Here is a 115343-nt window from a genome sequence, read left to right as displayed (position 1 = left end):
CCGCATGGGCGTGCGCGACTACGACCCGGAGCTCAACCGCTTCCTCACTCCGGATCCCCTGTTCCTCGCGGAGCCGGAGCGCTGCGTGGACAGCCCGGTGGAGTGCAACCTGTATGGCTATGCGGGCGGCAACCCGGTGGCCTACGTGGACCCGACGGGCAAGGCGCTCGAGTCGGTGTGGGACGCGGCGAGCCTCGCCATGGGCGTGGCCAGCATCGCCTCATGGGACAAGAACACCTCCACGCTGGAGAAGGCGCTCGACGTCGTCGGTGTCGTCGCGGACGCCGCCGCCCTGGCGGTGCCTTTCGTCCCGGGTGGAGCGGGGGCCGCCCTCAAGGCCTACCGCGTCGGTGACAAGGTGGTGGACGCCGTCAAGACCACCGACAAGGCCGCGGATGCGCTGAAGGTCGCCAACCGGGTGGAGGACACCGGGAAGATGGCGAGCAAGGCGGACGACGTGGCGGATGGGGTCAAGTCCGCCCTCAAGAAGGGGTGCGAGGGCAAGAGCTGCGGCATCCCCGGACAGTGCTTCGTCGCCGGGACGCAGGTGCTGACGAAGCAAGGGCCCAAGCCCATTGAAGAGGTGCGGCCGGGAGACTTCGTCTGGTCTCGCAGCGATGAGACGGGCGCGACGGACTGGCGGCCGGTGGTGCGGACCTTCGTCACGCCCAATCAGCCCGTGCTGAAGCTGGAGTTGGTTGAAGAGGCGTCCGGACAGAAGAGCGAGCTCGGCGTCACGGGCGAGCACCCGTTCTGGGTGAAGGACCTGGGCTGGGTGGGAGCCGGAGCGCTCCAGCCGGGCCAGCGGGTGGCCAGTGCGCACGGCGGCTGGCTCAAGGTGGGAACCTCCACCTGGGAGCAGACGCGGACCACCGTCTTCAACTTCGAGGTGGCGGAGTACCACACGTACTTCGCGGGAGACCTGGGCGCGTGGGTGCACAACGATTGCGATCTACCGCTCCTGCCTGCGGGAGACCCACCGAAGCCTCGAGGCCGGGAGAACCCCATCGGAGAGCAGGGACCCTTCCGGGTGACGCCAGAGGGGCAGGCGGCTCCTCCCATCGACAAGTTCAACCCGGGTTCCCTGGAACGGGGCCACCCCGGCAACCACGGCAAGATGAACTACGGCGTCAAAGATCCCGCTACGGGCAAGTTCCGCGAGACGGTCGCTGTCCATCCCAAGGAGCCCGGCAAGGGCTCCAAGACACATGGTGGACAGGATCACTATCATCTCAACCGGGACAAGGAGCCCACCTACGCCCCTCCGAGGGAGTGAGCAAACCCATGAGCGAGCGCCTTGAACGAGCTGTGGACTGGGAACGGAGCCAGCAGGTGTTGGACGCCTTCGGAGGATTCCACGACTGCTTCATCCTCGACGTGCGCATCTCGTTCCAGGCGCAGAGCTTGACGCTCTGGATCGACGACCTCTATTCCGCTCTCGACGAGAGGCCTCGGCGCGAGCCAGTCCCCGGCATTCTGTGTTTCACGGGGATTGAAAAGCTGGTCTCGCATCTCGCTTTCGTTGGGGGAGAAGTCCGGCTCAATGGGCTCGAACTGCGCGAGAAGGGCGCGCTGTTGGAGTTCGAGCTCGATGTGACGATGACCGAGTGGATTGCTGGTCCTGATTTCGCCGGCGTCGGGATGAAGGTGTCGTGCCGGGAATTCTCCGTGGAGCAAATCGCGGCTGAGTAGCAAGCATCGCGGCCGTCCCAGCGTCCGGGGCGGCCGCGGAAAGGGCGAGCCCTCGAGCCCACCCACCTCGAGTCAGCGCGCGCCGTCCCCCGAGGTCTGCACGGGCGGTGCGAGGGGCTTCGGCGCATCGGCCAGCTTGCGCATCACCCGCTCGACGTGCTGCTGATAGGCGGGGTGCACCTTGTTGGCCTGGATGCCGAGCGTGAGCGCGCGCCGGTAGCTCTCGAGCGCCGCATCCAACTGGCCCGCGGCCTCCAGCGCCTCGCCCAGGCTGTCATGCACGTTGGCCGAGTCCCCGTGCCGCTCCACGTTGCGCCGGAAGACGGCGAGGGCCGCCTCCACCTTCCCACGCTGCAGCAGGGAGTACCCCACGACGTTGAGCAGATCCTCGGAGGGTTGGAGCTCGAAGCCGAGCCGCTTCGTCAGCCGGGCGTAGCGTGCATCCAGCTGCGCCAGGTCTTCCGTACGCGCCAGCACCTGGGGCCGCAGGTCCTCGAAGAGGGCCTCCAACCCATCGTAGAGCGTCCGGTGGGGCGTGCTGCCGTGGTGGTCGTTCCCGAGGTAGGCGTAGCGCCACGCCAGCCGCGCCGGCCTGGCCTGCTCCAGCGTCGCCGCGAGCTGCTGGATGGGCTTGAGCATCTCATCCCCCTCGTCGCCCATGGACATGTAGAGGAAGCGCTCCTGCTCGGGCAGGCGCTCGAGGGACTTCAGCGCGCCGGCCACCAGCTCGCCGTCGTTCCACCAGAGGCTCGGGCTGATGGCGATGTACGCATGGAAGCTCTGGGGGCGGTTCATCAGGGCATGCACGGCGAAGAGCCCGCCGAACGAGTGGCCCACGAGGATGCGGTACGGCTGCGTGCGGTAGTGCGCCTCGATGTACGGGGCCAGCTCTTCCTCCAGGAAGCGCAGGAAACGGTCCGCGCCACCAGCGGTGGGGAGCGACCGCGCGACGCTCCGGGACGAGGTGTCCCCGGGCATCACGGTGTCCCCGTGCACCGGAGGGGTGAGCTCCCGCGTGCGATTCGTGTTCGGCACGCCCACCACGATCATCGGAAGGATGTGCGAGTTCCCCGCGAGGAACTGCACGACGCCGGTGGCGTGATGGAAGTGCGCATCACCATCCAGGAGATAGAGGACGGGGTAGCGCTCCGAGGACTCCGCGTAGCCGGGGGGCAGGTAGAGGCTGAAGCCGCGCTCCTCCTCGAGGATGGCGGAGCGCAGGCGGTGCTTCGCCCCGAGATAGATGGGCTGTCCCTCGGGCGGCGGAGCGGAGACCCCGCGCGAGGACACGGACTGGCAGGAGGCGAGCAGGAGCACGGCCCCCAACAGGAAGAGGCGTCGGAACATGGGCCAACGCTAGCACCGCTCGCGCCCTCCCCTCCCCGGCCGAGCCCCCTCAGGCCCAGAGCTCCTGCTCGAGCGAAGCCACCAGGGAGGCGGCGATCTCCGGCGTGGGAATGCCGGCCTCGGTGACGAGCGCGGCGTCCAGCGGCAGGGCCACCTCCTCGCGCAGCGTCGCCACGGCCTCACGCTGGGCCTCGCGCAGGGCGGCGCGCTCGGCGGCGGGCAGTTGCTCGCGCGCCCAGCGGTCGATGGCCCAGGACAGCTCGGCATGGCGCGTCTCGTCCTCGGCGATGCGCGTCATGGCCTCCCGCACCTCCGCGTCCCGCGCGTGCAGCGCCTGGTGGTGCCCCACCAGCGCCCCGTACGTCTCGCGCACGCAGCCCTCCACCGCGTTGTCCAACGCCACCTCGAAGAGCGAGCGCGGGGGCAACTCCGCCACCTCGGGCCGCTGGGGTGTCGCGCCGAAGCGGCGGGCGAGCCGCGTGCTGACGTCCGTGTGCATCACCTCATCCAGCGCGCTCGCGAGCGCCGCGTCCCGCAGCGCGACCTCCGCGCCATGCAGGGCGAGCTCCTCGCGCAGCCGGAGGAAGGCCTTGATGGAGGCGGCCTCCAGGTGCGCGGCCGACGCGAAGTGACGGCCCAGCGCGTCCACGCAAGCAACGCCGTCCGAGGCGCGCAGCCCCACGGGCCTCCGGCCGATGACGCAGTTCGGGTCGCCCCGCTGGAGGATGTGGCTGCTCACCTCCCTCACCTCGCCCGAGGCGGACACCTCCAGGACGAACTGCGTCACCGCCGTATCGCGCCCGCAGGTGTGGCCACGGGTGCCGATGACGTTGAAGCCGCCCTTCCCGTTCATCCGGACTCCGCCCTGCGCCAGGTCGCCGCAGGCCAGGTTGTAGTTGGACGCGAAGGCGAGCAGCGCGGCCTCCTGCGCCGTGTCGATGGGGCCCAGGAAGCCCTTGAGCGCCTCCAGTGTCGTGTGGGCCGTCACCTCGTCGCCCCGCGTCGTCGCGACGTAGTACGCGTTGCACAGGTCCAGGCAGGAGGTGCGGAAGCCGCTGCGCGAGGAGAGGTTGCTCAGGGCCGACTCGCACGCCGCCGGGTCGGAAGCCGTCGCGCAGGCCGTCCCCGAGGAGTTGAGCCGCGCCTCGCCGAAGTAGTCCCCACCCGGGTTCCAGCCAATGGAGCGCAGTTGCACGAAGTCCGTGGGGGCCGCGGGAGACAGGCCGCTCATCGCGAGGGACCCGTTCTCACAGGCGGGCGCGGAGTAGCCCGTCAGGTCCGCGCCACAGCCGGCGAGCACCAGCGGAGAGGCGAGCGAGGCGCGCAGGGCACGCGAGAACAGGTGGCGCAGCAGGGGCGAGTCCATGGATGGCTCCGGTGGGAATGAGGTGCGGCTCCCTGGAGCAACGGGGATGCCACGCCGCCCCTTCCCTCTCTCCGGAGCGCCGCGGCGCCCTGCTGGGCTCAGAAAGGCGCCGTCCCGGGCTCAGAAACCTGAGGCCCGCGTCATCCGTCCTTCAGCAGCTCGTGGAGGACCTCGGTGGCGTAGGAGCCCTTGGGCAGCTCGAAGGTGAGCACCAGGTCCTCCCCGTCCACCTCCAGCGAGGGGTTGCCGAGCCGCACCCGGTAGGGCCTGCGCCCGCCCTGGGTCTCGTCGCCACCGCGCCGGAAGTCGTCCAACGTGACGCCCTCGTCCGCGAGCAGCTTCGCCTCGGCCTCGGCCACGGCGTGGGCGGCGGCGGTCATCTTCGGCCCGAAGAGGGGCCCGGCGGGGCTCACCTCGAAGGCGGCGGCGCGAGGCCCATCCACCTCGGGCGCCTCGCAGACGAAGAGGCCACCGGAGTCCTCCTTGCGCAGCACGTCCCCCAGCAACGCCGTGTCGAAGGTGCCCGCGCGCAGCCGGTCCACGAGGGCCCGGTTGAAGAGGCGCGACTGGAAGGCCGAGAGGTACAGCTTGCGCTGGAACTTGTCCGGGCGGCGCGGCAGCCGCTGGCCCAGCACCAGCAGGCGGCCGAAATCCGCGTTGTCGCCCTCGCGGCCGAAGCGCTGGTCTCCGAAGTAGTTGGGCACGCCCCGGGCACCCAGCCGGGTGAAGCTCTCGCGCGCCGCGCCCACGTCCTTCACGCCGCGCAGGCGCAGCCGGAAGCGGTTTCCCTTGAGGTGTCCGGTGCGCAGCTTGTTGCCATGGCGCCGGCTCCACAGGACGCTCACACCCTCCAGGGAGAACTCCGGCAGACGCGCCTCGGCCCGGGCGGGCACGGAGAGGAGCTGCCGGGTGATGGCCTGACGGTCCTTCATCCCCGCCACGCCCACGTCGCCCTCGTCCACGCCGAGCGCGGAGGCCAGGGCCTTCACCACCTCGCGGGTGTCCCGGCCGCGCTTCTCCAGCCAGAGGTAGAGGTGCTCCCCCTCCCCCGAGGGCTGGTAGGCGGGCAGCTCCTCCACCTCGAAGTCCTCGGGGACGAGCTTGAAGGCGCCACCGCACCCCGGCACGTCCTCCGTCAGCCGGGGCCTCTCGGTGCCCATGTCAGGAGCCGCCCAGCGTGGCGAGCATGTCCTTCACGCGCCGGGCGAGGTCCTCGTCCGCGCGCGACTCGAGCAGCTCTCCCGCCTGGAAGAGGAGGAAGAACATCACGTCGCTGAGCGCCTGCCGGAAGGAGACGAGCGGCTCCGAGCCCAGCGAGCCGCGGTACTGCTCGTAGGCGGTCACCAGCTTGAGGTCCGGCAGGCTGCCGTCGGGCGCGAAGGCCAGCCCCGCCAGCACCGGCGAGGAGGACAGCGCCTGTCCCGAGAGCGCGGCGTTGGCCGAGGCGATGAATTCGCGCGCCAGGCCCTGCTTGGACACCTCGGCGGCGATCTCCCGGAAGATGCGGTTGAAGACACGCACCACCTCGCGCACGTCCAGCACGGGGGCCGGCTGGGGCGGCTGGGTGATGGCGCGCAGGCCCGACTGCGAGTGCCGCACCGTGGGGATGCCGGTGGAGGACGGGCGCACCACGGGAATGCCCATGAAGGCCTTGGGGCGCACCGCGGGGATGCCGGACAGCGACTGCATGGAGCCGCCCAGCGGCTTGTCGGACAGCTGCACGAAGCCGCCCTCGAGCAGGCCGTAGACGACCTTGGTGACGTCGAACTCGGACAGGCGGGCGCCCTGCCCCAGGTCCAGCACCGTGCGGCGGCCATCCACCAGCGCGAGCACCTTGTCCTCGTCCGGCTCCAGCCGGGCGTTGGCCATGCCCTTGCGCAGCACGTACAGGCGGCTGTGGGGGATGCGTTTGCGGAAGTGCGCCAGCTCGTCGATCTTCCGGATGCTGTCCATCAGCAGGCTCTGCGTGGACAGCTGGATGTTGTGGCCGAGCTTGTCCTCCACCGGCTGGTCCACCAGGAAGAAGCTGCCCTCCCGGCACAGGACGATGGCGTGGAAGATCTCACTCACCTGGTGGGTGACGCACTTGAACAGGTCGTGCGCCTGGAGCAGGCCCCGCTCCACCAGGGCGCGGCCGATCTTGGAGGGCGGATGCTCGCGCAGCACCGTCTCCAGCTGGGTGCGCTCCAGGTAGCCTAGACGGACGAGCACCTCGCCGAGCCGGTCCGCGGCCACGTCCGAGGTGGCGCCGCGCACCTCGCCCTCGCGGAGGATGACGGAGCGCTCGCCGCCGGGGGCCTGCACGCGCACGACGCCGCTCCAGCGCGCCTGGCTCAGGAAGGCGATGAGGTCCGACAGGGGGAAGCCGGAGGCATCTCCGGAGAGCACCACGCGGGGGGTGGGCAGGGAGCCCCCCTCGGCCGGCGAGCGCGAGAAGACGAGCAGGTCCGGCGAGGTGGGCTGCAGCACGTACGAGCCCGTACGGCCCGCCAGCGCCGGCTGCTGTGGCGGTTGGGTCCCCTGGCGCTCGTCGGGGACGAGCTGGGTGCCATCGATGCGGAAGCGCTGGCTCATGTCACCGTCAGTCGGCGGCCCACGCGTTGTTGTTCGCGCGCCACTCGAGCTCGTCTTCGAGGCTGTGGGTGAGGGCTTCTTCGTTCACGCCCATCTGCGTGTCGTAGACGCGGCCGTTGAAGAAGAGGCTGGGCGTGCCGCGGATGCCGGCCCTGTTGCCCAGTTCCTTGTACTTCTCCAGCTCCTGGGCGTAGGTGCCGGCCTGCAGGGCCTTCTGGAGGTCCGCGCCCTTGAGGCCCAGCTTGTTGGCGATGGCCACGATGTTGGCCGTCGACAGGTTGCGCGCGTTCTCGAAGAGCGCGTCGTGCATCTCCCAGTACTTGCCCTGGTCGCGCGCCCAGAGCACCGCCTGGCCAGCGGGCACCGCGTTGGCGTGCATGGGCAGCGGGAAGGGCACGTTGCAGAAGCGCAGCCGGCTGGCGTTCTTCTTCGCGAAGGCCTCGAGCACCGGGCGGGCCGTGCCGCAGTAGGGGCACTCGAAGTCGGAGAACTCCACCAGCGACACCTGCGCCTTGGGGTCTCCCATGCACATGCGCGGGTCCACCTCGAGCTTCTGCCGGGTGGCGCGGAAGCCGGAGTAGTACTCGGAGAGGGCGACGATGGTCTCCGTGGCCGGCACTCCGGCGGCGGCCTGCCGGGCGGCGAGCCGGGCCATGCGCTTGGCGTGCTGGCAGGTGGTATGGCCCTTGAGGCACTGGCCCAGGGTGTGGGGGCAGCCGCAGTAGCAGAACTCGTCCGAGAAGACGGTGGACAGCTCGCGCTGGGCGGAGGGCGGCAGGGCGGAGAAGTCCATGCCGGGGATGCCGGAGAGGCTCGAGCCCCCCGAGGCGGGAGCGGCTGCCTGGGGGGGCGGAGCCGCGGGAGCCGGGGTGGACGGCTTGGGCGCGGTGGGCTGGGCGGGCTGGGCCGCCTCGGAGTTCTTGGTACAGGCCGAGAGGGCCGTCAGCGCCAGGGTGAGCGCCAGGAGGACGCGGTTGCGACGGTCGGGGAGCACGAGCCGGTCTTAGCGATGCGCGCGGGGCTTGTAAAGCGACCCCGGCTCTGACAGGGAGGACGCCGCCTATGCCCAGAATCCTCCTGCTGCACACCGGCGGCACGCTGGGGATGGCCGGAGGCCGGCCGTCCGCGCTGCGCCCCGCGGCCTTCTTCAAGACGCTCAAGTCCCGCTGCCCCGAGCTCTTCCGGCTCGCCGACATCGAGCTGGAGCTCTTCTCCAACCTGGACAGCTCGGAGATGCAGCCGGAGCTGTGGAGCCGCCTGGCCGCCCACCTGCACCAGCGGCTGCCGGACTTCGACGGCGCCGTGGTGACGCACGGCACCGACACCCTTGCCTACACCGCCAGCGCTCTCTCCTTCATGCTCCCCGGGCTGCCCAAGCCGGTGGTGATGACGGGCTCGCAGCGGCCCCTGGGGGAGATCCGCTCGGACGCCCGGCTCAACCTCATTGACGCGGTGCTCTCCGCCCTCCAGGGCCCCCCCGAGGTGAGCATCTGCTTCGACTCCCACCTCTACCGGGGCAACCGCACCCGCAAGGTGAAGGTGTCCGAGTACGACGCCTTCGAGAGCCCCAACTGCCCCCTGCTGGGCACGCTGGGAGTGGACGCCACCTTCGCTCCGGGTCTGCGTCAGAAGGGCCCCTTCCGCCTGCGCGAGAAGCTGGAGCCCCGCGTCTTCCTGCTCAAGGTGTTTCCGGGCCTGGACCCCGCCCTGCCCCTGGCCCTGCTGCCCCACCTGCGCGGTCTGGTGCTGGAGGCCTATGGCGCGGGTAACTACCCGAGCGATCCATCGCTGGGCCGTTCCCTGCTGCCGCTCTTCCGGGAGGCCCGGAAGCGGGACGTGCCGGTGGTGGTGGTGAGCCAGGCCTTCCGCAACGGGGTGGACCTGACGCTCTACGAGTCCGGGGCGGCGGCCCTCCAGGAGGGGGCGCTGAGCGGGGGGGACATGACGCCCTCGGCGGCGCTGGTGAAGCTGATGCAGGGGCTCTCCTACTACCGGGACAGGGAGTCGCTCGCCCGCTTCATCCAGACCCCAATTGTCGGGGAGATGACCGAGCGGCCGCCCGCCGTGGCGGAGTTGCCGGTCAAAAAGTCGAGGAGCGCCCGTTAGGAGCCGACCATCCCAGGGCGTCCGTCCCGGGGTCTGCTTGCTGCTAACAATCCTCGACCCATAAGATGGGGGTCACGATGTCCGACGAGAAGACCGCCGTCCATTCGATTTCGGACCTGCTGGGGGACGCCCCTCAGCAGCAGAGCGCGTATCTCATCGTCATCAGCGCGAAATCCGCGGCCGGAATCGGCCGGATGTTCAAGCTGGACAAGTCCGAGACGGTGCTCGGCCGCAGCGTGGAGGCGCAGTTCCAGGTCGAGGACGATGGCATCTCGCGCAAGCACGCGAAGGTGGTGTCGCTCGGCGAGGGCCGCTTCCAGCTGGTGGACCTGGGCAGCACCAACGGCACGTTCCTCAACGGCCTGAAGGTGAGCGCCGCGCCGCTCTATGACGGCGACAAGATTCAAATCGGCTCCAACACGGTGCTGAAGTTCTCCATCCAGGATCAGTTGGAGGAGGCCTACCAGCGCAGCATCTACGAGTCGGCCACGCGCGACGGTCTGACGCGGCTGTACAACAAGAAGTACTTCATGGAGACGCTGCGCAAGGAGTTCGCGTACTGCCTGCGCCACCGGGTGGCCCTGTCCCTGGTGATGTTCGACGTGGACTACTTCAAGAAGATCAACGACGTGTACGGGCACCCGGCGGGTGACTACGTGCTGACGCGGATCGCCCAGCGGGTGAGCGACACCATCCGCACCGAGGACGTCATCGCGCGCTATGGCGGCGAGGAGTTCGCCCTGATGTTGCGCGAGTCGGCCGAGGACCAGGCGCTCGCGTGTGCCGAGCGCTGCCGCGTGGCGGTGGACCGCACGGACTTCATCTTCAGCGGGACGCCCATCAAGGTGAGCATCAGCCTGGGCGTGGCCACACTGCACGACACGGACTTCGCGCAGGCGGAGGACTTGATCGCCGCGGCGGACAAGTATCTCTACCGGGCCAAGCGCGCGGGCCGGAACCGGGTGGACGGCAAGGCCATCAGCGGCCCGTAGCCATCCACCCCTCCCTCCCCTGTCCTCCCTCTCCCCCTGGGAGAGGGCCGGGGTGAGGGTCTTCGCTAGGTCCCCTCAATCTCCAGTCCCGGAGTCTCCGCGAGCATCTCCACGCGGTTGCCGCCCGCGGCCTGTGCGGACTCGAGCGAGCTCTGCGCCTGACGCACGAGGTCGGCGAAGGACACCTCGCGTCCGGGGGCGAGCGCGGACAGGCCCACGGACACGGTGGGGCGGATGACCTGGTCATCGAAGGCGAGGCTGGAGCGGGTGACGCGCTCGCAGACGCGGCGGGCCAGGGTGTGGGCCCCGGCGAGGTCCGTGTGCGGCAGCAGCAGCAGCACCCGGTCCGCCGAGTACTGCACCGGGTAGTCCGTGTCGCGCAGCGAGCGGCGGATGGCGAGCGCCAGTCCTCCATGGAGCTGCTCGCGCAACTCCCGGCCCGCGCGGACCGGGAGCGGATCGAACGCCACCAGCGCGAGCGCCAGGGGCAGGCCATGGCGGCGGGAGCGCTTCACCTCGACGAAGAGGAAGTCCTTGAAGTGGGCGAAGACGTAGAACTGGGTGAGCGGATCCAACAGCGGCTCGCCCGCGGCGCGCACCGGCTCGGCGGCGGGAGCGGAGCGAGCCTTGCGCGCCGGCGTCCCCTTCGAGAGCGTCCGCAGCTTCACCAGCTCGGGCAGGCGCACCCGGAGATCCTTCGCGGAGACGGGCAGCGGAAGGACGCCATCCGCGAAGCCGGCCTTGCCGGGCGTCTGCTGCGCGGCCAGCACCAGCGCCTGCGGCAACTGCGCCCGCACCACGCGAGCCACCCGCTCCGGCCGCTCCACCGAGGGCCCCAACACCACCAGCTGGGCCCGGCCCGGCGCCTCCTCCCACTCCGCCACGGCGGACACCTCGAGTCCCGCCTTCTCCAGACCGTCCTTCAGCTTGCGGCGTGCCGCCGCTCCCGGCTCGATGACGATGGCTCGTGTAATCTTCATGCGCACTTCTCCAGACCTCGAACCATACCCACCTACCCAAGACGCCTGCAAGGACTGCCTTCAAGGAGTCCGGAAGCCGAGCCGCTCCAGTCCGCGCCGGGCCACGTGCTGGACGTGGGAGTCCGGATCCTTCGCGAGGGCCTGGCTGAGCGCGGAGGCGGCGAAGGGGCCTCCGAGGAGGGCCAGCGTCTGGGCGGCGGCCACCCGCACCGAGGCGACGCTGTCCTCCTGGAGCGTCTGGGCGAGGGGCTTCACATGCTGGGGGCGGCCGATCCACTCCAGCGCGCGGGCGGCGGCCTCGCGCACCTGGGCGTGCGGGGAGCCGAGCAGGGTCACCGCGGTCTCCGCCCGAGCCGCCTGGCGCTGCTGGCCCACCACCTCGAGGGCGGCGGCCACCACCTCCGGCGCCGGGTCCTCGAGCGCGGCGGTGACGGCGGCATCCGCCTCGGGCGAGCGCGGCAGGGCGAGCGCCCGCACCGCCCCGGCCCGCACCGGGCCCTGCGGATCCTCCAGAAAGGGAGCCAGCAGTTGGAGGCGGCGCCTGGCACCGCCGTCGCAGTCGGCGAGCCGGGCCACCGCCTCGCCCCGCGTGTCGGCGGGAAGCCCGGTGTCGTGCGCCAGCTCCAGGAGGAACGGCTCACAGACCTTCTCGGTCGCCGCCACCTCCATCCAGGTCCGCCGGGTGTCCAGCGAACTCCCCTCCGCGCGGATCTTCCGGCCCGCGGTCTCCAGCAGCGGCAGGCCCTCGGCCTCGGCGAGCCCCCGCGCCGCCAGCCGGCGCACCTGGGCCTCGGAGTCCACCAGCGCGCGCTCCAGCTCGCGCTGTGCCAGGGGGCCGTAGCGCCGCAGCGACTGCACGGTGGCGCGCCGCTCGGCGATGTCGAGGGAGGCCAGCCCCTTCTGCAGCTTCTCCAGGTCCGCCGAGTAGACGGCGAACAGACGGTTGATGAGGGCCTGATCCGGCGGCTTCGCCTCCACCAGCAGCATCCGTCCCACCGAGGAGCCCTGCTTCTCGGCCACCGAGAGGAGCGCGGAGGCGGCGGCCGGGTCCCCCGCCTCGGGGCGCTGGGCCATGGACTCCAGCAGCACCCGGGCCGGTGGCCTGCCCAGGAAGGTGGCGAGGTGGGTGAGCGCCTCGCCCCGGAGCACGGCCTGCTCGGAGTACACCTCCACCTCCAGCGCCTCCCGGATGGCTTCCCGGCGGGCCCAGACGCGGGCGGCCGCCGCTCCCCCCCTGGCCCCCGCCTCCTTCAAGTAGGCGGCCGTGGACTTGCCGGCACTGGCGGCGGCTCGCGCGGCGGTGACACAGGCGAGCACCTCGTCCCTGGCCGGGGCCTCGGCCACCCAGTCCGCCAGGGTGCGTGGCTCGGTGTGTCCCCGGGCCTTCGCCTGGGCCCGCAGCACGGCCCAGCGCACCCGCCAGTCCGGATCCGTCAGGGCCGAGCGCAGCCCCTCCTGGGCGGGAAGCCCCCGGGTGCGTCCCAACTCCAGCACCCAGGCATCGGCCCGGCCGGTGGTGACGCACAGCTGGCAGACGCGGGCGCGGAGGGCCTGCTCCTGCACGTGCCGCTGGCAGGACGACCAGCAACCCAGGGCTCCCTGGCCGCCGTGCTGGCCAGCCGACAACAGCAGGACGAGGAACAGGACGGAACTCACGAGGGTCCACTTTACCCTACCCTGTGGATCCTTTTCTGCGGGTGTCCTTGCGTTTTCACGCCCGCTGCGTCATATCGGCGCCCCCTACAGTTCCAGGCACACGGAAGGAGGTGACAGTTATGCCCGGCATTCGAGTCAAGGATGGTGAGTCCATCGAGAGCGCCCTCAAGCGCTTCAAGAAGGCTACCGAGAAGGCTGGTATTCTCTCCGAGATCCGTAAGCGCGAGCACTACGAGAAGCCTTCCGTGAAGCGGAAGAAGAAGGCTCTCGCGGCCAAGAAGCGCGCGGTGAAGAAGGCGCGCAAGACGTACTAGCCGCCCTTTCGTGAGCCGGGGACGCGTCAGTCGAGCGCCCCGGCTTTCGTCCGTTCAGCACCCTTCCCACACATACCTGGAGCACTGCCATGGCCACCGTCAGGGAGCGCATCGACGCCGACCTCAAGGACGCGATGCGGTCGAAGAACGAGCTCAACACCAGCGTCCTTCGGATGCTCAAGAGCGCCATCAAGTACAAGGAAGTGGAGCCCGGCGCCACCGGCCCTCTCGACGAGGCCGCCATCCTTCAGGTGATCGGCACCCTCATCAAGCAGCGCCGCGACTCCGTCGAGCAGTTCAAGTCCGGAGGCCGCCCCGAGCTGGCCGAGAAGGAAGAGCAGGAGATCTCCGTCCTCCAGAACTACCTGCCCAAGCAGCTGTCCGCGGACGAGCTGCGCGCCGAGGTCCAGGCCGCCATCACCGAGGCCGGTGCCAAGAGCGCCAAGGACATGGGCGCGGTGATGAAGCTCCTCACCCCCAAGCTGCAGGGCCGCGCCGAGGGCCGCGCGATTTCCGAGGAAGTGAAGAACCAGCTGTCCAAGCTGTAGCAGTCCCGGCCTTCCGGCCTCGAACGGCACCGGGCGGGTTCTTCGAGAACTTGCCCGGCCGCTGATCGGCCATTAAGGGTATCCGGTCGCTTCCCGTCCACCCACCCGGACGGTTCCCGACGCGCCGAAATGCCCTTCCTTCTCCACATCGTCGACCCGAGCCGGACCTCCCTCGCCCATGTCAGGGGCCCGTCCCATACTCGTCCGCAGGGGCTGGTGTGCGGACCATGGCGGTCCGCTCGCGCCGGGCGGAGGGGGTGGGACACATGATCCCCGAGCACAAGATCCAGGAAGTCCTCGAGCGGGTGGACCTGGTGGGGCTCGTCTCGCGCTACGTGGAGCTCAAGAAGGCCGGGCGCGAGTTCAAGGGCCGCTGCCCCTTCCACCAGGAGAAGACGCCCTCCTTCTACGTCGTCCCCGAGAAGCGCTTCTATTTCTGCCACGGGTGCCGCGCGAGCGGTGACGCCGTGTCCTTCGTGCAGCGCTACCTGGGCAAGACGTTCCTGGACGCCGTGAGGGACCTGGCCCGCGAGGTGGGGGTGGACCTGGAGGCGGCGCAGGACCCCGGCGCCCGGGAGCGGCAGCAGCTCAAGGAGGCCACCGACCTGGCGGCCGAGCACTTCCGGGCGCTGCTGTGGGAGGAGGAGGGACGCCGGGCCCGGGCCTACCTCGCCAGCCGCGGCATCTCCGAGGAGACGGCGAAGGCCTTCGGGCTGGGCTGGGCCCCGGCGGCGTGGACGTCGCTGGCGGACCGGCTCACCAAGGCGGGGATGGTGGAATGGGGCCTCAACGCGGGCCTCGTCAACAGGCGGAACAAGGGGGACGGCTACTTCGACTTCTTCCGCAGCCGCCTCATCATCCCCATCCGCGCCCCCGAGGGCCGCCCCATCGCCTTCGGCGGCCGGCTGGTGGACGCGGAGGAGGGCCCCAAGTACCTCAACTCCCGCGAGTCCCGGCTCTACAACAAGAGCGAGACGCTCTTCGGCATGGACCAGGCGCGCGATGAGATCCGCCGCCGCAAGGCCGCCGTGCTGGTGGAGGGCTACTTCGACTGCATCGCCCTGCACCAGGAGGGGGTGAAGCACACGGTGGCGCTGTGCTCCACCGCGCTCACCCCGGGGCACCTCAAGGTGCTCGGCCGCGCCGAGGCCCGGGAGCTCTTCCTGCTGCTGGACGGAGACCAGGCGGGACTGGCCGCCGTGGAGCGCCTGGCCGGCCCCCTGCTCGCCGCGGGAGCGGCCGCCAAGGTGGCCCTGCTGCCCCAGGGCGATGACCCGGACACCTTCATCCGCCGCGAGGGCGCCGTGGGCCTGGAGCGGCTGCTCACCGAGGCCCGGCCCCTCACCAATCACGTCTTCCTCACCCTCCTGCCCCAGGGGAAGGAGGCCAGCTTCGAGGAGAAGATGGCCGCCCTGGAGCGCCTCAAGCCCGTGTCGGCGCAGCTGCCGGTGGGGCTGGTGCGCTCGGCCTTCTTCGGCGCCCTGAGCGCCTGGTGCGGCCTGCCCGCGGCCGAGCTGGAAGCCTCCCTGCGCAGCAAGGCACCGCCCCCCGCGGTGAAGCCCGCGCCCAAGCCCGGTCAGCCACCGGCCAGGGGAGCGGCGCCCCAGGCCCCGGCGCCCCGCCCGCCTCCGGTGAAGCCCCCGGACGCCCTGGAGGCGCTCTACGTGGCCGCCGTCCTGCGCGAGCCCCGGCTCGTGGTCCGCGACACCTTCCGCGTCCACGACGAGCTGTCCCACCCCGGCCTCCGGCTGGTGCTCGCCCACGCCACCTCGGGCCACGGCGCCGAGGACGCCCTCTTCGAGGCGCACGACACCCTCAAACGCGCCGTGGAGGCCGCCTCCCGCCAGCTCGCCGAGCAGCAGGGCTCCGCCCTGGAGCACTACTTCCTCCAGCTGTGCCGTGCCATCATGCTGCGCCGCATCAATCAGCAGCTGGACTACATCAAGCGCACCACCAGCCAGATGACCGGGGCCATCGACCTCTCGGAGGAGACGAAACAGCTCCTCTCCCAACGAATCGAGCTCCTTTCGCTCAAGAAACGCGTGGAAGAGGAAATCCGCCCGTCCCCCCCGGGAACAAAGGCCCCCATGCAACCGGTTTGAGTTCGCGTTTGTAAGAATCCTCTACTTTGCGATAGATCGGCCGGCTCGCTCCAGGCCAGGTCCCTGTTTTTCCAAGGAGAAGTACCCGAATGCCGACGCAGAAGCCCTCCTCGAAGGTGGCCGTCAAGCCCAAGAAGAAGGTGGCCCCGGAGATCCGCAAGAAGAAGAAGCCGGAGGACGCCTCGGCCAAGGGTACCGAGGGCGCTGAGGCCGCGCCCGCCCTCTCCGCGAAGAAGGCCGACAAGGCCGAGCGCAGCGAGAAGACCGCCGCCGCCGAGAAGGCCACCGAGACGCTCAAGAAGCGCAAGGCCGTCACCCAGGTGGACGACGGCGACGTCGACCCCGAGGAAGCCGCCGAAGAGGCCGCCGCCGCCGTCGAGGTGGATCCCGACGCCGTCGAGGACGAGGTGGATGAGGAGCCCATCGCCGATCGCAAGGAGGTCAAGGATCTCCTGGCCGCCGGTCGCGAGAAGGGCTTCCTCACCTACGACGAGGTCAACGACGCCCTGCCCGCGGACATCGTGTCGTCGGATCAGATCGACGACGTGATGAGCATGTTCGGCGACAACGACATCGAGATCGTCGACGCCCAGAAGGCCGCCCAGAGCACGGAGATCAAGCCCACGGTCGCGGTGGAGGAAGAGCGCGCCGAGGCCGACGAGGACGAGAAGGACGAGGACGACGAGCCGGGTGGCAAGTCCAACGACCCTGTCCGCCTCTACCTGCGCAAGATGGGCAGCGTGAGCCTCCTCACCCGCGAGGGCGAGGTGGAGATCGCCAAGCGGATTGAAGACGGCGAGAAGGAAGTGCTGCGGGCGCTGCTGGCCTGCCGCGTGGCCATGGTCGAGATCCTCGACATCGGCAACCGGCTGAAGAACGGCAAGCTGCGCGTGCGCGACGTCATCAAGGACGCGCCCGAGGAGGCCCAGGCCGAGGGTGAGGAGCCCGAGGTCGAGGCCGCCGAGGAGGGCGCCGAGGGTGAGGGCCAGCCGGCGCAGCTCGCGCAGAGCGAGCTGAACAAGATCGAGCAGATCAACAAGCAGATCGAGCGCATCCGCAAGTTCGCCAAGGACTGCGAGGCGCTCGATGCGGAGCTCTCCGGCAAGAAGAAGCTCACCGACGTCAAGAAGAAGGAGCTCAAGCAGGAGGTGAAGGATCTCCGGACCAAGATGATGGAGGTCCTGGAGGAGATGCGGCTGAACAAGAAGCAGGTGGACCGCATCGTCCTGAACCTCAAGGGGCTCATCGAGCGCGTGGAGAAGGCGGAGTCGGAGCTGCGCGAGCAGGAGCGCCGCTACGGCGTGCCGATGGACACGCTGCGCGAGCTGCTGCGCGAGGCCAAGGAAGACCCCGAGGCCATGAAGAAGGCGCAGCGCAAGCTGAACGCCACCACCGAGCAGATCGAGGCGCTCGAGCGCGACGTGCGCACGGCCACGCGCAACATCAAGCGGGTGGAGGAGGAGGCCAACCTCGAGGTGGAGGAGCTGCGGCGCAACTACGAGGCCATCCGCATGGGTGAGCGCCGCGCCGAGCGCGCCAAGACGGAGCTGGTCGAGGCCAACCTGCGTCTGGTGGTGTCCATCGCGAAGAAGTACACCAACCGCGGCCTGCAGTTCCTGGACCTGATCCAGGAGGGCAACATCGGCCTGATGAAGGCGGTGGACAAGTTCGAGTACAAGCGCGGCTACAAGTTCTCCACGTACGCCACGTGGTGGATCCGCCAGGCCATTACCCGCGCCATCGCGGACCAGGCCCGCACCATCCGCATCCCGGTGCACATGATCGAGACGATCAACAAGCTCATCCGCACCAGCCGCTACCTCGTGCAGGAGATCGGCCGCGAGCCGACGCCCGAGGAGATCGCGGAGAAGATGGAGCTGCCGCTCGACAAGGTGCGCAAGGTGCTGAAGATCGCCAAGGAGCCGATCTCCCTGGAGACGCCGATCGGCGAGGAAGAGGACAGCCACCTGGGCGACTTCATCGAGGACAAGAGCCTGGTGTCGCCGTCGGACGCGGTCATCAACATGAACCTGGCCGAGCAGACGCGGAAGGTGCTGGCCACGCTGACGCCGCGCGAGGAGAAGGTGCTGCGGATGCGCTTCGGCATCGGCGAGAAGAGCGACCACACGCTGGAAGAGGTGGGCCAGGACTTCGAGGTGACGCGCGAGCGCATCCGTCAGATCGAGGCGAAGGCGCTGCGCAAGCTGCGTCACCCGAGCCGCTCCAAGCGCCTGCGCTCCTTCGTGGAGAGCTGAGCAGAAGAGCGCCCAGCCTCGTCCACCCCCTCGCCAAACCCTCCCTAAACCCTCCCTAAACCCTCCCTAAACCCTCCCTCTCCCTCCGGGAGAGGGTCGGGGTGAGGGTATCCGCCCCCCTGGGTCATGCCCCGAGGGCCGGAGAGTGGGTAAGAAGAAGCCCCCGTTCCGAAGAGGACCGGGGGCTTTTTCGTGTGCGATCCCCTCTCCCACTGGGAGAGGGCCAGGGTGAGGGTCTGCCCTGAGCAGGGAGGCCACATGCCGGCGAAACGGAAGACAGCGAGCAGGAGCAAGCCCCGACCCGAGCCCCCGAAACCCCTCCCCTTCCCCGAGGCCGTGCGCCGGGCGGTGCGAGCCATTCCAAGGGGCGAGGTGCGCTCATACGCGCAGGTGGCGCTGTACGCGGGGAGGCCGGGGGCGGCGCGAGGCGTGGGGCGGGAGCTGAAGACGCTGGAGAACGTGCCGTGGTGGCGGGTGATCCGCTCGGACGGGCTGTTGGCACCGGCGGTGGCGGTGGAGCAGGCGCGGAGGCTGAAGGCCGAGGGGGTGCGCCTGGAAGGCCAGGGCACGCACTGGCGCGTGCAACGCTGAGCAGCGAGGCACGCGCCCTCTTGCGCGCGCGCGGGGTGCGCGATACTTCCCGGGTCAGTGCGGCGCCCACAGCGCCGTCCGGTGTGTCTGGGGGGCCCTTAGCTCAGCGGTCAGAGCTGTCGGCTCATAACCGATTGGTCCCTGGTTCGAATCCAGGAGGGCCCACTCCCCTTCCCCCGCACCGCGCCTCAGGATTTTCCGCTGAGGCACAGGAGCGGAATCCTGCCTCCTGCGAACTCCGCACCACCGGCGCACCATGCGGGCCGCCCACGGCCAGCGGGAGCACCTCGGCAAGGGGTTCCTCGACCGGCCGGAAGCTGAACTGCTCCAGGCCCGCGCGCATGTCCTCGACGTCGAGCTTCCAGTAGACGCCTGCAATACACCAGACTCGACGGCTTGACCTGCTTGTCAGCCGCTCTTTGTAATTCGACGGGATTGGACTTTCTGCTCGGGCGGCTCGCCCGGAGAGGCGAGGCAATGCCCAGGCCTTCTGTCGATACTCGTCACATGGACACACGACGGCCCCTGCGCGCGGGCGCGCTGGCGCTGGCGTCACTGATGCTGGTTACAGCGTGCGCCACGGGGGCCCCCAAGGGTGGAGGCTTGACGGCTTCCCGTTACCGTCCGCCGGTGTCGCACGACTCGCCCGAGCCGTGGGAACCGGAGCCAGAAGCCGAGAACGAGGACACGGGAGAGGCTTTCTTTGCCAGGCTGCCCACGGACTTCGCGCCTGTGCAAGTAAGCGACGCTGAGTTTTCGGCAGCCATGACAACGCTCTGGCTCAACATGCCGCTTCGGGTGGTAGCGTCCCGCCCACCGTTGTATGTGGGCCGTAGGCTGGCGTTGGCTTCCGCGCCATCGAGCGGCGAAGCGTGGCAATCAGACCTCGCCCGGTCCTATGGTCTGTTTTGCGAGCGGTGCGGCACTCCGGGGGATTGCCTGACACTGTTTGAAGATGGGCCCCGCATCCAGGATGACGACAAGCGAAGCCTTGCGCTCGCCCTGGCGATTGGGCCAGCCCTGGAAGGAGTCAACGCGGAAGTCCGGGCCATGCTCGACCCCACACGGATGATGGCAATGCTTAGCATCAGCATCACGGCCTATATGGCGCTGCTGTTGGCACCAGTGCCAGATCCGGTGACAAAGGGCGCGGCCCTGGTATTCAGTGCCGCCTTATGGGGTTATCTCGGTTATGAATTCTTCGACCTGCTGCGAGCCTATGCACAGCTTTACGAAGATGCAGCCCGGGCTTCTACCTTTGCGGAGTTGCGCGAGATCGGCGAGCGTTTCGGGCGTGTCATTGGCCCCAACAGTGTGCGGATTCTCGTCATTGTTGGGACGGCGGCCATTGGTGAAACGGTGGCCCTTGCGTCCAAGGCCCCAATGCTCCCCGGATTCACGCAAGCGTCGGAGAGAGTAGCGGCGAGTACCGGCTTGGGCCTGCTGGAGACGGCAACGGGAGCCGAGCGCCTTATTTTCTCGGTGCCAGAGAGGACGATCCGCGTGGTGATGGCGCCTCATGCCGTGGCCATGGCTGCCCGGAGCGTGAGCGCTGGGAGTCCTGCACCGGCTCGGGGCAAGCTCCTCCCTAACGGACACAGGGCGTGGGGGTCGTTTGGTGGCTTCAAATCGGCCATGGGCTCCGCGGGGACGGGAAAGGAATGGCATCACATCGTGGAGAAGACTCCTGGGAATGAGAAACGGTTTGGTGGCGCAGCCCTGCATAACACCGAAAACGTCATTGCCCTGGATAAGGATTTACACACAGACATCAGTGCTTTCTATTCGTCGATTCGACCGGCCATCACGAAGTCCACAAAGCTGACGGTCAGGAAGTGGCTCAGCACCCAGTCTTACGAGGCACAGCGGGAGTTTGGCTTGCTGGCGATCGAGAACATCAAAAAAGGAATCTGGAAATGAACGTGGAGAGCCTTGCGGAGGAGTTCGCTCGAAACGTGGCCGCACAGACAGATGCGATCATGAGAGGTGATAGCAAGGCCGGAAACAAGTGCGCCAGGCGTTACACGGCGGCTTTCAAGAAATTGCGAGACCACGGTGAGGCGGGGCGGGACGCACTCGCGGCGTTGTTTGCGCATCCGCGCATGGATGTTCGGGTTTACGCGGCGGTTTTTCTGCTCAGCGAGCGACCAGAGCAAGCCAGGCCCGTTCTAGAGGAAGCAGCCAAGGGGGAAGGCCTGATTCCTTTTGAGGCATCCCAGGCGTTGAAGCATTGGAACGCGGGCACTTGGAGCTTGGATGTGGATTAAGAATTAGATACGTCCGCCGGGGAGATGGTGTGGCTCCTGGGCGCATACGCATGGCGCACCACGCGGAGTCGAAACGGTGGAAACGGTGCCAACCGACTCCGTCTCCACGCCACTGGAAACCCCAGTGCTTTCCGCAGGCTGCGAGCCGGTGACAGGGGCGGCGACCCCCTGCCAACCCGCCCGCTCCCGGCTCACCGATGGGTCCCTGGTTCGAATCCAGGAGGGCCCACTCCCCTTCCCCACCGTCAGGCCTTGGCGCCCTCGCGGTTCTTCTCCTTCTCGTCGCGCCCGTGCACCGCCGCCGGCGGGCTGGTGGCCTCCACCGCCGTGAAGGGCTCGAGAATCTTGTACGTGTGGCTCGCGCCTCTCGGCACCAGCCACGAGTCCCCGGGGTTGAGCAGCAGCACCTGGCCCTCGAGGTGCAGCTCGGCGCGGCCCTTGATGACGTAGCCGACCGTCTCGTAGTCGCGCGCCGCGGCGGGCAGCGGCTCGGCGGGCTGCTCGTTCTCCCACAGGCGCATGGAAACCCGGATGCCTCCGGCCAGGTACTTCTGCCCCATCTCCCCCTTCGGGGAGAAGTGGGAGTCGACCTTCTTCACGCTGGTGTCGCCCATCTCGTCTCCTTCGCGGACGCTGGCGGTTGTCCTTTGCCGGACAAGGTAAGGAGCGCCGGGCCACACCAACCCCGCAACGACACGCCCGCTCCCCCCTCGACGGGAAGAGCGGGCGCGAAGGACACGGCCTTCTCAGGCCGTGGAGGCGAGGCCTGTCACCCCGCCGGGCGCACGTTCTGCGCCTGCAGGCCCTTGGGGCCCTTGGTCACTTCGTATTCCACCTTCTGGCCCTCGGCCAGGGAGCGGAAGCCATCCATGTTGATGGCGGAGTGGTGGCAGAACACATCCTCGCCACCCGCGTCCGGCGCGATGAAGCCGAAGCCCTTCGCGTCGTTGAACCACTTCACGGTACCGGTTGCCATGTACTTCCCTGCTTTCTGCACGTGCGTTCTACGGACTACAGACGGGCACTCCTACCCATTGAAGTGCCTGTGGGGGTTAACGGTCCGCACCTCCCCCCCATTCCAGTGGGTGGCCTTCACACTTCTTCATAAGTACTGGGCGCCCCCTTCACACCCCCCCCGTACCTTCTGCACCAACCGATGGATGCCGGGCTCCTGACTGCCCGGCCGCTCACGGAAGGAGCAGCACATGTTCGGATTCATTTTCGGTACCGCCTGCCTGGCCGGTCTCTTCTACACCCTGCGCCGCGGCCGCTGGCACCACCGCCACGGCGGCCCCGGCCGCTGGAGCTGGCGCGGCCGCATGCGGTGGCTCTTCGAGCGCCTGGACACCTCGCCCGGCCAGGAGAAGGTGCTCGTCCAGGCCGCGGATGATCTCACCGAGGCCTTCGCGAAGATGCGCGACGAGATGAGCGCCACCCGCGCCGCCGCCGCCCGCTCGCTGCGGGGCGAGTCCTTCGACGCCGCCGCCCTGCGCGAGCTGGACGCGAAGCACGACGAGCTCATCGACAACCTCCGCAAGACGCTGCGCACCTCGCTCTCCAAGGTCCACGAGGCGCTGGATGCGAAGCAGCGGCGCGAGCTCGCGGACATGCTCGAGCACGGCTGGGGCCACGGCTACCGCCACTCCGGCTACGGCGGCGGCTGCGGCGGCTGGCGCGGCGCCCGGTCCTGCTGAGCACTCCTCCACCCGGAACCAGGAAAGGAACACACCATGCGCCGCCGCTTTCTCATCGCCCTGCTCGCCCTCGGCACCGTCGCGGGCTACTCCTCCGGCTTCGCCAGCCTCTACCGCTGGCACCGCTACGGTCACGCCTACGGTGGCCACTGCCGCCAGGGCCGGGCCTATGACGACGACTCCTTCCGCTCCGGCGCCCCGCGGTGGGCGCCCGCCCAGGCCCCGCAGGGTCCGCAGCCCCAGGCCCAGGCGCCCCAGGGTCCACAGGTGCAGTAGAGTCGGTGCTCTCCCATGGCCACCCGCGTCCTCCTCATCGATGATGACACCCGGATGTACGAGCTGCTCGCGCAGTACCTCGGGCAGAACGGCATCACCGTCACCCATGCACCCGATGGAGGACGCGGCCTGGCCGCGCTGGAGGCCAGCACCTACGACGCCGTGCTGCTGGACGTGATGATGCCCGGCATGGACGGGCTCGAGGTGTGCCGGCGCATCCGCGCGAAGAGCACCCTGCCCGTCATCATGCTCACCGCGCGCGGCGACGAGACGGACCGCGTGGTGGGCCTGGAGCTCGGCGCGGATGACTACCTGGCCAAGCCCTTCAGCCCTCGCGAGCTGCTCGCGCGCCTGAGGGCCGTGCTGCGGCGCGCCCAGCCCGCGGCCGTGGCCGAGAAGCTGGAGTCCAGTGGCGTCTCCATCGACGTGTCGGCCCGGGAAGTGCGCACGGGCGGCAAGCTGGTGGAGCTCACCGGGCTCGAGTTCGATCTCCTGGTGGCCCTGGTGCGGCGGGCCGGGCGCGTCATTCCCCGCGATGCACTGCTCGGCGAGGCCGGCCGGAGCGACACCGTGGTGGGCGAGCGCACCGTGGACGTGCACATCTCCCACCTGCGGCAGAAGCTGGGAGACGAGGGCAACCGCCTCATCAAGACGGTGCGCGGCGTGGGCTACCTCTTCACCAAGGAGTGACCATGAGAGGGCCCATGAGACGCCACCCGCACGGGCACCCGGTCCACCCCCTGCACAGGCTCCGGGCCGGGCACCGCTACGGGCCCATGAGCCGGTTGGGGCACTTCATCCGCGCCCGGCTGCGCCGCCGGCTCTTCGTCTGGTTCGGCGTCTCCATCCTCACCACCGGCCTGGTGGTGGGCACGGTGATGAGCGTGATGGGCGGGTTGATGGGGGATGGCTCCTGGCGCCAGGAGGCCACTCGCGCACGCACCTTCATCAACAACCGCCTCGTCGAGGTGTGGGACGATCCGGTGCGCCGGGACGCGCTCGTGCGCTCCATCTCCGAGGACCTGCTCGTCAGCGTGGAGCTGCGGGATGCCTCCGGAGCACTGCTGTCTCGGGCCGGTGAGCCCTGCCCTCCCCATGCGGAGATGTCCGTACCGGTGGAGCGTGGCGGGGTGAGGCTCGGCACGGCGAACGCCTGCTACGGACACACCCGGCCCCGGGGAGCGCCCTGGCGCGGGCCGATGGTGCTGATTCTCGCCGGGACCACGCTGTGGATGGCCTCGGGGTGGCTCGCCCGGAGGTTGTCGCGGCCGCTGGACACGCTGGCGCGGGCGGCGCAGGAGCTGGGCGAGGGCAAGCTGGACACGCGCGTGCATCTGGGCCGCTACGCCACCGGCGAGATGTCCGTGCTGGCCGACGCCTTCAACGAGATGGCCACACGCGTCGAGCGGCAGATGGCGGATCAGCGCGAGCTGCTGGCCGCAGTGTCCCATGAGCTGCGCACGCCCCTGGCGCACATGCGGGTGCTCGTGGAGTTGATGCGCGACGCGGGAGGCTCGGAGCAGACGGCGGACCAGATGGAGCGCGAGGTGGTGGAGCTGGACGCGCTGGTGGGCGAGCTGCTCGCGAGCTCGCGGCTGGACTTCGGCCAGCTGACGCCCCGGGAGCTGGACGGGAAGGACCTGGCGGCACGGGCACTGGAGCGTACGGGGCTGCCCGCGGAGGCACTGTCCGTGGAGCTGCCCGAGGCGAAGCTGACGGGAGACGCCACGCTGCTGGGGCGCGCGCTGGCCAACCTGCTGGACAACGCACGCAAGCACGGCCAGGGGGTGGAGGCACTGCGGCTGCTCGAGCGGGACGGACAGCTCGCCTTCTGCGTGGACGACCGCGGCCCGGGGCTGCAGCCCGGCGAGGAGACGCGCATCTTCGCGCCCTTCTACCGGAAGGACCGGGGCGGCGAGGCCCGGGAGGCGGGCTCGCTGGGACTGGGGCTGGCGCTGGTGCAGCGAATCGCCCGGGCGCACGGTGGCGACACCTTCGCGGAGAACCGTCCGGGAGGAGGCGCCCGGGTGGGCTTCACCGTGAAACGCGAGGGCCCCGCCGCGACCCAGCACCCACCGGCATCCTCTCGCGTCCAGACGTAGACACCGCCACTCCCTCTCCCCTCGGGAGAGGGCGGGGGTGAGGGTATCCGGGCCCCGGGTTCCCACCGGAGCCCCGGACCCGTGCCTACTTCACCCCGCCGGAAGCCGTGCCCTTGGCGTCCTCGGAGGAGAACTCGAAGGAGGCCGTCACCGTCTCCCCTTCCTTGACGGACACCTCGGCCGTCTTGGTCCCGAGCGTCTCGTGCCAGGCCTCGAGGGTATAGGTGCCCGCGGGCAGGTGCTCGATGGAGAAGGCGCCATCCGAGCCCGAGGTGGCGAAGTACGGATTCGGATTCACCACCACCCAGGCGGCCATCCACGGGTGGATGTCACACTTGAGGCGGATGACCTCGGCATCGGCGGGCAGGGGGCGGGGCACGGCCTTGGCGTTGGGAGGCTGGGCCACGTTGAAGACGGTCTTCGTGCCATTCAGCGCACGCGCGTTGTGCAACGTGCCGTCGCCGTTCTTGATGAACACCTGCTGCCCGGCGGTGACGCCCTGCACGCGCGGGGTATAGGAGCACTTCTGCTGGTCGATGAGCGCGGGCTCGCCTGGGCGCGAGTGGGGCACCAGGCCGCGCACGCGCACGAGCACGTTGGCCAGCTTGCCGTCCGTCACCAGGACGGACTGCTCCTTCAGCGCCATGCCATCACAGGCGGGATCATCACTGGGCTTGATGGAGGCGGGCGTGGGGGGAGCGCCCTTGAAGGCGATGGTGCCCTTCACGGTGCCGCCACCGGTGGCGGGCGGAGCGGGCGCTGGGGCGGGAGCCTCGGCCCTGGGCGCGGGAGCGGGGGCCTTGGCCACGGGAGCGGCCGGAGGGGCCTCGTGCTTCTGGCAGGCCGGCACGGCGGCGAGTCCCACCGCACCGAGCACCGCGACGCCCAGCGTACGCAACTTCATGTGAACACTCCCTCGTGTCGCCGACGCGTATCGGGTCGCGCACAGCGGCCAGATGTCATGGGGACCCCTCGTAACAGAAGAGAGGTCGCGGAACCAACGGAACAACAGCTATTCCGGCTATTCGCGTCTACTAACGCTCAAAGCGGCGAGCCCCAGGAAGACGGTGGCGAACACCAGCAGCACGGGCACCTCGAGACCCGCGCCAGAAGAAGCGGTGCCCACGGCGAGCGAGGCCTCGGCGCCATACAACGCGCGCCGCACGCCCTCGACGGAGAAGCGCATGGGGTTGAGGCGCATCACCCACGCCAACAGCGGCCCGGCCCCCTTGAGGGGAAACATCGCACCGGAGAGCACCCACATGGGCAGCAGGACGATGCTCATCACCGCGTGGTAGCCGGCGGTGGAGCGCACCCACCAGGCCAGGGCGATGCCCATGCCGGTGAGGCCCAGGGCGGAGAGCACCATCACCGTCAGCAGCAGCGGCACATCCAGGGTGGCGGCCTTCACTCCGGCCATGGGGGCGAAGAGGAGGAAGAGCGAGGCCTGCAGCAGCGCGATGGCCGAGGAGCCCAGGGCCTTGCCCAGCACCACCGCCAGGCGCGAGCCCGGCCCGGCGAGCACCGACTGGAGGAAGCCCTCGCGCCGGTCCTCGATGACGGAGATGGTGGCGAAGATGGCGCTGAAGAGCACCACCATGGTGACGACACCCGGGAAGGAGAAGCGCTGGTAGTCCAGGCCCTGCGCGCCCTCGACGCGGAAGGAGCCGGCGAAGCCCGCGCCGATGACGAACCAGAAGAGGATGGGCTGGGCGAGCGCGCCCACAATCCGGCTGGGCTGTCGGAAGAAGCGCACCACGTCGCGCGCCAGCAGCACGCGCACGGTGGACCACTGGAGCGCGAGCCCGCCCGGCGCACGCTCCTCGGTGAAGGCGGGAGTGTCTTCGCCCGCGCCCACCGCGAGGTTCAGCCCCTCGAGCGCCACGCGCGCCTTGAAGCGCCGGGTGAGGCCGTCGAGCTGCAGCAGGGGCACCGCGGAGTGCATCATCCTCGAATCAACCGTGTCCCCCGCTGTCGAGCATCAGCGCGGCGAAGAGGCCGGCCAGGTACAGCAGGCTGAACAGGAACGTCTGACGGGCCCAGGGCCTTCCCAGGCTCCGGAAGAGCCCGGTCGCCCCCAGTCCGAGGAAGGACAGGCCCAGCACCACCGCGGCCGCCAGGTACCACGCCCCGGCGATGCGCAGCTGGAAGGGCAGCAGCGTCATGGGCACCAGCGCCACCAGGTAGAGGACGATCTGCAGCCGGCTGGAGTCCTCCCCGCGCTCCAGCGCCACGGTCTTGAGGCCGGCCGCCGCGTACTCGTCCTTGCGGAACAGGCCGATCGCGATGGTGTGCGGGATCTGCCACAGGAAGAGGATGGCGAAGAGGACGTAGCCGCCCGCGTCGATCTGTCCCGTGACGGCCGTCCAGCCCATGAGTGGAGGCAGCGCGCCGGGCACCGCGCCCACCAGCATGGAGGCGGACGTCCGCGCCTTGAGCGGCGTGTACGCGAGCACGTAGCTGAGCAGCGCCACCAGGCCCAGGCCCGCGGTGAGCAGGTTGGCGCCCAGCGCGAGCGCCGGCAGGGACAGGGCCGCCAGGGCCAGCCCGAAGCCCAGCGCCACGCCCGGCTCCATGCGCCCCGAGGGCAGCGGACGGTTGCGGGTGCGCGCCATGAAGCGATCGCTCTCCCGCTCCCAGTAGCAATTGAGCGCGTTGGCGGCGCCCACCGTGCCCGCGGTGGCCAGCAGCGTCACGAGGATGCGCGGCACCGTCAGCTCGCCGGGCGCCAGCCACATGCCGCCCGCGGCGGTGGCGATCACCAGCCCGGACAGCCTCGGCTTGGTGAGGGACAGCAGATCCGAAGCGAAGCTCGACTGATGACTCACGGCACGCGCGCTCACGGCTGACTCCCTTACACAGAGGGGAGTCGCACTTCAAGCAAACGGGCGCGGGATTTTCACCATCCCCGCGCCCGTCGACATCAGCACCGCTTGTCGGAAGCGGCAGTCCGGCTCACAACGCGCCGGCCTGCGCCACGTACTCGCCCTTGGGCGCGCACGTGATGTACTGCTGCGCCAGCGGCTTGGCCTTGGTGGCCTGCTTCGGGTCCTTCTTCAGGAACGCCGCGTAGAAGTAGTAGGCCGGGCAGTAGTTCTCGTCCGCGTTGAGCGCCTTCTGGTACGTCTCGTCGGCCTTGGCGGGGTCGCCCTTGCCCTCGAAGACGCGCGCCAGCTCGAGCAGCGCGGTGGCGTTGCGGTCCGGCTGGCCGATGAACTCGGTGCTCGCCTTCTCCAGCGACTCCTGGGCCATCGTCCACTCGCCCCGCTCGCGGAAGATGGTGCCCATGGCCAGGCGGGCCTCGGGGTTCTTCGCGTTCGGCTCCTTCACCGAGCGCTTGTACGCGTCGATCGCCTCGTTGAGCTTGTTCTGCTTGCGGTAGGCGTTGCCCAGCATGGTGAGCAGCTTGGGGCTGTCACCCATGGTCTTGATGGCGGTGACGAGGGCCTCGGCGGCCTCCTTCTCGCCGCCCTGCTTGCCCATGAGGGCCTTGGACAGCTCCACGTAGAACTGGGCGCGCGTGGGATCGATCTTGATGGCCTTGCGGATCTCCTCGGCGGCCTTGTCGTACTCGTTCTCGGAGAGCAGCCGGCGGCCCTTGATGAGCGACAGCTCGGGGCTGGCCTTGTCCAGCGTGAAGCCCGTCTCCTCGGCCTTGGTCAGCTCCTGGCGCGCCTTCTCCTTGTCGGTGGGCACCCCGGTGGCCTCGGCCAGCTTGGCCTGCTCCTCGGGCTTGAGCTTCTCCATGGACGCGGACACGCGCGAGATGAGCAGCGAGCGCGCCAGGTTGGCCGCCGCGAGCTGACGCGGCGACGGAGGCGGATCGGCATCCAGCAGCTTCTTGATCATCACCGCGGCCAGCCCGAAGTTGGCCTCGTCCTGCTCGAGCATCAGCAGGGACTTGCCGAGCAGGGACTCGTGGTGGTCCTTCTCGTAGCGCAGCGCGAAGTCGTAGTTCTTCCAGGCGATGGCGTCCTGGCCGAGCCGGCGGTACGCGGCACCCAGCGCGGCGTAGATGCGCGGATCATCCGGAGACAGGCCCTGGGCCTTCTCCAGGTTGTCCTTGGCGCGGTCCAGGTCACCCGCGTTCATCTGGATGAGGCCGAGCGTGAGGTACAGCAGCGAGCTGCGCTTGCCCTCCTCGTCGAACTTCTTGACGCGGCCCTCGAGCTCGCCGAGCGCGTCCTTGCCCTTGCCACCGTACGTCTTGATGAGCGCCTCGGCGGCGTACAGGTGCGAGCTGATCTCCCCGCTCTTCTTGGCGGAGGCCAGGTGCTCCTCGGCGCGCTTGCGGGCGTCGTCGCCGCCGCCGTGCTCACCCCAGCGGATGGCGTAGGCGTAGGCCAGGTAGCCGTGGGCGGCGGTGGAGGTGTCGTCCACCTCGAGCGCCTTGTCGGCCGCCTCGCAGGCCTTCTTGTAGGAGGCGAACGAGTCGTGCTTGAGCTGCTCGGTGGCGGCGTCGAGCTGCTTCTTGATCTCCCGGTTGCGCTGGGCGGCCATGCGCCCCTGCCAGAAGTAGCCACCCAGGATGAGGGGGACGGCGATCACCAGGCCGAGGGTGATGAACCTGGCGCTGCCGCCGCCCTTCTTGCGCGACTTGCGAGGCGCGTCGTCGTCATCGACGTCATCGTCCTCGTCGACCACGACGGGCGCGGCGCGGCGGGCCGGGGCGCTGGCGGGCTTCTCGGCGCGGGCCTTGGGACGCGGAGCCTCCTCCTCATCCTGCTCGGCGGCCACCGGACGCCTGCGGGCGGCGGCGGGAGCCGGAGCGGGCTCGGCGGCGGGAGCGGGCGCGGCGGCCATGGGAGCCGGAGCGGCCACGGGCGCGGCGACAGGCGCCGGAGCGGCGACGGGGGCCGGAGCGGCCACGGGCGCCGGAGCGGGCGCGGCGGCCTGGGGCGGCTGCACCTGATACTGCTGCATGGCCGCGAGCGTCTCGGCGTCCGCGGGGTCCGCGGCGTAGGCCTTGAGAAGGTTGGCCTTGCCGGCCTCGCCCTCTCCGGTCTTCAGCTGCAGCGTCCCCGCCATGCGCAGCGAGGCCTTGTCGGTGGGCTGCACCTGAAGGGCGCCGAGCACCTCTTCCAGGGCCTTCTTGTCCTTGCCCTGCTCCGCGTACACGCGGCCCAGGAGGAGACGAGGATCCGCGCGATCAGGGTGGGCCTTCACCCCTTTCTTGCAGACGACCATGGCCTCCATGAAGCGACCTGCGGCCAGGTACGCCTCGGCCAGCGGCTTGTACGCGTCGGAGGAGGGATCCGAAGCAAACGCTTGCTCCAGCTTCGTAATCTCGGCCGGGCTCAACTTCGATGAGGGAGTAGACATTCCGATGGGAAGCGCCTGATGGGAGGGGGTTCTTATGACACCCCGAGTTGCCGCGCGTCAATCGCGCAAGAGGCCCGGAAGATTCCCGGCTTGACACGTGGAATAGGGTCCTGTATCTGCCCGTTCGTCTTTCGGCGGCGGAGAAAAAGCCCCGCCGGTTGGCACACATAGTTGGTTGCGGGGGTGTAGCTCAGTTGGGAGAGCGTCGCGTTCGCAATGCGAAGGTCGTCGGTTCGATCCCGTCCACCTCCACCATGCAACAGGGAAGGGCCTCACTGGAAACAGTGAGGCCCTTTTCATTTGGCCTACGAGTGAATTGAAAAGCTCCGGGGGTCTGTTATCCGGAGCCGATGACCGACCAGCCTTCGCTCTCGTTCTTCGCTCGTTTCTGGCTCGCGTTCTTGTGCTTCTGGCGGATCTGGGCCAACCCGGCGTTCGCCCGGGCGGTCCTCCCCCTGCAGCAGGCGGACGCGGCGGGCGAGCTCCCGGCAGGAAAGCCGATCACCGAGCAGCCCGCTGGACAGCCCGTTCCGGAAAAAGCGCCGGAAAAGAAGGAGCCGGTTGCCGCGCTGCCCCCCGAGCGGGAGCACGCCCCGGCCCTCCAGTTCCTCGCCATGCTGCAGCGCGAGGGGCGCCTCATCGACTTCCTCCAGGAGGACGTGGCGTCGTTCCCGGACGCGGACGTGGGCGCCGCGGCCCGCATCGTCCACGAGGGGTGCCGCAAGGTGCTGCGCCAGTACCTCACGCTGGAGCCGGTGCTGCCCCAGTCCGAGGGCGACCGGGTGAACGTGCCCGCGGGCTTCGATGCCCAGCGCATCCGCCTCACCGGCAACGTGGCGGGCCAGCCTCCCTATACGGGGGCGCTCAAGCACCACGGGTGGATGACCACGGCCGTGAAATTCCCGTCCACCAGCGCGGCGATGGATCCCCGGGTGCTGTCGCCCGCTGAAGTCGAGCTGTCCTGACACCAGATTGGAGCGCATATGGCCCGATACGCGATTGGAATCGACCTCGGCACCACGCACTCCGCGGTCTCCTACTTCAACCTGGAGGAGGCGAAGGCGCGCGGCGCGGCGCAGTCCATGCTGCCCATCCCGCAGCTGATAGCACCCGGTACCGTGGAGGCGCGGACGCTGCTGCCCTCGTTCCTCTACCTGCCCGGCGGCCAGGAGTTCCCCCAGGGGAGCCTGGCACTGCCGTGGAACCCGGCGGCCACGAGCATCGCCGGGGAGTTCGCCCGCGTGCACGGCGCCAAGGTGCCCACCCGGCTGGTGTCCTCGGCGAAGAGCTGGCTGAGCCACCCCGGAGTGGACCGGCGCGGCGCGCTGCTCCCCTGGCAGGCCCCCGAGGAGGTGCAGCGGGTGTCCCCGGTGGAGGCCTCCACGCGCTACCTGCGCCACCTGCGCGAGGCGTGGGACCACACCTTCGCCCGGTCGAAGGAGGACGCCGGCAACGCCATGGCCGCGCAGGACGTCATCATCACCGTCCCGGCCTCCTTCGACGCCGCCGCGCGGGATTTGACGCTCGAGGCCGCGAAGGCCGCGGGCCTGGAGAACATCATCCTCCTGGAGGAGCCGCAGGCGGCGCTCTACGCCTGGCTGGAGGCGCAGGGCGAGGCCTTCCGCAAGCGCGTGAAGGTGGGCGAGGTCATCCTGGTGGTGGACGTGGGCGGCGGCACCACGGACTTCTCGCTCATCACCGTGCGAGACCGCGCGGGCGACGTGGAGCTCACCCGCGTGGCGGTGGGCGACCACATCCTCCTGGGCGGCGACAACATGGACCTGGCGCTGGCGCACACGCTCAACCAGCGCCTCACCGCCGAGGGCAAGAAGCTCGACGCGTGGCAGTTCAACGCCCTCACCTATGGCTGCCGCATGGCCAAGGAGACGCTGTACGGCGATCCGTCCATGGCCAAGGCGCCCATCGCGATTCCGGGCCGCGGCTCGTCGCTCATCGGCGGCACGCTGCGCACGGAGCTGGCCCGCGAGGACCTGGACCGCGTCCTCACCGATGGTTTCTTCCCGCCCTCCCCCGTCGCGGAGCTGCCGCGCGTGGCCCGGCGCACCGGTCTCGCGCAGATGGCCCTGCCGTACGCGCAGGACCCGGCGGTGACGAAGCACCTCGCCGCCTTCCTCACCCGGCAGGCCCAGGCGCTGGCCAGCTCGCCGGACTCGCCGGTGAACGTGGGCGGCAAGTCCTTCATCCACCCCACCGCCGTGCTCTTCAACGGCGGCGTCTTCAAGGCGGGCCCGCTCAAGGCCCGGGTGATGGAGGTGCTCAACGCGTGGCTCACCGCGGACGGTGGCCAGCCGGCCCAGGAGCTCGCGGGCGCGGACCTGGACCTGTCCGTGGCGCGCGGCGCGGCCTATTACGGTTGGGTGCGGCAGGGCCATGGGTTGCGCATCCGCGGCGGCACGGCGCGCGCCTACTACGTGGGCGTGGAGACGGCCATGCCCGCCGTGCCCGGCATGGAGCCCCCGGTGAAGGCGCTGTGCGTGGCCCCCTTCGGCATGGAGGAGGGCACCCAGGCGGACGTGCCTCCGCAGGAGTTCGGCCTCGTCACCGGCGAGCCCACCCGCTTCCGCTTCTTCGCCTCGTCCGTGCGGCGAGACGACAAGGTGGGCGTCCTGGTGGACGACGTGGACAGTGCCGAGTTCGAGGAGCTCGCCCCCATCGAGACGACGCTCCCGGGCACGCCCACGCCCTTCGGGGACCTCACCCCCGTCAACCTCCAGGCCGCCGTCACCGAGGTGGGCACGCTGGAATTGCGGTGCCTGCAGAAGGACGGCCCCGGCAAGTGGAAGCTGGAGCTCAACGTCCGCATGAAGGAGTAGAAGGAGCCCCGCGCGGCCCGGGAGGGCCGCCCGCACGCCTATGCACATCGTCGGCATCGACCTCGGAACCACGCACTGCGCCGTTGCCTCGGTGGACCCCGCGAAGGGGCCCACCGCTCCCGTGGAGGACTTCCCCGTCCCCCAACTGGTGCGCCAGGGCGAGGTGAGCCCGCGGCCCCTGCTGCCCTCGTGTGTCTACGTGCCCGCCGGCCATGAGCTCGCCGCCGGCTCGCTCCGCCTGCCCTGGGGCGACAGCGGCTCGCAGGTGGTGGGCGAGCTCGCCCGCTGGCAGGGGGCTCGGGTGCCGGGCCGGGTGGTGACGTCCGCGAAGAGCTGGCTGTGCCACCCGGGCGTGGACCGTTCCGCTCCCATCCTCCCGTGGGGCGCTCCGGCGGACGTGGCGAAGCTGTCCCCGGTGGAGGCCAGTGCCCTGCTGCTCCAGCACATGGCCCAGGCGTGGAACCACGCCCACCCCGAGGCCCCGCTGGCACAACAGGAGGTGGTCATCACCGTGCCCGCCTCCTTCGACGAGGCGGCCCGCGCCCTCACGGTGAGCGCCGCGCGCAAGGCGGGCCTGGAGAAGTTCACCCTGCTGGAGGAGCCGCAGGCGGCCTTCTACGACTACACCGCGCGCCACCGGAAGGATCTGGCGCAGTCGCTGGAGGGCGTGCGGCTGGTGCTGGTGGTGGACGTGGGCGGCGGCACCACGGACTTCACCCTGGTGCACGCGGGCGTGTCCCCCGAGGGCCCCATGCTGCGGCGGCTCGCGGTGGGCGAGCACCTCATGCTCGGCGGCGACAACATGGACGCCGCGCTCGCCAAACGCGTGGAGGAGAAGCTCTTCCCGGATGGCAACCGGCGCCTGTCCGCCACCCAGTGGACCCAGGCCATCCAGGCGGCTCGCACCGCCAAGGAGGCCCTGCTCGGCAACAATCCTCCCGAGCGCTATGGCGTGTCACTCGTCTCCGAGGGCAGCCGGCTACTGGGCGGCTCGCTGTCCACGGAGCTCACGCGCGAGGAGGCGGAGCGCCTCGTCATGGACGGCTTCTTCCCGCGCTCGGGTGCGCAGGAGCGGCCGCGGCGCGTGTCGCGCATGGCGCTGCAGGAGTTGGGACTGCCATACGCGCAGGACGCGGCCATCACCCGGCACCTGGCGGCCTTCCTCGCGCAGCACGCGGCGGCGGGCTTCGCGGCCCTGGGAGAGACGGCCCCCGTGGAAGGCGCCCTGCCCCGCCCCGACGCCATCCTGCTCAACGGAGGTGTCTTCAACTCGCCCCAGTTGTCCGCTCGGCTGGTTGAGGCGGTGAGCGCGTGGTGGCCGGGAGCTCCGCGCATCCGGCTGCTGAAGCACGAGTCGCTGGAGCTGGCGGTGGCGCGCGGCGCGGCGTACTACGGGCTGGTGCGGCGCGGGCACGGCCTGAAGATCGGCGGCGGCGCGGCGCGTGCGTACTACGTGGCCCTGCAGCGGCCGGCGGACAGCTCGGAGCAGCCGGTGCTGTGCCTCATCCCCCGAGGCTTCGAGGAGGGCAACCAGGTCGACATCGGCGAGCGCTCCTTCACGCTGACGCTGGGGCGGCCGGTGCAGTTCACGCTGTACTCCACCACGAGCGACCGCATCGACAAACCGGGCGACGTGGTGCCGCTGATGGAGGAGCTGAAGCCGCTGCCGCCCATCCACACGGTGCTCAAGGGCGCCGCGGGGAAGACGGCGGAGGTGCCGGTGCACCTGCAGGCGGGGCTCACGGAGATTGGGACGCTGGAGCTGTTCGCCGTGTCGAACGTGGCGGACGAGCGCTGGCGCCTGGAGTTCGAGCTGCGGGGCACGAGCGGCGAGCGGGAGCTGACCGTCACCGAGTCCATGCCGGCGCGCTTCGCCGAGGCGAAGGAGAACGCCGAGCGGGTGTACGGCAACAAGCCGCTGCCCATTGGCCCCAAGGACGTGAAGCAGCTGTCGCGCACGCTGGAGAAGGTGCTGGGCCCGCGCGAGACGTGGCGGGTGCCGGTGCTGCGCGAGCTGTGGAGCACGCTGTTCGCGGGGGCCTCCAAGCGGCGGCGCACGGCGGACCACGAGCGCGTCTTCTACAGCCTGACGGGCTACACGCTGCGGCCGGGCTTCGGCTACCCGCTGGACCATTGGCGGGCGGAGCAGACGTTCACGCTGTTCGAGCCGCTGGTGCAGCACCACACCGAGAAGTCGGTGTGGATCGAGTTCTGGGTGATGTGGCGGCGCATCGCGGGCGGCCTGAGCGAGGCGCAGCAGCGGAAGCTCTACGACTACCTGAAGCCGCACCTGGCGAGGAAGGTGCCGCTGGACGCGCCGCAACCCCCGGGCAAGCTCAAGGGCATCCAGCCCGAGGGCCTGGACGAGATGGTGCGCACGGCAGCGTCGCTGGAGCACCTGGAGCCGGGAGACAAGGCGGAGTTCGGCGGGTGGGTGGCAGCGCGGCTGAAGGCGGAGAACAAGAGCGGCGGCCCGTGGGCGTGGGCACTGGGACGGCTGGGCGCGCGAGTGCCCCTCTACGGCAGCAGCCACAAGGTGGTGGACGTGGAGGTGGCGGAGGCCTGGCTGTCGCTGCTGCTGGAACTGGACCTCAAGCGCATCGACGGGGCGCCGTTCGCGGCGGCACAACTGGCGCGGCTGACGGGAGACCGCATGCGGGACATCAGCCCCGAGCTGCGAGCGAAGACAGCCCAGGCGCTGCGAGCGGCGAAGGCAGCGGACACATGGGTGCGGATGGTGACGGAAGTGGTGGCGCTCGAGGAGGCGGATGAAGCGCGAGCGCTCGGCGACACCCTGCCCGCGGGCCTGCGTCTGTAGCCACCAACATCCGGACGTCACTCGATCCCCACTGCCCCCTACTTCCCCTCTCCCCTCGGGAGAGGAGCCCCCCGTCGTTCAAAGGGGGGGCAAGCCCCCCGGGGTGAGGGTATCTGGCCCCCGGGTTGCCCCCGTGCCCCCCTCCGTGTGAACCGTTCAAGGAGCCGGAGGCCGAGCTCCAGTGATCTTCTCGAGCAACCCTGATCTCTGGAGCCAGATCATCAACGTGAAGTTGATGGTGTTGAACGCCGCATGCGCCAGCATGACGGAGGGCAGGCGGAAGCGGCGGACGAAGACGAAGACGAAGCCGAAGTAGGCCCCGAGCACGGCGGTCTGCGCGACGGCGAGGGTGCCTTCGTAGAAGTGTCCCAGCCCGAAGAGCGCGGCCGAGAGCAACACCGCGGCGGGCCAGTTCCCCAGAAGCACCTTCAGCCTCGGCACGAGGAAGCCCCGGAAGGCGAGCTCCTCGAAGCCCGCCACGAGCACCATCGCCATGGCGAAGACCGGCACGCTGAGCCCCATCTCCACCAGTCCAGTGGCCACCTCCTTGCGAGCCAAGAGCTCTTTGTCGGAGAGCTTCAAGAGAACCCCCAGCAAGGCGAGCGGAATGGAGGCGGCGATGTTGGCGACATACGCCCCCACGAGAACGGGAATGGAGAGGAGGATCTCCCGCCCCAGCCCCTCGCGAACGAACCCGAGCTGAGCCGGCCCCTGCCCGTCCCTCCAGAGCAACAGCCCCACGAGCAGACTCACCCCGAGCGCACGAAGGCACAGCCACAGAATCGCGCCGGGCTTCTTGAAGGGGGTGGTATTCGGCGCGGGTCCGACGGGGACCGTCACCTCGCTCATCTCACCCTTGCGCTGGACGATGAACCGCATCTCGGTGCTGGCCCCGTCTCCCGCCGTCCGGATGCGCTCCTGGAATTCCTCCTCGGGATCCGATGAGGACAACATCTGACCATCCACCCCGAGGATCCGGTCTCCCACCTCCAGGCGGCCGTCCGCTGGCGCTCCCCGCACCACATGGGTGAGTTCCACCACCTTCGACACGTCCTGCCCATCCCCCGCCACGGAGACCTCCGTGTGCCGGACACCGAGCCGGGGAGGCGGCGCAACGCCCTCTCCTCCGAGCCATCCACCCGCCATGGAAGCCCCGAGCGCCAGCCCGAAGAGAAGGACAGTGCCCACCGCGCGGGGCACCTGGCCCGCGCGCCAGTCCTCCCAGGGGCGCAGGAGCACAAGCCCCCAGGCGGCCAGGAGGCAGGTGACGGCGAGGCGCGGCACCAGGTCGAGCACGGCGAGCGAGCCCGGAATGAACACGGTGACGAGCACGAGCGCCGCTTCGGACAGCGCCCGGCGGCGGGAAGGAGCGTTCTGGAGCAACTGAGCGTCGTTGGACACGCGCCCAAGCTACTATCATCCGTGACGAATGCCCCTCACCTTGCCCGCCCATGCCGCGGCGATCCTGCCCCTGTGCCGGTTCCGCGGGCTTCCCCCGGCCGCGCTCGTGGTGGGGGCCAGCGTGCCCGACCTCGCGTACCTGTTCGGAATGGGCTCGCGCAGCTCCCACACTCCGGAGGGACTGCTGCGCTTCAGCCTGCCCGTGGGCTTGCTCCTCTGGGTGTGGCTGGAGGCGCTGGTGCTCCCGGTGCTGCACCGCACGCTGCCCGCCGTGGGCGGTGTCCAGTGGGGCCGCTTCCTCCTCACCCGAGGACTCCCCCGGGGCGCGCGGGCCTGGGCCCTGGCGATCCTCGCGGTGGGGCTCGGCGCGGCCACCCACGCCATCTGGGACAGCTTCACCCACCGCTACCGCTGGCCCTCGAGCGTGCTCTACCCCGACAACCCCCTCACGCTGGGCCCCTGGGAGCTGCCGCTCGCCACGTGGCTGCAGCACGGCTCGTCGGTGGTGGGCTCGCTGGTGGTGCTGGGATTCCTGGTGCGCCACTACCCGCACCTGCCCGAAGCCCCGGGTGGCCGCTGGCGCGACTTCCTCCGGGTGCTGCTGCCCACCGTCGCATTCGGAGCCGTGCTGCTCGGACCGAGGCTGGCGCATGCCCCGCCGTCAGGACCGATTGATCTGCAGCTGAAGTGGGTGCTGTGGCACGTGCTCGACGGAGTCCTCGCCGGACTCACCCTGGGCTGCGTGCTGGCCCGACGCCGGGCCGCGCCAGCCCCTGGGTAGATCCCTCCATCCAGGGTCGAAGCGAAGCGCTCCGCCCCTCGGAGGGACACAGCCAGGCTGGATCAGTTCAGCCCCGCGAGGCGACGGCGACCGGAGCCTCTTCCTCGGCGGAAGCGGCGGCCGGAGCCGGCACCACCTGGAGGTTGGGCGCGACGGCCGCGGGAGCCTCGGCCACCACGTTCATCGTCTCGGTGGCCTTGTCATCCTTGGGCTTGCGCGTCCCCGCGCCCGAGCGGCACCCACGGCACCAGGGCTGGTTGCGGATGGCGCCGTCCGCCATCTTGCGCAGACCGAACTGCGCGAGCGGCTTGAGCGTGCGGCACTTCAGGCACATCAGCGAAATGAGCACCTCGTGCCCGTCGGCATCGTAGACCGCCGACTTGCGCCGCTTGCGCGGCTGCCCCGGCTCGCGCGCCGTCTTGGCCTCCTTCGAGGCCGGTGGCGGCATCATCGGGGTAACCTTGTAAAGCATGTGTGTCCCTCCCAGCCGGCGGGCCGCGATCGGTGCCTTCCAAGGCTCCTCGGATCACGGCGCGCCTCCCCTAGACTAAGGAGGAAAACGGTCGTTGGAAACTGATCCCAGGCCGATTTTTCGGCCCAGGATGGGATCTGCCCGGATCTCGGCCACTTGCGCGCGCTCCCGGGGGAGGCGCAATCGCGCCCGAGCCGATTTTCCGGCCCGCGCGCGATTCCGGGCCCGTTGTCAAGGGCGCTCGGAACGGGCCCCAGCGGCGTCCTTGGAGGGGCACGCCACGCCCTCGTCCACGAAGCTGATGCGGCCTGTAGCGGGCGCGGAGAGGGCCGTCCCCCGGCCCTTCCACCAGGTGGCGAGCCCGTCCCGGAGGATCACCTCGCGGTCGCTGCCCAGGTCGATGCGCTCGGCGGGCAGCTGCGACAGGACCGGGGCCAGCCCGGCGGCACCGCGCGCGAGGAAGTCCGGCATGACCACCCGGTAGAGGCGGCCGGACTCGAGCGGCTTGCCATTGGCCAGGGTCACGTCGCGCAGGCGCTCGGGGCCGGGGCAGCGGGAGAGCTTCACCTTCAACCCGGACTGCTGGAAGACGCCGGAGCCCGAGCCATAGGCGGCAGTCAGCAGGCGCCGCAGCTCGTCGCCGTTGACGGTGACGATGGACACCGTGTTGTCGAACGGCAACACCTCATAGAGGTCACCATAGGTGAGCGCACCGGCCTTCAGGTTGGCGCGCAGGCCGCCGGAGTTGAGCAGCGCGACGTCCACCTTCTCCATCTCCCGCAGCGCGTCCGTGAGGACATCGCCGAGCGCGCTCTCGGCCTCGTAGTTGCGGCCCAGGGGCGCGGTGACGGTGACGCCGAGGGACTGGCGCTGCACCTCCTCCACGCGGGCGAGCGCGGGGGCCACCAGCGCCTCCACCGCCTTGTCCGGCTCCACGGGGCCCCCGAGGAACGTGGCGGGCACCAGCCGCGCCGAGGCCCCCACGTCCTTCAGCTGGCGCGGATCACAACTTCCACGCGTCGCCTCCACCTGGCCACACACCGGAATGGCGGCCTGGATGCGGGTGCTCGCGGGCACCACCTCGCGGCTCGCCGGGTCCACGAAGAGCTCCACCACGCCGAAGGAGCGGCCCAGGCCCGAGGTGGAGAGGATGGGCACGTCCTTGAAGAAGTGGCCCATGGGCTGGTGGGTGTGGCCGGCGAAGACGGCGTCCAGGGTGCCCGCGGGCAGCGCCTCGACGAGCTCCAGGATCTCCGCATCCGAGCGATCACAGCTCGAGGTGTCGCGCGGGTTGGAGAGGTCCGTGCACTTGCCACCCGCGTGGGCCAGGCCCACCACCACCTCGGCGCCCTGGGCCCGCAGGCGCTTCGCGGCCTCCAGCGTGGTGGGCAGCATGGGCTCGAAGCGCAGGGAAGCCACGTGGGTGGGGTTGGCGATGCGCGGGGTGCTCGGAGTGGTGAGGCCCACGATGCCCACCTTCACGCCCTTGAGCGTCACCAGCAGCGTGCCGTCATTGCCGAGCCACGCGGGAGGCTGGCCGGAGGCGGCGTCGCGCACGTTGACGGTGAGCAGCGGGAAGCGCGCCTGGCGGATGCGCGCGGTGAGCGCTCCGACGGCGTCCTCGCCCGGCCCGGGCACCGCGCGGGGGCCCACCGGCCCGTAGTCGAACTCGTGGTTGCCGAGCGCCGCGGCCGTGTAGCCCAGCTGGTTGTAGACGTCGATGACGGCGGCGCCCTCGGTGAGGTTGGAGGCGAGCGTGCCCTGGAAGAGGTCTCCCGCGTCGAGCAGCAGCACCCCGCCCGGGTTGTCCGCGCGCAGCCGGGCCACGTAGCCGGCGAAGACGGCCGCCCCCCCCTGCTCCACCTCGAGCCCACCGGGCAGCGAGGTCTTCTGGGGCATCAGCCAGCCGTGGAAGTCATTGGTGGCCACCAGGGTGAGCCGCACGGGCTCGGCGGGCGCCTGGAGGGCCTGGGAGGAAGGAGAGGACGTCTGGGCGGACGGCTCGGCGGGACGCGGAGCACTGGCGCACCCGGCGGCCACGAGGGCCACCAGCGCGAAGAGGAGTCGGGAGGAATACATGCGGGCGGCGAGTTGAGCCCAGCCGCCCCCCGCAGGCAACCCGCATCAGGCCCTGGGACGGCGGCGCGAGAGCAGCAGCACGCCCGCCAGCACGAGCAGCACCGAGCCTGGCACGGACACCGAGGAGCAGTAGCAATGGAGGCCATTGCCGTCGCCCGGCGGCAACCCGCCCGGAGTGCCCAACGGAGGGACGTCGGGGCGAGTTCCCCCACCCCCTCCATCCTCCGTCCCGGCGTCCGGCGTGCCTCCATCCGTGGACGTGGTGGGATTGCCCGTGTCCACGACGAGCGGCGTCGTGAAGCCGGTGGCGATGGCCTGCCACGGGACGAGCTTGAAGTTCTCGTTGCCGCCCGGGGTGTTGGTGCTGTCGTGCACGGCCACCATGCCCAGCGGGAAGCCCGTCAGGGCCCGGTTGGTCACCACCACGTGGCGCGGACGATCCACCGCGTCGATTCCACCGTCCTGGGCCACGGTGAAGCTGCCCCGGAACGTGTGGGCGGAGGGCTGCCGCTCGTAGATGCGCACCGCGTTCGCGCCCCCGCTCACCGCCAGCAGGTAGCCTCGGACTCCGGACGCCGTGTAGAGGGCCACGCCTCCCAGGGGGGCGTCGAGCCCGCCTCCGGTGATGCCATCCACCAGGACCCGGGCATCCCCCGCGTCGGGCTCGGCGCCGTACTGCCAGATGCCACTGCCCTGCTCGACGACGTAGAGCGTGCGCTGGGCATCGTCGACGGCCAGGCCCACCACGGAGTCCCCCACGTCGAAGGTGCGCACCGGGGTGACTCCGACGCCGCCATCCCCCACCTGGCCGGTGAGCTCGTACTGCGCGACAACGCCGGTGGCACTCCCGGCGAAGGCGAAGAAGCGCCCGGTGGTGGGGCTCACGTACAGGGCCACGCTGTTGGGCACGAAGCCCGAGGTGGTGATGGGGGACAGCCCCGCGCCGCGCAGTCCGAGCGTCGTGGGATCGATGAGGTAGGCCACGAGCGCCTGGATGCTCGGGTTGGCCACCATCACCAGGGACTGGGAGATGCCCGTCACCTGGACGTTCTCCTGCACGTCCACGCCCGCGGCCACGCCGTCGGAGGACAGGGAGAACAGCAGGGCGCCGGTGGTCCGGAAGGCGAGCAGCCCGACCTGGTTGTCCGCCACGAGGAGCAGACTGTTGGCCGGGTCCGTGGGGTGCATCCACAGGGCCGCGCCCTGCACCACGGTCCCGGTGCCGAGCACCTGCGCCGTCTCCAGCGTGGGCGGCACCGCGATGCTCTGCTGGGCCAGCGCGGGCAGGCCGGCGAGAAGGACGGCCACGCTGAGAAGTGTGCGGAAACGCACGAAGGCCTCCTGGGCGATATTCGAGGCAACGGGTTGGCCACGCCCGCCTGCCCGCGCAAGGAGGGACGTGCCGGAGACGTTCACCCGCGAGCGCATCCCCCGGGGCTCCGGTATCCTCCTGGACATGCACACCGGTGAGGGGGACACCCAGGGACTCGCGGGCGACCGCGGCGAGGCGGCACTTCCGGCTCTAGGGGCGCTGCCCTGGTGGAAGGAGCCCTCGAGGGAGCAATGGCGGACGTTCCTGGCGGCCTGGGTGGGCTGGGTGCTGGATGCCTTCGACTTCACCATCTACCTGCTGGTGATGCCGGAGATGGCCAAGGAGTTCGGCGTCGGCGTGACGGTGCTGGCGGGCTCCATCACGCTCACGCTGCTGGTGCGGCTGGTGGGCGGAGTGGCAGCGGGAGCGGTGGCGGACCGGTGGGGCCGCAAGCTGCCGCTGATGCTCTCCATCGTCTGGCTCGCGCTGTGTGACGGCGCGGTGGCACTGGCGCCCTCCATCACCTGGGTGCTGGTGCTGCGCACGCTGTTCGGCTTCGGCATGGGCGCCGAGTGGACGAGCGGCGCCACGCTGGCCATGGAGAACTGGCCCGAGCGCAGCCGGGGCATCGCCTCGGGCATCCTGCACGGAGGCTGGGCCGTGGGCTACCTGCTGGCCGCGGTGGTGTCCGGCGTCGTGGTGCCGCTGTGGGGCTGGCGGGCGCTCTTCGTCATCGCCGCGGTGCCGGCGCTGCTGGTGCTGCCCATCCGCTACGGCGTGCCGGAGAGCTTCGATCCCGAGAAGGCCCTCGCCGAGCGGCGCGCCCGGCCCTCGCAAGGGCTCAGGGATCCGGTGCTGCTGACGCGGCTCGCGTGGGGCTCGCTGGTGATGGCGTGCAACTTCGGGGGCTACTACGGGCTCACCAGCCTCTACCCGGTGCTGCTGAAGACGGAGCTGGGGATGAGCATCCAGGGCGTGTCGGTGCTGGTGACGCTCGTCAACGTGGGCATGCTGCTGGGGACGGCGATGTGCGGGATGCTGGCCTCGCGGCTGGGCGTGGCGAAGGCGGTGGCCATCGCCGCGTTCGGCATGCTGCCCTTCCTGCCGCTCTACGTGGGCACGGTGCCCGGGCTGATGTGGCTGGGCGCCTTCGCGGGCGGCTTCTTCGGCGCGGCCCCTCCGGGCATCGCCCCACTGCTGCTCACCTCGCTCTTCCCAGCGAGCATCCGAGGCAAGTGCGTGGGGCTCGTCTTCCACGTGGGCGCCTTCGTGGCGGCCTTCATCCCCACCGGCATGGCGGCGCTCGTCGAGCACGCCGGCTTCACCCATGCCCAGGTCATCATGACGGTGGGCGGCGTGTGCCTGGTGGCCATGGCCCTGGCGCTCTCGCTGCGCCCCAGGGCCACGCTGGACGAGGCCCCCTCCGAGGCCCCCTCGCCCCTGCACGGGTGAGAGGGCCCCGCGCCACCGCCGCTACTTCGGGATGAGGGTGAAGGCGATGTTCTTCATGTCGATGCCGGGCCCGCGGATGCGCAGCGTGCCCTCCACCCGGGTGATGTCCTGGTTGGACGGATCCACCTGCGTGACGGCGCCCACCACCTCCGAGGCATCCGCCACGCTGGTACCGAAGAGCGGCATCGCGAAGGGCTGCATCCGCCACCGGTCCCCATCCACCCGCGCCCAGACCTGCTGACGCTGCTGGCTCCCCGCGCCCTGGGGAAGGATCGTCAGGGTGAGCGCACCCGGACGGGAGGGCTCGGCCGTCTCGAGCACGAAGTCCACGGGGGTGATGCCGCCGCGCCCCGGAACCTGGACCGTCATGCGCATCGCCCGGGGCCAGGTGCCCGCGGCCGGCTTCGCGACGGTGAACTCACTCCCGAGCTCGCCCCAGAGCGCGCCTCCGGAGAGGAACGGCAGACCCGGCAGCACCCGGAAGCGGTAGCGGGCCCCCTGCGCGAGCGGCGCCGCCGGCACGAACGTGAGCCGTCCGCCCTGGACCTCCACCGCGCCGGACACGCGATTGCCGAGCGCGTCCTCCAGCACCACGTACTCCGCCGCCACCTCGGCGGCCGGCTTCCCCTGCGAGTCATCCACCGGGTCCGCGAAGGCCACGGACGGGCGCACGTCCGGGTAGACGCCCTCGTCGCTGTCGATGTCCGGCCAGATGCCCAGCGGCGCCCCACCCTTCGGCGTCAGCTCGCGCAGGAAGGCCAGGAGATCCGCGCGCTCCTCGGCGCTGAGCGGCACCTTCACGTAGTCGATCGCCACATCCAGGGCGGCCTCCAGGCTCCGGGCCTTCGCGCCCACGAAGTAGATGCCGTGACGGTAGGTGCCCAGGAGCGTGGGGATGTCGGCCGGCTCACCGGACTTGCCCTGCGTGACATACCCGCGTGACGTGTACAGCGGCGGCGTGTGGCAGCCAGAGCAGGAGGCCTTGCCCTCGAAGAGCTCTTTTCCGCGCAGGGCGGCCTCGGTGTAGCTGCCGTCCAGCCGGGTGTGGCCCGTGGCCCTGGGGGCGCCGAGCAGCGAGCCCAGGAAGGCCTGGAGGCCGAGCGCCTCCTCGGGCGTGGCCGGACGCGACACGATGGACCCGGGTCCCTGGTAGCCGAAGTTGGCGGAGCTGGAGACGTAGGCGCCCCACTCCAGCGGCGTGGTGGCATCCAGCAGTTGCAGCGGCCGCACGTTGTGCCAGACAGCCGGTCCGAAGCGCCACACCATGCCGTCGTTCTGCGTCTCCACATGGCAGCTCGAGCAGGAGTGATTCGCCGCGAAACTCCCACCGGGCCGGGTGAAGACGCGCTCACCGAGCGCCACGCTCGCGGGACGCGGATCCTCCGCGAGCTGCACCTTCTGGAACACCGTCCCGTCCGCGCGCAGCACCCACAGCTCGAAGCTCTGGTAGCAGTGCACGGCCACCGTGCCCGCGGCATCCACCGCCACCAGCTGCCGGGCGCCCGGACCCACCGCGACCCGGGCCTTCTCGGCGAGCGTGTTCCGGTCGAGTGCCACCACCACGTCCGACGACTCGGAGGAGACCCACAGCGTGTCCCCCACCGCGAGCACTCCGGCGGGATTGACCACGGGACCTCCGGAGCCCGCCTGGCGCGTCAGGTCCGCGCGCCGCAGCACGCTCGGCACCGCGGCGTCCGCGTCCACCACCACCACCTCGTGCACGAAGGGCTTCGCCGTGGCGTCCGCCTGCGAGGGCTCGGGGTCTCCATCGGTCGCGGCGACGTACAGCTCGGTATCGTCCGCGGAGAGCGCCAGGGCCCGCAGATCGGCGGAGACTCCCTCCACGGTGGCGATCGTCGTCAGCGACGCGGTGTCGACGACCGAGATGTCCTTGTCATCCCCCGGCCCGTACGTGCCGCGCGTGTCCTTGACGCGGTTGCCGGAGCGGTACGAGGCCACGAAGAGCCGCCGGCCATCCGCGGAGAGCGCCAGGGCGCGAGGATCGAACCCCACCTCCACATGCGCCACGACCTCGCGCACCGCGAGGTCCACCACCGCCACCCGGCGCTGCGTGGCCAGCGACACGTACAGCCGCCGGGCATCCGGAGAGAGGGCCAGACCGGAGGGCTCGTCCCCCACCCACAGGGAGTCCACGAGCACGCCGCGCGCCCGGTCGATGAAGCCCACGGTGTCGCCGCCGCGATGGGCGACGAGCACATAGGGCAGCGGCTCGCGCCAGGCCAGCGCCGAGGGCCACGCGCCCACCGTCACCTCGCCATGCTTGCGCCAGTACGTGCCGTCCACCCGCGCGAGGCGGCTCACCGTGTAGGACGCACCGTTCGCGGTCCACAGCTCCTCCCCGACGCGCAACACGCCGGAGAGGGGCGTCAGGGAGTGGTTGCGGAAGCGCTCGGCCGGAGAGCGGGCCACGACGTGGAGCGGCACCTCGGAGTTGCGCAGCTCGCCCAGCCGGAGGACGTAGTCCCCGGGCACATCGGGGGTGAAGCGCGGCTCGGGAGCGCCCCGCGTGTAGGCGGTGTTGCGGCTGCTCTCGGGAGCGGAGACGACCTGCCACTCCAGGGTGGAGGGACACTGCGCGTCCTGCTTCAGCCGGGGCAGGTAGAAGGTCTCGCCCAGGGTGTGGGAACGCGGGTTCTGCAACGGAAGCAGCGCCTCGGTGCAAACGGGCTCCGGGGCTGGATCCGGCTCGTCACGGCACGCACTGGCCGACAGCAGCAGCACCGACGCGGAACAGAGGAGGAGGAAACGGTTGGGTCTCATGGGGCCCCGGCATAGAGGCCCCACCGTCGCGGAGCAACCCCCATGCGCTCGCCAGGAGCCGCACGCCAGGATGGTTCCCATGTCGCGAATGTTGAGAATGACGACGTGGGCGCAGGTGCGGGCCGAGCTCGATGCACTGAAACCCCACCTCGCCTACGGCCCGTGCGACAAGCGCGAGGACGAGGCGCTGCACGCCATGCACCTCGCCGACCCTCTGTGCGCGGTGCAACGGTCTCCGGCCCCTCACGCGGCGTGAGACGGGTGACACGGCCCGTCGAGCCCCGGGACTGTCAGGGGCGGTGATAGGCTGTCCGGCATGGCCAGCAACATGTCGTGCATCGGCATCACCGCGAGGGATCCGCAGGACTTCGGGCGCCGCATGTCGTTGCTGCTGGAGCGCAGCGAGCCCGCCGGGAAGTGGGGAGCCCACGAGCTGCGCGTCTGGACGGACGCGAGTGGCGCCAGCGTCAGCTTCGTGGTGTCGGAGGACGGAGTGGAGTGCGCCACCCCGGGCTTCCGCGCGCGGACCCGGCTCCAGGCGCGCGCGACACGGTTCGCCAACGATCCGGATTGCCGCTTCTGCGATCCGCTGCTCGTGGAGATCGTGGACGCGAAGGGAGAGCTCTTCTACCCGTTGGCCACGCAGCTCGATGACCTGCTGCTCACGCGCGAGCGGGTGAGCGAGGGGGCCCTGCTCGAGCTGGGCCTGTGCGCCTTCGCCCGAGGCATCGAGGTCTGGGCGGACGAGGCGGCCTTCACCCAGGCGCAGGAGAACGAGGAGGTGAAGTTCGCCGCCGAGTCCCTCATTCCCTCCGGGCTGTTCTCACCGGAGGGAGAGGAGCTGCCCGAGGCGGCCGAGGCCTTCCTCACGGGCCGGGTGCTGGAGGCCGGACTGCGAGAGAACGTCATGACCGGGGAGACGTTCCAGCACGCCATCGTGCGGACACTGGGAGGGAGCTACGACGTGCTCGCCTCGCCGCGGGAGCTGACGGCCCCCCTGGAGCCCGGAAACATCATCCAGGGTGAGTTCTGGCTGGTGGGGAGGGTGACGTCTGGCCTCATCGAAGCGCCTCTGCCCGGGATGACACACCGGCGCTTCCGCGCCTGAGCGTCCGCGCCGCCGAGCGGATATCCTGCGCGGTGAGGAGCTCGCATGGCGAACGGTCACAGGGGACGAGGCAGCACGGGGCGGTCCGATGAGACACGCATTGCCCCCGTGGAAGAAGACGAGCGAACGCCCCCACCCCGGGCCAGGCGAGCGGACGAGACGCGCATGGCGCCCGTGGTGGAGCCAGACGCGGAGCCGGAGGCCGAGCAGCCCGAGGGCGGCGAATACCGGACGATGTTCGCGACCCACGCGGCGCTGTTCGCGGAGCGGCTGAAGGACAGGTTCGCGAAGAAGATCTACGGGCGCACGCCGCACCGGGTGCTGCGCATCGACGAGCCCGAGGGTCCCAGCACCGCTGGAGGGAAGCTGGCGCGGCAGCCCATCTCGCTCGTCCCGAGGCGCGGTACGGCACCGACGATCGTCTGCGGCTGGGTGGACGTGGCGAGGAAGGAAGCGCAGCTGCGCGGCCACGAGTCCGTGGCGAAGCGGTACGAGGCCCACCACGGCGCGCCGATCGACATCGCCGAGGAGGACTACGAGCGCTGCATCGATGACCTGTCGGAGGCGCTCACCGGGGGTGGCATCAAGGTCCGGGTGGTCATTCCCGAGGAGGCCCCCGCCCGACAGACGGCCTCGCCTGCCCCCGAGGCAGGAGCCCAGGGCTTTCCTCTGTGGATGGTGGGAGCCGTGGGCGCGACGGCCTTCCTGCTCGGATTGATGATCGGGCGGATGACGGGCTGACGCGGCAGGACGGCCTCTACCCATGGAATAGACTCCTGGACCATGTCCATGAGGGTACCTGCCGTAGCGCTCCTGCTCACCTTGGCCCCGGTGCTGACCGCCCTCGGTGGGCCTCTGGAGGCGCTCCGTGTGGAACGGGAGGTGTCCCTCCAGGTGAGCGCGCTCCCTGGGGAACGGCTGAAACTCTCGTTCGGACTGTCCACCCTCCTGCAGAGGGATTTCACCGTTGAAGAGGCCCGCGCCCTCCTGGCCTTCCAGCACGATTCGCTGACCGCTCCAGGACCACGAGGGCTCCTGCTCGCCACCACGGGCATGGTGACATGTGACTCGGGTTGCACGCCCGGCACCTGGGAGAAGCAACTCCGCGAGGAATACCTCGCGAAGTACGGCTCCCCCAGCCTGAGGCTGCCGGAATCGCTCGAGAACAGCCGGCAGGTGATGGCCCTGCGCCTCTCGACCCGGTTCATGGGCGATGGTTTCCGCGATGCGGCGCATGAGCTGTTCAACGACCCGCTCTTCGTCTCGGGAGTGGTTCTCTCCTCCGTCCTCTACATGGCCTCCTGGCTGGCGCCCGAGCCTTTCTTCTCAAAGTTGTTCGCCGCGAGGCTGACCCTCTTGCTCATGACGAGCTTCACCGTGGCCGAGCTGCGCAATGTGGCCGTGACCGTCATGCGGCTGTACAAGGAAGCGGAGCAGGCCCGGACGGTGCGGGAGTTGGAGAAGGTCGCGGAGCGCTTCGGGAAGGCGCTGGGAGGAACCGGACTGAGGCTCCTGGTGATGGTGGCGAGTTACGGAGTGGGCAAGGCGTTACCAGGAGTCCCGCCGGGCGGCTTGCGAGGCAGACAATGGGCTCCAGCCGGTGCGGCTGCGCTGGATGATCTGCTGATGACCGAAGCGACGACGGTGCAAGTCATGGCGGATGGCGGTGTCGTCATCGCGGGAGCAACTCTCGGAAACACGGCAGCCGCCGCCCGGGCCAAGAGCATCTGTGATGACGGCTCGAACAAGGACGGCGAGTGGCATCACATGGCCACCATCAACAACCGGAAGTCATCCGCGCGAGGCGGTCCGTGGACCCCACGGTTCGAGGGGTTGTTTGAACAAGTAGGAATGAGCCTCAATGACCCCGCGAACCTCATCCACATCCAGGGCCACGAGGGGCCGCACTCCGAGCAATACCATCAGACAATCCATGATCGACTTCTCGAAGTACTGCGTAGCTGCACAAGCATGGATGAATGCAGGCGGGCCTTCACGGATGAACTCAAGAAGATTGCCGACGAACTCTGCACCCCTGGCACAGCGCTCAACAAGATGTTGATCAAGAAGGTCCGCCCATGAGTCTTCGTGACACTTCTCCCTTCACATACTTTCGGCTTATCCAGAACGTATACACTCCAGACGGCACTGACGGTTGGGTGTTTCAAGGTCCGTTCGATAAACAAGGCGCAAGACTCGACAACCCCTGGCGATACACGGACGGACAGCGGCTCGAGATGACTGACATCGCTGAGTCGCCCACATTCCGGATCCACCAGCCAGCTGGGAGTCCGCTCGAGTTCAACATCTCGGCACTGGGCACTCCTGTCGTTCCCGAGCGCGTCGTGCGCATCTTCGAGCGCCTGGGAACAAAGGACGTGCAGTTCCTTCCAGCGAGGATCGCCTCACTCGCAGAGCCCTGGTTCATCCTCAATGTCACCCGGGTCGTGCGCTGCATCGACGACGCTCGCTGTAGTGAGGTGCTGTACTGGAAGCCGGAGGATGGACTGCCCAAGAAGGTCGGAACCTATCGGGCCGTCCATGGCATGCGCATCGACCCGACGAAGTCCGAAGGCGCCCGCATCTTCCGGCCATGGGGATGGCTCGTCGCGCTCATCGTCTCCCAGGACATCAAGGAGGCCTTGGAGCAGGAGCACGTCACCGGGATCAAATTCATCGAAGTGTGAGCGCCACGACGTGAATCCTCGGCTGGCTGCTGCAAGACCGACCCCTCCCGAAGATTGACACGCCAACCGTTCCCACTCCCAACTTCCGGTCAGACATGCATGGGCGCGCCGCTGTCTACCGTTGACCGTCCCCCCGCGCACCCTTCTTCTGGCACACAGGATTTTATTGAATAATCAACAATCAAGGGATAGCCTGAGGCGCATCAATGGATGCGTCCGCATCCGATGTGAGGAGTTGCCAAATGAGGTGCCATCCTCTCCGTGCCCTGCTCGGTGCGTTGCTCTGTGGGCTGCTCCTCTCCTCGGGCTGTGCCGAGGATCCCCAGTCCTCGCCGTCTGCGTCCGAGGACATGCTCGGCACCCGGGAGTCGGCGATGTGCCTGGGGCTGAGCGTCACCTCGCTGACCATCTCGGGCGTCAGCTCGTACAACAACGAGCTGGCCGGCGGCGGTGACTGGACGATGTCCACGGGCGCCAACGGGGCCCGGCTGGAGTACTACCTCGATGGCGTCCTCCAGGTGTGGGAGGAGCGGGTCGCCACCGCTGGCACCTCCGGCACCTGGTACTACAGCGGGCCCATGGGTTGTGGCACCTCCACCTTCGAGGTGAAGGCCTACCCGATGGTCATCGACAGCAACGGCAACCGCACCACCTGCGGCTTCGCGGTCGACTCGGTGACCCGCTCCGTTTCGGACTACTGCCCCACCGCGGTGGGGGGCGCCAACCACACCGTGGAGCTGAGGGACAACGGCACCCTGCGGGCCTGGGGCTACAACTACTACGGACAGCTCGGGGACGGCACGGTCACCCACCGCTACAAGCCGGTCATCGTGGTGGGCCTGAGCTCGGTGATGGCGGTGGCCACGGGCATCCATCACTCGGTGGCGCTCAGGACGGACGGCACCGTCTGGGCCTGGGGGCGCAACAACTACGGGCAGCTCGGGGATGGGACGACGATTCAGCGCCAGGCGCCCGTTCAGGTACCGGGCCTCACCGGGGTGACGGCCATCGCGGTGGGCGGATACCACTCGATGGCGCTCAAGGCGGATGGCACCGTCTGGACCTGGGGCTACAACGCCTACGGGCAGCTCGGGGATGGGACGGTCACCCAACGCCTCTCTCCGGTGCAGGTGACGGGCCTCAGCGGCGTCACCGCCATCGCCGCGGGCGTCCATCATTCGGTGGCGCGCAAGAGCGATGGCACGGTGCGGGCCTGGGGCTACAACGCCTATGGCCAGCTCGGGGACGGGACGCTCACCCAGCGCCTCGCGCCGGTGCAGGTGGCGGGGCTCACGAGCGCCACCCGCATCGAGGCCGGCTACTACCACACGCTGGCGGTGCGCACGGACGGCACGGTGCGAGCCTGGGGCGACAACACCTATGGGCAGCTCGGGGACGGGACGGCCACCCAGCGCCTCACGCCGGTGATGGTGAGTGGCCTGAGCGGCATCACCGCCGTGGCCGCGGGGGCCTATCACTCGGTGGCGCGCAAGTCGAACGCCACCCTGTTCACCTGGGGCTACAACGGTTACGGGCAGCTCGGGGATGGGACGACCACCCACCGCTCGAGCCCGTTCCAGGTGAGTGGGCTCACCGAGGTCGTCCGCTTCGCCGCGGGCAACCATCACACGCTGGTGCGGCAGGCGGATGGGAGCATCTGGGCCTGGGGCTACAACAACTACGGACAGGTGGGCACCGGGAATACGGCCCAGCGCACCACGCCCTATCAGGTGGCGGTCAGCGCCATCGCGGGCCTCGCCGCGGGCGCCCATCACTCGGCGGTGGTGAAGCACGATGGCCTCGTGTGGACCTGGGGCCACAACGGTCATGGGCAGCTCGGCAATGGGACGACCACCTCCAGCTCCACGGCCGTGAAGGTGGCGGGACTCACCGGCGCCGCCGCCGTCGAGGGGGGCCTCTACTACACGATGGCGCTCAAGCGGGATGGCACCGTCTATACGTGGGGGCGCAATGACTACGGCCAGCTCGGCAATGGGACGGCCCTCCAGAGCACCGCGCCCGTGAGGGCGGGGACCCTCACCACCGTCATGGCCATCTCGGGGGGAAACTCCCACTCGGTGGCGCTCAGGCGGGATGGCACCGTGTGGACCTGGGGCTACAACGCCTACGGCCAGCTCGGCAACGCGACGACCACCAACAGCCTCTCGCCGCTGAGGGTGTCCAGCCTGAGCAATGTCATGGCCGTGACCACGGGCTATCACCACACGGTGGCGGTGCTTCAGGATGGCACCGTGTGGGCCTGGGGCCACAACGCCTATGGCCAGCTCGGGGATGGCACGCTCACCCATCGCACCGCGCCGGTGCAGGTGCCGGGACTGACCAACGTGATGGCCGTGAGCGCGGGCGCCTATCACACGGTGGCACTCAAGCGGGATGGCACCGTGTGGGTCTGGGGTTACAACGCCTACGGCCAGCTCGGGGACGGCACGCTCACCCAGCGCAACTCGCCGGTGCAGGTGCCCGGCCTCACGGGTGTCATGAACATCGACGCCGGCATCCACCACACGGTGGCGCGCAAGAGCGATGGCACCGTCTGGACCTGGGGCTACAACGCCTACGGCCAGCTCGGGAATGGCACGCTCACCCAGCGCAACTCGCCGGTGCAGGTGCCCGGCGTCACCACCCACATCGACGTCGCCGCGGGTGGCTACCACACCCTGGCGCACGACTCGGCCGGCATCCTGTGGACCTGGGGCTACAACGCCTACGGCCAGCTCGGGGATGGCACGCTCACCCAGCGCACCAGCCCCGTCGTGGTGGATGGCCTCACCCCCTGAGTCCTACCGCCGCAGCGCCTCCTCGTAGGCCGCGAGCGTCTCGTCCGCGCAGCGCGCCCAGGTGAACAGGGCCGCCTGCCGCCTCCCCTCCTCCGCCCAGCGCCGCCGCTCCGTGTCCGAGCGCAGCAGCCGCTCCATCGCCTCCGCCAGGCCCTCGGCGTCATCCGGCCGCACCGCCAGCGCGCCCTGCCCGCACACCTCCGGCGTGGCCCCCGTCGTGGACACGATGGCCGGCGCCCCCAGCCGCATGGCCTCCAGCGGCGGCAGCCCGAAGCCCTCGTACTTCGAGGGGAACGCGAACACCGCCGCCCGCCGCATCAGCTCGAAGAACACGGCCTCGGACTGGTACCCCAGCGAGCGGATGTCATGCCCCTCCGCGCGCATGCGCGCCACGCGCGTCTCCACCGCCCCCGAGCCGAACCAGCTCTGCCCCGCCATCACCAGCGCCGCTGGCCGTCCCCGCGCCTTCAGCCGCTCGAGCGCGTCCAACACCAGGCTCACGTTCTTCCGCACGTCCAGCGAGCCCGCGTACAGCACGTACCGCTCCGGCAGAGACAGCGTGCGCAGGAACGCCTCGGTGGTGGCATCCGGCGCATGGCGGTCCACGTGGTCCACCCCGTTGTAGACCACCGAGACCTTGCGCTCGGCCTCGGGGTGGCGCGCCAGCAAGTCATCCCGGGTGCACGCGCTCACGCAGAGGATGCGGTCCGCCACCCGGACGCTCCGGGCCAGCCACAGGCGGAACTGCCAGCGATAGGCCCGGGACACCGTCTCGGGCATCAGCAGGGGAATCAGATCGTGAACGGTGACGACGTACGCCTTGCCCGGAATGCGCACCAGCGGGAGGTTGAAGTTGCCCAGCGCGTGGTACACCCGCGCCTCCGAGGCCCTCAGCACCTGGGGCAGCCGGCCCAGCACGTAGGCGGTGCGCCCCATCCGGCCCCGGGGGTCCTCCCCGGAAACCCGGGCGCCCAGCCGCTCCAGGCGAACGCCCCGGGCCTCCAGGCCCTCGGCCAGACAGCGGGTGTAGAGACCAATGCCCGTGGTGGGCTCGTCCCAGAGACTCGCATCGAAAGCGACAGGACCCTTTGACACGGTGCGCCTCATAGCACGGTGCTGTGATAGGCAGGGTGCCCCTATGGCGGTCCATCAGCTGATTCCGAGCTTCGTGGCGGGCGACGCCTCCGGACAGGCGGCGCTGCACCTGCAGCTGTTGCTGCGCCGGCTGGGCCACTCCGGCGAGCTCTACGCGGGCGAGGTCGGCGCGGGCCTCGAGTCCCTGGCGCACCCCGTCTCGGCGCTGCGTCCGGGCCCGGACGACCTGGTCCTTTACCACCACGGCATCGCCTCACCGCTGAGCAGCCGGCTGATGCACCTGCCCTGCCGCCGGGGCGTCGTCTTCCACAACATCAGCCCCGCGCGCTACTACACGGGCACCCCGCTGGCCGAGGCGCTCCTCACGGGGCGGGCGCAGCTGGCCGCCATGGCCCCCTTCGTGGACGTGGCCATCGGCGTGTCGGACTACAACCGCGCCGAGCTGCGCGAGGCCGGCTACCACAACGTCCACACCGTCCCGCTCTTCGTCGAGCCCCAGCGTTTCTCCGAGTCCAACGCGGACAAGGCGCTGCGGCAACGCCTGTCCGGGCCGGGCCCGGTGGTGCTCTCGGTGAGCCGGGTGGCGCCGCACAAGCGCTTCGAGGATCTGCTGGCGCTGCACGCGGAGCTGCTCCGGCTGCGGCCCGAGGCGCGCCTGCTGGTGGTGGGGGGCTATGAGCCGGGCAGCCGCTACTTCAAGTCGCTCCAGCACAGGGCTCGCGAGCTGACCGGGGTGCACTTCCTCGGGAGGCTCAACCACGCGGAGCTGGTGGCCGCGTACCGCACGGCGGACGTCTTCGTCTCCATGAGCGAGCACGAGGGCTTCGGCGTCCCGCTCATCGAGGCCATGGCCGCCGAGGTGCCGGTGCTGGCCTACGCGGCGGCGGCCGTGCCGGAGACGCTCGGAGGCGCGGGCATCGCCTTCGACCAGAAGCGCTTCGCCTTCCTCGCCGAGCTGGTGGTGGACATGTGCGAGGACGCGTCCCTGCGTGAGCGCCTGCTCGCGGGCCAGGCCCGGCGGCTGAAGCACTTCTCCGCCGAGGAGACCCAGAAGGCCCTCGCGAAGGCCCTCGGAGAGGACAGGCGCCCCAGGCGCCGAGCCCCGTCCGCGAGGAAGAAGCCCCGGGTGGGCGTGGTGGTGCAGCGCTACGGCGAGGTGACGGGCGGAGCCGAGCGCCACGCGCAACAGGTGGTGGAGCAGCTCGCGCCGCACTGGGAGCTGACGGTGCTCACCACGTGCGCGAAGAACCACCTCACGTGGGAGAACGTCTTCCCGCCGGGCGAGGAGCAGGACGCGCACGTGGAGGGCGTGAAGGTGCTGCGCTTCCCGGTGACGCGGGTGCGGAACATCCGTCCCTTCAACGCGCTGTCCAAACAGGTCTTCGACAAGCCCAACGAGCGGCTGCGCGAGGAGCACTGGGTGGCCGAGCAGGGCCCGGTGGTGCCCGGCCTGCTGGAGCACCTGGACACGCACGGGGCGGACTACGACGGCTTCGTCTTCTTCACCTACCTGTACGCGCCCACGGTGTGGGGCCTGCCGATGGTGGCGGACCGGGCGCTGATCGTCCCCACGGCGCACGACGAGCCGCCCATCCGCTTCGGCGTGTACGCGGACGTCTTCGAGCGCCCGCGGGCCCTGCTGTGCAACACGCCCGAGGAGGTGGAGCTCATCGGCCGGTACTACCCGGACCATGCGCCCGCGCGGGTGGTGGGCGTGGGGGTGGACGTGCCGGCGAAGGTGGACCCACGGCGCTTCCGCGAGCAGTACGGCGTGCGCAACCCGTACCTGATGTACGTGGGGCGGCTGGAGGCCGGCAAGGGCATCCCCGAGCTGCTCGCGCACCACCGGGAGCTGCGGGCGCGCTTCCACGACGCACCGGACCTGGTGCTCGCGGGCGAGGCGCACATGGACCTGCGCGGCGAGGGCGTGCGCCACGTGGGCCGCATCGGCGAGCAGGACAAGTACGACGCGCTGGCCGGGGCGGTGGCGGTGGCGGTGCCCTCGCGCTACGAGAGCCTCTCGCTGCTCACGCTGGAGGCCTTCGCCTCGGGCACGCCGGTGCTGGTCAACGGGCACTCGGAGGTGCTGGTGGGCCAGGTGGAGCGCAGCCGGGCGGGCCGGACGTACACGGACCTGGAGTCGTTCATCTCGGGCCTGCGCGAGGTGGGCGAGCAGCGCGCCGTGCTGAGCCGGCGGGCGAAGACGTACGCCGCGAAGTACACGTGGCCCCGGGTGGTGGACGCCTACCGGGAAGAGATGGAACGCATCCTCAGGGAGAAGAGCCGATGAAGCTGATGGGACGGGACATCCCCGCGCGCGAGCTGCTCGCGCGCATCGAGGAGCGCCTGCGCACGAGGGGCCTGCCCACCTCCGAGCCGGCGGACGTGCCCGAGGAGGGCGTGGAGCCGCGGGTGGATCCGCTCTCCTTCTACCTCCAGGCGCTGGAGGAGCACGCGGACGCCACGCGCGCCCTGCCGCTGCACACCCACCGGGGTGGCGCGGGCCAGCTGGTGCTGGTGGCCAAGTGGGCCTTTCGCAAGACGTGCCAGGTGTTCATCAACGAGGCGCTCTCGCGCCAGCGCGTCTTCAACGGCCATGTGCGCGACTCGTACGCCCAGCTCTCCGCCGAGGTGATCCGCCTGCGGGCCGAGGTGGAGGCCCTGCGTGCCGCCCAGGCGGGCACCCAGGCACCAACGCCGCCTCCCACCGAGGCTCCGGCGCGCCCCCGGCGCACGGCGAAACAGACCCGGACGCAGGACGAGAAGTAGCCCCCCTTCCCACCCCCTGGAAGCATGCTAGAGAGGGCCGTCCCCGAGGACCTCCGTCCGTACCGGGGGGGATGCACCCATGCTCAACGACAAGAAGATCTGCGTGGTGATGCCCGGCTACAACGCCGAGCACACCGTCAAGAAGACCTACGAGGAGATTCCCAAGGACATCGTGGACGATGTGATTCTCGTCGACGACAGCTCCAGCGACCGGACGGCCGAGGTCGCGCGCTCGCTGGGAATCCACACCATCGTGCACCCGAAGAACCGGGGCTACGGCGGCAACCAGAAGACCTGCTACACCGAGGCCCTCCGGCGCGGCGCCGACATCGTGGTGATGGTCCACCCGGACTATCAGTACACCCCCCGGCTCATCCCCGCGATGGCCTCGGTCATCAGCAGCGGCATCTATGACGTCGCGCTGGGCTCGCGCATCCTCGGCAACACGGCGCTCACGGGCGGCATGCCGCTCTACAAGTTCGTGGCCAACCGCTTCCTGACGGCCGTGGAGAACATCCTCGTCGATCAGAAGCTGAGTGAGTACCACACGGGCTACCGGGCCTTCTCGCGCGAGGTGCTGCTCACCCTGCCGCTCGAGGAGAACGACGACGGCTTCGTGTTCGACAACCAGATGCTGGTGCAGGCCATCCGGTTCGGCTTCCGCATCGGCGAGGTGAGCTGCCCCACGCGCTACGAGGAGCAGTCCTCCTCCATCGGCTTCATGAAGAGCGTGCGCTACGGCTTCGGCGTGCTGGAGGCGGCGGCCCAGTACCGGGCGATGAAGCTGGGGCTCATCCACCCCCGGTTCCTCGACGAGAGCGGGCGCAAGCTGCAGATGGACCCCGAGCCCGCCAAGGACGAGCGGGAGGCGAGTTGACGTGACCCCCGGCACCCACGAGGCCTCCGGGGGCGAGCGTTCCCACCTCGCGCCGCTGCTGTCCGTGGCGGCCGTGACGTTGGGCTACGCGGTCCAGTTCGGCAACGGCGCCCGCCACCCGGACTCGATGGTCCTGCTCACGGTGGCGCTGGTGGCCTCGCTGCTGGCCGTGGTGCTGCCGGAGCCCCGGCACGCGAGGATCGTCCAGTACACCGAGCGGGCGACGATCCTGCTGCTGGGCATCGGGCTCATCGGGCAGTTCATCTTCCTGGCCACCAGCTCGCCGGGCGTGTACCTGCGGCCGGGCCGCAATGGCTTCACCTCGTTCCTGACGGGCATCGCGGTGGCGGCGGTGCTGGCCGGTGCGGGGCTGAGCGGGAAGCCCTGGTTGGGAAGGCTGCGGCTGCCCGTGCTGGTGGGCGTCCACGTGGCGCTGGGCTCGTGGATCATCCACTACTCGCCCAACCCGTTCATCGACGTCTACACGTTCCACGTCGAGGCGTTCCAGGCACTCGCCAAGGGCATCAACCCGTTCGCCATCACCATGCCGAACATCTACGGGCACGAGGAGTTCTACGGGCCCGGGCTGGTGGTGAACGGGCGGCTCCAGGTGGGCTTCCCCTACCCGCCCTTCAGTCTGATGCTGGCGTGGGTGGGGCACCTGCTGACCGGGGACTATCGCTACACCAACCTGGTGGCGATGGGGCTGGCCGCACTGCTGATGGGCACCTGCCGCCCGGGACAGTGGGCCCAGGTCGCCGCCGTGGTCTTCCTGTTCACGCCGCGGACGTTCTTCGTGCTCGAGCAGGGGTGGACGGACGCGTACGTGGCGACGCTCGTGGCCGCCACCGTCTGGAGCGCGTGCCGGGCTCCCCGTCTGCTGCCGGTGGCGCTGGGCCTGCTCTTCGCCGTCAAGCACTACATGTTGCTCGCCGCCCCGCTCGTGGTGCTGCTGTACCCGGGCCCGCAGCCGTGGCGGGAGACGCTCCGGACGCTGCTGAAGGCCGCGGGGGTCGCGGCGGTGGTGACGCTGCCCTTCGCCGTGTTGGATCCGGTGGCCCTCTTCAATGACCTGATGGGCTTCCAGATGCGCCAGCCCTTCCGCATGGACGCGCTCAGCTACCTGTCCTGGTGGGCCGCCCGGACGGGCCAGCGGCCGCCCTCGTGGCTCGGCTTCGCGGTGGTGCTGCCCGCGCTCGGGCTGTCGCTCTGGCGCGCGCCCCGGACCCCCGCCGGCTTCGCCGCCGCGATGGCCATGACCTTCACGGTCTTCTTCGCGTTCAGCAAGCAGGCGTTCTGCAACTACTACTACTTCATCATCGCCACGCTGTGCTCGGCCATCGCGGCCTGGACGCCGCCCGTTCAGGAACAGAGGGCCTCGCCGTGAACCCGGGCACCCTGGACGAGACAGGGCCGCGCAGGCTCCGGGTGCTCGTGACAGGCGTGCTGCTGGCGCTGGGCACGCTGCTGTTCCGGCTGCCGGCGTTCCTCAACTCCGACGCGGCCGACTCCGACATCACCGTCGTCGGCCTGCAGGCCTGGCACTGGGCACGCGGGGAACGCGACCTGCTGCTGTGGGGCACGGACTACCAGGGCATCACCGCGTCCCTGGCGGCGTTGCTCGTCGACACGCTGCTGCCCGTGCGCCCCTCGCTGGCCCTGCTGCTGTCCTCGGTGCTCGGGCACGTGGTGCTGGTGCTGTCCCTGTTCGGGGTGCTGCGGCGGGTGCTGCCGCTCTCCCTGGCGGTGCTCGCCGCGGGCTGCGTCGCGGTGTGTCCCGAGCCACTCAACTACCTCACCTACAGCGCCTTCCGGATCTGGTCCTTCGCCCTGGTGTTCCTGGGGCTCTACCTCGCCGAGCGGGCCGCGGGAGAGTTCCGCCCCCCGTGGCACCTGCTGCTCGCCCTTCTGGCGGGCGCGGTGGTGGGGCTGGGCTACTACTCGGACCTGTTCGCCATGCAGTTCCTCCCGGGGCTGGTGCTGTACCTGCTCTGGTGGACCTGGGGCGCGGCCCGCAAGCCGAGGGGGCTCGCGCTGGGCGCCGTGGTGGCGGGCTTCCTGCTGGGCAGCATCCCCCGCTTCCGCGCCCACATGAAGCCGCCCGAGCTCAGTGAGCTCTCCTTCGATCAGATGAAGCGCGTCTGGCCGCTCTTCTGGGAGCAGTGCCTGCCCTACGTCACGGGGGCGAAGCTGTTCGCTGCGCTGGACGGCTTCCATCGGCCGGAGGTGCGGCCCGAGGGATTCTGGTTCGTGCTGGTGGTGCTGGGGCTGGGCACGTTCCTCCTGCTGGCGCTCGCGGGGGGACTCATCGCCCTGCTGCCCGTGGCGGACAGGACGGCCCGCCGGCTGGCGTGGTGTGGCGCGGGCTGGATGGGGGTGTCCCTCATCGGATTCCTCTTCACCGGCCGGGCCGTGGATGTGATGAGCGCGCGCTACCTGGTCCCCGTGCTGCTCGGATTCCCGCTGATGGCGGCGCCGGTGCTCGACAGGCTCGTGCGCGGCGGGAGGACGGCGGTGGGCGTGGCCCTGGTGGGGCTGGTGGTGGCGCACTTCGGGGTGGCGGGCTGGCGAGGCTATGGCAGCTGGGTCGACGGCCCCGTCCCCCACGTCACGCGCTACGGCAGCGGAGAGGACGAGCAGGCCCTGCTGAAGGAGCTCCAGCAGCGGGGCGTGGAGGCGGCGACGGGCGACTACTGGGCCGCCTACCGGCTCACCTTCCTCTGGAGGGAGCAGCTCGTGATGCCGCCGTCCTTCGGCTCGGAGCGCTATGGCCCGTACCAGCGGCGGTTCGCCACGGCGCGCCGCAAGGCGCTGATCTTCTTCCCGGCCATCCCGTTGACGAGCTTCAAGGTGCCCGAGCCGTGGGAGCAGCGCTTCCGCCGCGAGGGGCGCCCCTACGAGCGGGTGGACGTGGGCCCCTACACCGCTCTCATCATCAACAATTGAGAACCCGCCCCCGGGGCCGGGGCAGGCGCTCCGACAGGCCGACGCGATGTGGATGTGGCTCGCACGTTCTGCGCGTTGAAGCAGGAGCGCAGCCAGGTGGAGGGGCCCCAGTAGCCCATCTGATCGAGTCTGCTTGCTTTCCAGTCGGCGGGCCGCGAAATAGGGCCCGCCTGGCAGCCGTTTTGCCCTGGTTGCCTTCTAACACTCTTAGTGACATGCGCCCCTTGACCGCTCTTCCTTCCAACGACGGCTCCACGCTGACCCTCGGCCTCCCCGGCTTCAGCTTCGAGGATCTGTACCGCCCCCGCGGCCTGCGGCGCCTGGCCGAGCGCTTCGACGAGCAGCTCGCCGCCGACGAGCCCGAGCTCTTCAAGGCCTTCGAGGCCTACCGCAAGTCCGGAGGCGAGGGCCTCACCGGCCCGGCCGAGTCCGACCTGCTCATCCGCGTGTCGCGCCACGTGTCGGCCTTCCTCACCCGGCTGTTCGGCCTGGAGACGGAGACGGATCGGCTGGCGCGCCACCTCAAGAGCGAGCTGCCGCTCTTCGACTTCAAGCGCGAGTTCATCACCCGCCGCGTCTTCAAGAAGGGCGCGGCGGACCGTCCGTCGCTGTCCGAGTACCCCTCGCTGGACGCGCGGATGCGGCTGATGCTGTCGCTCGCCTTCCCCGAGGCGCTCGCCAGTGACGACGTGGAGCGCGCGCTGGCCGAGTCCATCCTCACGCTGATGGACCTGGAGCGGCTGTTCTCCAACACGTCCGGCAACCTGCCGCCGCTGACGCCCGAGCAGGGCGAGGCGCTGCGGGCGAAGTGGACGGGCATCCGCGCCGCGCTGCTGTCCGGGCCCGAGGGCAAGGAGGCGTTTGGCTCCAGCCTGGTGACGCACGGGGACGACGCGGCGGAGCTGCAGTCGGTGCGCAACCTGCTGGCGCTGGCGGACCGCTGGACGTACGCCCGCGCGCTGCACCCGGAGATGAAGGAGCTGTTCCACAAGTGGCCCACGCACCGGGTGCCCAAGCCGCTGGTGTTCGATCAGCTGGTGCAGCTGGAGCGTCCGGACGAGAAGCTGCCGGAAATGACGCAGGGCTCGGACCACCACCTGCGCTACCGGGACGGCTTCAAGCTGACGGATCCGCGGGGCACGCCGCGCGAGGTGATGGGCGAGGTGGACTACTGCGTCATCTGCCACGAGCGCGAGAAGGACTCGTGCTCGACGGGCTTCAAGGCGAAGGACGCGGTGGCCGAGGGCCACACCTTCAAGAAGAACCCGCTGGGGATTCCGCTCACCGGCTGCCCGCTGGACGAGCGCATCTCCGAGGCGCACGCGCTCAAGCGCGAGGGCAACTCGCTGGCGTCGTTGGCGGTGGTGATGGTGGACAACCCGATGTGCCCCGGCACCGGCCACCGCATCTGCAACGACTGCATGAAGGCCTGCATCTTCCAGAAGCAGGAGCCGGTGAACATCCCCATGGTGGAGACGGCCGCCCTGACGGACGTGCTGAACCTGCCCTGGGGCTTTGAAATCTACGGCCTGCTGACGCGCTGGAACCCGCTGAACGTGCGCCGTCCGTACGCGCTGCCGTACGTGGGCCGCAACGTGCTGGTGGTGGGCCTGGGGCCGGCGGGCTACACGCTCTCGCACTACCTGCTCAACGAGGGCTTCGGCGTCACGGGCATCGACGGCCTGAAGATCGAGCCCTTCGAGGACGACCTGGTGGGCCGCAACGGCAAGGCGATGAGGCCCATCCGTGACTGGAAGGCGCTCACGCGCGAGCTGGACGAGCGGATCCTCGAGGGCTTCGGCGGCGTGTCCGAGTACGGAATCACCGTGCGCTGGGACAAGAACTTCCTCACGCTGATGCACCTGACGCTGGAGCGGCGGCAGAACCTGCGCATCTACGGCGGCATCCGCTTCGGTGGCACGCTGACGATCGAGGACGCGTGGCAGATGGGCTTCGACCACATCGCCATCGCGGCGGGCGCGGGCAAGCCGACCATCATCGGGATGAAGAACAACCTCATCCGGGGCATCCGCAAGGCGAGCGACTTCCTCATGTCGCTGCAGCTCACGGGCGCCTTCAAGCGCGACTCGCTGGCGAACCTCCAGGTGCAGCTGCCGGCCATCGTCATCGGTGGCGGCCTGACGGGTATCGATACGGCCACGGAGCTGATGGCCTACTACCCGGTGCAGGTGGAGAAGACGCTGGAGCGCCACGAGAAGCTGGTGGCGGAGCTGGGCGAGGAGGCGGTGCTCGCGCGGCTGGATGCCGAGGAGAAGGTGACGTACCAGACCTTCCTGGAGCACGGCCGTGCGGTGCGGGCCGAGCGCCAGGCGGCGCAGGGCGAGGGCCGGGCGCCGGACTTCATCCGGCTGGTGCGCGGCTGGGGCGGCGTGAGCCTGGTGTACCGCCGTGGCCTGACGGAGTCGCCGGCCTACCGGCTCAACCACGAGGAAGTGGCGAAGGCGCTGGAGGAAGGCATCCGCTTCATCGAGCGCATGAGCCCGGTGGAGGCGCTGCCGGACGAGAAGGGAGCGGTGAAGGGCACCCGCTTCGAGCGCATGGTGACGAAGGACGGCAAGCTGCGGGGCAGCGGCGAGTTCTTCGAGCTGCCGGCGCGCACGGTGTGCGTGGCGGCGGGCACGGCGCCCAACGTGACGTACGAGAAGGAGTACCCGGGCACGTTCGAGCTGGACGAGAACGGCGAGTACTTCAAGAGCTACGAGCTGGCGGAGCAGGCGGACGGCTTCGGGCTGGCGCCGGTGGAGCCGGTGGAGGACATCGCGGCGAAGGTGGGCTTCTTCACCTCGTACCGGAAGGACGGGCACCTCATCTCGTACTTCGGCGACAACCACCCCACCTACGCGGGCAACGTGGTGAAGGCCATGGCGAGCGCGAAGGACGGCTACCCCGAGGTGGCGCGTCTGTACGCGAAGGAAGTGGCGGCCATGGACTTCGGCGACGAGCTGGCGCAGGCGCGTCGGGACGAGAAGCTGGCGGAGCACTTCGCGAAGCAGGACGAGGCGTTGCTGGCGACGGTGGTGACGGTGAACCGGCTGACGCCGACCATCGTGGAGGTGGTGGTGAAGGCGCCGTTCGCGGCGAAGCACTTCGAGCCGGGCCAGTTCTACCGGCTGCAGAACTTCGAGCGGAGCGCGCCGGTGGTGGACGGGGTGCGCCTGACGATGGAGGGCCTGGCGCTGACGGGGGCGTGGGTGGACAAGGAGAAGGGGCTGATGGGCACCATCGTGTTGGAGATGGGCTCGTCGTCCCGGCTGTGCGCGGCGCTGAAGCCGGGCGAGCCGGTGGTGGTGATGGGTCCGACGGGTGCGCCGACGGAGATCGGCCACGACGAGACGGTGCTGTTGGTGGGCGGAGGCCTGGGCAACGCGGTGTTGTTCTCCATCGCGCGCTCGCTGAAGGCGGCCGGGTGCAAGGTGGCCTACTTCGCGGGCTTCCGGCAGCGCGCGGACGTCTTCAAGCGCGAGGAGATCGAGGCGGCCACGGACCAGGTGGTGTGGTCGGTGGATGCTGGGGAGCTCATCGAGGCGCGGCGGCCGCAGGACACGTCGTTCCGGGGCAACGTGGTGCAGGCGATGCTGGCCTACGCCAAGGGGGAGCTGGGCGTGGAGCCGGTGGCGTCCTTCAAGGACGTGCAGCGGATCATCGCGATCGGCTCGGACCGGATGATGAGGGCGGTGCAGGAGGCGCGGCACGGGGTGTTGCAGCCGTACCTGAACCCCGAGCACGAGGCGATCGGCTCCATCAACTCGCCGATGCAGTGCATGATGAAGGAGATCTGCGCGCAGTGCCTGCAGCGGCACGTGGATCCGCGGACGGGCAAGGAGACGTGGGTGTTCTCCTGCTTCAACCAGGATCAGCGGCTGGACCAGGTGGACTTCGTGAACCTGAACCAGCGCCTGCGGGGCAACACGGTGTTGGAGAAGGTGGCGGACCTGTACCTGGAGCACCTGCTCAAGAAGGCGCCGAATCTGCGCCGCGTCTGACCCACCGCATCCCGGTCCCCCGCCCTCCCCTCACCCCACTGCCTCAAGAACCCCTCTCCCTCCGGGAGAGGGACGGGGTGAGGGTATCCGGGCCCCGGGTTGAGCCCGTCACCGGCGCCTACTGCGCCTTCCCGCCGAAGGACTTGAGCATGTCCTGGTAGTTGCGCATCAGGTCCTGCTCGCGGGTGAGCACGAGGTCCACATTCGCATCCCCGTGGATCTTCCGGACGGACACGAGCTTCTCGGTCTCCTCGACGCGCTGGCGCATGACCTCGATCTGGGGGGCCAGCTCCTTCTGCTGCTCGGGCTTGAGGCGGGCCTGCATCTCCTCGAGCTTCTTGAGCTCGCCGGCGAGGTCCAGCATGGCGGCCATGTGGCGCTGGGTGATGACGTCGGTGACGAGGGAGCCGATGCGGTTGACGTCCTCCTCGGAGAGGCCGGCCTCGCGGCGGGCCTTGGCCTCGGACTCGGCCTTGCTCTCGATGGCCTTCATGGACTCGGTCATGCCCACGGGCCTGCCCTGGGCGTCCAGCGTGCCGGAGGTGAGCCGGACCTTGGCGGCCTGGAGCTCCCGGGCCATGGCGGCGTAGGCATCCAGCACCTGGCGCTGGTAGCCGACGTAGGCGTCCAGCTTCGCCTGGGTGAGGGCATAGGGCTTGCCGTCATCGAAGGCCTCGGGAGCCTCGGGAGGAGCCTCCTGCGTGCCCTCTGCGGCCGTCCCGGCCGCCTGCCGGGCAGGCGCGGGGGCCTCTTCCTTCTTGCAGCCGGACAGCATTCCCGCGGCGAACAGCACCCACAGCAGCTTGCGCATCCACACTCCTCCAGGGGTCCTCCCCGGTCACACGAGGGGCGGAGTATACGTCCGCGCACAGTCGGCCACGGACGGGATTGCATCCGCTCCGGGCGGAACGGCCCCGGGCTGCCTACCCCCCGGCGGGAGGGCCGTCACCCGTCAACAATCGCCGTATTACCTTTGACCAACCCGGGCGCGGTCGTGTACGAACCGCGGTCCGTTCAGAGCGGTGGAGGCACCTTGAGGATCTTCCTGGTAAGGCACGGCGAGGCGGACGCGGAGGCCCCCGAGGGACTCGGTGACGAGGCGCGCGCGCTCACTGCCAAGGCCCGAGCCAGCACGGTCGCGCATTTCGCGTCGCTGGCGGAGCGCATCGGTCCGGTCTCGCTCATTCTCACCAGCCCGCTGGTGCGCACCGTGCAGACGGCGCAGTTGCTCTCCACCCTGCTCAAGCACGAGGGCCCCCTGCGGGCCCACCGGTGCCTGCTGCCGGACATGCCGGTGGGTGCGGTGGCCCCCGTCATCGACGAGCACACGGGTGAGAACATCGTGCTCGTGGGCCACCAGCCGTCCATGGGAGCGCTGGCCACCCACCTGCTGGGCATGCAGTCCTTCCCCAAGCAGGTGAACCCGGGCACCATCATCGCCATCGAGCGTCCGGACTCCACCGAGCCCGGTGCCGCGCCCGCCCCGGCGAAGCTGCTGTTCTTCGCCGCCCCGGGCCAGCCGGTGCTCGACGTCGTCCAGTAGCCGCTCCGTGTCCTGGAGGCTTCACCGATGATGGACGAAGCGAGCTACAACCAGCTCGTCGCCGCGGCGTTCAAGCGCATCATGGCCGCCGCGGATGCGCTCGATCCGGATGACCTCGAGGCCGAGAGCACGGGTGACATGGTCACTCTCAACACGCCCTCGCGCGAGAAGTGCATCGTCAACACCCAGCGCGCCGTGCGGCAGATCTGGGTCGCGGGCCGCTCGCAGGGCATCCACTTCTCCTATGACGCCGCCAGTGGCTCCTGGCTGGACGACAAGGGCAAGGGACTCGAGCTGTTCCGCTTCGTCGCCGACGTGGTGCGGGACATCTCCGGGCAGGAGCTGGTGTACCCGGGCTGAGTGGCGGGCCGTAGACCCTCACCCCGGCCCTCTCCCAGAGCGGAGAGGGAGGGGGGAGAGTCGCCACCTACTCGAGGAAGGGCTCCACGGGAGGCAGACGGCCGCCTTCGACACGGTCTCCGCCCGCGGCCTGAGCCCGCCGCAGCGCGTCTCCCGCCTCCTTCATGAGGCTGCCGAAGCTCACCTGCGCCTGGCCCTTCTGCGCCGACGGCTCGAACACCGCCAGGCCCATGGACGCCGTCAGCCCCTGCACCGACTCCACTTCCTTCACCCGCTGCCGCAGCCGCTCCGCCACGACGATCGCTCCCTCGTGCGGCGTATACGGCAGGAAGACGATGAAGCGGCCCTCGGCGAACGGCACCGCCACGTCGATGTCCCGCAGCGCCTCGGAGAGCCGCCGCAGCACCTCCGCCAGCGCGGACGTGCGCTGGGCCGCCGGCAGCGTGGCGATCCGCTCCGCGTACCGGTCCGGCTCCAGCAACAGGTAGGAGATGGGGTAGCGGTACCGACGGCTGCGCTTCACCTCCATGAAGAGCAGCCGCTTGAGGAACTCCAGGTCCGCTCCGGAGGTGCTCGGCTCACGGCGGGGCCCCTGATGCTGCATCAGCTGCATCTCCGTGCGCACCACCGACACCGTCTCCCGGGCCTGCGCCAGCTGCATCATCAGGCTCACGCAGGACACCACGGTGGCCCGCTTCAACGGGCCCACCAGGCACGCCTCCGCCCCCGCGGCGGACGCACGCGCCTCCGGCTGCTCCTCTTCCGGCAGGTACAGCAGGAGCACCGGAATGGTCGGCGCCTCCTCCTTCACCTGCCGGCAGAGCGTCTCGCCGTCGAAGCTCTCCGTGACGGAAGCCAGCACCAGCGCGGGCGCCAGCTCCCGCACCCGCTCCAGCGCATCCCGGACCTCGGACGCCACCGTCACCTCATGGCCGGCGTTCTCCAGGAACTTGCGCAGCGCCCCGGCCACCGAGGCGGATGGCTCCGCGACGAGAATGAAGGCCATCTCAGACCTCCATCACTTCCTTCTCCTTCTTGGAGATGATCTCGTCCACCTTCTTCACGCCGTCGTCCGTCTCCTTCTGCACCTTGTCCGTCAGGCGCTTGGAGTCGTCCTCGGTGATCTTCTTGTCCTTGAGCTGCGCCTTGAGGGCCTCGTTGGCGTCGCGGCGGATGTTGCGGATGGCGACCTTGTGCTCCTCGCCCTTGGTCTTCACCTGCTTGGCGATCTCCTTGCGCCGCTCCTCGGTGAGGGGCGGGAAGGGCAGGCGGATGACCTCGCCGTCGTTCATCGGGTTGATGCCGAGGTTGGCCTCGCGGATGGCCTTTTCAATCTCCTTGAGGACGCTCTTCTCCCACGGCTTGATGATGATGAGCCGGGGCTCGGGCGAGGTGATGTTGGCCACGCCGCTCAGCGGGGTGGGCGTGCCGTAGTAGTCCACCCGGATGCCGTCCAGCAGGTTGGGACTGGCCCGGCCCGTGCGCACCTTCGTCAGGTCGCGGCGGAGATCATCGAGCGTCTTGTCGATACGGCCCTTCAGTTCGGTCACGACGTCTGCCATGTGCAGGTCTCCTTATGAAGCGCGTCCGTGCTTCTCTCAGGCCCAGGCCGTCTCGCCCACGCCCACCACGGTTCCGATCTCGCCCGCGTCGCCCAGGATGGCCTTGTGGATGTTACCGCGCTGGGTCAGGTCGAACACGATGATCGGCAGCTTGTTGTCCATGCAGAGCGAGATGGCCGTGGAGTCCATCACGTTCAGGTTCTGCTTGAGGACGTCCATGTACGTCAGCGTCCGGTAGCGCCGCGCCGCGGGGTCCGTCTTCGGATCCGCGTTGTAGATGCCATCCACCTTGGTCGCCTTGAGGATGACCTCGGCGTTGATCTCCATGGCGCGCAAGGAGGCGGCGGTGTCCGTGGTGAAGTACGGGTTGCCGGTGCCCGCCGCGAAGATGACGATGCGGCCCTTCTCCAGGTGGCGCACCGCGCGCCGGCGGATGTAGGGCTCGGCGATCTGCTCCATCTTGATGGCCGAGAGCACCCGGGTGTGGCAGCCCTGCTTCTCCAGCGCGTCCTGCATGGCCATGGAGTTGATGCAGGTGGCGAGCATGCCCATGTAGTCGGCGCTCGCGCGATCCATGCCCTCGGTGGAGCCCGCAACGCCGCGGAAGATGTTGCCTCCGCCGATGACCACGGCCATTTCCACGCCCGCCTCCGCCACCTCTTTGAGCTCCGAGGCGATGCGCGACAGCGTGGGAGGATGGATTCCGTACTTCCCCTCACCCATCAGGGCTTCACCCGACAGCTTGAGGAGGATGCGCTTGTAACGACGGGCCGTGGCTGGAGCGGACATTGGTCCCGCTTCTATCCCTCGCCCCGGCGGCGATCAACGCCCGAGTGCCTCGGCCGTCCGCCACCGGCTCCTCCCCTGGCACCCGGCCCCTCGAACGGCAAGGGCCGCGACGCCCCGGGGAATACCGGAACGCGCGGCCCTCGGGACGGCGGAGGGCGGACGGCTAGGCCTGGCCCAGCGTCTTGGCCACCTCGGCGGCCAGGTCATCCTTCTTCTTCTCGATGCCCTCCCCCACCTCGTAGCGGACGAAGCGGCGCACGGCGACCTTCTCGCCGATCTTCGCCGCGCGCTCGGTGATCATCTCACCGACCTTCTTCTTGTCGTCCTTCACCCAGACCTGGTCCACGAGGCACACGCCCTCGTAGTACTTCTCCACCTTGCCCACGAGGATCTTGTCCCACATGGCCTCGGGCTTGCCCGCCTGCTTGAGCAGCTCGCGCTGGATCTCCTTCTCCTTGTCCAGCTGCTCGGTGGGGACCTCCTCGCGGCTGACGAACTTGGGGTTGGCCGCGGCGATCTGCATGGCCACGTCCTTCACCAGGTCCTGGAAGTCCGTGTTGCGGGCCACGAAGTCCGTCTCGCAGTTGACCTCCACGATGACGCCGATGCGGCCCCCATGGATGTAGGTGCCGATCATGCCCTCGGCGGCCACGCGGCTGGCCTTGCCCGCGGCGCGGGAGATGCCCTTCTTGCGCAGCCACTCCTCGGCCTTGGTGAAATCACCGCCGGTCTCGGCGAGGGCCTTCTTGCAATCCATCATGCCCGCGCCAGTCTTCTCGCGGAGCTCCTTCACCATCGTGGCGCTGACCTCGGCCATGTTCGTCTCCAGGGACCCACCCCATGCTTGGGGGGGAATTGAGTTTGAAGGTACTGCTGGGGTTGAAAAGGAAAAGCCGGGCAGCGACCAAGCGCCGCCCGGCTGGACTCCAGGCGCTCCTCAGGGGAGCGCGGCGGCACTACTCGGCGGTGGTCTCCCCGCCGCCCTCGCCACCCTCGGAGGCCTCGCCCGCAGCGGCGGGAGCGGCACCCTTCATCTCCACGAGGGGACCCCGGCGCTCGCCACCCCGGTCACCACCCCCGCGGCGGTCACCACCGCGGTCATTGCGGCGCGGCCCGCGGCGGTCGCCACGGTCGTCGCGGTCGCGGCGCTCGCCACGCTCCTGCTGCTCGTCCTCGTCACGGTCGGCCGCCCCGCTGGCGCGGTAACGGGCCCCGCCCTCGATGCACGACTCGGCGATCTTCGAGGTGAAGAGCTTGATGGAGCGGATGGCGTCGTCGTTGCCCGGGATGACGAAGTCGATGCCGTCCGGGTCGCAGTTGGTGTCCACCACGCCGATGACCGGGATGCCGAGGCGGTTGGCCTCGTGCACCGCGATGTGCTCCTTCTTCGGGTCGATCACGAAGATGCACTTGGGCAGCTTGGCCATCTCCTTCACGCCGCCCAGGTTCTTCTCCAGCTTCTCGCGCTCACGCTCGAGGGAGGCGACCTCCTTCTTCGGGAGGCGCTCGAAGGTGCCGTCCTCGGCCATCTTCTCGAGCGTCTTCAGGCGGTCGATGCCCTGCTTGATCGTCTTGAAGTTGGTCAGCGTGCCACCGAGCCAGCGGCTGGTGACGAAGAACTGACCGGCGCGGCGCGCCTCCTCCTGGATGACGTCCTGCGCCTGCTTCTTGGTGCCCACGAAGAGCACCGAGCCGCCGCGGCCGGTGATGTCGGCCACGAAGCGGAAGGCCGCGCGGGCCATGTTGACCGTCTTCTGGAGGTCGATGATGTAGATGCCGTTGCGGGCGCCAAAGATGTAGGGCTTCATCTTCGGGTTCCAGCGCTTCGTCTGGTGGCCGAAGTGAACACCGGCCTCCAGGAGCTGCCGCATCGTGATGCCGCTGGCGGCGGCCATGGCCTGCTGCTGAGTCGTGTTGTCTTGCGTTTCCATCTCGGTTCTTCCTCCACGTTCCGTAAGGATTCCGGCCGTTTGCTCCCGAACAGGAGCACCGAGGACCGGCAAGAACGTGTGCGTAGTGGGTTGACTGAAACGACGAGCCCACCACCAACCAGGGGCTGGCGGCGGGCGGGCTTCTCTAACAAAACCCATGCCGCCGGTGCAAGCTTCGCGACGCGGGGTGGGAACGGGTGGACGGGAGCCGGGCACCCAGGGGAGCTGGGGCCCGGCCCGCCGCCGGGGGGCGACTAGACGCTGGCCTCGGACGCCCCGTGGCACTTCTTGTACTTCTTGCCGCTGCCGCAGTGGCACGGATCATTGCGGCCCAGCTTCGGGCCTCCGGCCGGAGCGCCCTGGCGGGTGGCGGCGGCCGGACGGGCGGCGGAGGACTCGGCCAGCTTGCCCTCGGCGTCCGCACGGCCCTCGTGCATCTGACGCTGGCGCTGGGCCATCTGCCGGGCCAGCCGGGCCTCTTCCTGGGCCGCGTCGGAGGCACCCTTGGCCTGCACCCGCATCATCTGCATGGCGAACTGGGTGCTGATGGCGCCCAGCATCTGCATGAAGCCGTTGTAGCCCTCCTTCTTGTACTCCTGCTTCGGGTCCTTCTGGCCGTAGCCGCGCAGGCCGATGCCCTGGCGCAGGTGGTCCATCGCCAGCAGGTGGTCCTTCCACAGCGTGTCGATGGTGACCAGGTAGCGCACCTGGAGGAAGCGCAGGAACTCCTCGCCGAACTCCTGCTCGCGCGTCTGGATGACCTTCTCCGCCGCCTTGTAGATGTCCTCCTGCAGCTCCTCGCGCGAGCTCGCCTTGGCGAAGGACAGCTCCAGGTTGAGCGACTCCTTCACCCCGCGGGCGAGCGCCTCCAGGTCCCACGACGCCGGGTTCCGCGACGGGCAGTAGGTGTCCGTCAGCGAGACGATGACGTCCTCGACGGCGTCCAGCAGCATCTCCCGGTAGTCCTCCCAGGAGACGGTCTGCTCGGTGCGGATCTTCGCGCGGGTCTTCTTGTCCTCGTCGTACTCGACCAGCGGGATGCCGGCACCGGCGGCCAGCACCTTGCGGCGCAGCTTGTAGATGGTGCGCCGCTGCTGGTTCATCACGTCGTCGTACTCGAGCAGGTTCTTGCGGATGTCGAAGTTGTGTCCTTCGACGCGCCGCTGGGCGCTCTCGATGGCGCGGCTGAGCCACACGTGCTCGATGACCTCGCCCTCCTCCATGCCCAGGCGCTCCATCAGGCCCGAGATGCGCTCGGACCCGAAGATGCGCATCAGGTCGTCCTCGAGCGACAGGTAGAAGCGGCTGCCACCCGGGTCACCCTGGCGGCCGGCGCGGCCACGCAGCTGGTTGTCGATGCGGCGCGACTCGTGGCGCTCGGTGCCGATGATGTAGAGGCCACCGGCGGCCACCACTTCCTCGCGCTCCTTCTGCGTCTGCTCCTTGTACCGGGCCAGCACCGTCTCGAAGCGCTGCTTGTGCTCGGCGAGCGCCTGCTGGTGGGCCGTCATCTCCGCCGTCGGCTGGCCGTCCGGCCCCGTCGTCACGGCGGGAGGCTGCGGCTCGGGGCCCACCTCGGACTTGGCCATCACCTCGGGGTTGCCGCCCAGGAGGATGTCCGTACCGCGGCCGGCCATGTTGGTGGAGATGGTGACGGCGCCCTTGCGGCCCGCCTGCGCGACGATCTCCGCCTCGCGCTCGTGCTGCTTCGCGTTGAGCACGTTGTGGGGGATGCCCTGCTTCTTGAGGAAGTTGGCCACCACCTCGCTCTTGGCGATGGACACCGTACCCACCAGCACCGGCTGCCCCTTCTTGTGCAGCTCGACGATGTCCTTGGCCACCGCCTCGAACTTCTCGCGCTCGGTCTTGTAGACGACGTCGTCCTGATCCTTGCGGATCATCGCCCGGTTGGTGGGTACCACCCGGACCTCGAGGTTGTAGATCTTCGAGAACTCCTCGGCCTCGGTGTCGGCGGTGCCGGTCATGCCCGAGAGCTTGGAGTACATACGGAAGTAGTTCTGGAACGAGATGGTCGCCAGCGTCTGGTTCTCGTTCTCGATGTTCACGCCTTCCTTGGCCTCGACGGCCTGGTGCAGACCGTCCGACCAGCGGCGGCCCGCCATGAGGCGGCCGGTGAACTCGTCGACGATGATGACCTCGCCGTCGCGCACCACGTAGTCGCGGTCACGCTTGTAGAGCGTGTGCGCGCGCAGGGCCTGCTCCACGTGGTGGAGCGTCTCGATCTCGCCCGGATCGTAGAGGTTGTTGATCTTCAGCCGCTGCTGGATCTTCTCGATGCCCGAGTCGGTGAGGGACACCGACTTGTGCTTCTCGTCCAGGATGTAGTCCTGGTCCGGCACCAGGCCCGGAATCACCTTGTCGACGTTGTAGTACTTGTCGGTGGTGTCGTCGGTGGGGCCGGAGATGATGAGCGGGGTGCGGGCCTCGTCGATGAGGATGGAGTCCACCTCGTCCACGATGGCGAAGTTCAGCTCGCGCTGGACGTAGTCCTGCAGGCGGAACTTCATGTTGTCGCGCAGGTAGTCGAAGCCGAACTCGTTGTTCTGCCCGTAGGTGATGTCCGCCCGGTAGGACTCCTGGCGCTGACGGTCGTTCAGCTCGTGGAGGATGCAGCCGGTGGTCATGCCCAGGAAGCGGTGCACACGGCCCATCCACTCGGCGTCGCGCCGGGCGAGGTAGTCGTTCACCGTCACCACGTGCACGCCGCGGCCGGACAGGGCGTTGAGGTACGAGGGCAGCGTGGCGGTGAGCGTCTTGCCCTCACCGGTGCGCATCTCCGCGATGCACCCCTGGTGGAGGAACATGCCACCGATCATCTGCACGTCGTAGTGCCGCTGGCCGATCACCCGGCGGGCGGCCTCGCGCGTGATGGCGAAGGCGTCGTACAGCAGCTCGTCCAGCGGGCGGCCGTTGGCCACCTCCTGCTTCATCCGTGCGGTGGCGGCGGGGAAATCCTCATCCTTGAGCGCCCGCATCTTGCTCTCCAGCTCATTGATGCGGGCTACCTTCGGGTACGTTTTCTTGAGCTCGCGCTCATTCTTCGTCCCGATGATCTTCTTCAGCGTCCATTCGATCATGCGATTCTGACTCTCTCGCCGGAGAATCCTCGAAGGGACGCGGCGAGTGAAGGGAAATCCCTGGATTGTAGGTGGGATGCAGGAAGGAAACCATGCGTTTCTCCCGCGTCATTCCACCTGATTGGCCGCCGCGCGAGCGGCAGGACAGAGTAAAGCGGAACCGAGGCCACGCAATGCCCTCCCGTCGAAAAGAGACCCATCGTCCCGCAAGGCGCCCTGCTCCCCGCCCTCAAAAGGGCCCCCCCCCTGCTCGGGGGGCGAAGCCGGCGCCCGTGCCACTTCCCGCGGTTCCACCCCGGGTGAAGTCACCGCCCATACCAGCGGTCACCCTCCCTTCTCAACCCGGGCGGTGGCTGTGGACCTGCCGCGCCGGTTTCGAGCCCCACTTGTTCGAGGAGCTGGCATGGGCGGGAGCCTCCCCCCGGCTGCTCGGCGAGGTGCTCGTGGAGAGCGAGAAGCGCCCCACCGAGCCCCCCGTCTTCGCCCGCACGGGCATCCGCGTGCAGACCTCCCTGCCGTCCGATCAACCTCCCGAGCAGCTCGCCGAGACAATCTCCGCCCGGGTGCTCGAGGCGGTGCCTGGCGGCTCGCTCGTGCTCCAGTCCTTCACCCCGGACAGCCCGGCCGGCAACCGGATGGCGGACGAGGCGGATGCCCTGCTCGAGGCGGTGCGGGCCCGGCTGCCCCCGGAGCGGCTGCTGGAGGAGACGTGGCGGGCCCGCGAGGCCGGCGCCACGCTCGTCGAGCTGTGTGTGGCCCCCGGGGTGGTGCTGGTGGGCTCCGTGCCCGCGCGCGAGGCCCTGTCGCTCTCGCCGGGTGGACGTCAGCGCATGCGGCGCTCGGCCGACTCCCCCTCCCGCGCGGCGATGAAGCTGGAGGAGGCGCTCGTCAACCTCCCCTTCGAGCCGGGCCGGGGTGAGGTGTGCGTGGACCTCGGCGCGGCGCCGGGCGGGTGGACGCAGCGGCTGGTGGCCCGCGGAGCCCGGGTGATTGCCGTGGACCCGGCGAAGCTCATGCCCGAGTTGGCCCGGCAGCCCCGCGTGGAGCACATCCAGGAGAGCGCCTTCGCCTACGCCCCCGAGGAGCCCGCCGACTGGCTCTTCTGCGACATGGCCTGGCGGCCCATCGAGGTGGCGCAACTGCTGGCCAAGTGGGGCCGGCGCGGCTGGGCCTCGCACCTGGTGGCCAACATCAAGCTGCCCATGAAGGACAAGAACCCCCTCCTCGTGCGCGTGCGGCACATCCTCACGCAGGAGGGCGGCTGGCAGGGGCTGACGATGCGCCAGCTCTACCACGACCGCGACGAGGTCACCGTCACCGCGCACAAGGTGACCTAGCCCTCCCCTCGCGGTTAAAGAACGGCCATGCCCTACGCCATCGACGAAGCCATGGCCACCGCGCTGGTGACCCTCTACCCCCGGCTCGTGCAGCGCTCGCCCGAGCCCGTGAAGGTCGCGCTCCAGCGCCTGCTCGACGAGGAGCACGCCCGCCGCGGCGTGCCGGACGCCACGGGCGCGCTCAATCCGCTCGCCCTCACCCAGGGCACGCTCCTCAAGGAGGAGTTCGACCTCTCCACCCACGCCCACCACGCGGGCTGGACGCTGGGCGCGCTCATCGCCGACGTGAAGGGGATGATCCACGTCAACGCGCGCCACGGCTTCCCCGCCGGCGATGCGATGCTGCGGGCCGTGGTGGAGTCCCTGCGCGCCCAGTTCCCCGGCGCGAAGCTCATCCGGCTGCACGGGGACAACTTCGCCGTGCTGCTGGTGCCCACCTCGGGCCTCTCGGTGACGGAGGCCCTGCGCGAGCCCACCCGCTCCCGGCTCTCCGCGGATGCTCGCGCCGCGCTGCCCGCGGGCGCCGAGGCTCCCGACTTCACGCTCGCCCTGCTGGAGCTCACCATCGAGCAGCCCACCCACTGGCAGGTGCTGGGGCCTCTCGTGTGGGGCGAGCTCGAGCGCGCCTATACGCTGGAGCGCATGGGGAACGCGGGGGGGCTGCAGCAGCGGCGGCTCCAGCTCGGCGGGTTCGTTCCCGGACGCTCGGAGTCCTGAAAATGCGAAAGGGGTGAAGGCCCGATGACCCTCACCCCACCCTCTCCCAGAGGGAGAGGGGGCTCACTCACGCGCCTCGTTACTCCTCGAGGATGAACTTGCGCGGGTTCTGCGGGATGCCGTTCACGCGCACTTCGTAGTGCAGGTGCGGGCCCGTCGAGCGGCCCGTGTTGCCCACCGCCGCGATCAGCCCGCCCCGCTTCACCCGGTCACCCGCCTTCACCAGGATCTTCGCCAGGTGGCCGTAGCGCGTCTTGATGCCGTAGCCGTGGTCGATGACGATCACGTTGCCGTAACCGCCCTCCAGGCCCGCGAACACCACCGTGCCGTCCGACGGCGCGAAGACGTCCTTGCCGTGCGGCGCCGCGATGTCCATGCCCGCGTGCATCACCCGGTCCGCCGTGTACGGATCCAACCGCGAACCGAAGTCGCTCGTCACCCAGCCGCGCGTCGGCCACAGCGACGGCGTGGAGGCCAGCAACGACTTCTGGTCCTGGAAGTAGGCCTGCAGCTCGTGGAGGCTCTGCTCCTGCCGGGTGGCCTCGGCGCTCAGCCGATCCAACTTCCCCGTCAGCGCCTTGGGCGACTCCATGTTCGACAGCTCGGAGAACGCCGTCTCCGCCGCCGGAGAACCCACCCCCGGCTCCGGCTCCACCGGGCCCATGGCCAGGTTGCGCTGCGGATCCGACAGCAGCGTGATGGCCCGCAGCTTCTGGTCGAACCGCTCCACCCGATCCAGCGTGGAGCCGATGTGCTCGATGCGCTCCCGAACCGACTTCAACTGCCCGCGCAGCGTCAGGTTCTCCTCACGAAGAATCCGATTCTCCGCCGCGTCCCGAGCCACCTGGAAGTAGTGAAGGGTGGCCCCCAGGGCCAACCCCGCCAGCAGCAGAAGGCCGCCTCCCACCTGGAGGAACAGCGACTTCTGCACGCGGTAGCGCTTGACCGGTGATTCGTGGTCCGGGACCACGATCAGGGTGTAGGACTTTTTCGCCAATGCCAGCTCCCTTGTGCGCCTCAGCGCTTCGGCGTGCGAACCCGGGGCCCGAATCTAGGTCATGCCCGAGTGCGCTTCATCTCCCCCACGCCCCGACACCCGCCCATCCGTCATCCATCGTGCCTCTCAGGACACAGGAATCGTTTGGGCAGCTACCACCCGACTTCTCAGGGTGTCAAGTAAGGACACACGACACCCGACGTTCCACGTCCAGTCGCGTGGAACAATTCCAGGCGCCCTCTCGGAGCGCCCTGATTTCAGGCTGAAACCTGAACGACGATGACGGTGATGTTGTCGTCGCCGCCCCGCTCGTTCGCCAGGTCGATGAGCCGCTTGGGAACGTCGGCGAGGCTGGCGGAGGCCTGCACCGCTTCGTGCAGTTCCCGGTCCTCCACCATGTTGGCGAGACCGTCCGAGCACAGCAGGAAGACGTCTCCTGGCTCCGCCACCACCCCCATCACGTCCACCTGGACTTCCTCTTCGAAGCCCACCGAGCGCGTGATGATGTTCTTGTAGCGGGAGTGCTTGGCCTCCTCGGGGGTGATCATCCCGGCCTTGATCTGCTCGTTGACCAGCGAGTGGTCCTCGGAGATCTGCTGGATGAGGGGACCCCGGACGAGGTAGGCGCGGCTGTCGCCGACGTGCGCGAAGAACGCCTGGTTGTCGCGCACGACGAGCGAGATGACCGTGGTCCCCATGCCCGACAGGCGCGGATCCTCCTGCGCGGTGGTGAAGATGGCCAGACAGGCCCTCTCCACCGCCGTACGCAAGGCATCCGGCAGGAGCGCGTCCTGCAGGTTGGAGGTGGTGACGAACGGGTTGTCCCGACCTTCACGGGCCCGTCGCAGTTCCTTGTCGATGGTCTCGACGGCGATGCGCGAGGCGGTACCGCCCCCGGCATGGCCGCCCATACCATCCGCGACGACGTAGAGCTGCAGCTCGTCGTCGATCAGGAAACTGTCTTCATTATGGTTGCGCTTACGCCCCACATCCGTGAGGCCGGCCGAGACGACCTTCATGCGGGGAGCCGCGGTCTGCCCTGCGGTTCTGGACACGGGCTGGATGCTATGTGAGGGACTCTATCGGAGCAAGGAGGCGTTGCACGTACCCGGCTACGCACTGCGGCGCAGCCGGGTCCGGGGGCCGCCGTCCGGGGCCGGCTCCCTCCGGGCCCGGGGGGGCCCGGATGCCCGATGGGCCGAGCGCACCAGGGCCTCGGCCGCTCCCAAGGCCTCCCGCGTCACCTCGACACCGGACATCATCCGCGCCAGCTCCTGGGTGCGCGCGGCCCCCGCCTCCAGAGGCACCACCTCCGAGACGGTCCGCTCGCCCTTGAGCCCCTTGCGGATGAGCAGGTGCGCGTCCGCGTAGGCCGCCACCTGCGGCAGGTGGGTGATGCACAGCACCTGACGGTGCCCGCTCACGTCCCGAATCATCCGGCCCACCACGTCCGCGATGGCGCCACTCACCCCCGAGTCCGCCTCGTCCAGGATGTAGCAGCCGCAACCGTCACTGTCCGCCAGTGCACGCTTGAGGGCCAGCAGCAGGCGCGAGGCCTCACCACCGGACGCCACCTTGGCCAGCTGCCGGGCAGGCTCACCCGGGTTGGCGCTGAAGAAGAACTCCACCTCGTCCAGGCCCTCGGACTTGAGCTGGGTGCCGGGCGTCACCCGCACCTCGAAGGCGGCCTTGCCCAGCGCGAGCATCCCCAGGCCCTCGCGCACCTGCGTCCCGAAGGACACGGCGCACGCCGCACGCGCCCGAGACAGGGCCTCGCCACTGCGGCGCGCCCGCTCCTCCGCGGCCTTGCGCTCCCGGGCGAGCTGCTCCAGCACCTCCTGCCGGTTGTCCAACGTGGACAGCTCCGCCTCCAGCGCGTCGCGCTTCTGCAGCACCCCGTCCAGCGTGGTGGCGTGCTTGCGGCACAGCCGCTTGAGCGCGTCCAGGCGATCCTCCACCTCGCTCAGCCGGGCCGGGTCGGACTCCAGCCCCTCCACGTACCGGCCGAGCCGGCGCTGCGCCTCCTCCAGCTCCGCGAGGGCCGAGCCCAGCGACTCCGCCACCGGCGCCAGCGTGGCGTCGCACTTCGCCGCCTCCGTCACCAGCCCCAGCGCGCGGCCCACCGTCTCCATCGCGCTCGACTCCTCGCCGGACAGCAGCTGCTCCGCCTCGGCGCCCTGCCGCTTGAGCTTCTCCGAGCCCGCCAGCCGGCGCCGCTCGGCATCCAGCCGCACGTCCTCGCCCGACTCCGGGTCCAGGCGGGTGATCTCATCCAGTTGGAAGCGCAGGAACTCGGCACGCTCGCGCAGCCGGGACTCGTCCCCGCCCAGCGCCTCCATGCGCGACACCACCTCCGCCACCGCCGCGTAGTCCCGGCCATAGGCGGCGAGCTGCTCCTCCAGCCGCCCGTAGCGGTCCAGCAGCACCCGGTGCAGCCCGGCGTCGAAGAGGCTCACGTGCTCGTGCTGGCCGGCGATGTCCACCGTGCCGCGCATGAAGCGCGCCAGCACGCCCACCGTCACCAGCGAACCATTGATGTAGGCCTTGGCGCGGCCGTTGCGGCCCACCACGCGGCGCACCAGCACCTCGTCCCCGAGGTCCGGCACGCCCAGCTCCTCCATCCGGGTGGCCAGCACCGGGGTGCGCTCGAAGACGCCCTCCACCGAGGCCTCGTCGCAGCCCGCGCGAATGGCGTCCGCATCCGCCCGCCCGCCCAGCAGCAGCCCGAGGGCGTCCACCAGGATGGACTTGCCCGCGCCCGTTTCGCCCGTGAGCACGGTCAGGCCGGCCCCGAACGTCACCTCCACCTCCTCAATCACCGCCACATTCGAAATGCGCAAGCCCAGCAGCACGGTGCCCTCCTTCGCCATTCGGACCGTACCTGAACAACCTAGCAGTGGGCTCTGACACTGCACAAGCGTTCCGTCCCGAGGCTCGTGCGGCAGCTTGCATGCACGGAGGGTGATGTGAGGAGTCGGACTCTCTTGTAGCCCTCCCGGGTCACTCGCCCTGGAAGAGGTCGACGATGTCGTCTTCCGTCAGCAGCTTGCCGAAGTCTCCATCCGCGCTGAGAACACCCGCGGCCAGATCCTTCTTGCGCTTCTGGAGACTGAGAATCTTCTCCTCCACAGTGCCGCGCGTAATGAGCTTGTAGCTGATGACCGCGCGCGTCTGGCCGATGCGGTGGGTCCGGTCGGTCGCCTGGTCCTCCACGGCCGGGTTCCACCAGGGGTCGTAGTGGATGACGTAGTCGGCCGCGGTGAGGTTGAGGCCCGTACCACCCGCCTTGAGGCTGATGAAGAAGAGCGGAGGCCCGTCCGGACGGTTGAACTCGTCCACCTTGCCCATGCGGTCCTTCGTCCGGCCGTCCAGGTAGAGGTAGCGCAGGCCCCGGCGGTCCGCCTCGCCCTTGAGCAGCTCCAGCATCTCGGTGAACTGGCTGAAGACGAGCGCACGGTGGCCCTCGGCCACGAGGTCGTCCACCAGCTGGCCGAAGCGCTCCAGCTTCGCGCTGTTGGGCAGCAGCGTCCCCGGAGGCATCTTGAGCAGGCGCGGATCGCAGCACACCTGGCGCAGGCGCATGAGCGCCGCGAGGATGGAGACGCGGCTGCGCTTGAAGCCCATCTTCTCGATGGACTCGTTCACCTTGCGGCGGCTCTCCTCGAGCACCTCGCGGTAGAGCGCCGCCTGCCCGGGCTCCATCTCGCACCACGCCACGCTCTCCGTCTTGGGCGGCAGATCCTTGGCCACCTCCGTCTTCAGACGGCGCAGGATGAAGGGCTGGATGCGGCGGCGCAGGCGGTCGCGCACGTTGCTGTCGTTGGCCACCTGGATGGGCTGCTCGAAGCGGTCGCTGAAGCCCTCCGCGCTGCCGAGGAAGCCCGGCATGAGGAAGTCGAAGAGGCTCCACAGCTCGCTGAGCCGGTTCTCCAGCGGCGTACCCGTGAGCGCGAGCCGCGTGTCGCTCGGCAGCGACTTGCAGGCCTGCGCCGTGGCGCTGTCCGCGTTCTTGATGTTCTGCGCCTCGTCGAGAATGACGTAGCGGAAGCCCACCTCGCTGAGCGCCTCGAGATCCCTGCGCACCAGCGCGTAGGACGTGAGCACGAGGTCCGCGCCCTTGAGATCCTCCACGCGCTCCTTGCGGTCCTGCCCGTGCCACACCACCGTCTTGAGGCCCGGGGTGAAGCGCTCGGCCTCGCGCTCCCAGTTGGCGAGCACGCTGGTGGGCGCCACCACGAGCGACGGCTTGCGGCCCTCGTCGTTGGCCACCTTCTGCAGCAGGCTCAAGGACTGGATCGTCTTTCCGAGACCCATGTCGTCCGCGAGGATGCCGGACAGCCCGTGCCGGTGCAGGAACCACAGCCAGGACAGGCCCGCCTCCTGATAGTGGCGCAGCGTGGCCTGGAGACCCTCGGGCAGCGCCACCTTGGGCACGCCGTTGGTGTCGCGCAGCTCGGACATCGCCTTGCGCGCCTTGGCCTCCACCTCGGTGAACTCACCGAGCTCGACGAGCAGATCCAACGCGACGGCCTGATGCAGCGGCAGGCGCGTGCGGGTGCGGCCCGGCATGGCGCCGGCCTCCTCCAGGAGGTCCGCGGCACGCTTGATCTCCGCGAGGTCCGCCTCGGCATAGGTGCCGTCCTTCAGGGGCACGAAGCGGCGGCCCGAGTCGAGCCACATGCGCACCGCGCCCAGGTCCACCGCCTGATCATCGGTGACGAACTCGGCATCCAGCTCGAACCAGCTCACCCCGCTCATGCCCACGCGGATGCGCGGACGCAGCTTGGGACGCAGGCGCACCTTGGGGGCCTGCACACCGTAGCGCTCCCAGTCCTCGGGCAGCGACGCGAGCCCCCGCGCCCAGAACTCGATGGCGCCGTCACCGCTCGCCTCGTAGGCGTGGGTGTGGCTGTCGTAGCGCATGCCCAGTTCCTGCAGACGCTTGCCCGCGGCGCGCTCCAGTTCCTCGCGGCGCCGGTACAGCTTGCGGCCATCGGTGCCCACGCCACTGGCGTAGCCCAGGTGCGAGGCCGTGGGCGACACGGGCACGGTGGTCTGCCCGTAGCGCGCCGCCAGCTGCACCTTCACGCGCTCGGGCGTGCCCTCGAGCGTGAGCAGGAAGCGGGGCTCCACGGACTCGTCCACGTCGATGTCGTCCGCCTTGAGCGCCATCTGGAAGCGCGGCAGGTGGGCGGCGAAGAACGTGAGCACCCGGTCCAACTGCCCCACCGGGAACGACATGGTGGGCTCCAGCAACCACTTGCGCACCAGGCGAGGCGGCAGGTCCGGCTCCACCGGCGAGAGCGTCTGCGCCGTGATGATGTACGTGCGCATGCCCGCCAGCAGGATCGCGTCCTTGAGGGCCAGGCTCGTCCCATCCGGCATGAGCAGCTCGATGCGGGCCGTGGCGCCGTCCGGGCGGGACTCGAGGTGGATCTGCGGCCGCACCGGCTCGTCCGAGAAGAGCAGCGCGGTGCCGCGATAGATGACGCGGCGCTGGCGCAGGAACTCGAACATCTCGCACAGGTCCTCGTCGGAGAGGACGATGCGCGAGTCGTACCGCTGCTCGTGCCTGGCGAGCAGGATGAAGACGCGCTCGTCGGCCGGGGCGATGCGGGTGCCGGCCTGGAGCATGCGCTTGATGTGCACGGGCCCCTTCATCTGCGCGTCCTGGCGGCGCACGTCCATCAGCCAGTGACGGCCACCGGGGCCCGTGTTGGAGGGCGTGAGCCGGTAGAGGAACTCGTAGTCTGGCAGCGCGGAGAGGCCCAGCCAGCTCTCCACCTTGGCGAGCGCGGGGAGGCTCACCGCGTCCATCAGGGGCGAGTCCGCCGAGGGGATGGGAACCTCCGGGTCGGCATCCGTCTCGCCGTCCACCGGGGACTCCTCGGGAGCGGCGTCGACCGTGTTGGCCGCGGGCTTGGGCGCGGAGGCGGCGGCCGAGGCAGCGGACGCGGCGGCGGCCGAGGAGGCGATCATCGACGCGCGCAGCCGAGCGGCGTAGACGAGCGCCGCGGCCACCACGTGCTTGCAGTGCGGCCCGTAGACGTTCCACGACTGGCAGGTGCACTTGGAGGTGGGCTTGCCGTTGCCCACTTCGAGCGACACGTCGTAGCGCGCCTGGGGCGAGGAGGAACCGGCCACCTGGGCGCGGATGAGATCTCCCTCCCGTTGGAGCCCGAAGACGCGGCGCGTCTCGGCGACTTCGCGGCCCTTCTTGAAGGTGGTGGGCTGAACTTCCGCCTTGAGGGCGCGCAGCCACTGGCCATCAGGCGGGAAAGAGGCTTCTCGGTTGTCGGCGGTGGAGGGCACGGTCTCGCAAGTCCCTTCCCCCCCGGTGGCGAGGGGAATCCATTCGATTACCACAGACGGGGCAGCCTCCGTCGTGGGAAAAATGCACGTCGATGAACGGGCGATGGTTGCTCGGTCATCCACCGCACGGCTCGCGGCTGTGCGAGCATTGGCGGTCGAAATGGAACGCCCCACCCGCCCCCGAGTTTTCGTCACGCGACAACTTCCCGGAGACGCGCTGGCCCGGCTGGCCGCTCAGGTCTCACTCCGGGTGTGGGAAGAGCAGTTGCCTCCCCCACGCGACGTCCTCCTCTCGGAGGCCCGGGAGGTGGACGGGCTCATCACCCTGCTGACCGACCGGGTGGACGAGCCCCTGCTCGACGGCGCCCACCGCCTCCGGGCCGTCAGCAACGTGGCGGTGGGGTACGACAACATCGATGTGGCGGCCTGTACCGCCCGGCGCATCCCCGTGGGCCACCTGGGCGGCGCCGCGCTGGATGTGACGGACCCGGAGCCCCTGCCCTCCGACAGCCCGTTGATGACCCTTCCCAACGTCCTGCTCGCCCCCCACATCGCGAGCGCCAGCCACGCCACCCGTGGACGAATGGCCTCCATGGCGGTGGATAATCTCCTCGCCGCGCTGGAAGGGCGGAAGCCCCCTCACTGCGTCAACCCGGAGCTCTTCCCATGAGCAACACCCCTCCTCTCTTCATCCCCGGTCATGACTCCAACCTCGTCGAGGACGTGAAGGCCCGCATCCGCGACGTGCAGGACTTCCCCAAGCCGGGAATCCTCTTCAAGGACGTGACGCCGGTACTGGCGGATCCGCACCTCTTCGGCCGGGTGGTGAACGCCATGGCCGCGCCCTTCCGGGGCCGCCACATCAACAAGGTGGTGGGGGTGGAGGCGCGCGGCTTCATCCTCGGCGCGCCCATCGCCCTGGCGCTGCACGCGGGCTTCGCTCCGGCGCGCAAGCCGGGGAAGCTGCCCTACAAGTCGGTGACGGAGCGCTACTCGCTGGAGTACGGCGCCGACGGGCTGCAGCTCCACGAGGACGCCGTGGGCCGCGGAGACCGGGTGCTCATCGTGGACGATCTGCTGGCCACGGGCGGCACCGCGGAGGCGACGGCCCGGCTGGTGACGAAGCTCGGCGGTGAGGTGGTGGGCTTCAGCGTCCTCATCTCGCTGGACTTCCTGCCCGGGCGCGAGCGGCTGGGCCGCGAGAAGGTCTGCGCGCTGTTGTCCTACTGAGCGCCGAGCACATGGCGGTACGGTCCGTTCCCTGGGAGAAACCTTGGCGAAACAAAACACGATAGAGCTGGTATCGGGCCGGAACATCCACTTGCGATTCCTCGAGCAGTCACTGGTGTACGAGGGACTGGTGGCGGGAATCCCGCAACGGGAGGACAACCCGCGTTTCGTCGAACGCATCCTGGAGGGTGCACGCAAGCACTTCCATGGGCACAAGCCCTACTTGATCCCTCCTCCCGAGCGGCCCCTCGAGGACCCACGGCCCCCGTTCGCCCGAAGCACTCCACCGATGCCCCTCCCCTCCGTGGCCTGCATCGCCCGCTTCTATTCGCACTACGAGGCCCGGGACCCCGCCAAGGACTACTCGGGGCTGGCCGTGCTCTGGTTCCAGGACGAGTTCGCCTTCCCCATCGACCCCTCGGTGATGAAGAGCCTGAGGGAGCTCGACTGGGAGCGCTACGCCTTCGACTATGACTATTGACGCCCGCGGCCCGGCCCACGGGCGTTGACCCCCAGTCCCGGTTGACGCCGTGGGTCCACGGGCTTATAAGTTGGTTAACCAACCTAGAAATGGAGCCGCGGATGGCCCGCCCATCGAACACGGAGGAGCGCCGGCAGCAGATCGTCGAGGGGCTGCTGCGCGTCATGGCCGAGCGCGGCTACGAGCGAGCGTCCATCGCGGAGATCGCCAGGGCGGCGGGGCTCAGCCCGGGGCTGGTGCACTACCACTTCACGGAGAAGCAGGAGATCCTCCTGACGCTGGTGGAGCAGCTCGCGGGGCGCGTGCGCGAGCGGGTGAAGACGCGGCTGGAGCGGGTGAAGGGCGGAGCCCGGGCCCAGGTGGACGCGTTCCTCGACGCCTTCCTGGCCACGGGAGAGGACGCGGACCCCTCCTCGGTGGCCGCGTGGGTGACCATCAGCGCCGAGGCCGTGCGGCAGCCGGAGGTGCGCGCGGCGTACGAGAAGGTGGTGCGCGCGGACCTCGCGCTCCTGGAGGAGCTGGTGGGCGCGGTCATCGGCCGCCGGAGGGCGCGGGCGGTGGCGGCGGGCCTCTTCGCGGCGGTGCAGGGCTACTTCGTCCTCTCGACGGCGGCACCGGGCCTCACGCCTCCGGGCTCCGCCGCGGGTACAGTGAAACGCATGGCCGCGGGGCTGCTCGACGCGGCGGAGTCCCCGGAGGGCACGTGAAGACCTCGCTGAATACCCCCATGAAGCTCGGGCTGCTCACGAGCCTCTACCTCTCGCAGGGCCTGCCCTTCGGCTTCTTCACCCAGACGCTGCCCGTGCTGCTGCGCAAGCAGGGCATGTCGCTGCCGGACATCGGCCTGGCCAACCTGCTCGCGCTGCCGTGGGCGCTCAAGTTCCTCTGGGCGCCGCTCATGGACCGGTACGGCTCGGAGCGCCTGGGCCGGCGGCGCGGCTACATCCTCCCGCTGCAGTTCCTCTCGGCGGCGCTGCTCCTGGGGCTCGCCCTTCCCGAGGGCACGGTGGGCATCCCCGTCCTCCTCGGGGCCGTGCTGCTCGTCAACCTGCTGGCGGCCACGCAGGACGTGGCCACGGACGGGCTCGCGGTGGAGTTGCTGGAGCGCCACGAGCGCGGCTGGGGCAACGGCATCCAGGTGGCCGGCTACCGCGTGGGAATGATTCTCGGCGGCGGGTTGATGCTCATCCTCATCGACACCCTGGGCTGGCGCGCCACCCTGCTGAGCATGGGCGCGATGCTGCTCGTGGCCACGGTGCCGGTGGCCCTGTTCCACGAGCCCCCCTCCCCCGCTTCCGGACACGAGGCCGTGCACCTCGGGCCCTGGCTCCGCGAGTCCCTGCTGTCCTGGGCGCGGCGTCCCGGCGCGGGCACGTGGCTCACCCTGCTCGCCCTCTTCAAGGCGGGCGAGCACCTGGCGACGGGCATGCTGCGCACCTTCCTCGTCGACACGGGGCTGGAGCTGGCCCAGGTGGGGTGGATGCTCGGCGTCGTGGGCTTCACCACGGGCCTGCTGGGCGCGCTCATCGGCGGGGCGCTCGTCAACCGGCTGGGACAGCGGCGCGCGCTGCTCATCTTCGGCATCCTGCAGGCGGCGGCGGTGCTCCTCTACGCCCTGGCCGCGCTCGGAGCCTCCGTGCCCGTGCTCGCCCTCGTCTGCGGCGTGGAACACCTGGCGAGCGGCATGGCCACCGCCACCCTCTTCACGGTGATGATGGACCAGTGCCGCCCGGAGCACGCCGCGTCCGACTACACGCTGCAGGCCTCGCTCGTGGTGCTCGCCACCGGCGCCGCCGCGGCCATCAGTGGCTTCAGCGCCCAGGCCTTCGGCTACGCGTGGCACTTCACGCTCTCGGCGGCCGTCTGCGCCCTGGCCGTCGTCTGGGTGGCCCTCACCTTCCATCCTCCCCGGACGCTCGAGCCCGGGGCTCACCCGGAGGTGTCGTGATGACCATCGCCGTCTACGCGGGCAGCTTCGATCCGGTGACCGCCGGCCACCTCTCCGTCGTCCGTCAGGCCGCGCGCCTCTTCGGCCATGTCGTGGTGGTGGTGGCCATCAACCCCGAGAAGCGCACCCTCCTCACCGTGGCCGAGCGCGTGGAGTTGCTGCGCGAGGTGGTGTCGCTCCACCCCAACGTCACCGTGGCCAGCACCGAGGGCCTCATCGTGGACTACGCGCGGGCCATCGGCGCCAGCGTGCTGCTGCGCGGGGTGCGCGGCGCCACGGATGCCCAGTTCGAGACGACGCTGGCCCAGGCCAACCGCGCGCTCGCCCCGGACCTGGCCACCCTCTTCCTCCCCGCCGAGTCCCACCTCGCCGAGGTGAGCAGCAGCCGCCTCAAGGAGAAGCTGGCGCGCGGCGAGGACGTCTCCGACTTCTGCCCGCCCGCCGTCGCGGCCAAGCTGCGCTCGCGGTTGCCTCCCCCCTCCCTCCGGAGCCCGTGATGAGCCTGTCCTTCGTCACCCTCGGCGTTGGCGATGCCTTCTCCGCGCTGCACTACTCCTCGTGTCTGGCGCTCGAAGCCGAGGGCCAGGTGCTGCTCATCGACTGCCCCCACCCCATCCGCAAGATGATGCGCGAGGCCAGCCTCTCCTCGGGCGTGGAGCTGGACGCGGACCGCGTGTCGGGCCTCGTCCTCACCCACCTGCACGCGGACCACAGCTCGGGCGTGGAGGGGCTCGGCTACTTCTCCTTCTTCGTCCTCAAACGGAAGTTGAAGCTGCTCGCCCACCCGGACGTGACGCGCCGGCTCTGGGAAGGCCACCTCGCCGCGGGCATGGAGGACCTCATCCGCAAGCCCGGCGGCGAGCCCCAGCGCCATGGCTTCGAGGACTACTTCGAGCCCCTCCCGCTCTCCACCCACGCCGCCGTGCGCTTCGGGCCCTTCTCCATCGAGAGCCGCCTCACGTACCACCACGTGCCCACCACGGCCCTGCGCATCCGCGCCGGGGGACGCTGCCTGGGCTACAGCGCCGATACCGCCTACGACGAGGGCCTCATCTCCTGGCTCTCCGAGGCGGACCTCGTGGTGCACGAGACGAACTACGGCGTGCACACGCCCTACGAGAAGCTGGCCGCGCTGCCCGCCGCCCAGCGCGCGAAGATGCGCCTCATCCACTACCCGGATGACTTCGACCTCGGGGCGAGCAACATCGAGCCGCTCGCGCAGGGGCGCCGCTACACCGTCTGAGCGCCGCTCCCCGAGCGAGCCGGCGTGCTCCATCTCCGTCCCCGTCCCCCACCCGTAGTGAAGCGCCTCCGAGGCCCGTGCCGCTTCCCGGGCGAGGAGGGAGACGCGCCTCGGCACACCGCGTCACGGGGAGGTCACGTGAAAGGATGCACAAGCGGGCCGGACATGGGACATTGGACTTCCAGACGAACACCCATGTCCCTCCCGTTCCGCCCGCCGAGCCCCCTGGCCACCCTGCTGGCCGCCCTGCTTCTCGCCGCTGGTTGCGCCTCGCTGCCCCGGAGCGCTCCCACGTCTCCCTCGGCCGCGGAGTCCGGACCCGCCGACACCACGGCCTCCGAGGCGGAGCAGGACGAGGAACCCACCGTCACGCTCACGCTGCTGCACGTCAACGACGTGTACCAGTTCACCCCGGTGGACTTCGGGGCCCGGGGCGGGCTGGGGCGGCTGTCCACGCTGCGCAAGCAGGTGCTCGCCGAGTCGCCGAACACGCTGTTCCTCATGGCCGGTGACACGCTGGGGCCCTCCGTGGAGTCCACCTTCCACAAGGGCAAGCAGATGATCGACGCGTGGAACGCGCTCGACCTGGACTTCGCGGTGCTGGGCAACCACGAGTTCGACTTCGGCCCGGACGTGCTGCGCCAGCGCATCCAGGAGTCCCGCTTCACCTGGCTGGGCGCCAACGTCATGGACAAGTCGACGGGCCGCACCTTCGCCGAGACCCCGCCCTTCGTCATCCGCGAGGTGGGCGGCGTGAAGGTGGGCATCTTCGGGGTGCTGCTGGGCAAGACGAAGTACAGCTCCAAGCCGGGGCCGGACGTGTACTTCACGGACACGTGCACCAAGGCGCGCGAGCTGGTGCCGCAGATGCGCAAGCAGGGCGCGCAGATCATCATCGGCCTCACGCACCTGTTCGTCGCCGAGGACAAGGTGCTCGCCCGCTGCGCCCCCATCGATCTCATCATCGGGGGCCACGAGCACGTGATGATGCAGGCGGTGTCCAACGGCACGCCCATCATCAAGATGTCCTCCGAGGCACGGGAGCTGGGGCGCGTCACCCTGCACGTGGGCACCCGGAGCGGCAAGCTCAAGAGCATGGACTTCGACGTGCTGCCGGTGACGCCCGAGGTGACGGAGGACCCCGCCTTCGCCCAGGCCATGCACGAGTACGACGCGATGATGGCCGAGCTGTCCCAGCCCGTGGGCCGCACCCAGGTGCCCCTGGATGCCCTCGAGGCCTCCAACCGCAGCCACGAGACGAACCTGGCCTCCTTCGTCGCGGACGCCTACCGCAAGGCCGCTGGCGCGGAGGTGGCGCTCATCAACGGGGGCTCCATCCGCTCGGACTCGGTGCTGAGGCCGGGCCCGCTCACCCGGCGCGACGTGCTGGCCATCCACCCCTACCCGGGCTCGGTGGTGAGCATCGAGGTGTCGGGCGCGGTGCTGCGCCAGGCGCTCGAGCACGGCGTCAGCCGCAGCGCCGAGGAGACGGACCCCGGCCGCTTCCCCCAGGTCTCCGGCATCCAGTACGCCTTCGACGTGTGCCGCCCCCCCGGCGACCGGATTGTCCGCGTCACCGTGAATGGCGAGCCGTTGGATGTGAAGCGCACGTACTCGCTCGCCACCAACTCGTACATGTCCGGCGGCGGTGACGGGTACACCATGTTCAAGGGCGCGAAGTACCGCGTCTCTCCGGACAAGGGCCGCACCACGCAGGACGTGCTGCGCGATGCCTTCGCCGCCGCCGAGTCCATCGCCCCCACCACCACCGGCCGCATCGAGCGGCTGCGCGGGGGCACCCGGGAGCTCGCCAGGAAGGACAACGGGGAGCACGAGGACAGCAAGCACGTGCTGGACTGCCCGAGCACGGTGAGCGCGCACCCGTAGCTCAGGCCCAGCCGCGCAGCCGGTAGACGAAGCGCCCGAAGAGCTCGCGCAGGGCGTCCGTCCCCGCCGACAGGTTGGAGGCCCGCGGCTGCCACCACGTCCCGTGCAGGTGCCAGTCGTGCGCGCGCACGTCCACCACCAGCGTGTCCGGCTTCACCCCCACCGCCTCGAAGGTGCCCAGCGCCCGCGGCATGTGCGCCGCGCTCGTCACCAGCACCAGCCGCTGCCAGCCCTTCTCCCGGATGAGGCGCTCGGACTCCACCGCGTTCTCCCGCGTGTTGCGGCTGCGCCCCTCCAGGACGATCCGCTCCGGCTCGATTCCCCACAGCCGCAGCTGCCGCGCCAGGATGTCCGCCTCCACCAGCGCCCCGGGCCGCGTGTCCAGCGTGCCTCCCGACAGCAGCACCTGGCGCGCCCTGCCCTGCCGCAGCAGCTCGTAGCCGCGGAGGATGCGCTCCACCGGGTGGGTGTACTCGGGCAGGCCCGAGCGCTCGGTGGCGTCCGCGTCCACCGCTCCGCCCAGCACGATGACGGCGTCGTAGACCGTGTCCGGCCGGTACGTGGACACCGCCCCCGCCTCCACCCACCGCTGCAGGCCATTGGCCGTGGGCTCGAGCGAGAAGACGTACACCACCAGCAGCCCCAGCCCCTGCAGCCCGGCCGCCAGCCGCGCCCGTCTCCGGCGCAGCAGCAGGCCCAGCAGCCCCAGCAGCAGGCCCCAGGAGAGCGGCGCGAGCAGCAGATCCAACACCTTCGACAGGAAGAGGAACACGCCCGCGCTACCGCTCGCCCCAGTGGAGCTTCTGCCGGAGGATGGTGAAGTAGCCCACGCGGGTGTTGCGCACCAGGTTCACCCGGTTGGGCGAGCGCACCACCTCGATGCTGTCGCCGCACTGCAGGCCGTGGCCCGTCTGCCCGTCCAGCGTGAGGAAGGTGTCCGCCGTCTCGCTGGCCAGGGTGACGCGGATGGTCCGGTCCGCCGGCACGATGATGGGGCGGTGGGTGAGCGCGTGCGAGCAGATGGGCGTGAGCACGGTGCAGTCCACCGAGGGGTGCACGATGGGCCCGCCCGCGGACAGCGAGTACGCGGTGGAGCCGGTGGGCGTTGACAGGATGACGCCGTCCGCCTTGTACGTGGCGATGGGCACGCCCTCGACGGACACCTCGTGGTCCGCGATGCGCGCCAGCGCGCCCTTGTTGATGACCACGTCGTTGAGGACCTCGTCCTGCACCAGCACCTTGCCGTCGCGCACCAGCCGCGAGCAGAGCTTCATCCGGGATTCCGTCTTGAAGCGGCCGGCGAGCACCTCGTCCAGCGAGAGGAACAGCTCCTCGACGGGGATTTCCGTCATGAAGCCCAGGCTGCCCAGGTTGACGCCGAGGATGGGCGTGGGGCGTCCGTCCAGCAGCCGGGCGGCGTGGATGAGGGTGCCGTCTCCGCCCAGCACCACCACCAGGTCCGCCCGGGTGGCCAGCTCGCGGTCGTCGATCCGGGGCCAGCCGAGCGTATGGGCCAGGAGCCGGTCTCCCAGCACCTCATGCGTGGGGTAGCGCTCCCGGATGCGAGCGGCCAGCTCCGCCGCTTCGGGCTTGTCCTTCTTGGCGACGAGCAACAGGGTCTGCACGATGGGTCCAGGTTCTAGTCCAGGCGGCCAGGGGAGCGCTGGACGAAATGGCCGCTTCGATGACCCTGTGACACGTGGGACCCGGACGCCAGGATTGCTCCATGGACCTCTTCGAGCATGCGAGCCAGAAGGACCAGGCCGCCCTCGCCCCCCTGGCCGAGCGGATGCGCCCCACCCGCCTGGAGGACTTCGTCGGGCAGGAGCACCTCACGGGCGAGGGCCGCTTCCTCCGCCGGGCCATCCAGCAGGACCAGGTGCCCTCGCTCATCCTCTGGGGCCCCCCGGGGACGGGCAAGACGACCCTGGCGTACGTCATCGCCCACTCCACCGGCTCCGCCTTCGAGTCCCTCTCCGCCGTGCTCTCCGGGGTGAAGGACATCCGCGAGACGGTGGCCCGCGCCCAGGAGCGCTGGAGGATGCACCGCCAGCGGACCCTCCTCTTCGTGGATGAGATCCACCGCTTCAACAAGGCGCAGCAGGACGCGCTGCTGCCCCACGTGGAGAAGGGCACCGTCACCCTCATCGGGGCCACCACGGAGAACCCCTCCTTCGAGGTGAACGCCGCGCTCCTGTCCCGCGCCCGTGTCGTCACCCTGCGCGGGCTGGAGGAGGAGGAACTGGTGGCGCTGCTACGCCGGGCGGTGGTGGACACCAGGGGCCTTGGCGGCCGGGTCCAGGTGGACGACGAGGCCCTCACCTTCATCGTCCAGGCCTCGGGAGGCGACGCGCGCCGGGCGCTCACCGCGCTGGAGGCGGCGGCCGCGCACGGGGGCAGCCGGGTGGACAAGGCCAGCGCCGAGGAGGCCCTGCAGCACAAGGCGCTCCTGTACGACAAGGCGGGCGAGGAGCACTACAACGTCATCAGCGCCTTCATCAAATCCATGAGGGGCTCGGACGTGGACGCGGCGCTCTACTGGATGACGCGCATGTTGGAGGCGGGCGAGGACCCCGTCTTCATCCTCCGGCGCATGGTCATCTTCGCCTCGGAGGACATCGGCAACGCGGACCCGCGGGCCCTGAGCGTGGCGGTGGACGCGCTCCGGGCCTTCGAGCTGGTGGGCCTGCCCGAGGGCACCCTGCCGCTCACCCAGGCGGTGACGTACCTGGCGCTGGCGCCCAAGTCGAACGCCGTGCTCACCGCGTACGCCGCGGCGCGCGCCGCCGTCACGGAAGGGGGGCCGCTGCCCGTGCCCCTGCACCTGCGCAACGCGCCCACGAAGCTGATGAAGTCGCTGGGGTACGGCGCCGGCTACAAGTACCCCCACAACTTCGAGGGCCACTACGTCCCCGAGGACTACCTCCCGGAGGCCCTGCGGGGCCGGCGCTTCTACCAGCCCACGCACAACGGCCTCGAGCGGGAGCTGGCCGAGCGCTACGAGGACATCCAACGCCAGCTCGCGGAGCGCTCCCGCGAGCCGGGGGAGGAAGGCTGAGGCTCCTCAGCCCTCGACACTCAGGAGGCGGCCTCGAGGGCGTCGTCGTCGACCTCTCCGTCCTTGCCGCGCTTCATGGAGCGCCCGGCCACCTCGTACTGCTTGAGCAGGCGGCGGAAGTTGGAGCGATCCACACCCGCGGCGCGCGCGGCGCTGGAGACGTTGTGGTTGTGCTTCTCGAGCAGCGCGGTGAGGTAGCGCCGCTCGAAGGCGCGCATGGCCAGCCGCTTCGCCTGGGCGTACGGCAGGTGCGCCAGGCTGAACACCTCCACCTGCGCTCCGGCCTGCGGCGCGTCCTGGAAGCCCGGCGGCAGGTCGTCGACGTCCAGCACCTCCTTCGAGGTGAGCACCACCGCGCGCTCGATGACGTTCTCCAGCTCGCGCACGTTGCCCGTCCACCGGTTGCAGGTGAGCGCCTCCATCGCGCGCGGCGTGAAGCCCGTCACCCGCTTGTCCACCTTCGCCGCGTACAGCTTGAGGAAGTGGTGCGCCAGCAGCGGCACGTCCTCGGGCCTGTCCCGCAGCGGCGGCAGGTCGATGGTGATGACGTTGAGCCGGTAGAACAGGTCCTCGCGGAACTTGCCCTGCTCCTTGGCGCGGTTCAGGTCCACGTGCGTGGCGGCGATGACGCGCACGTCCACCTTCACCGGCTCGTTGGCGCCCACGCGCTTGACCTCGCCCTCCTGCAGCACGCGCAACAGGCGCACCTGGGTGGCGGGAGGCACGTCGCCAATCTCGTCCAGGAAGATGGTGCCGCCGTCGGCCGCCTCGAAGAGGCCCTTCTTGTTGGACGTGGCCCCGGTGAAGCTGCCCTTCACGTGGCCGAACAGCTCGCTCTCCAGCAGCGTGTCCGACAGCGCCGAGCAGTTGACGGCCACGAAGGGCTTGTCCTTGCGCGCGCTGCGGTAGTGGATGGCCCGGGCCACCAGCTCCTTGCCCGTGCCGCTCTCGCCCTGCACGAGCACCGTGGCCGTCGAGTGGCTCACCGTCTCCACCAGCTTGAAGACGCCGCGCATCTGCGACGACTGGCCGATGAGCTCCTCGAACTGGTTGCGCGCGGTGAGCGCCTCCTCCAGCGCCCGCGCCCTGTCTCGCAGCGCCTTGCGCTCGGCGGCCTTGGCCACCGTCATGCTCACTTCGTCGATGTTCTCGAAGGGCTTGGTGAGGTAGTCGTACGCGCCCGCCTTCACCGCCTCCACCGCCGTCTCCACGGTGGCGAAGGCCGTCATCATGATGACCTCCACGTCCGGACGCGCTGCCTTGATTCCGCGCAGCAGGTCCATGCCGGACAGGTTGGGCATCTTGATGTCCAGGACGGCCACGTCGATGGACGGGTCCTTCGCCGCCGTCAGGCCTTCCACGGCGTCGTCGATGGAGACGACCTGGTAGTCCTCCCGCTTGAGGATGGACGTGACCGCCTTGAGGACGATCGGATCGTCATCCACGACCAGGATCTTGGCGCGCCTGGCGCCGGGGGCAGCAACTGGCTGTGGCGTCATGGCAACCTCTCGAGCTGCAGGGGAATGGGGATGTAGACGGTGAAGCGCGAGCCCTCACCCATCTGGGTGTCCACCTTGATGATGCCGCCGTGGTCCTCGACGATCCGGTAGGCGATCGACAGGCCCAGGCCGGTGCCCTGGCCGGGCGGCTTGGTGGTGAAGGACGGCTCGAAGATGTGCCCCAGGTAGCGCTCATCGATACCCGTGCCCGTGTCGGCGACGCGGAAGTAGCACCGGTCACCCTCCTTCCCCGTCTCCAGGGACAGCACGCCGCCCGAGGGGGGCAGCGCGTGCAGCCCGTTCTGCAGCAGGTTGAGCATCACCTGCGACAGCTGGCTCGGGTCTCCGAACAGCTCCGGCAGCTCCGGCGCCAGGCGCAGCTCCAGCTTCACCTTGGAGTACGCCTTGAGCTGGGCCCCGAAGAGCACCGCCGAGTCCTCCGCGCACTTGTTGAGCTGGAAGGTGCGGCGATCCTCCGTCCGGCTGTGGCGGCTGAACTTCAGCAGGCTCTCCACGATGCGCTTGCAGCGCAGCGCGCTCTCCTCGATGAGGTCCAACGACTCCATGTCGGAGGCGTTGCGGCCCTCGTCGCGCTTCATCAACTGCGCGAAGGCGAGGATGCCGCCCAGCGGGTTGTTGATTTCATGCGCCACGCCCCCGGCGAGCTGGCCCACCGCCGCCATCTTCTCCGTGTCGATGAGCCGGCGCGTCATCTCGCGCTCGTCGCTGATGTCCCGGTAGGAGCACACGGCACGCCCCTCGGTCGTCAGCGGGTAGGCCGCCATGGCGTAGGTGCGGCCCCGCTGGCTGATCTCCGCGCGCGCGCCCTTGCCGCTCTGCAGCGCCTCGGGCAGCGGGCAGCCCGGGCACGGCGTGTCCCGGTCGAACAGCAGCTGGTGGCACCGCGGCTCGGCGCCCTCCTCGGACAGCTCGGAGAGCGGCTCCCGGAGCCGGTCCCCCGACAGGTCCGTGTACGCCCGGTTGGCCCGGCGCACCCCGAAGTCCCGCCGCACCACCGCCAGCGGCGTCTCGATGGAGTCGAACGACAGCTCCCACTCGCGCTTGGCCTGGCTCAGCAGGTGCGTGCGCAACGCCACGCGCGTCTCCAACTCGGCGTTGAGCCGCCGCAACTCCTCGTTCTGCTGCTGCGTCACCCGCAACAGCCGCTCGTTCTCCGCCTGGAGCGCGTACTGCTCGAAGGCGCTCTTGACCGTCAGCACCAGATGGCTGTCGTTCCAAGGCTTGGAGATGAAACGGAAGATCTCCGACCGGTTGATGGCCTCCTCGATGGCCTGCTGATCGGCCTGCCCGGTGAGCATGATGCGCTGGGCCCGTGGCACCTGCGCCTTCACCCGGCTGAGGAACTCCACCCCGTTCATCCCCGGCATCCTGAAGTCGGAGATGACCACCTCGGGCGTGAAGCGTTCGAGGGCCTTGAGGCCCTCCTCCGCATCAGAGGCCGTCTCGATCTGCCAATCGCCGCGACGGAGCACCCGCCGGATGGACTTCAGGATGTATTCCTCGTCGTCCACCAGCAGCAGCCGACCGCGTGGCACCGCTCCCTGTGTCTGCGCCAGTTCCAGTGGCAACCTCGTCCTGGGTCCGAGACCCGAGCATTTGCAATGACGCTGCCAACGTCCGCCACCTCGCAAACCCCATGGATACCGGGTGCTTCCGCACCCGGGGCTTGCGACCACCCTGGGTCCCTCCATACCCCGACCCATGAATCGGGTCAATGTTGACCCACGCGGAGGATGGGGAGCGGGCTAGCGAGGGGTGAGCCGGTCGAAGGGAGAGGAGGCGACGTAGAGGCAGATGCGGTTCCGCCCCTCGTCCTTGGCGCGGTAGAGCGCCTGGTCGGCGGCGCGCACGAGCAGCTCCGCGCTGTTGACGGCGTGGTGCGGGAAGGTGGAGACGCCCAGCGAGGCGGTGACGCGCAGGGTGCGCCCGGGCCCGGTGTGCAGCTGGCCGAGCTCCCGCCAGACGCGCTCGGCCACGGTGAGGGCGCCGGCCAGCGGGGTGCGCGGCAGGAGGATGGCGAACTCCTCGCCTCCATAGCGGGCGAGCAGGTCCGTCTCGCGCACGCTGCGCTGGAGGGAGGCCGCCACGTCGCACAGGACGATGTCGCCCACCTGGTGGCCGTGCGTGTCGTTGAAGGCCTTGAAGTGGTCCAGGTCGATGAGGATGAGCGACAGCGTGTCGTCGTAGCGCTGGGCGCGGCGGAACTCCTCGCGCAGCCGCTCCTGGAAGTAGCGGTGGTTGTGGACGCCGGTGAGGCCGTCGGTGACGGACAGGCGCTCCAGCGAGGTGACGCGGGTGAGCAGCTCGTTGAGGCGCTGGCGCTCGCGCAGGCAGCGCTCCATGCGGGCCATCAGCTCATCGGGCTCCACCGGGGTGCGCACCACCTCGGCGCCCAGGCGCAGCACGGCCACGACGGCGGCGCGCTCCTCCGCGGGCACCAACGCGATGATGCCGGGGCCCGAGCCATCGTCGTCCCGGGCCATCAGGTGCTGCAGCAGCGCGCGCGAGGGCGCACCGGCGGGACCCAGGGCGAGGAGGACGAGATCCGTCTCCGCGAGGCGGCGTTGCGCCTCGGGACCGGCCGAGACCAGCCGGACGGAGTACCCCCCTTGCTCCAGTGTGCTTGCCAGCTCGGCCTGCCGTTCAGGCAGTTCGTCCACCAACAGAATGAGGCGCCTGTCTCCCACATCTATCCCCGAAACCAACCCAAGCGCTCACGCTACCACGGCCGAGCGAGGACTCGCGACCGTTGGATTGCGCTTGCCCTGCGATGTTTGATAGCCAGCCGCCCCAGTTCCGCTCCGCCGAGACTGCGACAGGGGCACATCGCCGAGGTCACATCGTGGGTCAATCTCCCAGCATCAGCCTCTTCTTTCCCGCCTGGAACGAGGAGGACTATGTGGAGCGCTCGGTGGCGCGCGCCATGGAGGTGCTCCCCCGGCTGACGGATGACTTCGAAATCATCGTCGTCAACGACGCCTCCACGGACCGCACCCAGGAGATTTGCGAGGAGATGGCCTCGCGCATCCCCCAGCTCCGGGTCATCACGCACCCGGTCAACCTGAAGCTGGGTGGGGCCATGCGCACGGGCCTGTCCGCGTCCACCAAGGACATCGTGGTGTACTCGGACATCGATCTGCCCTTCGACCTGAAGGAGCTGGAGCGGGCGCTGCACCTGATGAAGTACCTGGAGGCGGACATGATCTGCGCCTTCCGGTTCGACCGCACGAGCGAGGGGCCCAAGCGCATCGTGTACTCCTTCGCCTACAACCTGCTCATCCGGACGCTGTTCGGTGTGTACGTGAAGGACATCAACTTCAGCTTCAAGGTGATGCACCGGCGGGTGCTGGAGGCGGTGGAGCTCAACAGCCAGGGCTCCTTCATCGACGCGGAGCTGGTGGTGAAGGCCATCCACCAGGGCTTCAAGGTGTTCCAGATGGGGGTGGACTACTTCCCGCGCACGCGTGGCATCTCCACGCTGTCCTCGCCGGCCGTCATCGCGAAGATGGTGCGGGAGCTGGTGAAGCTGTACCCGGAGACGCGCCACCCGCAGGCGGCCAAGCGTCCGGTGCGGCTGCCGCCGTCGGTGGCCCCGCTGCATGGCTCGGCGCGCGAGCGCGACAAGGCGCGCGGCCACGGGTAGCGCGGTGGGACGGGCACGCACACGCCTCGTCGTCAACGCGGATGACCTGGGGCTGCACCCGGCCCTGGACGCGGGCATCTTCCGGGCGCACCGCGAGGGCATCGTCACCAGCGCGACCGTGCTGGTGAGCGGCCCGAGTGCGCCCCAGGCGGTGCCCGAGGCCCGGAAGCGCGGCCTGGCCCTGGGTGTCCACCTGGCCTTCTGCACCCGGCTGCCCCCGGCGGCGCCCGCCTCGCACGTGCCCACGGTGGCCCCGGAGGGACGCCTGCGCGGAAGCTGGGCGGACTTCGCGCGGGCCTGGCTCACCGGGCAGGTGCGCCGCGAGGAGCTGGAGCTGGAGCTGGCCGCGCAGGTGCGGCGCGCGCGGGAGCTGGGCGCGGAGGTGGACCACCTGGATGGCCACCAGCACCTGCACCTGCTGCCCGGCGTACGCCCCCTGGTGGAGGCCCTGGCACTGCGAGAAGGGCTGCCCCTGCGCTGGCCGGACCGGTTGCCGCGGCTGTCGTGGCTGCGGGCGCCCGGGCCGGCGGTGAAGACGTCGCTGCTGTCGCTGCTGGCCCGGAGCGCGCCGGGGCCACGGCCCGGAGTCCGGCGGGTGAGCGCGGGTGGCATCTTCGAGGCGGGCCAGCTCACCGAGTCCGCCCTGCTCTCGCTGCTGGAGTCACTGCCCCCGGGAGACTTCGAGCTGGGCTGCCATCCGGGCGAGGGCCGCCCTCACGTGCCGGAGGACCCGGCGTGGACGTACGGCTGGCAGTCCGAGCTGGACGCACTCACCAGCCCCCGGGTGCGGGCCCGGCTCGAGCAGCTCGGGGTGGAACTGACCACCTACGGCGCGCTGGGTGCCGCCCCGGCCTCGGCGGTGGCCTCCGCCACGTAGAGGATGTGGGGCGTGGAGTAGCCCGCGCCCAGCTCCACCGTCTCGCGCGGGGTGAAGCCGGCCTGGCGCAGCAGGGCCTCCATGGCCTCGCGCGGCTGGAGCACCAGCGCGCCCCCGGCCTTCGTCCGGCCGAGCAGCTTCACCATCACCACCTCCTGGGCGAGGCACTTGTAGTGCTTCCAGGAGCGGTCCCCCTCGGCCTCCTTCAGCAGCAGCCGCCCCCCGGGACGCAGCAGGCGCCGCGCCTCGCGCAGGAAGCCGGGCCAGCGCTCCACGGGGAGCAGGTAGAGGACGTCGCTCACCACCACCGCGTCGAACTGGCCGGGGAGCCGCTCGGCGAGCGCCTCCACGGTGCCCACCTCGGCGCGCACGTTGGGCAGACGGCCGGGTCCGCTCCGGGCCCACTCGATTTTGCGTGGGTCGGGATCGACCCCGTGCACGATGCGCCGGGAGTCACCGAGGGCCAGGAGGGCGGAGAGCAGGCCGTGCCCACATCCCACATCGGCCACCGTGCCACCTGCGGGCACGCGGGAGGCGACGGCCTCGAGCGGCGCGGAGAAGGCGCGGGCGTGCACGTGGAAGCGCTCGCTCAACGGGAGGTGGGAGAACAGCGCCAGGGCAGGAGCGAGTGGAGCGTTCACGAGATGTAGTGGTCCAGGCCGAAGGCGGCCGACAGGAGGACGAGCGACACGGCGCCCACGGCGAGGAGGCCCTGGCGCACACGCGGGTGGTCGCGCAGCAGCAGCGCGAGGGTGAGGAAGAGGGGGAAGGCGGAGATGAGGTAGCGCCCCATGCCCATGAAGTCCTTGGTGGTCAGCGTGGGGATGCCCACCAGCACGGCGCAGTACACGCCATAGCCCCACCCCAGCTTGCGGAAGGTGGGCCACACCAGCGCGAGCGCGCCCAGCGTCAACAGCGCGTGGAGGCACAGCCGCGAGACGGTCTCCGCGTTGGAGTCCGGAGAGAAGACGGTCTTGAACCAGGACAGCTTCAGCAAGGAGCGCCAGCCGGGCTCCTGTCCCCACCCGACCTGGGCCTCGGCGAAGGCGAAGGGCGCGCCGAACTGCTTGTCCAGGTAGAGCATGTAGAGCAGGAAGCCGAGCGCGGACAGCACGGGCAGGAAGTCGAGCGCGGTCCAGCGCTCTCCCCGCTCACGCTTCCACTCGAGCCGGCGAGCGAGCAGGCCGAGCACCACCGCGGGCGCCACGGGCCGCGCCGCTGTCGCCACCGCGCCGAGCAGCACGGCCAGCCCCAGGTGTCCCTTCTCCAGCAGGAGGAAGGCGCCCACCACCAGCAGGAGGAAGAGCGCGTCGGAGTACATCACCCCGTAGAGGAAGAAGGTGAAGGGGTAGAGGGCGAGCAGCAGCGAGGCCTGGAGCGCGAGGGGCTCTTCCGCCCGGAAGCGCGCCCAGCGCAGGAAGAGGAGGATGGCCAGCGGTCCACACAACAGCGTGACGAGCACCCCGGCCTGGTACACGTCCGGGCCGAGCGCCTGGACGGCGCGGATGGCCAGCGGGTAGAGCGGGAAGAAGGCCACGGAGCTCTGCTCGCCGGGCGTGAAGCTGTAGCCCTCCTGGGCGATGCGCATGTACCAGCTGGAGTCCCAGCCCACCCAACCCATGACGACGTACTCGTCGAGCCGCACCACGGGGGCCTGGGGATTCTTGTGGTGGAAGCGCCAGGCGGCGAGCCCCCCCGACACGGCACAGGCCAGGACGGCCGCCAGGATGACGAGGGCCAGGGTGCGGGACGCGGAGCGAGGCATGCGGCGCAGGCATCGTCCAGAAAGGCGCCGGGGTCAAGGACCCCACGCGCACGAAACGGCGCTTTCCGCCTCGTGCCCCTTCACCGAAGATGCCCGCCTTCCCCAGCAGGAGAATGCATGCACCGCATGTTCCGCAGCCTCATGGTGCTCGTGCTCGTGGCGCTCGCCGGTCCCGCGAGGGCCCAGGCCGCGAAGCCCCAGCCGCCCAACGCCGCATCCGAGCGCGCCGACTACATCCGCTCGCACTACACCAAGTTCGAGTACCGCGTCCCCACGCGTGACGGGACGAGGCTCTTCACGTCCGTCTACGTCCCCAACGACGCGAGCCCCACCAGGCGCTACCCCATCCTGCTCACGCGCACGCCCTACTCGGTGGCGCCGTACGGACAGGACCGGTACCCCCGTGGGCTCGGGCCCACCGCCGAGTACGAGAAGCAGGGCTTCATCTTCGCCTTCCAGGACGTGCGTGGCCGCAACATGTCCGAGGGCGAGTTCATCAACGTGCGCCCGCACCTGGCGAAGAAGAGCGGGCCCAAGGACATCGACGAGAGCACCGACACGTACGACACCATCGAGTGGCTGGTGAAGAACGTGCCGGGCAACAACGGCCGCGTGGGCCAGTGGGGCATCTCGTATCCCGGCTTCTACACGTCGGCGGGCGCCATCGACTCGCACCCGGCGCTCAAGGCCGTGTCGCCGCAGGCCCCCATCGCCGACTGGTTCTGGGACGACATGCACCGGCATGGCGCCTTCAACCTGGCGCTGGCGTTCAACTTCTTCTCGGGGTTCGGCAAGCCCCGGCCGCAGCCCATCGCCAAGGAGAACTGGGACCACTTCGAGCACGGCACGCCGGACGGCTACCAGTTCTTCCTCGACCTGGGCCCGCTGTCCAACGCGAACACGCGCCACTTCAAGGGCGACATCTCCTTCTGGCAGGACATCGTCGCGCACCCCAACTACGACGCCTTCTGGCAGGCGCGGAACCTCCTGCCGCACCTGAAGAACATCAAGGCCGCGGTGATGGTGGTGGGCGGCTGGTACGACACCGAGGACCTGTACGGCCCGCTGCGCACGTACGCCGCCATCGAGAAGCAGAACCCCGGCATCTCCAACACGCTCGTCATGGGCCCGTGGCCGCACGGCGGGTGGACGCGCGGGGACAGCACGGGGCTGGGCGACGTGGACTTCGGCTTCCGCACGAGCGCGCTCTACCAGGAGCTGGAGCTCGCCTTCTTCAAGTACCACCTCAAGGGGGGCGACAAGCCGGAGCTGCCCGAGGCCCTGGTGTTCGAGACGGGCGCCAACCGCTGGCGGCGCTTCGACACGTGGCCGCCCAAGGGCGTGCGCGAGGCGAAGCTCTACTTCCAACCCAAAGGCGGCCTCTCCTACACCGCGCCCGCGTCCGCCGAGGAGTCCTTCGACGAGTACGTGAGTGACCCCAACAAGCCCGTGCCCTACACCACGGAGCTGACGACGGGCTGGGCCAGGAACTACATGACGGAGGACCAGCGCTTCGCCTCGCGCCGGCCGGACGTGCTCGTGTACCAGACGGAGCCGCTGGAGAAGGACCTGACGTTCGCGGGCCCGCTGGAGGCCGAGCTGTGGGTGTCCACCACGGGCACCGACGCGGACTGGGTGGTGAAGCTCGTGGACGTCAACCCGGGCAAGATGCCGGGCCCCATGTGGGGCGAGCCGGAGGAAGGCCGGAGGGACCGTGGCGGCCAGCAGACGCTGGTGCGCGGCGAGCCGTTCCGCGGCCGCTTCCGTGACAGCTACAGCGAGCCCAAGCCCTTCAAGCCGGGCGAGGTGACGAAGGTGCGCTTCGTCATCAACGACGTCTTCCACACCTTCCAGCGCGGGCACCGGGTGATGATCCAGGTGCAGTCGAGCTGGTTCCCCTTCATCGACCGGAACCCGCAGACCTTCGTGCCCAACATCTTCGAGGCGAAGGAAGAGGACTTCGTGCGCGCCTTCCACCGCGTGTACCGCTCGGCGGCGCACCCCAGCTCGCTCGAGGTGAGCGTGCTGCCGGCGCTGGACGACTGACGCGCCCGGGAGGGCGGGGAGCCCACGAGCCCCCTGCCCTCCCCTCCCGAGGAACTAGCGCGGGTAGAACGTCTTGCCCGCCTTCACCCTCTCCACGAGGGACGGCGCGGGGGTGAAGCGCTCGCCGTACTTGTCCTGGAAGTGCTCCAGGCGGCGCAGCAGCTCGGCGGGGCCGAGGCTGTCCGCGTAGCGGAAGGGGCCTCCGAGGAACGGCGGGAAGCCGAGCCCGAAGATGGCACCCACGTCGCCATCCCGCGCGCTGCGGAGAATCCCCTCGCCGAGGCAGCGCACCGCCTCGTTCACCATCTGCAGGGCGCACCGCTCGGCCATCTCGCGCGCATCGAGGCTCTTGCGGTTCTTCCCGTGCGGCAGGAGCTCGTAGACGGTGGGGTCCACCTCCTTCTTCTTGCCGTCGTAGGTGTAGAAGCCCTTCTTGTTCTTGCGGCCGAGCCGTCCGTCGGCCACCACCTTCTCCAGGGCGCGGGGCGCGGCCATGCGCTTGCCGAAGGCGGACTCCATGATGGGGCCCACCTTCTGCGCCACGTCGATGCCCACCTCGTCCAGCAGGGTGATGGGGCCCACGGGGAAGCCGAAGTCCACGAGCGCCTTGTCCAGCTCGGCGATGCCGGCGCCATCGGCCAGCAGGTGCGCGGCCTCGTTCATGTACGGCGCGAGGATGCGCGAGGTGTAGAAGCCCGGCCCGTCGTTGACGACGATGACCGTCTTGCCCTGCTTCTTGCCCACCTCCACGCAGGTGGCCGTCACCCAGTCGGCGGTGCCCTTGTGGGTGATGATCTCCAGCAGCGGCATCTTGTTCACCGGGCTGAAGTAATGCATGCCGATGACCTGCGCGGGCCGCTTGGAGCCCTTGGCCAGCTCGGTGATGGGGATGCTGGAGGTGTTGGAGGCGAAGATGCAGTCCTCGCGGGTGACGGCCTCCACCTCGCCCATGATGCGGTGCTTGAGGGCCAGGTCCTCGAAGACGGCCTCGATGACCACGTCCACGTTCTTGAAGCCCTCGTAGCCGGTGCCGCCGGTGACGAGCGCCATCTTCGCGGCCGCATCGCGCCACGTGAGCGAGCGCTTCTTCACCCGCTCATCGTAGAGGCCCTGCACCTGCTTGAGGGCCCGGCCCACGCCCGCGTCGTCCTTGTCCTTCACGCGCACCGGCACGCCCTGCAGCGCCGAGCTGACGTAGGCGATGCCGCCGCCCATCAGCCCGCCGCCGAGCACGCCCACCTTCTTCACCTCGCGCGGCTTCACGTCCGCGCTGGCCGTGCCGTTCTCCTTCTTCAGCGCCGTGGTGGCGAAGAAGATCTCCACCAGCCGCATGGAGACGTCGGACACCACCAGCTCGCCGAAGAACTTCGCCTCGGCCTCCAGGCCCGCCGAGCGGCCGGACTCCACGCCGATGCGGATGGCCTCGAGCGCCTTCTCCGGCGCCGGGTACTTGCCGCGCGTCTTCTTGCGCAGCTGCTTGCGCGCCTGGTCGAAGAGGATCTTCCGGCCCACCGGGTTGTCCTCGAGCGCGACCTCGGTCCACATCTCCTTGTTGGTCAGCCCCAGCAGCAGTCCGCCCAGGCCCTTCTTGCCCTGCTGCGCCACCGCCTTGAGGCCCTGTCCCCGGGGACGCTCCACCTTCAAGCCCTCGGCCAGCTCGCGGGCGCGGCGCACGGCCAGGGAGCGGAGGATGGGCGCGGGCACCACCTCGTCCACCAGGCCCAGCTTCTTCGCCTTGGACGGCTTCACGTTCTTGCCGGTGAGGATGAGGTCCAACGCGGCCTGCACGCCGATGAGGGCCGGCAGCCGCTGGGTGCCACCCGCGCCGGGGATGAGGCCCAGCTGTACCTCGGGCAGCCCGAGCGTCGTCTTCGGGCTGTCGGTGGCGATGCGGTAGTCACAGGCGAGCGCCCACTCCAGGCCGCCGCCCAGGCACGCGCCGTGGATGGCCGCCACCACCGGCTTGGAGAACGCCTCCAGCCTGTCGAAACCCTGCTGCCCTTGACGCGAGGCGGCGGTGGCCTCGGCGGCCGACTTCAGCGTCTGCAGGAAGTCGATCTTCGCTCCGGCCACGAAGCTGTCCTTCTTGCCGGACATGAAGACGAGCGCCTTCACCGCGGGATCCTTCTCCGCGCGGGTGAGCAGGTTCGCGAACACCTCGCCCGTCTCGGGGGAGAGCGTGTTCACCGGCTCGCCCGGCAGATCCAACACGAGGAGCGCGACCCCGTCCTCGACCTGGTAGGTGAAGCCCTGCTTCGCCTCGAGCTCCTGAGCCATCATGGCAGCCATCACGCACGCTCCAGGACCACCGCGGCTCCGAGGCCACCGGCGGCGCAGACGGTGCACAGCACCGTGTTCTTGTTCTGACGCTTCAGCTCATGCAGGGCCTGGGTGACGATGCGCGCCCCCGTGGCCCCGAAGGGATGGCCGATGGAGATGGAGCCACCCGACAGATTGAGACGCGTGCGGTCCACCTCGCCCACCGGCGCGCTCCAGCCGGCCTTCCGGGCGAACTCCTTGGACGCCAGCGCCTGGATGTTGCTGGCCACCTGCGCGGCGAAGGCCTCGTGCATCTCCACCAGATCGATGTCCGAGAGCTTCATGCCCGCGCGCTCCAGCGCGATGGGGGCCGCGTACGCGGGGCCCTGGAGCAGCTGGTCCCCGGGATCGGTGGCGGCATAGGCATGGGCGCGCAGGTAGCCGAGCGGCTCCAGGCCGAGCGCCTTCGCCTTCTCCTCGCTCATGAGCAGCAACGCGGCGGCGCCGTCGGTGAGCGGCGAGGCGTTGCCGGCGGTGACGGAGCCATACTTGCGATCGAACACGGGCCGGAGCTGGGAGAGCGCCTCCAGGCTGGTGTCCTCGCGGACGATGTTGTCCTTCTGCGACACCTTCTCGTACTTCGGCGGCACCACCACGTGCATCACCTGGGCGTCGAAGAAGCCCTCCTTCCAGGCGCGCGCGGCGTTCTGGTGCGAGGTGAAGGCGATGGTGTCCTGCTCCTGGCGGGAGATGCCGTTCTCCTTGGCCATCTTCTCGGCGCTCTCGCCCATGGTGAGGCCGGTGGAGTACTCGGCGATGGCTGGGGGCACGGGCACCAGATCCCTCGGCTTGAGCGTCTGGAAGGCCTTGAGCTTCTCCGGGAGGCTGCGCGCCTTGGAGGCGGCCACCAGCGCCTGGGCCAGCGGACGGCTGGTGAAGATGGGCGCGTCCGACATGGACTCGGTGCCACCCACGAGCACCACGTCCGCCTCGCCCACCGAGATGGCGTTGGCCGCCGTCGTCATGGCCTGGATGGAGGTGGCGCAGGCGCGCGCCACGGTGAACGCTTCGATCTTGCGCGGCAGCCCCGCGGCCAGCACCACCTCGCGCGCGATGGACGGCGCGGTGAGCGTGGGGATGACCTGGCCGAACACCACCTGATCAATCTCCTGGGGATCGATGTCCGCGCGCTGCACCAGCTCCTGGACCACCATGCGGCCCAGGTCCAGCGCGGTGAGCTTCGCGAAGTCGGTTCCCGCCTTCACGAAGGGCGTCCTCAATCCGCGGACGATGGCCACCCTGCGGTGACCGTGACGCTGCTTCTCGCGAGCCATGTGTGCCTCACCTTCCCGACGTAGATGAGGCGCATCTAATGGGCCGTGTCGCATCGCGTCAACGGAAGATTGATTCCGGAGTCAACGCGGTGACCCCCGAGTGTTTCGCCCCCTCGGTGGGCGGCTCAGGGAGCGGTGCCCGGCTGTTGAGCAGCCAACTTCCCGAGGAGGAACTCCTCCAGGGGGCGGAGCTCCGGGGCGACGGCCCACAGCGAGGACAGGTCCGCCTTGTCGAGCCGGCTCACCAGGGCCTCGGGAAAGGGCTGCTCACCCGCCTGCGCGAAGATCTCCGCGAGCACCTTGTTGGGCTCGTAGCGGCCCCGGATGAGCTGCTCGAACGAGGGAGTCACCGGCAGCAGGGGGCGCAGCAGGTGCTCGTCCCGGAAGAGGAACACGGCGATCTCGGGCGCGATCGGCAGGATGAGCCATTCGCTGGGAGGCGCGGCCTGCTCCAGGAACAGATGCACCCAACCGCACTGCTCCGCGATCAGCTCTGGAGAAAACGTCTGGGCATCGCGCACCACGGCCACGGGCACTCGCTCCTTGAAGAGGATCTCCCGCGCCACTCTCGAAGCTCCGATATTGCTATGGGCCCAACTGATCTGAATGCCCCGTCCCCCCAAACGGGGATGACCCTCCACCAGACGCCGCATGAGCTTCCCAGCCACGCGTCCCGGGGTCACGATGGCCACACTCATCACGCATTCCCCCTGTCCAACGGTTTCACTTCCGCGAATCCCATCTCCACCGCATGCCGCAGCTTCCTCCTCATTCCCGCGAGGAGCCGCTGTTCCCGAAGGGCCTGCTCGAGCTCCTCGCCCTCCCACAGCAGCACATCGGGAGGTGGCAGCATGTTCATCACCGAGGACGCGGCCTCCGAGACTTCTCCTGTGCAGAACAGCGCCCCGATGGTGGTTCGCGGCCGGCGCAGGAGCTGGGACTTCAGCTTGACGATGGTCGAGGTATCTACCGGTCTGGTCATGTCCTTGCACTCTACCAGACAGGACACCCCATCGAAATAGACCACCCCGTCGATCTGCTCCAGGAGGACACCATCCCGGTACACCCGATACGGCCAGGTCACCTCGGCGCCCTCCAACTGGAACGCTCGCAGCAGGAGGTACTCCAGCAGCACCCCGGCGGGCCACTCGGGGGGCGAGACTCCCGCCCGAAGGCCCTGCCACAGCTCCAACACCCCTGAATGATCGAGCGCGAGCACCCTGCGCTGGTACTCGCCGCCCCTGCCCTCGTCTGTCACGGCACCCGTCCCCTTCCCCGACCTTCCACGCCACCCTACCGGGTGCCCCTGACATCCCCGGCCGACTCCCGGGGTCACGTCATCAGGTGCCCTGGCGGAGCGCGATGCCGTGCTTGTGCACGGCGTCCACCATGAACTTCGCGGCGTCGGGATCCGTGGGCGGGAGGATGCCGTGGCCCAGGTTGAAGATGTGCCCCACGGGCCCGGCGCGGCGGAGGATGTCCACCACGCGCTGCTCCAGCTCCTCGCGCGGCAGGAAGAGGTGGAGCGGATCCAGGTTGCCCTGCACCGCCACGTCGGGCCCGAGCACGCGCCGGGCCTCGTCGATGGGCGTGCGCCAGTCCTGTCCGACCACGTCCGCGCCGGTGCGCTTGAGCAGCGGCAGGTGGTTGGACATGCCGGTGCCGAAGACGATGACGGGCACGCCCTTGGCCTGCACCTCCTTCACCATGCGCGTGAGGTACGGCAGGCAGAAGCGCTCGTAGTCCCAGGGCGACAGCTCCCCGCCCCACGAGTCGAAGATCTGCACGATGCTCGCGCCGGCCTCCACCTGCATCAGCAGGTACGGAATGAGCGTGCTCGTCAGCTTCTCGAAGAGGGTGTGGGCGAGCTTCGGCTGCTCGAAGAGGAGCCGCTTGATGAGGATGTAGCTCTTGGAGCCGCCGCCCTCGACCATGTACGCGGCGAGGGTGAAGGGCGCGCCGCAGAAGCCGATGACGGGCACCGAGTCGTTGAGGGCGCGGCGGGTGCGGCGGATGGCCTCGGCGACGAAGCCGGTGCCCTGGACGGGGTCGGGCACGCCCAGCCGCTCGATGTCCGCGGCGGTGCGCACGGGGTTGGGGAAGTGCGGCCCCTTGTCCCCGAGCTCCAATTCAATCCCCATGGCCTCCACGGGGATGAGGATGTCCGAGAAGATGATGGCGGCGTCCACGCCCAGCCGGGTGATGGGCTGGACGGTGACCTCGGCGGCGAGGTCCGCGTTCTTGCACAGGTCCAGAAAGCCGATGGTGCCGCGGATGGCTCGGTACTCGGGGAGGTAGCGGCCGGCCTGGCGCATGAGCCACACGGGGGTGGTGTCGGTGGGCTGGCGGCGGGCGGCTCGCAGGAGGCGGTCGTTCAAGGGGTGGGCTCCGTGTCTGCCCCGTCTCCCTCGGGGAGTGGGCGCGGGGGCGAGGGTTGTCAGGTGCCATCGCCAGGGTCAACGCTCGTGTCAGGACGGCCCGGAATGATTCGTCCGTCCAAAACGTATGCTTGACAGTGACGGGCGTGGCCGATACAAGCCCGCCCCGTCGCAACGCGGTGACGCAAGCGAGGGGCGGATAGCTCAGCGGCAGAGCGTCGCCCTTACAAGGCGAGGGTCACAGGTTCAATCCCTGTTCCGCCCAAGCAGTAGCCGTGGTAGTGCAGCACAGCGGTGTCGTGGGGAGTTAGTTCAGTTGGTTAGAACGCCGGCCTGTCACGCCGGAGGCCACGGGTTCAAGTCCCGTACTCCTCGCCAATAGAAGGGCCCGGAATCGCAAGGTTCCGGGCCCTTCGCCTTTTCTCCCCCCCCTGTTTCGGCGGCCCCTCTACGGGCCGTCCGGGCGCGAGCCGTTGTCCAGCTCGTCGCGGTCGAGCAATCCGTCCTCATCCCGGTCCACGCCGATGCGCCACTCGGTGTCCTTGGGCACCACCGTGTAGGTGAGCTCGCTGCCCGGTCCCGCCAGCAGTTGCAACGCCGCGGCGCTCGGCGTCTCCAGGGCCCGGTCGGACTGGAAGGTGCCACTGCCCACATAGGTGTATCCGCGCTGGAGTCCCGCCTGCCGGCCCTTCACCACCAGGCCCACCTTGCCCGCGTCCGCCAGGGAGAAGAAGGTGCTCAACAGGCTCTGCTGGCTCGTGCTGAGCAGCGGGGAGTCCAACGTCAGCTGCCAGCCCACCGCGGCATGGGTATCCCGGCTGGCCATTCCGGGCGGCTCGAGCACGCTGGTGCCGGACGCGACGGGCAGCTCCGAACCGGACAGGGCGAGCATCAACGCCACCAGATCCGCCACCTCCTGGTCGCTCGCAGGCGTGAAGCCGGGCTGCGCGATGAAGCGCGCCAGCGAGTCCACCGAGCCGTCATGCATGAAGCCGAAGCCGGACAGGTTGGACGTCTGGGAGAACTCCATGCCCACCTTCTTGTAGAGGTTGCGCAGCTGCGGAACCTTCATCGTCACGTGGGTGTTCGCATCCGCGGAGACGAGCCCATGGCGCTGTTCCCCCTGCGGACCGGCCGGGAGGGAGACGAACTGGCTCCCGTTCCACGTCATCGCGCTGGACTGCCCGGTGGGCAGGGCGTGGCAGGTGTTGCAGGCGAGCACATTGCTCCCGAGCAGGCGCGGAGGCCGGAAGATGGCCAGCCCGTTGACGGCGTTGCCAGGGGGCAGCGGCGTACCGGCGGGCGCGAAGACACCGGGCGCGTAGTGGCCGGGCAGCGGCAGGTTCGTGGGCAGCGTGTTGTCGATGTTGCGGAAGGGGTTGGGCGGGAAGGTGAGCGTGGCGAGGAAGTCCTCGAACTGCTGCATCTCCGCCGCCGGGAGGGCGGTGTCGTTGCCCTGCAGACCGATGAAGGCCGGGTTGAACTCCTCCAGGCCAGCCCGGTCCCCGCGCCAGTGCAACGGCTCCTTGCCAATGATGTCCTGGAGCGTCTGGGTCACCATGGGCCCCTTCATCGGGTGCCAGTTCTCGAATCCAGGGGTGAGGGCGGGAACGCCCATGCCCAGGTTCTGTCCCGTCAGCGTCTTCACGCTGCCCGAGGGCTCTCCCAGGTCCCAGGCGAGCCGGTCCATGCGCCCGTCCACATGGCACGAGCCACAGGAGATGTGGCCCTGACCCGAATAGTTGCGCGTGTTGTAGAGGTACTTGCGGCCCACCTTGATGGTGGCGGGCGAGGGATCGAAGAAGGGAATCCGGGCCTGCTCGAGGTTGGAGGAAAGGCTCGCCACCGAGAGGCTCGCCCCGAACTTGTTGAGGACATAGAGACGGCCACGGGCCCCATCCACCACCACGCCGGTGGGGCCCTCCCCCACGGTCATCCTGGCCACCCGGGCGCCGAGGTTGCTCACCACCACCACGTTGTTGGAGCCCATGCCGGTGATGTAGCCGCGCGTCCCATCCGCGCTCCAGGCGATGCCGCGTGGGTCCCCGAGGGAGAGCTCCCTCTTCCATTGGGGCAGGGTGGACACCGTGTAGTCGGCGTGCGGGTTGAGATCCGTGAGGCCCGGCGCCCCCGGGTTGGCGGGATCCACCAGCGCCAGCATCACCCGCAGGAAGCGCCCATTGAGGTTGGGCTCGAAGCGGCGCTCATTGGTGGCGTCCGTGCCCACCACCGTCACCTTGCCACTGGGGTGCACGGAGAGCGCCATGTTCAGGTTCATCAGCCTGCGCACGTAGGAGACGGACAGGGTGGACACCTGGATGATGGCCACGTCGTTGTCCGGCAGATCCCACCCCGGGACACGGCCCGAAGCGGCCGAGTTGGCCCCGCTGACGAAAGAGGTCCAGTCGCCGAGGTTGTCATCCATCCAGAGGCCCTGGGCGTTCTTCTTGACGATGAGGCCCACGGCCGGAGGGGGCGGGTTGGCGGGGTTGAGCGCCGGGCTGAAGCCCGACCCCACGTTGGGCGGCGGGTTGACCCCTCCATAGGGGCTCGAGGCCGAACTGACCGGGTTGGTCCGGGCGAAGCTCGGGTTGACGTTGCCTCCCCCCAGCACCGTGCTCCCGTTGCCAGACTCGAAGATGGCCGCGTACACCTTGGTGCCGTCCGGGCTCACCGCCAGGGCGCGAGGCTCCTCTCCCCACAGGGAGATGCGCACCGGCACTGGCGACGACACGAGCGGATCCACCACCATCACCCGGTTCACCTGTGAACAGGAGATGAAGGCCCGCTGCGGCGAACCCGCGAAGACGACATCCGCCGGCTCATCGTCCGTGCGCAGCGTGCGCACCACGTTGAGCGTGGTCAGGTCCACCACGCTCACACTGTCCGAGATGTGGTTGATCACCCAGGCCTCGGTATTGGTGCGGGCCCGCACCGACACCGGCTCCAGTCCCACCGGGATGCTGGCCGCCAGCACCGGTATCCCGCTCGTCAGCGTGAACACCATCAGACGGTTGTCCGCCGTGTTCACCGCCAGCAGCTTCGTGCCGTCCGGTGTCATGTCCAGGGGATGGACGTGCGGCGTCTCCCAATTCACGAAGGAACCGGAGGCCTCGGCCCGGACGGGAAATGCCAGGGCCAGGAGCAGCGGGAGGAAACCAATCAATCGGGTAGCGAACGCCATGGGGTACGCCTTCAGCTGAATGAAGTCAGCCATGCAGGGCCGGTCCCAGCGGCAAGAGCCGCGAGCCGCGCCGGGAATCAGGGATGGCCCTCTCTACCAAATGAGAGTGCGACACACACGCGCCACGGTGGCCTTCGCGAGTTTCTCGGGTCTCGCCAATCAGCTGTCTGGAACGCGACATCTCAGGCCGGCCATGTCCACGTACGTCCCAATGTCAGACACCCTGGCGAGAAACCTTTCACCTCCGCCGCGAAGTCACCGGCTCCACGGTCGCAAGGACTCGGGCCATGTGTCACGAAACAGGTTGACGCCCGTTCCGGATGGGAGTGGAAGAGCCCCGTGGCAACGAACTCCACGTGGAGAGGGCATCTCTTCTTCGGGTCCGGGCGCCTGCTCTACGCGGGGCCCCTGGGCGAGACGCGGCTGCATGCCCACCACAGCTTCCAGTTGGTGCTCTCGCTCGGTGAGCCCGTCACGCTGGGTGACTCCCGCCAACAGGTGCTGGCGTGTGGGGCGGCCGTCATCCCGCCGGATGCCGGGCATGCGGTGGTCCGCACGGCCAGCGCCGCGGTGCTGCTGCACGTCTCCCCCGATGACCTCGCCGGGCGAAAACTCCAGACGCTCGGCCTGGCCAGGGACTCCGTGGCCGGCTGGCAGCGGGCGGGAGAGCGGCTCGCGTTGCTTGCCTCACGGGCGCTCCCGCGGCACTGGCACGAGGCCGAGGCGCTCGCGCAGGAGATGATCCGCGCCCTCCAGGTGGACACGGCGGATCCGCGACCCGCCCATCCGGCGGTGAAACAGCTGCTGGGCCTCCTCCCCGAGCTGCTCGAGGACGACGTGAGCCTCGAGGCGCTCGCCGCGCGGGTGGGGCTCTCCGCCAGCCGGCTCTCCCATCTCTTCAGTGCCGAGGTGGGACTCCCCCTCCGGCCCTACATCCTGTGGCTGAGGCTCCACCGCGCCGCCGAGTCCCTCGGGAGCGGAGCGCCCCTCACCACCGCCGCGCACGCGGCGGGCTTCACCGACAGCGCGCACCTGAGCCACACCTTCCGCCGCATGTTCGGGCTGTCCCCCTCGGAGATCGCCGGCGTGGTCGAATGGGTCCTCCCCCCCACGCCATAGCGAGTTCTTACAAGCGCTCGCGTGCCCCTCGCGAGAAGGTGGCGGAGTCACGGAGGAGGAAGGTCATGCCGATGGAGTCGAAGCTGCGTGCCGCATTCGAGGCCGAGTTGCGCCAGGCGGCCGAGGCGGAACGGGACGGTGCGTTGCCCCGAGCCTGGCGTCACCTGGAGCGGGCCCACATCCTGAGTCAAGCGTATGCCGGGCCCCACATCCGGGTGCATTGCCTCATGTTCGGCTTCGGGTGGCGGCGCCGGGACGTGCGCGAGCTGCTCGGACAGCTCGCGAGAATCCTGGTGGCCGGGCCCGGCTCATGGCTCGGCCGGGCACCGCTCGGCAACACGGGGGGCGCCAACGTGGGCATCCTCACCCCCATGCCCATTCCCGAGGACCTGCGCGTCCTCCTCGAAGCGGGCGGGAGCCTGCCGCTCCACCCGCGCGGGCAGCCGTAGGGGGACGGCTTCAGCGGGAGACCACGGGCGCCCCATCCCCGGCGGGCAGGTCCGCGCGACGCTGGAGCTTCACCACCTCGGCCGTCACCGTCACGCTGCTGGGGAGCGGGAAGATGAAGAAGATGGCGCCGAACACCTTCGTCACCGGCAGGTACTGCGTCTGACGGAAACGCACGTTGATGGCCCCATCTCCGCCCATCGCCCGCACCTGGGGGATGAGCACGTCCTTGAACCCGGCATCCAGGTCCGTGCCAACCACGTCCACGAAGCCGAAGAGCAGCACGCCCGCGCGCGTGGCCTGGACCATGCCGAGCGTCTCGTAGGGCTCGGGGATGTCGCCCGCCGTCACGAAGACGTCCCTGCCACTGCGGTCGGACGGGACGGAGGTGGTGTTGATGACGGTGCAGCCGGTGAGCGCCACGAGCGCGAACGCAACGAGGAGACGCATGGGAGGAAGTCTCACGGTTGGGAGGAGATGAACTGGATGACTTCGCCGGTGACGATCACATTGCGGTCGCGGACCTTCACGCCACCGTTGCCTCTCGCCACATTGGAGATGGACTCGGAGAGCTCGGCCGCGCGCTCCACGCCTGTGGGCGGATTCTCGTCCTCGAACTCGATGTTGATGACGCCATCGCCGCCCATCCGCAGGGCCGTGTCCACGAGCGACTTCTTGATGACGCCATCAATGGCGGCATCGCCCACGTCCGAGTAGCCCGCCACGGTGACGCCATAGCCCAGCACCTGGGCGAAGCCGAGGGTGCGATAGGGGCGCGGCGAACCGCCGGTGCTGAGATACAGCCCGCGCCCACCCTCGGGCGGACGGTCCGACAGCTTCGAGCCGTGCGACACGGCACTGCAGCCGACGCACAACAGCACGGGAAGGAGCAACGGGAGTTTCACCGGATTCTCCAGGAGCGGAACGGGTTCAACGCGAAGGCGTACCGGCCGACGGCGGCGCGGCACCGGGGCCGAGCTTCACGACCTCACCGCTGAGGGTGACCTCGCTCGGCAGCGGGATGAAGAACAGCAGGGCGAAGAGGATGCGCGTGGGGACCGGGTACTGCGTCTGCTGGAAGCGCACGTTCATGATGCCATCCCCGCCCAGGCGCCGGACCTCGGGGAGGAGCGACTCGCGCAGCCCGGACTCCAGGTCCGTGCCGGCGGGGTCCGCGAAACCGAAGAGCAGCACGCCGCGCCGCGTGGTCTGCACCACACCGAGGCTCTGGTAGGGGCCCTTCACATCCCCCGTGGAGACGAAGACGTCCCGCCGGTCACGAATGGACGGCACCTGGGCCACGTTCACCGAGGTGCAGCCGGCCAGTGCCATCAACAACAGGAGTCCGAACGTCCCACGCATGCGGTGTTGCCCTCCCTCGTCCGCGTCAGGACGGAACATCAACGCGGAGGGCCCGCGAGGGCAACCTCTTTTTTCCTAGAGCAGCCACGTGCCCCCCGGAGCTCCGCGGCGCATGGCACAGGAGGAGGGCCCCGCCCCGCGTGGGGGAGGGGCCCTCCGGGCTCCCGCTCAGAACAGACGAGGGAAGATGGCGGAGACGGAGGCACCACCCGTTCCAGCGATGCCCTCCACCTGGCCCGCGATGGGCAACGTCTTGGACATGCCGAAGAAGTTGTGACCCAGGTACAGGTACCCGGGGCCCACTCCGAAGCCGTCCCTGCCCGCAAGGAATCCCGCCGCGTCATGCAGCACGCCGTGTGCCTTCACTCCCGGTATCCAGCCGGTGGTGACCTCCAGCACCTGCGTCATCCACCCGTCTCCGGGCCCCACCAGTCCTCCGCTCGGGTTGAGCGCGATGGCCTCTCCCGCCGTCAGCGCTCCCTGCGTAAAGCGCTCCATCGCCTCTCCGTACTGCCTCT

At 69.7% G+C, this 115343-nt stretch carries 97 protein-coding genes and 4 tRNA genes (1 of these 101 running past the window's edge); 54 read left to right on the top strand and 47 right to left on the bottom strand.

Going from position 1 to position 115343, the window contains the following annotated elements:
- On the top strand, positions 1-1276 hold the end of the coding sequence (locus AC16DP_RS21895) for a polymorphic toxin-type HINT domain-containing protein (RefSeq protein WP_329730721.1). The gene continues 4829 nt to the left of window position 1, outside the view; 1276 of the gene's 6105 nt are visible here — the last part of the coding sequence; its start codon lies off the left edge, out of view; the stop codon is at positions 1274-1276.
- Between the two features lie 8 nt (positions 1277-1284).
- Positions 1285-1692, top strand: a complete 408-nt coding sequence (locus AC16DP_RS21890; RefSeq protein ID WP_329730722.1) for a hypothetical protein — start codon at positions 1285-1287, stop codon at positions 1690-1692.
- 72 nt (positions 1693-1764) lie between these two features.
- On the opposite strand, the gene AC16DP_RS21885 is transcribed toward AC16DP_RS21890, so the two are convergent.
- The 5 genes from AC16DP_RS21885 to AC16DP_RS21865 form a co-directional block, all read right to left on the bottom strand.
- Positions 1765-3039: an alpha/beta fold hydrolase gene (locus AC16DP_RS21885; RefSeq protein WP_329730723.1), complete on the bottom strand. Its 1275-nt coding sequence runs from the start codon at positions 3037-3039 to the stop codon at positions 1765-1767.
- Positions 3040-3088: 49 nt separating this feature from the next.
- Positions 3089-4405: a ferritin-like domain-containing protein gene (locus AC16DP_RS21880; RefSeq protein WP_329730724.1), complete on the bottom strand. Its 1317-nt coding sequence runs from the start codon at positions 4403-4405 to the stop codon at positions 3089-3091.
- 140 nt (positions 4406-4545) lie between these two features.
- Positions 4546-5565: a tRNA pseudouridine(13) synthase TruD gene (gene truD / locus AC16DP_RS21875; protein WP_329730725.1), complete on the bottom strand. Its 1020-nt coding sequence runs from the start codon at positions 5563-5565 to the stop codon at positions 4546-4548.
- Between the two features lies 1 nt (position 5566).
- Positions 5567-6979, bottom strand: a complete 1413-nt coding sequence (locus AC16DP_RS21870; RefSeq protein ID WP_329730726.1) for a DUF4388 domain-containing protein — start codon at positions 6977-6979, stop codon at positions 5567-5569.
- 7 nt (positions 6980-6986) lie between these two features.
- A complete protein-coding gene (locus tag AC16DP_RS21865) occupies positions 6987-7973 on the bottom strand; it encodes a DsbA family protein (protein WP_329730727.1) in 987 nt (328 codons plus the stop codon).
- A gap of 68 nt (positions 7974-8041) precedes the next feature.
- Here AC16DP_RS21865 and AC16DP_RS21860 point away from each other — a divergent pair, with 68 nt between their 5' ends.
- Entirely contained in the window at positions 8042-9085 is a 1044-nt protein-coding gene (locus AC16DP_RS21860; protein ID WP_329730728.1) for an asparaginase, read from the top strand.
- Between the two features lie 77 nt (positions 9086-9162).
- Entirely contained in the window at positions 9163-10077 is a 915-nt protein-coding gene (locus tag AC16DP_RS21855; protein ID WP_329730729.1) for a GGDEF domain-containing protein, read from the top strand.
- A 65-nt stretch (positions 10078-10142) separates the two neighbouring features.
- Here AC16DP_RS21855 and AC16DP_RS21850 read toward each other — a convergent pair whose 3' ends face one another.
- Together AC16DP_RS21850 and AC16DP_RS21845 are read right to left on the bottom strand one after the other, a co-directional pair.
- Positions 10143-11057, bottom strand: coding sequence for a GGDEF domain-containing protein (locus AC16DP_RS21850; RefSeq protein WP_329730730.1), 915 nt, complete (start codon positions 11055-11057; stop codon positions 10143-10145).
- A 60-nt stretch (positions 11058-11117) separates the two neighbouring features.
- Positions 11118-12713, bottom strand: coding sequence for a HEAT repeat domain-containing protein (locus tag AC16DP_RS21845; RefSeq protein WP_329730731.1), 1596 nt, complete (start codon positions 12711-12713; stop codon positions 11118-11120).
- A gap of 119 nt (positions 12714-12832) precedes the next feature.
- Between AC16DP_RS21845 and rpsU the strand changes: the two genes are divergently transcribed.
- The 8 genes from rpsU to AC16DP_RS21805 all read left to right on the top strand — a co-directional run bounded on the left by rpsU (position 12833) and on the right by AC16DP_RS21805 (position 20790).
- Positions 12833-13027, top strand: coding sequence for a 30S ribosomal protein S21 (gene rpsU, locus AC16DP_RS21840; RefSeq protein WP_002621505.1), 195 nt, complete (start codon positions 12833-12835; stop codon positions 13025-13027).
- 89 nt (positions 13028-13116) lie between these two features.
- Positions 13117-13575, top strand: a complete 459-nt coding sequence (locus AC16DP_RS21835; RefSeq protein WP_329730732.1) for a GatB/YqeY domain-containing protein — start codon at positions 13117-13119, stop codon at positions 13573-13575.
- Positions 13576-13841: 266 nt separating this feature from the next.
- Positions 13842-15677 carry a DNA primase gene (dnaG, locus tag AC16DP_RS21830; RefSeq protein WP_329730733.1) on the top strand — a complete coding sequence of 612 codons (1836 nt, stop codon included), beginning with the start codon at positions 13842-13844 and terminating at the stop codon, positions 15675-15677.
- Positions 15678-15766: 89 nt separating this feature from the next.
- Positions 15767-17932 carry an RNA polymerase sigma factor RpoD gene (rpoD, locus tag AC16DP_RS21825; RefSeq protein WP_483956848.1) on the top strand — a complete coding sequence of 722 codons (2166 nt, stop codon included), beginning with the start codon at positions 15767-15769 and terminating at the stop codon, positions 17930-17932.
- 258 nt (positions 17933-18190) lie between these two features.
- Positions 18191-18523 carry an MGMT family protein gene (locus AC16DP_RS21820; RefSeq protein ID WP_329733955.1) on the top strand — a complete coding sequence of 111 codons (333 nt, stop codon included), beginning with the start codon at positions 18191-18193 and terminating at the stop codon, positions 18521-18523.
- A gap of 92 nt (positions 18524-18615) precedes the next feature.
- Positions 18616-18688: transfer RNA gene (locus AC16DP_RS21815), tRNA-Ile, on the top strand.
- Between the two features lie 312 nt (positions 18689-19000).
- Positions 19001-20443, top strand: a complete 1443-nt coding sequence (sitA5, locus tag AC16DP_RS21810) for a SitA5 family polymorphic toxin (RefSeq protein WP_483956847.1) — start codon at positions 19001-19003, stop codon at positions 20441-20443.
- The gene (locus AC16DP_RS21805; protein WP_329733953.1) at positions 20440-20790 is read left to right on the top strand and encodes a DUF2019 domain-containing protein; all 351 of its coding nucleotides are present in this window, start codon (positions 20440-20442) and stop codon (positions 20788-20790) included. Before sitA5 ends, AC16DP_RS21805 begins: the two co-directional genes overlap by 4 nt.
- A gap of 245 nt (positions 20791-21035) precedes the next feature.
- Here the strand turns inward: AC16DP_RS21805 and AC16DP_RS21800 are convergent, their stop codons facing one another.
- Positions 21036-21404, bottom strand: a complete 369-nt coding sequence (locus tag AC16DP_RS21800) for a cupin domain-containing protein (protein ID WP_329733952.1) — start codon at positions 21402-21404, stop codon at positions 21036-21038.
- A gap of 155 nt (positions 21405-21559) precedes the next feature.
- Positions 21560-21766 carry a cold-shock protein gene (locus AC16DP_RS21795; protein ID WP_047856399.1) on the bottom strand — a complete coding sequence of 69 codons (207 nt, stop codon included), beginning with the start codon at positions 21764-21766 and terminating at the stop codon, positions 21560-21562.
- 229 nt (positions 21767-21995) lie between these two features.
- On the opposite strand from AC16DP_RS21795, the gene AC16DP_RS21790 reads away from it, so the two are divergent.
- The 4 genes from AC16DP_RS21790 to AC16DP_RS21775 are packed head-to-tail and all read left to right on the top strand — an operon-like array spanning position 21996 to position 24862.
- Positions 21996-22484 carry a periplasmic heavy metal sensor gene (locus tag AC16DP_RS21790; RefSeq protein WP_329733951.1) on the top strand — a complete coding sequence of 163 codons (489 nt, stop codon included), beginning with the start codon at positions 21996-21998 and terminating at the stop codon, positions 22482-22484.
- Between the two features lie 36 nt (positions 22485-22520).
- Positions 22521-22760 (top strand): hypothetical protein, encoded by a 240-nt coding sequence (locus AC16DP_RS21785; RefSeq protein WP_329733950.1) that lies wholly within the window; start codon positions 22521-22523, stop codon positions 22758-22760.
- Positions 22761-22775: 15 nt separating this feature from the next.
- Positions 22776-23450, top strand: a complete 675-nt coding sequence (locus AC16DP_RS21780; protein ID WP_329733949.1) for a response regulator transcription factor — start codon at positions 22776-22778, stop codon at positions 23448-23450.
- A gap of 14 nt (positions 23451-23464) precedes the next feature.
- Positions 23465-24862, top strand: coding sequence for a HAMP domain-containing sensor histidine kinase (locus AC16DP_RS21775; protein ID WP_414640803.1), 1398 nt, complete (start codon positions 23465-23467; stop codon positions 24860-24862).
- 85 nt (positions 24863-24947) lie between these two features.
- Here the strand turns inward: AC16DP_RS21775 and AC16DP_RS21770 are convergent, their stop codons facing one another.
- The 4 genes from AC16DP_RS21770 to AC16DP_RS21755 form a co-directional block, all read right to left on the bottom strand.
- Entirely contained in the window at positions 24948-25766 is an 819-nt protein-coding gene (locus AC16DP_RS21770) for a carboxypeptidase regulatory-like domain-containing protein (RefSeq protein WP_329733948.1), read from the bottom strand.
- 117 nt (positions 25767-25883) lie between these two features.
- A complete protein-coding gene (locus AC16DP_RS21765) occupies positions 25884-26810 on the bottom strand; it encodes an ABC transporter permease (protein ID WP_329733947.1) in 927 nt (308 codons plus the stop codon).
- Positions 26811-26817: 7 nt separating this feature from the next.
- Positions 26818-27705: a heme o synthase gene (cyoE, locus tag AC16DP_RS21760; protein ID WP_329733946.1), complete on the bottom strand. Its 888-nt coding sequence runs from the start codon at positions 27703-27705 to the stop codon at positions 26818-26820.
- 112 nt (positions 27706-27817) lie between these two features.
- Entirely contained in the window at positions 27818-30184 is a 2367-nt protein-coding gene (locus AC16DP_RS21755; RefSeq protein ID WP_329733945.1) for a tetratricopeptide repeat protein, read from the bottom strand.
- Between the two features lie 179 nt (positions 30185-30363).
- Here AC16DP_RS21755 and AC16DP_RS21750 point away from each other — a divergent pair.
- The 4 genes from AC16DP_RS21750 (at position 30364) to AC16DP_RS21735 (ending at position 35836) form a co-directional block, all read left to right on the top strand.
- Positions 30364-30439: transfer RNA gene (locus tag AC16DP_RS21750), tRNA-Ala, on the top strand.
- 95 nt (positions 30440-30534) lie between these two features.
- Positions 30535-31149 (top strand): DUF2760 domain-containing protein, encoded by a 615-nt coding sequence (locus AC16DP_RS21745; RefSeq protein ID WP_329733944.1) that lies wholly within the window; start codon positions 30535-30537, stop codon positions 31147-31149.
- Between the two features lie 18 nt (positions 31150-31167).
- Positions 31168-33018, top strand: coding sequence for an Hsp70 family protein (locus AC16DP_RS21740; protein ID WP_329733943.1), 1851 nt, complete (start codon positions 31168-31170; stop codon positions 33016-33018).
- 40 nt (positions 33019-33058) lie between these two features.
- Complete coding sequence (locus tag AC16DP_RS21735; protein ID WP_329733942.1) at positions 33059-35836, top strand: Hsp70 family protein; 2778 nt, start codon at positions 33059-33061, stop codon at positions 35834-35836.
- Between the two features lie 156 nt (positions 35837-35992).
- On the opposite strand, the gene AC16DP_RS21730 is transcribed toward AC16DP_RS21735, so the two are convergent.
- Complete coding sequence (locus AC16DP_RS21730) at positions 35993-37237, bottom strand: CPBP family glutamic-type intramembrane protease (RefSeq protein WP_329733941.1); 1245 nt, start codon at positions 37235-37237, stop codon at positions 35993-35995.
- A gap of 28 nt (positions 37238-37265) precedes the next feature.
- On the opposite strand from AC16DP_RS21730, the gene AC16DP_RS21725 reads away from it, so the two are divergent.
- A complete protein-coding gene (locus tag AC16DP_RS21725) occupies positions 37266-38018 on the top strand; it encodes a DUF4184 family protein (protein WP_329733940.1) in 753 nt (250 codons plus the stop codon).
- Positions 38019-38085: 67 nt separating this feature from the next.
- Here the strand turns inward: AC16DP_RS21725 and AC16DP_RS21720 are convergent, their stop codons facing one another.
- The 3 genes from AC16DP_RS21720 to AC16DP_RS21710 all read right to left on the bottom strand — a co-directional run bounded on the left by AC16DP_RS21720 (position 38086) and on the right by AC16DP_RS21710 (position 41901).
- Positions 38086-38490 carry a hypothetical protein gene (locus AC16DP_RS21720; RefSeq protein ID WP_329733939.1) on the bottom strand — a complete coding sequence of 135 codons (405 nt, stop codon included), beginning with the start codon at positions 38488-38490 and terminating at the stop codon, positions 38086-38088.
- 231 nt (positions 38491-38721) lie between these two features.
- A complete protein-coding gene (locus AC16DP_RS21715) occupies positions 38722-40569 on the bottom strand; it encodes a bifunctional metallophosphatase/5'-nucleotidase (protein WP_329733938.1) in 1848 nt (615 codons plus the stop codon).
- 45 nt (positions 40570-40614) lie between these two features.
- A complete protein-coding gene (locus AC16DP_RS21710; protein ID WP_329733937.1) occupies positions 40615-41901 on the bottom strand; it encodes a myxosortase-dependent phytase-like phosphatase in 1287 nt (428 codons plus the stop codon).
- Between the two features lie 67 nt (positions 41902-41968).
- Between AC16DP_RS21710 and AC16DP_RS21705 the strand changes: the two genes are divergently transcribed.
- The gene (locus tag AC16DP_RS21705) at positions 41969-43333 is read left to right on the top strand and encodes an MFS transporter (RefSeq protein ID WP_329733936.1); all 1365 of its coding nucleotides are present in this window, start codon (positions 41969-41971) and stop codon (positions 43331-43333) included.
- Between the two features lie 21 nt (positions 43334-43354).
- On the opposite strand, the gene AC16DP_RS21700 is transcribed toward AC16DP_RS21705, so the two are convergent.
- Positions 43355-46114, bottom strand: a complete 2760-nt coding sequence (locus tag AC16DP_RS21700; protein WP_329733935.1) for a hypothetical protein — start codon at positions 46112-46114, stop codon at positions 43355-43357.
- A gap of 79 nt (positions 46115-46193) precedes the next feature.
- Here AC16DP_RS21700 and AC16DP_RS21695 point away from each other — a divergent pair, with 79 nt between their 5' ends.
- The 6 genes from AC16DP_RS21695 (at position 46194) to AC16DP_RS21670 (ending at position 52707) form a co-directional block, all read left to right on the top strand.
- On the top strand, positions 46194-46370 hold the full coding sequence (locus AC16DP_RS21695; RefSeq protein WP_329733934.1) for a hypothetical protein: 177 nt from the start codon (positions 46194-46196) through the stop codon (positions 46368-46370).
- A 60-nt stretch (positions 46371-46430) separates the two neighbouring features.
- Positions 46431-47222, top strand: a complete 792-nt coding sequence (locus tag AC16DP_RS21690; protein WP_329733933.1) for a hypothetical protein — start codon at positions 46431-46433, stop codon at positions 47220-47222.
- A 165-nt stretch (positions 47223-47387) separates the two neighbouring features.
- Positions 47388-47963 carry a hypothetical protein gene (locus tag AC16DP_RS21685; RefSeq protein WP_329733932.1) on the top strand — a complete coding sequence of 192 codons (576 nt, stop codon included), beginning with the start codon at positions 47388-47390 and terminating at the stop codon, positions 47961-47963.
- 438 nt (positions 47964-48401) lie between these two features.
- A complete protein-coding gene (locus AC16DP_RS21680; protein WP_329733931.1) occupies positions 48402-49304 on the top strand; it encodes an AHH domain-containing protein in 903 nt (300 codons plus the stop codon).
- A 77-nt stretch (positions 49305-49381) separates the two neighbouring features.
- Positions 49382-49909, top strand: coding sequence for an imm11 family protein (locus AC16DP_RS21675; RefSeq protein WP_329733959.1), 528 nt, complete (start codon positions 49382-49384; stop codon positions 49907-49909).
- A gap of 242 nt (positions 49910-50151) precedes the next feature.
- Positions 50152-52707, top strand: coding sequence for an RCC1 domain-containing protein (locus tag AC16DP_RS21670; RefSeq protein ID WP_329733930.1), 2556 nt, complete (start codon positions 50152-50154; stop codon positions 52705-52707).
- 3 nt (positions 52708-52710) lie between these two features.
- On the opposite strand, the gene AC16DP_RS21665 is transcribed toward AC16DP_RS21670, so the two are convergent.
- Positions 52711-53802, bottom strand: a complete 1092-nt coding sequence (locus AC16DP_RS21665; protein ID WP_329733929.1) for a glycosyltransferase family 4 protein — start codon at positions 53800-53802, stop codon at positions 52711-52713.
- Between the two features lie 43 nt (positions 53803-53845).
- Here AC16DP_RS21665 and AC16DP_RS21660 point away from each other — a divergent pair, with 43 nt between their 5' ends.
- The 6 genes from AC16DP_RS21660 (at position 53846) to AC16DP_RS21635 (ending at position 64398) form a co-directional block, all read left to right on the top strand.
- Entirely contained in the window at positions 53846-56092 is a 2247-nt protein-coding gene (locus AC16DP_RS21660) for a glycosyltransferase family 4 protein (protein ID WP_329733928.1), read from the top strand.
- A complete protein-coding gene (locus tag AC16DP_RS21655; RefSeq protein WP_329733927.1) occupies positions 56089-56571 on the top strand; it encodes a hypothetical protein in 483 nt (160 codons plus the stop codon). The genes AC16DP_RS21660 and AC16DP_RS21655 overlap by 4 nt, the downstream gene beginning before the upstream one ends.
- Positions 56572-56650: 79 nt before the next feature.
- Entirely contained in the window at positions 56651-57448 is a 798-nt protein-coding gene (locus tag AC16DP_RS21650; RefSeq protein ID WP_329733926.1) for a glycosyltransferase family 2 protein, read from the top strand.
- A 1-nt stretch (position 57449) separates the two neighbouring features.
- Positions 57450-58835, top strand: a complete 1386-nt coding sequence (locus AC16DP_RS21645) for a hypothetical protein (RefSeq protein WP_329733925.1) — start codon at positions 57450-57452, stop codon at positions 58833-58835.
- Positions 58832-60394, top strand: a complete 1563-nt coding sequence (locus AC16DP_RS21640) for a glycosyltransferase family 39 protein (protein ID WP_329733924.1) — start codon at positions 58832-58834, stop codon at positions 60392-60394. The genes AC16DP_RS21645 and AC16DP_RS21640 overlap by 4 nt, the downstream gene beginning before the upstream one ends.
- Before the next feature lie 215 nt (positions 60395-60609).
- Positions 60610-64398, top strand: a complete 3789-nt coding sequence (locus AC16DP_RS21635) for an FAD-dependent oxidoreductase (RefSeq protein WP_329733923.1) — start codon at positions 60610-60612, stop codon at positions 64396-64398.
- A gap of 118 nt (positions 64399-64516) precedes the next feature.
- Here AC16DP_RS21635 and AC16DP_RS21630 read toward each other — a convergent pair whose 3' ends face one another.
- Positions 64517-65209, bottom strand: a complete 693-nt coding sequence (locus AC16DP_RS21630; RefSeq protein ID WP_329733922.1) for a hypothetical protein — start codon at positions 65207-65209, stop codon at positions 64517-64519.
- A 222-nt stretch (positions 65210-65431) separates the two neighbouring features.
- On the opposite strand from AC16DP_RS21630, the gene AC16DP_RS21625 reads away from it, so the two are divergent.
- Entirely contained in the window at positions 65432-65941 is a 510-nt protein-coding gene (locus AC16DP_RS21625; RefSeq protein ID WP_329733921.1) for a SixA phosphatase family protein, read from the top strand.
- Between the two features lie 27 nt (positions 65942-65968).
- On the top strand, positions 65969-66301 hold the full coding sequence (cyaY, locus tag AC16DP_RS21620) for an iron donor protein CyaY (RefSeq protein ID WP_329733920.1): 333 nt from the start codon (positions 65969-65971) through the stop codon (positions 66299-66301).
- Between the two features lie 67 nt (positions 66302-66368).
- Here cyaY and AC16DP_RS21615 read toward each other — a convergent pair whose 3' ends face one another.
- From AC16DP_RS21615 to secA, 6 genes are all read right to left on the bottom strand, one after another.
- Complete coding sequence (locus AC16DP_RS21615) at positions 66369-67307, bottom strand: diguanylate cyclase (RefSeq protein WP_329733919.1); 939 nt, start codon at positions 67305-67307, stop codon at positions 66369-66371.
- A gap of 1 nt (position 67308) precedes the next feature.
- Positions 67309-67863 (bottom strand): ribosome recycling factor, encoded by a 555-nt coding sequence (gene frr, locus AC16DP_RS21610; RefSeq protein ID WP_329733918.1) that lies wholly within the window; start codon positions 67861-67863, stop codon positions 67309-67311.
- Positions 67864-67899: 36 nt separating this feature from the next.
- Positions 67900-68652, bottom strand: coding sequence for a UMP kinase (gene pyrH / locus AC16DP_RS21605; RefSeq protein ID WP_329733917.1), 753 nt, complete (start codon positions 68650-68652; stop codon positions 67900-67902).
- A gap of 163 nt (positions 68653-68815) precedes the next feature.
- Entirely contained in the window at positions 68816-69469 is a 654-nt protein-coding gene (gene tsf / locus AC16DP_RS21600) for a translation elongation factor Ts (protein ID WP_329733916.1), read from the bottom strand.
- Between the two features lie 139 nt (positions 69470-69608).
- Positions 69609-70583 carry a 30S ribosomal protein S2 gene (gene rpsB / locus AC16DP_RS21595; protein WP_329733915.1) on the bottom strand — a complete coding sequence of 325 codons (975 nt, stop codon included), beginning with the start codon at positions 70581-70583 and terminating at the stop codon, positions 69609-69611.
- 254 nt (positions 70584-70837) lie between these two features.
- Positions 70838-73681: a preprotein translocase subunit SecA gene (gene secA / locus AC16DP_RS21590; protein ID WP_329733914.1), complete on the bottom strand. Its 2844-nt coding sequence runs from the start codon at positions 73679-73681 to the stop codon at positions 70838-70840.
- A 314-nt stretch (positions 73682-73995) separates the two neighbouring features.
- Between secA and rlmM the strand changes: the two genes are divergently transcribed.
- Together rlmM and AC16DP_RS21580 are read left to right on the top strand one after the other, a co-directional pair.
- The gene (gene rlmM / locus AC16DP_RS21585; RefSeq protein WP_414640804.1) at positions 73996-75018 is read left to right on the top strand and encodes a 23S rRNA (cytidine(2498)-2'-O)-methyltransferase RlmM; all 1023 of its coding nucleotides are present in this window, start codon (positions 73996-73998) and stop codon (positions 75016-75018) included.
- 27 nt (positions 75019-75045) lie between these two features.
- A complete protein-coding gene (locus AC16DP_RS21580; protein ID WP_329733912.1) occupies positions 75046-75735 on the top strand; it encodes a diguanylate cyclase domain-containing protein in 690 nt (229 codons plus the stop codon).
- Positions 75736-75814: 79 nt separating this feature from the next.
- On the opposite strand, the gene AC16DP_RS21575 is transcribed toward AC16DP_RS21580, so the two are convergent.
- The 4 genes from AC16DP_RS21575 to AC16DP_RS21560 all read right to left on the bottom strand — a co-directional run bounded on the left by AC16DP_RS21575 (position 75815) and on the right by AC16DP_RS21560 (position 83044).
- Positions 75815-76732 carry a M23 family metallopeptidase gene (locus tag AC16DP_RS21575; protein WP_329733911.1) on the bottom strand — a complete coding sequence of 306 codons (918 nt, stop codon included), beginning with the start codon at positions 76730-76732 and terminating at the stop codon, positions 75815-75817.
- 257 nt (positions 76733-76989) lie between these two features.
- Positions 76990-77751, bottom strand: coding sequence for a Stp1/IreP family PP2C-type Ser/Thr phosphatase (locus AC16DP_RS21570; RefSeq protein ID WP_211276508.1), 762 nt, complete (start codon positions 77749-77751; stop codon positions 76990-76992).
- 93 nt (positions 77752-77844) lie between these two features.
- Positions 77845-79584, bottom strand: a complete 1740-nt coding sequence (gene recN, locus AC16DP_RS21565) for a DNA repair protein RecN (protein WP_329733958.1) — start codon at positions 79582-79584, stop codon at positions 77845-77847.
- A gap of 148 nt (positions 79585-79732) precedes the next feature.
- The gene (locus AC16DP_RS21560) at positions 79733-83044 is read right to left on the bottom strand and encodes a DEAD/DEAH box helicase (RefSeq protein WP_329733910.1); all 3312 of its coding nucleotides are present in this window, start codon (positions 83042-83044) and stop codon (positions 79733-79735) included.
- Positions 83045-83126: 82 nt separating this feature from the next.
- Between AC16DP_RS21560 and AC16DP_RS21555 the strand changes: the two genes are divergently transcribed.
- From AC16DP_RS21555 to AC16DP_RS21520, 8 genes are all read left to right on the top strand, one after another.
- A complete protein-coding gene (locus AC16DP_RS21555; RefSeq protein ID WP_483956846.1) occupies positions 83127-83714 on the top strand; it encodes an NAD(P)-dependent oxidoreductase in 588 nt (195 codons plus the stop codon).
- The gene (locus AC16DP_RS21550; protein WP_329733908.1) at positions 83711-84274 is read left to right on the top strand and encodes an adenine phosphoribosyltransferase; all 564 of its coding nucleotides are present in this window, start codon (positions 83711-83713) and stop codon (positions 84272-84274) included. Before AC16DP_RS21555 ends, AC16DP_RS21550 begins: the two co-directional genes overlap by 4 nt.
- Positions 84275-84317: 43 nt before the next feature.
- Positions 84318-84755 (top strand): hypothetical protein, encoded by a 438-nt coding sequence (locus tag AC16DP_RS21545; RefSeq protein WP_329733907.1) that lies wholly within the window; start codon positions 84318-84320, stop codon positions 84753-84755.
- A 101-nt stretch (positions 84756-84856) separates the two neighbouring features.
- Positions 84857-85462: a TetR/AcrR family transcriptional regulator gene (locus AC16DP_RS21540; protein ID WP_329733906.1), complete on the top strand. Its 606-nt coding sequence runs from the start codon at positions 84857-84859 to the stop codon at positions 85460-85462.
- The gene (locus tag AC16DP_RS21535; RefSeq protein ID WP_329733905.1) at positions 85459-86703 is read left to right on the top strand and encodes an MFS transporter; all 1245 of its coding nucleotides are present in this window, start codon (positions 85459-85461) and stop codon (positions 86701-86703) included. Before AC16DP_RS21540 ends, AC16DP_RS21535 begins: the two co-directional genes overlap by 4 nt.
- Positions 86703-87200, top strand: a complete 498-nt coding sequence (gene coaD, locus AC16DP_RS21530; protein WP_329733957.1) for a pantetheine-phosphate adenylyltransferase — start codon at positions 86703-86705, stop codon at positions 87198-87200. Before AC16DP_RS21535 ends, coaD begins: the two co-directional genes overlap by 1 nt.
- Complete coding sequence (locus tag AC16DP_RS21525; RefSeq protein ID WP_329733904.1) at positions 87200-87946, top strand: MBL fold metallo-hydrolase; 747 nt, start codon at positions 87200-87202, stop codon at positions 87944-87946. The genes coaD and AC16DP_RS21525 overlap by 1 nt, the downstream gene beginning before the upstream one ends.
- Positions 87947-88141: 195 nt before the next feature.
- Complete coding sequence (locus tag AC16DP_RS21520) at positions 88142-89833, top strand: bifunctional metallophosphatase/5'-nucleotidase (RefSeq protein WP_329733903.1); 1692 nt, start codon at positions 88142-88144, stop codon at positions 89831-89833.
- A gap of 1 nt (position 89834) precedes the next feature.
- Here AC16DP_RS21520 and AC16DP_RS21515 read toward each other — a convergent pair whose 3' ends face one another.
- Both AC16DP_RS21515 and AC16DP_RS21510 read right to left on the bottom strand, forming a co-directional pair.
- The gene (locus tag AC16DP_RS21515; protein WP_329733902.1) at positions 89835-90605 is read right to left on the bottom strand and encodes a YdcF family protein; all 771 of its coding nucleotides are present in this window, start codon (positions 90603-90605) and stop codon (positions 89835-89837) included.
- Positions 90606-90612: 7 nt separating this feature from the next.
- Complete coding sequence (locus AC16DP_RS21510) at positions 90613-91458, bottom strand: NAD(+)/NADH kinase (RefSeq protein WP_329733901.1); 846 nt, start codon at positions 91456-91458, stop codon at positions 90613-90615.
- A gap of 101 nt (positions 91459-91559) precedes the next feature.
- On the opposite strand from AC16DP_RS21510, the gene AC16DP_RS21505 reads away from it, so the two are divergent.
- A complete protein-coding gene (locus AC16DP_RS21505; RefSeq protein WP_329733900.1) occupies positions 91560-92891 on the top strand; it encodes a replication-associated recombination protein A in 1332 nt (443 codons plus the stop codon).
- Positions 92892-92911: 20 nt separating this feature from the next.
- Here AC16DP_RS21505 and AC16DP_RS21500 read toward each other — a convergent pair whose 3' ends face one another.
- The 3 genes from AC16DP_RS21500 to AC16DP_RS21490 all read right to left on the bottom strand — a co-directional run bounded on the left by AC16DP_RS21500 (position 92912) and on the right by AC16DP_RS21490 (position 97071).
- Entirely contained in the window at positions 92912-94390 is a 1479-nt protein-coding gene (locus AC16DP_RS21500; protein ID WP_329733899.1) for a sigma-54-dependent transcriptional regulator, read from the bottom strand.
- Positions 94387-95946 (bottom strand): ATP-binding protein, encoded by a 1560-nt coding sequence (locus AC16DP_RS21495; protein WP_329733898.1) that lies wholly within the window; start codon positions 95944-95946, stop codon positions 94387-94389. The genes AC16DP_RS21500 and AC16DP_RS21495 overlap by 4 nt, the downstream gene beginning before the upstream one ends.
- 210 nt (positions 95947-96156) lie before the next feature.
- The gene (locus AC16DP_RS21490) at positions 96157-97071 is read right to left on the bottom strand and encodes a diguanylate cyclase (RefSeq protein WP_329733897.1); all 915 of its coding nucleotides are present in this window, start codon (positions 97069-97071) and stop codon (positions 96157-96159) included.
- A gap of 182 nt (positions 97072-97253) precedes the next feature.
- Here AC16DP_RS21490 and AC16DP_RS21485 point away from each other — a divergent pair, with 182 nt between their 5' ends.
- Positions 97254-98054, top strand: coding sequence for a glycosyltransferase family 2 protein (locus tag AC16DP_RS21485; RefSeq protein WP_329733896.1), 801 nt, complete (start codon positions 97254-97256; stop codon positions 98052-98054).
- 4 nt (positions 98055-98058) lie between these two features.
- Positions 98059-98931 carry a carbohydrate deacetylase gene (locus tag AC16DP_RS21480; RefSeq protein WP_329733895.1) on the top strand — a complete coding sequence of 291 codons (873 nt, stop codon included), beginning with the start codon at positions 98059-98061 and terminating at the stop codon, positions 98929-98931.
- Here the strand turns inward: AC16DP_RS21480 and AC16DP_RS21475 are convergent.
- Both AC16DP_RS21475 and AC16DP_RS21470 read right to left on the bottom strand, forming a co-directional pair.
- Positions 98880-99572 carry a class I SAM-dependent methyltransferase gene (locus AC16DP_RS21475; RefSeq protein WP_329733894.1) on the bottom strand — a complete coding sequence of 231 codons (693 nt, stop codon included), beginning with the start codon at positions 99570-99572 and terminating at the stop codon, positions 98880-98882. The two genes, AC16DP_RS21480 and AC16DP_RS21475, sit on opposite strands and share 52 nt — an antisense overlap.
- Entirely contained in the window at positions 99569-100696 is a 1128-nt protein-coding gene (locus AC16DP_RS21470) for a mannosyltransferase family protein (RefSeq protein ID WP_329733893.1), read from the bottom strand. Before AC16DP_RS21470 ends, AC16DP_RS21475 begins: the two co-directional genes overlap by 4 nt.
- A gap of 126 nt (positions 100697-100822) precedes the next feature.
- Here AC16DP_RS21470 and AC16DP_RS21465 point away from each other — a divergent pair, with 126 nt between their 5' ends.
- A complete protein-coding gene (locus tag AC16DP_RS21465; RefSeq protein WP_483956853.1) occupies positions 100823-102742 on the top strand; it encodes a CocE/NonD family hydrolase in 1920 nt (639 codons plus the stop codon).
- A 54-nt stretch (positions 102743-102796) separates the two neighbouring features.
- On the opposite strand, the gene fadJ is transcribed toward AC16DP_RS21465, so the two are convergent.
- The 5 genes from fadJ to hemE form a co-directional block, all read right to left on the bottom strand.
- Entirely contained in the window at positions 102797-105031 is a 2235-nt protein-coding gene (fadJ, locus tag AC16DP_RS21460; protein ID WP_329732584.1) for a fatty acid oxidation complex subunit alpha FadJ, read from the bottom strand.
- The gene (gene fadI, locus AC16DP_RS21455; protein ID WP_329732583.1) at positions 105031-106335 is read right to left on the bottom strand and encodes an acetyl-CoA C-acyltransferase FadI; all 1305 of its coding nucleotides are present in this window, start codon (positions 106333-106335) and stop codon (positions 105031-105033) included. Before fadI ends, fadJ begins: the two co-directional genes overlap by 1 nt.
- A 125-nt stretch (positions 106336-106460) precedes the next feature.
- Entirely contained in the window at positions 106461-106901 is a 441-nt protein-coding gene (locus AC16DP_RS21450; protein ID WP_329732582.1) for a hypothetical protein, read from the bottom strand.
- A gap of 131 nt (positions 106902-107032) precedes the next feature.
- Positions 107033-107593 carry a restriction endonuclease gene (locus tag AC16DP_RS21445; RefSeq protein WP_329732581.1) on the bottom strand — a complete coding sequence of 187 codons (561 nt, stop codon included), beginning with the start codon at positions 107591-107593 and terminating at the stop codon, positions 107033-107035.
- 82 nt (positions 107594-107675) lie between these two features.
- On the bottom strand, positions 107676-108713 hold the full coding sequence (hemE, locus tag AC16DP_RS21440) for a uroporphyrinogen decarboxylase (RefSeq protein WP_329732580.1): 1038 nt from the start codon (positions 108711-108713) through the stop codon (positions 107676-107678).
- A gap of 193 nt (positions 108714-108906) precedes the next feature.
- On the opposite strand from hemE, the gene AC16DP_RS21435 reads away from it, so the two are divergent.
- Together AC16DP_RS21435 and AC16DP_RS21430 are read left to right on the top strand one after the other, a co-directional pair.
- A tRNA-Val gene (locus tag AC16DP_RS21435) sits at positions 108907-108978 on the top strand.
- A gap of 36 nt (positions 108979-109014) precedes the next feature.
- Positions 109015-109091: transfer RNA gene (locus AC16DP_RS21430), tRNA-Asp, on the top strand.
- Positions 109092-109161: 70 nt separating this feature from the next.
- Here AC16DP_RS21430 and AC16DP_RS21425 read toward each other — a convergent pair.
- Positions 109162-111930 (bottom strand): hypothetical protein, encoded by a 2769-nt coding sequence (locus tag AC16DP_RS21425; RefSeq protein WP_329732579.1) that lies wholly within the window; start codon positions 111928-111930, stop codon positions 109162-109164.
- A gap of 306 nt (positions 111931-112236) precedes the next feature.
- On the opposite strand from AC16DP_RS21425, the gene AC16DP_RS21420 reads away from it, so the two are divergent.
- Positions 112237-113016, top strand: a complete 780-nt coding sequence (locus AC16DP_RS21420) for a helix-turn-helix transcriptional regulator (RefSeq protein WP_329732578.1) — start codon at positions 112237-112239, stop codon at positions 113014-113016.
- 65 nt (positions 113017-113081) lie between these two features.
- Positions 113082-113465 (top strand): DUF3703 domain-containing protein, encoded by a 384-nt coding sequence (locus AC16DP_RS21415; protein WP_329732577.1) that lies wholly within the window; start codon positions 113082-113084, stop codon positions 113463-113465.
- A gap of 10 nt (positions 113466-113475) precedes the next feature.
- On the opposite strand, the gene AC16DP_RS21410 is transcribed toward AC16DP_RS21415, so the two are convergent.
- From AC16DP_RS21410 to AC16DP_RS21395, 4 genes are all read right to left on the bottom strand, one after another.
- A complete protein-coding gene (locus AC16DP_RS21410; RefSeq protein ID WP_329732576.1) occupies positions 113476-113913 on the bottom strand; it encodes a hypothetical protein in 438 nt (145 codons plus the stop codon).
- 11 nt (positions 113914-113924) lie between these two features.
- On the bottom strand, positions 113925-114368 hold the full coding sequence (locus AC16DP_RS21405; protein WP_329732575.1) for a hypothetical protein: 444 nt from the start codon (positions 114366-114368) through the stop codon (positions 113925-113927).
- 25 nt (positions 114369-114393) lie between these two features.
- Positions 114394-114825, bottom strand: coding sequence for a hypothetical protein (locus tag AC16DP_RS21400; RefSeq protein WP_329732574.1), 432 nt, complete (start codon positions 114823-114825; stop codon positions 114394-114396).
- A 168-nt stretch (positions 114826-114993) separates the two neighbouring features.
- The coding region (locus tag AC16DP_RS21395) for a hypothetical protein (RefSeq protein WP_483956845.1) at positions 114994-115343 on the bottom strand (350 nt) is incomplete at its 5' end.

The sequence above is a fragment of the Archangium sp. genome, assembly GCF_057119385.1.
The sequence above is the reverse complement of the archived record's forward strand: the minus strand, read 5'-3'. Positions and strand labels throughout refer to the sequence as shown.

Excerpts from the sequence above, each read along its gene's own strand:
- AC16DP_RS21580 (WP_329733912.1), top strand. The coding sequence starts at position 75,046 with ATGCCCTACGCCATCGACGAAGCCATGGCCACCGCGCTGGTGACCCTC.
- AC16DP_RS21690 (WP_329733933.1), top strand. The coding sequence starts at position 46,431 with ATGGCCAGCAACATGTCGTGCATCGGCATCACCGCGAGGGATCCGCAG.
- AC16DP_RS21790 (WP_329733951.1), top strand. The coding sequence starts at position 21,996 with ATGTTCGGATTCATTTTCGGTACCGCCTGCCTGGCCGGTCTCTTCTAC.
- AC16DP_RS21660 (WP_329733928.1), top strand. The coding sequence starts at position 53,846 with ATGGCGGTCCATCAGCTGATTCCGAGCTTCGTGGCGGGCGACGCCTCC.
- AC16DP_RS21680 (WP_329733931.1), top strand. The coding sequence starts at position 48,402 with ATGGCCCTGCGCCTCTCGACCCGGTTCATGGGCGATGGTTTCCGCGAT.
- AC16DP_RS21795 (WP_047856399.1), bottom strand. The coding sequence starts at position 21,766 with ATGGCAACCGGTACCGTGAAGTGGTTCAACGACGCGAAGGGCTTCGGC.
- fadI (WP_329732583.1), bottom strand. The coding sequence starts at position 106,335 with ATGGCTCGCGAGAAGCAGCGTCACGGTCACCGCAGGGTGGCCATCGTC.
- AC16DP_RS21470 (WP_329733893.1), bottom strand. The coding sequence starts at position 100,696 with ATGCCTCGCTCCGCGTCCCGCACCCTGGCCCTCGTCATCCTGGCGGCC.
- AC16DP_RS21410 (WP_329732576.1), bottom strand. The coding sequence starts at position 113,913 with ATGCGTCTCCTCGTTGCGTTCGCGCTCGTGGCGCTCACCGGCTGCACC.
- AC16DP_RS21850 (WP_329730730.1), bottom strand. The coding sequence starts at position 11,057 with ATGAAGATTACACGAGCCATCGTCATCGAGCCGGGAGCGGCGGCACGC.
- AC16DP_RS21735 (WP_329733942.1), top strand. The coding sequence starts at position 33,059 with ATGCACATCGTCGGCATCGACCTCGGAACCACGCACTGCGCCGTTGCC.
- rpsU (WP_002621505.1), top strand. The coding sequence starts at position 12,833 with ATGCCCGGCATTCGAGTCAAGGATGGTGAGTCCATCGAGAGCGCCCTC.
- AC16DP_RS21740 (WP_329733943.1), top strand. The coding sequence starts at position 31,168 with ATGGCCCGATACGCGATTGGAATCGACCTCGGCACCACGCACTCCGCG.
- AC16DP_RS21745 (WP_329733944.1), top strand. The coding sequence starts at position 30,535 with ATGACCGACCAGCCTTCGCTCTCGTTCTTCGCTCGTTTCTGGCTCGCG.
- AC16DP_RS21860 (WP_329730728.1), top strand. The coding sequence starts at position 8,042 with ATGCCCAGAATCCTCCTGCTGCACACCGGCGGCACGCTGGGGATGGCC.
- AC16DP_RS21695 (WP_329733934.1), top strand. The coding sequence starts at position 46,194 with ATGTCGCGAATGTTGAGAATGACGACGTGGGCGCAGGTGCGGGCCGAG.
- AC16DP_RS21765 (WP_329733947.1), bottom strand. The coding sequence starts at position 26,810 with ATGATGCACTCCGCGGTGCCCCTGCTGCAGCTCGACGGCCTCACCCGG.
- rpsB (WP_329733915.1), bottom strand. The coding sequence starts at position 70,583 with ATGGAAACGCAAGACAACACGACTCAGCAGCAGGCCATGGCCGCCGCC.
- AC16DP_RS21770 (WP_329733948.1), bottom strand. The coding sequence starts at position 25,766 with ATGAAGTTGCGTACGCTGGGCGTCGCGGTGCTCGGTGCGGTGGGACTC.
- truD (WP_329730725.1), bottom strand. The coding sequence starts at position 5,565 with ATGGGCACCGAGAGGCCCCGGCTGACGGAGGACGTGCCGGGGTGCGGT.
- coaD (WP_329733957.1), top strand. The coding sequence starts at position 86,703 with ATGACCATCGCCGTCTACGCGGGCAGCTTCGATCCGGTGACCGCCGGC.
- AC16DP_RS21670 (WP_329733930.1), top strand. The coding sequence starts at position 50,152 with ATGAGGTGCCATCCTCTCCGTGCCCTGCTCGGTGCGTTGCTCTGTGGG.
- AC16DP_RS21650 (WP_329733926.1), top strand. The coding sequence starts at position 56,651 with ATGCTCAACGACAAGAAGATCTGCGTGGTGATGCCCGGCTACAACGCC.
- AC16DP_RS21880 (WP_329730724.1), bottom strand. The coding sequence starts at position 4,405 with ATGGACTCGCCCCTGCTGCGCCACCTGTTCTCGCGTGCCCTGCGCGCC.
- AC16DP_RS21780 (WP_329733949.1), top strand. The coding sequence starts at position 22,776 with ATGGCCACCCGCGTCCTCCTCATCGATGATGACACCCGGATGTACGAG.
- AC16DP_RS21400 (WP_329732574.1), bottom strand. The coding sequence starts at position 114,825 with ATGCGTGGGACGTTCGGACTCCTGTTGTTGATGGCACTGGCCGGCTGC.
- AC16DP_RS21550 (WP_329733908.1), top strand. The coding sequence starts at position 83,711 with ATGAGCAACACCCCTCCTCTCTTCATCCCCGGTCATGACTCCAACCTC.
- AC16DP_RS21465 (WP_483956853.1), top strand. The coding sequence starts at position 100,823 with ATGTTCCGCAGCCTCATGGTGCTCGTGCTCGTGGCGCTCGCCGGTCCC.
- fadJ (WP_329732584.1), bottom strand. The coding sequence starts at position 105,031 with ATGGCTGCCATGATGGCTCAGGAGCTCGAGGCGAAGCAGGGCTTCACC.
- AC16DP_RS21415 (WP_329732577.1), top strand. The coding sequence starts at position 113,082 with ATGCCGATGGAGTCGAAGCTGCGTGCCGCATTCGAGGCCGAGTTGCGC.
- rpoD (WP_483956848.1), top strand. The coding sequence starts at position 15,767 with ATGCCGACGCAGAAGCCCTCCTCGAAGGTGGCCGTCAAGCCCAAGAAG.
- AC16DP_RS21615 (WP_329733919.1), bottom strand. The coding sequence starts at position 67,307 with ATGGCCTTCATTCTCGTCGCGGAGCCATCCGCCTCGGTGGCCGGGGCG.
- AC16DP_RS21525 (WP_329733904.1), top strand. The coding sequence starts at position 87,200 with ATGAGCCTGTCCTTCGTCACCCTCGGCGTTGGCGATGCCTTCTCCGCG.
- AC16DP_RS21775 (WP_414640803.1), top strand. The coding sequence starts at position 23,465 with ATGAGACGCCACCCGCACGGGCACCCGGTCCACCCCCTGCACAGGCTC.
- AC16DP_RS21425 (WP_329732579.1), bottom strand. The coding sequence starts at position 111,930 with ATGGCTGACTTCATTCAGCTGAAGGCGTACCCCATGGCGTTCGCTACC.
- secA (WP_329733914.1), bottom strand. The coding sequence starts at position 73,681 with ATGATCGAATGGACGCTGAAGAAGATCATCGGGACGAAGAATGAGCGC.
- AC16DP_RS21725 (WP_329733940.1), top strand. The coding sequence starts at position 37,266 with ATGCCCCTCACCTTGCCCGCCCATGCCGCGGCGATCCTGCCCCTGTGC.
- dnaG (WP_329730733.1), top strand. The coding sequence starts at position 13,842 with ATGATCCCCGAGCACAAGATCCAGGAAGTCCTCGAGCGGGTGGACCTG.
- AC16DP_RS21890 (WP_329730722.1), top strand. The coding sequence starts at position 1,285 with ATGAGCGAGCGCCTTGAACGAGCTGTGGACTGGGAACGGAGCCAGCAG.
- AC16DP_RS21785 (WP_329733950.1), top strand. The coding sequence starts at position 22,521 with ATGCGCCGCCGCTTTCTCATCGCCCTGCTCGCCCTCGGCACCGTCGCG.
- AC16DP_RS21540 (WP_329733906.1), top strand. The coding sequence starts at position 84,857 with ATGGCCCGCCCATCGAACACGGAGGAGCGCCGGCAGCAGATCGTCGAG.
- AC16DP_RS21715 (WP_329733938.1), bottom strand. The coding sequence starts at position 40,569 with ATGTATTCCTCCCGACTCCTCTTCGCGCTGGTGGCCCTCGTGGCCGCC.
- pyrH (WP_329733917.1), bottom strand. The coding sequence starts at position 68,652 with ATGTCCGCTCCAGCCACGGCCCGTCGTTACAAGCGCATCCTCCTCAAG.
- AC16DP_RS21555 (WP_483956846.1), top strand. The coding sequence starts at position 83,127 with ATGCACGTCGATGAACGGGCGATGGTTGCTCGGTCATCCACCGCACGG.
- AC16DP_RS21885 (WP_329730723.1), bottom strand. The coding sequence starts at position 3,039 with ATGTTCCGACGCCTCTTCCTGTTGGGGGCCGTGCTCCTGCTCGCCTCC.
- AC16DP_RS21820 (WP_329733955.1), top strand. The coding sequence starts at position 18,191 with ATGCCGGCGAAACGGAAGACAGCGAGCAGGAGCAAGCCCCGACCCGAG.
- AC16DP_RS21505 (WP_329733900.1), top strand. The coding sequence starts at position 91,560 with ATGGACCTCTTCGAGCATGCGAGCCAGAAGGACCAGGCCGCCCTCGCC.
- AC16DP_RS21800 (WP_329733952.1), bottom strand. The coding sequence starts at position 21,404 with ATGGGCGACACCAGCGTGAAGAAGGTCGACTCCCACTTCTCCCCGAAG.
- AC16DP_RS21835 (WP_329730732.1), top strand. The coding sequence starts at position 13,117 with ATGGCCACCGTCAGGGAGCGCATCGACGCCGACCTCAAGGACGCGATG.
- AC16DP_RS21520 (WP_329733903.1), top strand. The coding sequence starts at position 88,142 with ATGTCCCTCCCGTTCCGCCCGCCGAGCCCCCTGGCCACCCTGCTGGCC.
- AC16DP_RS21685 (WP_329733932.1), top strand. The coding sequence starts at position 47,388 with ATGGCGCCCGTGGTGGAGCCAGACGCGGAGCCGGAGGCCGAGCAGCCC.
- AC16DP_RS21635 (WP_329733923.1), top strand. The coding sequence starts at position 60,610 with ATGCGCCCCTTGACCGCTCTTCCTTCCAACGACGGCTCCACGCTGACC.
- AC16DP_RS21755 (WP_329733945.1), bottom strand. The coding sequence starts at position 30,184 with ATGTCTACTCCCTCATCGAAGTTGAGCCCGGCCGAGATTACGAAGCTG.
- AC16DP_RS21855 (WP_329730729.1), top strand. The coding sequence starts at position 9,163 with ATGTCCGACGAGAAGACCGCCGTCCATTCGATTTCGGACCTGCTGGGG.
- sitA5 (WP_483956847.1), top strand. The coding sequence starts at position 19,001 with ATGCCCAGGCCTTCTGTCGATACTCGTCACATGGACACACGACGGCCC.
- AC16DP_RS21870 (WP_329730726.1), bottom strand. The coding sequence starts at position 6,979 with ATGAGCCAGCGCTTCCGCATCGATGGCACCCAGCTCGTCCCCGACGAG.
- AC16DP_RS21700 (WP_329733935.1), bottom strand. The coding sequence starts at position 46,114 with ATGAGACCCAACCGTTTCCTCCTCCTCTGTTCCGCGTCGGTGCTGCTG.
- tsf (WP_329733916.1), bottom strand. The coding sequence starts at position 69,469 with ATGGCCGAGGTCAGCGCCACGATGGTGAAGGAGCTCCGCGAGAAGACT.
- frr (WP_329733918.1), bottom strand. The coding sequence starts at position 67,863 with ATGGCAGACGTCGTGACCGAACTGAAGGGCCGTATCGACAAGACGCTC.
- AC16DP_RS21720 (WP_329733939.1), bottom strand. The coding sequence starts at position 38,490 with ATGCTTTACAAGGTTACCCCGATGATGCCGCCACCGGCCTCGAAGGAG.
- AC16DP_RS21630 (WP_329733922.1), bottom strand. The coding sequence starts at position 65,209 with ATGCGCAAGCTGCTGTGGGTGCTGTTCGCCGCGGGAATGCTGTCCGGC.
- AC16DP_RS21805 (WP_329733953.1), top strand. The coding sequence starts at position 20,440 with ATGAACGTGGAGAGCCTTGCGGAGGAGTTCGCTCGAAACGTGGCCGCA.
- AC16DP_RS21570 (WP_211276508.1), bottom strand. The coding sequence starts at position 77,751 with ATGAAGGTCGTCTCGGCCGGCCTCACGGATGTGGGGCGTAAGCGCAAC.
- AC16DP_RS21655 (WP_329733927.1), top strand. The coding sequence starts at position 56,089 with ATGAAGCTGATGGGACGGGACATCCCCGCGCGCGAGCTGCTCGCGCGC.
- cyaY (WP_329733920.1), top strand. The coding sequence starts at position 65,969 with ATGATGGACGAAGCGAGCTACAACCAGCTCGTCGCCGCGGCGTTCAAG.
- AC16DP_RS21500 (WP_329733899.1), bottom strand. The coding sequence starts at position 94,390 with ATGACGCCACAGCCAGTTGCTGCCCCCGGCGCCAGGCGCGCCAAGATC.